General features: G+C 61.8%; 103 protein-coding genes and 3 pseudogenes (1 of these 106 cut by a window edge). 48 read left to right on the top strand and 58 right to left on the bottom strand.

Translation table 11 applies throughout. The annotated features are described in order from the left end of the window. Positions 1 to 1114, bottom strand: the 5' portion of a protein-coding gene (locus QM716_RS22150; RefSeq protein ID WP_283306270.1) for a flavin-containing monooxygenase. 275 nt of this gene lie to the left of the window's left edge; 1114 of the gene's 1389 nt are visible here — the first part of the coding sequence; the start codon lies at positions 1112 to 1114; its stop codon lies off the left edge, out of view. A gap of 167 nt (positions 1115 to 1281) precedes the next feature. Between QM716_RS22150 and QM716_RS22145 the strand changes: the two genes are divergently transcribed. Continuing rightward, positions 1282 to 1944 (top strand): TetR/AcrR family transcriptional regulator, encoded by a 663-nt coding sequence (locus QM716_RS22145; protein WP_283306269.1) that lies wholly within the window; start codon positions 1282 to 1284, stop codon positions 1942 to 1944. A 1-nt stretch (position 1945) separates the two neighbouring features. Here the strand turns inward: QM716_RS22145 and QM716_RS22140 are convergent, their stop codons facing one another. Continuing rightward, positions 1946 to 3532 (bottom strand): helix-turn-helix domain-containing protein, encoded by a 1587-nt coding sequence (locus tag QM716_RS22140; protein ID WP_283306268.1) that lies wholly within the window; start codon positions 3530 to 3532, stop codon positions 1946 to 1948. A gap of 172 nt (positions 3533 to 3704) precedes the next feature. Here QM716_RS22140 and QM716_RS22135 point away from each other — a divergent pair, with 172 nt between their 5' ends. The 3 genes from QM716_RS22135 to QM716_RS22125 all read left to right on the top strand — a co-directional run bounded on the left by QM716_RS22135 (position 3705) and on the right by QM716_RS22125 (position 6368). After that, positions 3705 to 4535 carry a siderophore-interacting protein gene (locus tag QM716_RS22135; RefSeq protein ID WP_283306267.1) on the top strand — a complete coding sequence of 277 codons (831 nt, stop codon included), beginning with the start codon at positions 3705 to 3707 and terminating at the stop codon, positions 4533 to 4535. 71 nt (positions 4536 to 4606) lie between these two features. Beyond that, positions 4607 to 5692, top strand: coding sequence for an ABC transporter substrate-binding protein (locus QM716_RS22130; protein ID WP_283306266.1), 1086 nt, complete (start codon positions 4607 to 4609; stop codon positions 5690 to 5692). A 91-nt stretch (positions 5693 to 5783) separates the two neighbouring features. After that, complete coding sequence (locus QM716_RS22125; protein WP_283306265.1) at positions 5784 to 6368, top strand: sugar O-acetyltransferase; 585 nt, start codon at positions 5784 to 5786, stop codon at positions 6366 to 6368. Here QM716_RS22125 and QM716_RS22120 read toward each other — a convergent pair. From QM716_RS22120 to QM716_RS22075, 10 genes are all read right to left on the bottom strand, one after another. Then, positions 6358 to 7908 (bottom strand): ATP-binding cassette domain-containing protein, encoded by a 1551-nt coding sequence (locus QM716_RS22120; RefSeq protein ID WP_283306264.1) that lies wholly within the window; start codon positions 7906 to 7908, stop codon positions 6358 to 6360. The genes QM716_RS22125 and QM716_RS22120 overlap by 11 nt on opposite strands. Then, complete coding sequence (locus tag QM716_RS22115; protein ID WP_283306263.1) at positions 7905 to 9536, bottom strand: ATP-binding cassette domain-containing protein; 1632 nt, start codon at positions 9534 to 9536, stop codon at positions 7905 to 7907. The genes QM716_RS22120 and QM716_RS22115 overlap by 4 nt, the downstream gene beginning before the upstream one ends. A gap of 128 nt (positions 9537 to 9664) precedes the next feature. Continuing rightward, positions 9665 to 10558 carry a ChuX/HutX family heme-like substrate-binding protein gene (locus QM716_RS22110; RefSeq protein ID WP_283306262.1) on the bottom strand — a complete coding sequence of 298 codons (894 nt, stop codon included), beginning with the start codon at positions 10556 to 10558 and terminating at the stop codon, positions 9665 to 9667. A 46-nt stretch (positions 10559 to 10604) separates the two neighbouring features. Next, positions 10605 to 12386, bottom strand: a complete 1782-nt coding sequence (locus QM716_RS22105; protein WP_283306261.1) for a sulfite reductase subunit alpha — start codon at positions 12384 to 12386, stop codon at positions 10605 to 10607. Positions 12387 to 12419: 33 nt separating this feature from the next. Then, a complete protein-coding gene (locus QM716_RS22100; protein ID WP_283306260.1) occupies positions 12420 to 17888 on the bottom strand; it encodes a glutamate synthase-related protein in 5469 nt (1822 codons plus the stop codon). Positions 17889 to 18070: 182 nt separating this feature from the next. After that, entirely contained in the window at positions 18071 to 19114 is a 1044-nt protein-coding gene (locus QM716_RS22095; protein ID WP_283306259.1) for a ParB/Srx family N-terminal domain-containing protein, read from the bottom strand. 152 nt (positions 19115 to 19266) lie between these two features. Beyond that, the gene (locus QM716_RS22090) at positions 19267 to 20127 is read right to left on the bottom strand and encodes a 3-hydroxyacyl-CoA dehydrogenase (protein ID WP_283306258.1); all 861 of its coding nucleotides are present in this window, start codon (positions 20125 to 20127) and stop codon (positions 19267 to 19269) included. A gap of 18 nt (positions 20128 to 20145) precedes the next feature. Next, positions 20146 to 20757, bottom strand: coding sequence for a TetR/AcrR family transcriptional regulator (locus QM716_RS22085; RefSeq protein WP_283306256.1), 612 nt, complete (start codon positions 20755 to 20757; stop codon positions 20146 to 20148). Between the two features lie 84 nt (positions 20758 to 20841). Then, positions 20842 to 21438 carry a hypothetical protein gene (locus QM716_RS22080; protein ID WP_283306255.1) on the bottom strand — a complete coding sequence of 199 codons (597 nt, stop codon included), beginning with the start codon at positions 21436 to 21438 and terminating at the stop codon, positions 20842 to 20844. A gap of 4 nt (positions 21439 to 21442) precedes the next feature. Then, positions 21443 to 21901: a hypothetical protein gene (locus QM716_RS22075; protein ID WP_283306254.1), complete on the bottom strand. Its 459-nt coding sequence runs from the start codon at positions 21899 to 21901 to the stop codon at positions 21443 to 21445. A gap of 101 nt (positions 21902 to 22002) precedes the next feature. Between QM716_RS22075 and pip the strand changes: the two genes are divergently transcribed. Beyond that, positions 22003 to 22962, top strand: coding sequence for a prolyl aminopeptidase (gene pip, locus QM716_RS22070; protein ID WP_283306253.1), 960 nt, complete (start codon positions 22003 to 22005; stop codon positions 22960 to 22962). Here the strand turns inward: pip and QM716_RS22065 are convergent. Continuing rightward, positions 22950 to 23552, bottom strand: a complete 603-nt coding sequence (locus tag QM716_RS22065) for a TetR/AcrR family transcriptional regulator (protein ID WP_264613513.1) — start codon at positions 23550 to 23552, stop codon at positions 22950 to 22952. The genes pip and QM716_RS22065 overlap by 13 nt on opposite strands. Before the next feature lie 106 nt (positions 23553 to 23658). Here QM716_RS22065 and QM716_RS22060 point away from each other — a divergent pair, with 106 nt between their 5' ends. After that, positions 23659 to 24738 (top strand): alpha/beta fold hydrolase, encoded by a 1080-nt coding sequence (locus tag QM716_RS22060; protein ID WP_283306251.1) that lies wholly within the window; start codon positions 23659 to 23661, stop codon positions 24736 to 24738. Here QM716_RS22060 and QM716_RS22055 read toward each other — a convergent pair. After that, a complete protein-coding gene (locus QM716_RS22055; RefSeq protein WP_283306250.1) occupies positions 24709 to 25830 on the bottom strand; it encodes an endonuclease/exonuclease/phosphatase family protein in 1122 nt (373 codons plus the stop codon). The two genes, QM716_RS22060 and QM716_RS22055, sit on opposite strands and share 30 nt — an antisense overlap. A 132-nt stretch (positions 25831 to 25962) precedes the next feature. Between QM716_RS22055 and QM716_RS22050 the strand changes: the two genes are divergently transcribed. Continuing rightward, a complete protein-coding gene (locus QM716_RS22050) occupies positions 25963 to 27255 on the top strand; it encodes an MFS transporter (protein WP_283306249.1) in 1293 nt (430 codons plus the stop codon). On the opposite strand, the gene QM716_RS22045 is transcribed toward QM716_RS22050, so the two are convergent. After that, a complete protein-coding gene (locus tag QM716_RS22045) occupies positions 27230 to 28243 on the bottom strand; it encodes an ABC transporter substrate-binding protein (RefSeq protein ID WP_283306248.1) in 1014 nt (337 codons plus the stop codon). The two genes, QM716_RS22050 and QM716_RS22045, sit on opposite strands and share 26 nt — an antisense overlap. An 88-nt stretch (positions 28244 to 28331) precedes the next feature. On the opposite strand from QM716_RS22045, the gene QM716_RS22040 reads away from it, so the two are divergent. Together QM716_RS22040 and QM716_RS22035 are read left to right on the top strand one after the other, a co-directional pair. Next, positions 28332 to 29159, top strand: coding sequence for a transglutaminase domain-containing protein (locus QM716_RS22040; RefSeq protein WP_283306247.1), 828 nt, complete (start codon positions 28332 to 28334; stop codon positions 29157 to 29159). 13 nt (positions 29160 to 29172) lie between these two features. Beyond that, positions 29173 to 29967: a 2-phosphosulfolactate phosphatase gene (locus QM716_RS22035; protein ID WP_283306246.1), complete on the top strand. Its 795-nt coding sequence runs from the start codon at positions 29173 to 29175 to the stop codon at positions 29965 to 29967. On the opposite strand, the gene QM716_RS22030 is transcribed toward QM716_RS22035, so the two are convergent. The 4 genes from QM716_RS22030 to QM716_RS22015 all read right to left on the bottom strand — a co-directional run bounded on the left by QM716_RS22030 (position 29922) and on the right by QM716_RS22015 (position 33120). Further along, entirely contained in the window at positions 29922 to 30713 is a 792-nt protein-coding gene (locus tag QM716_RS22030; RefSeq protein ID WP_283306239.1) for an ABC transporter permease, read from the bottom strand. The genes QM716_RS22035 and QM716_RS22030 overlap by 46 nt on opposite strands. Further along, positions 30710 to 31651, bottom strand: a complete 942-nt coding sequence (locus QM716_RS22025; RefSeq protein ID WP_283306238.1) for an ATP-binding cassette domain-containing protein — start codon at positions 31649 to 31651, stop codon at positions 30710 to 30712. The genes QM716_RS22030 and QM716_RS22025 overlap by 4 nt, the downstream gene beginning before the upstream one ends. Positions 31652 to 31665: 14 nt before the next feature. Beyond that, positions 31666 to 32541: a DUF4097 family beta strand repeat-containing protein gene (locus tag QM716_RS22020; RefSeq protein WP_283306237.1), complete on the bottom strand. Its 876-nt coding sequence runs from the start codon at positions 32539 to 32541 to the stop codon at positions 31666 to 31668. A gap of 63 nt (positions 32542 to 32604) precedes the next feature. Beyond that, positions 32605 to 33120 carry a toxin-antitoxin system HicB family antitoxin gene (locus QM716_RS22015; RefSeq protein ID WP_283306236.1) on the bottom strand — a complete coding sequence of 172 codons (516 nt, stop codon included), beginning with the start codon at positions 33118 to 33120 and terminating at the stop codon, positions 32605 to 32607. A gap of 131 nt (positions 33121 to 33251) precedes the next feature. Between QM716_RS22015 and QM716_RS22010 the strand changes: the two genes are divergently transcribed. Further along, on the top strand, positions 33252 to 33848 hold the full coding sequence (locus QM716_RS22010) for a CHAP domain-containing protein (RefSeq protein ID WP_283306235.1): 597 nt from the start codon (positions 33252 to 33254) through the stop codon (positions 33846 to 33848). Here QM716_RS22010 and QM716_RS22005 read toward each other — a convergent pair. Beyond that, a complete protein-coding gene (locus QM716_RS22005; protein ID WP_283306234.1) occupies positions 33839 to 34609 on the bottom strand; it encodes an acyl-[acyl-carrier-protein] thioesterase in 771 nt (256 codons plus the stop codon). The genes QM716_RS22010 and QM716_RS22005 overlap by 10 nt on opposite strands. Positions 34610 to 34737: 128 nt before the next feature. On the opposite strand from QM716_RS22005, the gene QM716_RS22000 reads away from it, so the two are divergent. Continuing rightward, positions 34738 to 35082, top strand: a complete 345-nt coding sequence (locus QM716_RS22000) for an ArsR/SmtB family transcription factor (protein WP_283306233.1) — start codon at positions 34738 to 34740, stop codon at positions 35080 to 35082. Then, positions 35082 to 35753 (top strand): cation efflux transmembrane domain-containing protein, encoded by a 672-nt coding sequence (locus QM716_RS21995; RefSeq protein WP_283306232.1) that lies wholly within the window; start codon positions 35082 to 35084, stop codon positions 35751 to 35753. The genes QM716_RS22000 and QM716_RS21995 overlap by 1 nt, the downstream gene beginning before the upstream one ends. Positions 35754 to 35807: 54 nt before the next feature. Here QM716_RS21995 and QM716_RS21990 read toward each other — a convergent pair whose 3' ends face one another. Next, on the bottom strand, positions 35808 to 36281 hold the full coding sequence (locus QM716_RS21990) for an SRPBCC family protein (protein WP_283306231.1): 474 nt from the start codon (positions 36279 to 36281) through the stop codon (positions 35808 to 35810). A gap of 145 nt (positions 36282 to 36426) precedes the next feature. Between QM716_RS21990 and QM716_RS21985 the strand changes: the two genes are divergently transcribed. After that, positions 36427 to 36843, top strand: coding sequence for a DUF7144 family membrane protein (locus tag QM716_RS21985; protein ID WP_230815965.1), 417 nt, complete (start codon positions 36427 to 36429; stop codon positions 36841 to 36843). Between the two features lie 96 nt (positions 36844 to 36939). Here the strand turns inward: QM716_RS21985 and QM716_RS21980 are convergent, their stop codons facing one another. Continuing rightward, positions 36940 to 37152 carry a DUF8691 family protein gene (locus tag QM716_RS21980; RefSeq protein WP_003943015.1) on the bottom strand — a complete coding sequence of 71 codons (213 nt, stop codon included), beginning with the start codon at positions 37150 to 37152 and terminating at the stop codon, positions 36940 to 36942. A 258-nt stretch (positions 37153 to 37410) separates the two neighbouring features. Between QM716_RS21980 and QM716_RS21975 the strand changes: the two genes are divergently transcribed. Beyond that, positions 37411 to 38070, top strand: a complete 660-nt coding sequence (locus QM716_RS21975) for a GAP family protein (protein WP_283306230.1) — start codon at positions 37411 to 37413, stop codon at positions 38068 to 38070. 182 nt (positions 38071 to 38252) lie between these two features. Beyond that, a pseudogene (locus QM716_RS21970) lies at positions 38253 to 38717 on the top strand (STAS domain-containing protein); the annotation flags it as partial. A 9-nt stretch (positions 38718 to 38726) separates the two neighbouring features. Here QM716_RS21970 and QM716_RS21965 read toward each other — a convergent pair. The 4 genes from QM716_RS21965 to QM716_RS29280 all read right to left on the bottom strand — a co-directional run bounded on the left by QM716_RS21965 (position 38727) and on the right by QM716_RS29280 (position 43351). Then, positions 38727 to 39548, bottom strand: a complete 822-nt coding sequence (locus tag QM716_RS21965) for a hypothetical protein (protein ID WP_283306229.1) — start codon at positions 39546 to 39548, stop codon at positions 38727 to 38729. A 14-nt stretch (positions 39549 to 39562) separates the two neighbouring features. After that, complete coding sequence (locus QM716_RS21960; RefSeq protein WP_283306228.1) at positions 39563 to 42262, bottom strand: helix-turn-helix transcriptional regulator; 2700 nt, start codon at positions 42260 to 42262, stop codon at positions 39563 to 39565. Positions 42263 to 42395: 133 nt separating this feature from the next. Continuing rightward, positions 42396 to 42686, bottom strand: coding sequence for a cupin domain-containing protein (locus tag QM716_RS21955; RefSeq protein ID WP_283306226.1), 291 nt, complete (start codon positions 42684 to 42686; stop codon positions 42396 to 42398). After that, complete coding sequence (locus QM716_RS29280; RefSeq protein ID WP_349307361.1) at positions 42683 to 43351, bottom strand: TetR/AcrR family transcriptional regulator; 669 nt, start codon at positions 43349 to 43351, stop codon at positions 42683 to 42685. Before QM716_RS29280 ends, QM716_RS21955 begins: the two co-directional genes overlap by 4 nt. Before the next feature lie 88 nt (positions 43352 to 43439). Between QM716_RS29280 and QM716_RS21945 the strand changes: the two genes are divergently transcribed. The 4 genes from QM716_RS21945 to QM716_RS21930 are packed head-to-tail and all read left to right on the top strand — an operon-like array spanning position 43440 to position 47059. Then, positions 43440 to 44222: an SDR family oxidoreductase gene (locus QM716_RS21945; protein ID WP_283306225.1), complete on the top strand. Its 783-nt coding sequence runs from the start codon at positions 43440 to 43442 to the stop codon at positions 44220 to 44222. Positions 44223 to 44271: 49 nt separating this feature from the next. Next, on the top strand, positions 44272 to 45339 hold the full coding sequence (locus tag QM716_RS21940) for an NAD(P)H-dependent amine dehydrogenase family protein (protein ID WP_283306224.1): 1068 nt from the start codon (positions 44272 to 44274) through the stop codon (positions 45337 to 45339). Beyond that, entirely contained in the window at positions 45336 to 46271 is a 936-nt protein-coding gene (locus tag QM716_RS21935; protein WP_283306223.1) for an NAD-dependent epimerase/dehydratase family protein, read from the top strand. The genes QM716_RS21940 and QM716_RS21935 overlap by 4 nt, the downstream gene beginning before the upstream one ends. 38 nt (positions 46272 to 46309) lie before the next feature. Next, positions 46310 to 47059: an ankyrin repeat domain-containing protein gene (locus tag QM716_RS21930; protein WP_283306222.1), complete on the top strand. Its 750-nt coding sequence runs from the start codon at positions 46310 to 46312 to the stop codon at positions 47057 to 47059. On the opposite strand, the gene QM716_RS21925 is transcribed toward QM716_RS21930, so the two are convergent. After that, positions 47044 to 47991 (bottom strand): helix-turn-helix domain-containing protein, encoded by a 948-nt coding sequence (locus tag QM716_RS21925; protein WP_283306221.1) that lies wholly within the window; start codon positions 47989 to 47991, stop codon positions 47044 to 47046. The two genes, QM716_RS21930 and QM716_RS21925, sit on opposite strands and share 16 nt — an antisense overlap. A gap of 168 nt (positions 47992 to 48159) precedes the next feature. Between QM716_RS21925 and QM716_RS21920 the strand changes: the two genes are divergently transcribed. Then, on the top strand, positions 48160 to 48966 hold the full coding sequence (locus tag QM716_RS21920) for an alpha/beta fold hydrolase (protein ID WP_283306220.1): 807 nt from the start codon (positions 48160 to 48162) through the stop codon (positions 48964 to 48966). Positions 48967 to 48996: 30 nt separating this feature from the next. On the opposite strand, the gene QM716_RS21915 is transcribed toward QM716_RS21920, so the two are convergent. The 4 genes from QM716_RS21915 to QM716_RS21900 form a co-directional block, all read right to left on the bottom strand. Continuing rightward, positions 48997 to 50187: a lipid-transfer protein gene (locus QM716_RS21915; RefSeq protein ID WP_283306219.1), complete on the bottom strand. Its 1191-nt coding sequence runs from the start codon at positions 50185 to 50187 to the stop codon at positions 48997 to 48999. Then, complete coding sequence (locus tag QM716_RS21910; RefSeq protein ID WP_283306218.1) at positions 50184 to 50657, bottom strand: Zn-ribbon domain-containing OB-fold protein; 474 nt, start codon at positions 50655 to 50657, stop codon at positions 50184 to 50186. Before QM716_RS21910 ends, QM716_RS21915 begins: the two co-directional genes overlap by 4 nt. A 209-nt stretch (positions 50658 to 50866) precedes the next feature. After that, complete coding sequence (locus tag QM716_RS21905) at positions 50867 to 52594, bottom strand: FAD-dependent oxidoreductase (RefSeq protein ID WP_283306217.1); 1728 nt, start codon at positions 52592 to 52594, stop codon at positions 50867 to 50869. Positions 52595 to 52627: 33 nt separating this feature from the next. Next, on the bottom strand, positions 52628 to 53635 hold the full coding sequence (locus QM716_RS21900) for an AurF N-oxygenase family protein (protein WP_230815979.1): 1008 nt from the start codon (positions 53633 to 53635) through the stop codon (positions 52628 to 52630). A gap of 277 nt (positions 53636 to 53912) precedes the next feature. On the opposite strand from QM716_RS21900, the pseudogene QM716_RS21895 reads away from it, so the two are divergent. Further along, positions 53913 to 54754: pseudogene (locus QM716_RS21895) on the top strand (SDR family oxidoreductase). 67 nt (positions 54755 to 54821) lie between these two features. Here the strand turns inward: QM716_RS21895 and QM716_RS21890 are convergent. Both QM716_RS21890 and QM716_RS21885 read right to left on the bottom strand, forming a co-directional pair. Next, a pseudogene (locus QM716_RS21890) lies at positions 54822 to 55509 on the bottom strand (HNH endonuclease signature motif containing protein). A gap of 56 nt (positions 55510 to 55565) precedes the next feature. Continuing rightward, positions 55566 to 56558, bottom strand: a complete 993-nt coding sequence (locus QM716_RS21885) for an ABC-2 membrane transporter-related protein (RefSeq protein WP_502942121.1) — start codon at positions 56556 to 56558, stop codon at positions 55566 to 55568. Positions 56559 to 57041: 483 nt separating this feature from the next. On the opposite strand from QM716_RS21885, the gene QM716_RS21880 reads away from it, so the two are divergent. Beyond that, on the top strand, positions 57042 to 57176 hold the full coding sequence (locus QM716_RS21880) for a hypothetical protein (RefSeq protein ID WP_283306214.1): 135 nt from the start codon (positions 57042 to 57044) through the stop codon (positions 57174 to 57176). Between the two features lie 634 nt (positions 57177 to 57810). Here QM716_RS21880 and lanKC read toward each other — a convergent pair. Beyond that, positions 57811 to 60393 carry a class III lanthionine synthetase LanKC gene (gene lanKC, locus QM716_RS21875; protein WP_283306213.1) on the bottom strand — a complete coding sequence of 861 codons (2583 nt, stop codon included), beginning with the start codon at positions 60391 to 60393 and terminating at the stop codon, positions 57811 to 57813. A gap of 727 nt (positions 60394 to 61120) precedes the next feature. Here lanKC and QM716_RS21870 point away from each other — a divergent pair. The 4 genes from QM716_RS21870 to QM716_RS21855 all read left to right on the top strand — a co-directional run bounded on the left by QM716_RS21870 (position 61121) and on the right by QM716_RS21855 (position 64835). Further along, positions 61121 to 61900 (top strand): hypothetical protein, encoded by a 780-nt coding sequence (locus QM716_RS21870; protein ID WP_283306212.1) that lies wholly within the window; start codon positions 61121 to 61123, stop codon positions 61898 to 61900. Positions 61901 to 62211: 311 nt separating this feature from the next. Beyond that, positions 62212 to 63405, top strand: coding sequence for a thiolase family protein (locus QM716_RS21865; protein ID WP_283306211.1), 1194 nt, complete (start codon positions 62212 to 62214; stop codon positions 63403 to 63405). 28 nt (positions 63406 to 63433) lie between these two features. Beyond that, entirely contained in the window at positions 63434 to 64195 is a 762-nt protein-coding gene (locus QM716_RS21860) for a 3-hydroxyacyl-CoA dehydrogenase (protein WP_003942978.1), read from the top strand. Positions 64196 to 64208: 13 nt separating this feature from the next. Then, the gene (locus QM716_RS21855; protein ID WP_283306210.1) at positions 64209 to 64835 is read left to right on the top strand and encodes a TetR/AcrR family transcriptional regulator; all 627 of its coding nucleotides are present in this window, start codon (positions 64209 to 64211) and stop codon (positions 64833 to 64835) included. A 73-nt stretch (positions 64836 to 64908) separates the two neighbouring features. On the opposite strand, the gene QM716_RS21850 is transcribed toward QM716_RS21855, so the two are convergent. Both QM716_RS21850 and QM716_RS21845 read right to left on the bottom strand, forming a co-directional pair. After that, positions 64909 to 66531 (bottom strand): long-chain fatty acid--CoA ligase, encoded by a 1623-nt coding sequence (locus QM716_RS21850; protein ID WP_283306209.1) that lies wholly within the window; start codon positions 66529 to 66531, stop codon positions 64909 to 64911. A 101-nt stretch (positions 66532 to 66632) separates the two neighbouring features. Then, positions 66633 to 68318 carry a dihydroxyacetone kinase family protein gene (locus tag QM716_RS21845; protein WP_283306208.1) on the bottom strand — a complete coding sequence of 562 codons (1686 nt, stop codon included), beginning with the start codon at positions 68316 to 68318 and terminating at the stop codon, positions 66633 to 66635. Between the two features lie 54 nt (positions 68319 to 68372). Here QM716_RS21845 and QM716_RS21840 point away from each other — a divergent pair, with 54 nt between their 5' ends. Further along, positions 68373 to 69236, top strand: a complete 864-nt coding sequence (locus QM716_RS21840; protein WP_283306207.1) for a patatin-like phospholipase family protein — start codon at positions 68373 to 68375, stop codon at positions 69234 to 69236. Continuing rightward, positions 69233 to 70087 carry an LLM class flavin-dependent oxidoreductase gene (locus QM716_RS21835; RefSeq protein ID WP_283306206.1) on the top strand — a complete coding sequence of 285 codons (855 nt, stop codon included), beginning with the start codon at positions 69233 to 69235 and terminating at the stop codon, positions 70085 to 70087. Before QM716_RS21840 ends, QM716_RS21835 begins: the two co-directional genes overlap by 4 nt. 1 nt (position 70088) lies before the next feature. Here QM716_RS21835 and QM716_RS21830 read toward each other — a convergent pair whose 3' ends face one another. Beyond that, entirely contained in the window at positions 70089 to 71099 is a 1011-nt protein-coding gene (locus QM716_RS21830; protein ID WP_283306205.1) for a threonine aldolase family protein, read from the bottom strand. Positions 71100 to 71435: 336 nt separating this feature from the next. On the opposite strand from QM716_RS21830, the gene QM716_RS21825 reads away from it, so the two are divergent. Then, positions 71436 to 71975, top strand: a complete 540-nt coding sequence (locus tag QM716_RS21825; RefSeq protein ID WP_283306204.1) for an HNH endonuclease — start codon at positions 71436 to 71438, stop codon at positions 71973 to 71975. Positions 71976 to 71994: 19 nt separating this feature from the next. After that, on the top strand, positions 71995 to 72252 hold the full coding sequence (locus QM716_RS21820) for a WhiB family transcriptional regulator (RefSeq protein WP_283306203.1): 258 nt from the start codon (positions 71995 to 71997) through the stop codon (positions 72250 to 72252). A 4-nt stretch (positions 72253 to 72256) separates the two neighbouring features. Here the strand turns inward: QM716_RS21820 and QM716_RS21815 are convergent, their stop codons facing one another. From QM716_RS21815 to QM716_RS21785, 7 genes are all read right to left on the bottom strand, one after another. Beyond that, positions 72257 to 73678, bottom strand: coding sequence for a DUF2252 domain-containing protein (locus QM716_RS21815; RefSeq protein WP_283306202.1), 1422 nt, complete (start codon positions 73676 to 73678; stop codon positions 72257 to 72259). An 80-nt stretch (positions 73679 to 73758) separates the two neighbouring features. Then, a complete protein-coding gene (locus QM716_RS21810; protein ID WP_283306201.1) occupies positions 73759 to 74082 on the bottom strand; it encodes a DUF6292 family protein in 324 nt (107 codons plus the stop codon). Positions 74083 to 74151: 69 nt separating this feature from the next. Then, complete coding sequence (locus QM716_RS21805; protein ID WP_283306200.1) at positions 74152 to 75432, bottom strand: NAD(P)/FAD-dependent oxidoreductase; 1281 nt, start codon at positions 75430 to 75432, stop codon at positions 74152 to 74154. A gap of 46 nt (positions 75433 to 75478) precedes the next feature. Continuing rightward, complete coding sequence (locus tag QM716_RS21800) at positions 75479 to 76030, bottom strand: acyl-CoA thioesterase (RefSeq protein ID WP_283306199.1); 552 nt, start codon at positions 76028 to 76030, stop codon at positions 75479 to 75481. A 56-nt stretch (positions 76031 to 76086) separates the two neighbouring features. After that, entirely contained in the window at positions 76087 to 76890 is an 804-nt protein-coding gene (locus tag QM716_RS21795; protein WP_283306198.1) for a class I SAM-dependent methyltransferase, read from the bottom strand. Next, a complete protein-coding gene (locus QM716_RS21790; RefSeq protein ID WP_283306197.1) occupies positions 76887 to 77546 on the bottom strand; it encodes a FadR/GntR family transcriptional regulator in 660 nt (219 codons plus the stop codon). The genes QM716_RS21795 and QM716_RS21790 overlap by 4 nt, the downstream gene beginning before the upstream one ends. A 95-nt stretch (positions 77547 to 77641) precedes the next feature. After that, positions 77642 to 78544, bottom strand: coding sequence for an Lrp/AsnC family transcriptional regulator (locus QM716_RS21785; RefSeq protein WP_283306196.1), 903 nt, complete (start codon positions 78542 to 78544; stop codon positions 77642 to 77644). A 237-nt stretch (positions 78545 to 78781) separates the two neighbouring features. On the opposite strand from QM716_RS21785, the gene QM716_RS21780 reads away from it, so the two are divergent. After that, a complete protein-coding gene (locus QM716_RS21780) occupies positions 78782 to 80497 on the top strand; it encodes an amidohydrolase (protein ID WP_283306195.1) in 1716 nt (571 codons plus the stop codon). Next, positions 80497 to 81831, top strand: a complete 1335-nt coding sequence (locus QM716_RS21775) for an MFS transporter (protein ID WP_283306194.1) — start codon at positions 80497 to 80499, stop codon at positions 81829 to 81831. The genes QM716_RS21780 and QM716_RS21775 overlap by 1 nt, the downstream gene beginning before the upstream one ends. Before the next feature lie 136 nt (positions 81832 to 81967). On the opposite strand, the gene QM716_RS21770 is transcribed toward QM716_RS21775, so the two are convergent. From QM716_RS21770 to QM716_RS21755, 4 genes are all read right to left on the bottom strand, one after another. After that, positions 81968 to 82333 (bottom strand): antar domain protein, encoded by a 366-nt coding sequence (locus tag QM716_RS21770; RefSeq protein ID WP_283306193.1) that lies wholly within the window; start codon positions 82331 to 82333, stop codon positions 81968 to 81970. Positions 82334 to 82669: 336 nt separating this feature from the next. Next, on the bottom strand, positions 82670 to 83536 hold the full coding sequence (locus QM716_RS21765) for an alpha/beta hydrolase family protein (RefSeq protein WP_283306191.1): 867 nt from the start codon (positions 83534 to 83536) through the stop codon (positions 82670 to 82672). Between the two features lie 90 nt (positions 83537 to 83626). Then, positions 83627 to 83950: a substrate-binding domain-containing protein gene (locus QM716_RS21760; protein WP_283306440.1), complete on the bottom strand. Its 324-nt coding sequence runs from the start codon at positions 83948 to 83950 to the stop codon at positions 83627 to 83629. A 104-nt stretch (positions 83951 to 84054) separates the two neighbouring features. Next, positions 84055 to 84741 (bottom strand): nucleoside/nucleotide kinase family protein, encoded by a 687-nt coding sequence (locus QM716_RS21755; RefSeq protein ID WP_283306190.1) that lies wholly within the window; start codon positions 84739 to 84741, stop codon positions 84055 to 84057. Between the two features lie 124 nt (positions 84742 to 84865). Between QM716_RS21755 and QM716_RS21750 the strand changes: the two genes are divergently transcribed. The 5 genes from QM716_RS21750 to QM716_RS21730 all read left to right on the top strand — a co-directional run bounded on the left by QM716_RS21750 (position 84866) and on the right by QM716_RS21730 (position 90926). Then, positions 84866 to 85459, top strand: coding sequence for a TetR/AcrR family transcriptional regulator (locus QM716_RS21750; RefSeq protein WP_283306189.1), 594 nt, complete (start codon positions 84866 to 84868; stop codon positions 85457 to 85459). A gap of 45 nt (positions 85460 to 85504) precedes the next feature. Next, positions 85505 to 86383, top strand: coding sequence for a crotonase/enoyl-CoA hydratase family protein (locus QM716_RS21745; protein ID WP_283306188.1), 879 nt, complete (start codon positions 85505 to 85507; stop codon positions 86381 to 86383). Between the two features lie 14 nt (positions 86384 to 86397). Continuing rightward, complete coding sequence (locus tag QM716_RS21740) at positions 86398 to 88041, top strand: AMP-binding protein (protein ID WP_283306187.1); 1644 nt, start codon at positions 86398 to 86400, stop codon at positions 88039 to 88041. An 82-nt stretch (positions 88042 to 88123) separates the two neighbouring features. Continuing rightward, on the top strand, positions 88124 to 89677 hold the full coding sequence (gene scpC, locus QM716_RS21735) for a succinyl-CoA:acetate CoA-transferase ScpC (protein ID WP_283306186.1): 1554 nt from the start codon (positions 88124 to 88126) through the stop codon (positions 89675 to 89677). A gap of 37 nt (positions 89678 to 89714) precedes the next feature. Further along, positions 89715 to 90926: a PucR family transcriptional regulator gene (locus QM716_RS21730; protein ID WP_283306185.1), complete on the top strand. Its 1212-nt coding sequence runs from the start codon at positions 89715 to 89717 to the stop codon at positions 90924 to 90926. Here QM716_RS21730 and QM716_RS21725 read toward each other — a convergent pair whose 3' ends face one another. Further along, positions 90927 to 91754, bottom strand: coding sequence for an SDR family oxidoreductase (locus QM716_RS21725; protein WP_283306184.1), 828 nt, complete (start codon positions 91752 to 91754; stop codon positions 90927 to 90929). Between the two features lie 182 nt (positions 91755 to 91936). Between QM716_RS21725 and QM716_RS21720 the strand changes: the two genes are divergently transcribed. Continuing rightward, positions 91937 to 93169: a PucR family transcriptional regulator gene (locus tag QM716_RS21720; RefSeq protein ID WP_283306183.1), complete on the top strand. Its 1233-nt coding sequence runs from the start codon at positions 91937 to 91939 to the stop codon at positions 93167 to 93169. 4 nt (positions 93170 to 93173) lie between these two features. Here QM716_RS21720 and QM716_RS21715 read toward each other — a convergent pair whose 3' ends face one another. Continuing rightward, positions 93174 to 93521, bottom strand: a complete 348-nt coding sequence (locus QM716_RS21715; protein ID WP_283306182.1) for a hypothetical protein — start codon at positions 93519 to 93521, stop codon at positions 93174 to 93176. Between the two features lie 225 nt (positions 93522 to 93746). On the opposite strand from QM716_RS21715, the gene QM716_RS21710 reads away from it, so the two are divergent. Further along, positions 93747 to 94832, top strand: a complete 1086-nt coding sequence (locus QM716_RS21710; RefSeq protein ID WP_283306181.1) for a TerC family protein — start codon at positions 93747 to 93749, stop codon at positions 94830 to 94832. A 175-nt stretch (positions 94833 to 95007) separates the two neighbouring features. Then, positions 95008 to 95937 (top strand): alpha/beta hydrolase, encoded by a 930-nt coding sequence (locus QM716_RS21705; RefSeq protein WP_283306180.1) that lies wholly within the window; start codon positions 95008 to 95010, stop codon positions 95935 to 95937. On the opposite strand, the gene QM716_RS21700 is transcribed toward QM716_RS21705, so the two are convergent. From QM716_RS21700 to QM716_RS21680, 5 genes are all read right to left on the bottom strand, one after another. After that, positions 95920 to 96573, bottom strand: a complete 654-nt coding sequence (locus QM716_RS21700; protein ID WP_349307360.1) for a Dabb family protein — start codon at positions 96571 to 96573, stop codon at positions 95920 to 95922. The two genes, QM716_RS21705 and QM716_RS21700, sit on opposite strands and share 18 nt — an antisense overlap. A 10-nt stretch (positions 96574 to 96583) precedes the next feature. Further along, positions 96584 to 96931, bottom strand: a complete 348-nt coding sequence (locus QM716_RS21695) for a hypothetical protein (RefSeq protein WP_283306177.1) — start codon at positions 96929 to 96931, stop codon at positions 96584 to 96586. Positions 96932 to 96976: 45 nt separating this feature from the next. Further along, positions 96977 to 98470: an MFS transporter gene (locus QM716_RS21690; RefSeq protein ID WP_283306176.1), complete on the bottom strand. Its 1494-nt coding sequence runs from the start codon at positions 98468 to 98470 to the stop codon at positions 96977 to 96979. 166 nt (positions 98471 to 98636) lie between these two features. Further along, positions 98637 to 100100 (bottom strand): benzaldehyde dehydrogenase, encoded by a 1464-nt coding sequence (locus QM716_RS21685; protein WP_283306175.1) that lies wholly within the window; start codon positions 100098 to 100100, stop codon positions 98637 to 98639. A 92-nt stretch (positions 100101 to 100192) separates the two neighbouring features. Next, on the bottom strand, positions 100193 to 101083 hold the full coding sequence (locus QM716_RS21680; protein WP_283306174.1) for a LysR family transcriptional regulator: 891 nt from the start codon (positions 101081 to 101083) through the stop codon (positions 100193 to 100195). A gap of 124 nt (positions 101084 to 101207) precedes the next feature. On the opposite strand from QM716_RS21680, the gene QM716_RS21675 reads away from it, so the two are divergent. The 3 genes from QM716_RS21675 to QM716_RS21665 all read left to right on the top strand — a co-directional run bounded on the left by QM716_RS21675 (position 101208) and on the right by QM716_RS21665 (position 104663). Beyond that, complete coding sequence (locus QM716_RS21675) at positions 101208 to 102575, top strand: NAD(P)/FAD-dependent oxidoreductase (protein ID WP_283306172.1); 1368 nt, start codon at positions 101208 to 101210, stop codon at positions 102573 to 102575. 49 nt (positions 102576 to 102624) lie between these two features. Further along, positions 102625 to 103377 carry an IclR family transcriptional regulator gene (locus QM716_RS21670; RefSeq protein WP_283306171.1) on the top strand — a complete coding sequence of 251 codons (753 nt, stop codon included), beginning with the start codon at positions 102625 to 102627 and terminating at the stop codon, positions 103375 to 103377. A gap of 98 nt (positions 103378 to 103475) precedes the next feature. Further along, on the top strand, positions 103476 to 104663 hold the full coding sequence (locus tag QM716_RS21665) for a 4-hydroxybenzoate 3-monooxygenase (protein WP_283306170.1): 1188 nt from the start codon (positions 103476 to 103478) through the stop codon (positions 104661 to 104663). Here QM716_RS21665 and QM716_RS21660 read toward each other — a convergent pair. The 3 genes from QM716_RS21660 to QM716_RS21650 all read right to left on the bottom strand — a co-directional run bounded on the left by QM716_RS21660 (position 104660) and on the right by QM716_RS21650 (position 107157). Continuing rightward, positions 104660 to 105049 (bottom strand): nuclear transport factor 2 family protein, encoded by a 390-nt coding sequence (locus QM716_RS21660; RefSeq protein ID WP_283306169.1) that lies wholly within the window; start codon positions 105047 to 105049, stop codon positions 104660 to 104662. The genes QM716_RS21665 and QM716_RS21660 overlap by 4 nt on opposite strands. Before the next feature lie 48 nt (positions 105050 to 105097). After that, a complete protein-coding gene (locus tag QM716_RS21655) occupies positions 105098 to 106420 on the bottom strand; it encodes a ClC family H(+)/Cl(-) exchange transporter (RefSeq protein WP_283306168.1) in 1323 nt (440 codons plus the stop codon). 116 nt (positions 106421 to 106536) lie between these two features. Beyond that, positions 106537 to 107157, bottom strand: a complete 621-nt coding sequence (locus QM716_RS21650; RefSeq protein ID WP_283306167.1) for a LysE/ArgO family amino acid transporter — start codon at positions 107155 to 107157, stop codon at positions 106537 to 106539. A gap of 75 nt (positions 107158 to 107232) precedes the next feature. Between QM716_RS21650 and QM716_RS21645 the strand changes: the two genes are divergently transcribed. The 5 genes from QM716_RS21645 (at position 107233) to QM716_RS21625 (ending at position 114410) form a co-directional block, all read left to right on the top strand. Continuing rightward, a complete protein-coding gene (locus QM716_RS21645; RefSeq protein ID WP_283306166.1) occupies positions 107233 to 108126 on the top strand; it encodes a LysR family transcriptional regulator ArgP in 894 nt (297 codons plus the stop codon). 132 nt (positions 108127 to 108258) lie between these two features. Then, positions 108259 to 109731, top strand: coding sequence for a class I adenylate-forming enzyme family protein (locus QM716_RS21640; protein ID WP_283306165.1), 1473 nt, complete (start codon positions 108259 to 108261; stop codon positions 109729 to 109731). 85 nt (positions 109732 to 109816) lie between these two features. Continuing rightward, positions 109817 to 111664: a DUF3556 domain-containing protein gene (locus tag QM716_RS21635; RefSeq protein ID WP_283306164.1), complete on the top strand. Its 1848-nt coding sequence runs from the start codon at positions 109817 to 109819 to the stop codon at positions 111662 to 111664. Beyond that, positions 111661 to 113094, top strand: a complete 1434-nt coding sequence (locus tag QM716_RS21630) for a phytoene desaturase family protein (RefSeq protein WP_283306162.1) — start codon at positions 111661 to 111663, stop codon at positions 113092 to 113094. The genes QM716_RS21635 and QM716_RS21630 overlap by 4 nt, the downstream gene beginning before the upstream one ends. 35 nt (positions 113095 to 113129) lie before the next feature. After that, a complete protein-coding gene (locus QM716_RS21625; RefSeq protein WP_283306439.1) occupies positions 113130 to 114410 on the top strand; it encodes a PucR family transcriptional regulator in 1281 nt (426 codons plus the stop codon). The last annotated feature ends 143 nt before the right edge of the window (positions 114411 to 114553 follow it).

The raw sequence follows: 114553 nt of genomic DNA, 5'->3' as shown, positions 1-114553 counted from the left end.
GCTCGGCGAAGTTGACGAGCGTCGGCATGGGCTGCGCCAGTCCCATGAAGAAGAGGTTGTCGATTCCGGGCTTCATCATTCGCTTGAAGAGTGGGAATCGGTTGTCCTTGTCCGGCAGCAGATTCGGATCACTGAAGAAGGGGAAGCTGATGTTGTAGCCGGTGGCGCAGATGACCACGTCGACGTCCTCGGCGGTGCCGTCCGCGAAGTGAACCTGATTTCCGTCGAGTTTGGTGATGGCAGGCTTGAAGGTTATGTCGCCAGACCCGGCGCGTCCGAGGAACTCGCCGCTGGCCGACGGGTGGGCCTCGAAGGGGCGGTGGTCCGGCTTCGGCAGACCGTAGCCTTCCATCGTTCCCAGATTCTTGCCGAGGAACCGACGACTCAGGAACAGTCGTAGGCCACGGGGCATCCAGGGCGGGGTGATCAGTTTGTCGCCGGGCACTCCGCCCAGATATTTCGGCAGTACCCAGACTCCACGGCGAGCCGACACAATGAGCTTGTCGGCGAGGTATCTCTGGCCCAGTTCGGAGGCAATGTCCAAGCCGGAGTTGCCCATTCCGACTACGACTACTTTTTTGCCGCGCATGTCGATCGGGTCGAACGGGTCGTTGTAGCTGTGACTGTGCATCAGCACGCCGTCGAACTCACCCGGGTAGTCCGGGATGTTGGGGTCCCAGTGGTGGCCGTTGCAGACCATCAGTACGTCGTAGGTGCGAACTTCGCCGTCGGAGCGCGTGATGGCCCACAGTCCATCTGCATCACGTTCTGCAGCAACAACACTGGTGTTGAAGATGATCGACTCACGCAGACCGAAGTGCTCGACGTAGTCCTTGAAGTACTGGAAGAGTTCGGAGTGATGTGGGAAGTCGGGAAGGTCAGCAGAGACCGGGAAGTCCTCGAATGCCAAGCGCCACTTCGACGTGTCGATGTGCAGGCTCTGGTAGCAGGCCGACATCCCGTTGGGATTCTTGTAGTACCAGTTTCCGCCGACCTCGTCGGACGCTTCGTAGCAGTCGAAGGGTATTCCGAATTCCTTCATTCGCTTGGCCGTCGTGATTCCGGTGGGCCCGGCGCCGATGATGCAGACGCTCGGCAAGGGAGAGGGGCTCATTCGCCATCGCTTTCTGTTCTGTCTCGGGCGTGCGAGAAGAGGAATCGAAGCTCGAGAAGTGACTTGAGTCATAGTGCGCCATTCGCTGACGTTGTGTCAATGAAAGACGCAATGTTTTTTGATGACGGTGAGTCGGTGATTTGCCAGGAGGTAGAAATGCGAGCAAGGTGGGCGAGGTGAGCACGACTACGGACGGCCCGAAGAACAGGCGGGGAACACTTCGCGACGAGCAGAAACGTGCGACGCGGGCCAAACTCGTGGACGCCGCACGCACTCTGTTCGAGGAACGGGGATACGCGGCGGTCACGGTCGACGACATCGCCTCGGTTGTCGGATGCAGTAGAGCCACGTTCTACGTGCATTTCGCCAGCAAGGTGGAGATGCTCAGAACGATCGGCGCGGCCGGGATGGCGGCGAGTGCCTTCGCTTTCTACATCGATCTCGATCGGGTCCTCGAGACGAACTCTCGCGTGGAATTCACGGCTTGGCTGCAGCGTGCCTTCGACTGGTTCGACGAGAACAAGCGCCTGCTGCCGGCCTGGGACGAGGCAGTGGCACTCGAACCGGAGTTCCGCGAGACAGCGCGAGACGGTATGACCGAACTACCGAATGCCATGCCCAAGTACCTGGGTCGGTGGCCGGCGGATCAGCACGACGAGGCAAGGTTGCGCGTCGAACTGCTCGTGAGTCAGTTGGAGCGATTCTTCACACGTTGGGCCGTGCAGGGGACGATCGACGTGACACGGGTTCAGGCCGCCGAGGTTCTGACCGACATTTGGTTCCCGGCTCTGTCGCCGGAATCGAAGTGCGTTGGCGAGCGGGCGTTGTGAGTCACGAGTCGATGAGTCCTTCAGTCGCGCCTCGCCACCCGCGGCGCTGGTAATTCCTCGGCGACATGCCGTGGGCAGCGATGAAGACCTTGGTGAAGCCGGAGGCGTGCGCGTAGCCGAGCCGGCGGGCAGTCTCTCCGGCCGAGAGCCCCTCCTCGAGATGGGCACGGGCGAGGGTCATGCGCAACTGGGCACGCCAGCGTGGGTAGCTCTGGCCGGTGGCCGCTGTGAAGCGTTTGTGGAGCAGGTTGTCGTCGACGCCGAGTCGAGCGCTCCAATCCGACAGCGCGCGCGAATCGGTGGGGTCGGCCCGTAGTGCGGCAAGGATCGTTTCGACTGGATCGGCCTGACGGCCGCTGCGTGGCCGCGCGACCGTGCTGCTTCGGACCAGCCTCGCGATCCGGGCAGGGTCGTGGATCTCGGGGCGCAGGTGGGTGTAATTAGCGACTACCGTGTGCAACAGATACGTCTCGGCTTCGCGAGCGAAGTGCAGCACACGTGGCGGCGGTGCGGTGACGGGAGACGCGCCCGGCTGGGATCCGAGGGGAAGTAACAACGAGCCTTCGGCGATCTCGACGCTGTTGCGCACTCCCGCGGGAAGCCACATCGCGTCGCCCCGCCGCAGATTCCAGGTTCGGTCGCCGAAAGTGACCCGGCCGGAGCCTCGATAGATCCAGATGACGACGTGAAAGTCGTTGATCCTAGCCCATGTTCCGCTCGCGGGGATCGTCGGCGGAGTTGGCGCCGAGCCCGACTGGGCGCCTTCCTCGGACAACAGTGCGACGCTCTGTGCCAGGGTCTTCTTCTCCTGGATCGGGGTCGGGCGTCGGTGGGCCCGCGCGTAGTCGCTGGGTGTCATGCCAGTGTGTTCACGGAAAGCTCGGGTGAAGCCCGCGGGCGTCGCGAATCCGACCCGCCCGCCCGTCCAACCGATTTCGCGGCCGGCATCCAGGTAAACGGTCGCGGCGGCAATCCGCGCTGTGGTGCGCCAACGCGCGAAAGGCAACCCCGTTTCCTCGGTGAATCGGCGCTGCAGGGTGCGGACACCGATCTTGAGTCGCCGGGCGAACTGGGCAAGGTCGGTGTCGTCGGCAGGTGTTCGTAGAAGCGTACGAGCGATCTCGAGGGTCTCGGCCGAGCGTGGCAAACTCGGTGGGGAGTACGACACCGAAGCGTCGGCATTGTTGGCGTGGGCTCCCGCGACAAGCTCGAGTAGTCCGGCTCCCACAGCCGTCCCACCGCGCAGAAATCCCAAGTTGTGTGCGAACTGGTGGACGAGCCAGTCCTGCCAGGCAGCCGGGATCTTGAAGTCGATGATCCGGTTCAACGTGGGCGGCAGGTCGGCAGCGGGCATAGGGATGGGAAACGCGACCGCTTCCTGGTCGACCTGAATGCTGTACGCGATTCCCGCCGGTACCCACACTGCCGTCCCCGCGGTCACGCTGCGGACGCGGTCGCCGATCTGTAGTTCCGCGCGCCCGGTGTGCACCCAGAACAACAGCGGCTCACGTTCATTCGCGAACGAGGCGAGTCGAGCAGCGGGGATCTCGGGTACTTCGCCCGCGGAGAACACCAACCGTGGTCCCACGATGCCCTCCTGATGTAGATGCCTTCTCACGTAGGCGGCCGATGAGTGTAAGAAGTCGGCACGCACGGATAACCGTAACCGATTAGGGCAGGCTAGCTTTATTTACTGGTCCTCCCGCCGTGATCGAACGTGGGCCGAACCCCCCGTCCGTGCGCTTCCGAGGAGTCTTTCCGTGCCCCGAAACACCCGCCCGACAACGGCGTACCCCGTTACCTTACGCGAACTCGAGGTACGTCGCGTCACAGATGTGACGCCGGGCATGCGGAGAGTGACGCTCACCGGAGCACAGCTCGACACCTTCGCCAACGCGGGCGGTCACGTCGAGCCTGCCTTCACCAGCACGGGCTTCGACGACGACATCCGGTTGCTTTTCGCCTACCCCGGCGAAACCGACCCGGTCCTACCGGTGATGGTCGACGGCAGTGTGACTTTCGCTGCGGGGCGCCGTCCACTTGCCCGCGCATACACCGTGCGCCGCTACGACCCGCGAATGAGGGAACTTGACGTCGATTTCGTCGTTCACGGCAGTGGAGTTGCTACCACCTGGGCGCGCGACGCCAGCCGGGGCGACCGAATGCATATCGCGGGTCCCTCGGTATCACAAGGACTTCCGAATGATTGCGGGTACTTGCTGGTCGTCGGTGACGAGACTGCGCTGCCTGCGATCGCGCGTCTGCTCGAGGAACTACCCGCCGATGCCAGCGGGCAGGTCTTCGTCGAGATTGCGGACGTGGCGCACATTCAGTCGGTGCGGGAGTTGCCCGGGGTGAGTGTCACGTGGTTGCCACGCGAGGGCGCCGAGCCCGGCGCTACTTCTTTGTTGCTCGACGCGGTCAGTGCTGCCGAATGGTCGGACATCCGCGTATTCGCTTGGCTTGCAGGAGAACAGGCTACGATTCGGTCGCTCCGTCGGTACCTCGTTCGCGATCGGGGGATTGCGAAGACCGACATCGACTTCACCGGTTACTGGAAGCGCGGCGAGGCCGTGCACGCAGATTCCTGACCTGGCTCCATCGCTCACTCAACACCCTCCCCCGTAACAGCGAAAGCACTCAGTAACACCGAAAGGCAGAAATGACAGTCCTGCGCACCAGACGATCACGGATCACCGGGCTGATCGGGACCGCGCTCGCCGCAGCGCTCCTCGTCACCGGGTGCTCGGCCTCGGCCGAAGACTCGAGCACGGCATCCTCTCCCAGTTCGGCAGGGGGTGCCCTTCCAGCGGCAGAAGGAACAACCACCTATCCGCTCACTCTGGAATCGCCCTACGGTACAAGCATTCTCGAGAAGCGCCCGGAGCGGATCGCCGCGATCGTACCCAATGCCGTCGACACGGAAATGCTCCTTGCCCTCGGTGTCAAACCCGTCCTCTCCTCGTCGATGGTCAAGGAATCGGCTTCCCAGTCGTACTTGTTGCCTTACGACGCAGAGGATCTCGACACCTTCGAGTTCGCTATGGGCGGAACACTTCCCGTCGAAGCCATCGCCGCGAGCGAACCTGATCTCATCGTCGCCGTCGGCTGGGCTGACGGCCTGGGTGGTTTGTCCATGGGCGATTACTACGAGCGTTTGTCCTCCATCTCACCGGTGGTGACGAGTCCCGACACGAAGTCACGGATGCTCGTGCCGTGGAAGGAATCGATCCGCGTACTCGGCGAGACCCTCGACCTCTCGAAGGCGGCCGAAAAGATCGTGGCCGACCATGATCAGTACTTTGCGAAGGTGCGTCAGGAGAACCCGCAACTCGCGGGCTTGACTGCAACTTGGGCGATCTTCTACGGCACCGGCAATGGGCTGCAATATCTTTCAGCACCTGGTTCGGCTCCGGCAGTATTCTTGGGTGAGCTCGGTTTCGCCGAGAACCCGCGCGCAAAAGAGTTCGTCACCCAGAGCACTGTCGGCGAGGAACTTCTCGAGAACATCGACGCGGACTTCCTGCTGATCGGCCGCAGTGCCGCCGGCAGCGAGGAGGATTTCGACAAGCTGACCGGCGGGAAGCTTTTCCAAGCACTCGGAGCTGTGTCCTCCGGTCATTGGGTCGGCCTGCCTCCTCGCACCGCCGACGGCGGGGACGTCCTGTGGGCAATCACGAGTGGCGGCCAGATCGGAACGATGTGGGCGGCTGAACAGATTGTTCCGCTCATCAGCGCGAAGCTGTAGGTAGACAACTGCAGATCGGAAGCACTCACCCGTCGCCACAGGATTGTGTGGCGGCGGGTTGTGCCGTGGCGCGGTGTGCGACGATCCGAGTGTGGGAGAACAGGCGGATCGTCTTGCTCGTGGTGAGTGGTATCTCGATGATGACGAGCTGCGGCAGCGGCGGCTGGAGTGTTGGCGTCGACTCGACTCGTTCAATGGGGCTGCAGCGGACGACGACGCTTCCCGCGCCCAGGCTCTCGCCAGCCTTTTTGGTGAAGTAGGTGAGGGAGCTGTGGTGGTGCCACGGTTCCAATGCAGCTACGGATACAACGTTCGGGTTGGAGCCAACGCGTTCGTCAACGCGAACGGGTTCTTCATGGACGATGCCCTGATCACGATCGGTGCGGACGTCAGGATCGGGCCTGGAGCCCAGCTGATGACAGCGTTGCATCCTGTTGATGATCATCGACGGCGCCGAGAGGGGTGGGAGCGAGCCGCTCCGATCGTCATCGGCGAGAACACGTGGCTCGGTGCCTCCGTCACTGTCGGTGCAGGAGTCTCGATCGGTCATAACGCCGTGATCGGTGCCGGAAGTGTGGTGTTGCACGACATTCCTGATCACGTCGTTGCTGCTGGATCGCCGGCAAGGGTTATCCGTCGGACACCTGCCGATAGGGCAAGCGATGTCAGAGGGTGATCGTGCGGGTGGGCTCCCAGATGGCAGGGTCGCGGTGTGTGACGACGAAGACGGTGGCCGCCAATTCCCCCACGGCGCAGGCGATGCGGCGCTCGGTGCCCTCGTCGAGAGCCGAGGTCGCCTCGTCGAGCACCAGGACGGGAGCGTCTTTGAGGAAGGCGCGAGCGATCGCGACCCGCTGACGTTCGCCACCGGAGAGAGCGGCACCCTGGTGTCCGACGTCCTGATGGATACCGAGCGTCGAGCGATCGAGAACGCCGCCGAGGGCAGCACGCCTGGCGGCGTCTTCGATCTCGGTTTCGGTAGCGCCCGGTCTTCCGAGTCCGATGTTCTCCCCGAGAGTGCCCGAGAACACGATTGGATCCTGGGGCACGTAGCCGATGTGCGCCGCCAGGTCGTCGTATGGCAAGTCGCGCAATGAAACTCCACCTAGCGAGACGCTGCCTTCATCCGGATCGTCGAAGCGCATGAGCAGCCCGAGAAGTGTGCTCTTCCCCGTGCCGGAGCGCCCTGTGACGACAACACGCTCACCGGCGGGTATCTCCGCGTCGATGCTGCGCAGAACCGGAGCGTGGTCCACCCCGACGATCTTGATGTCAGTTCCTACAGGCCGCGCCGCGTCCTGGGGTGCGGGCTCGGGCAATGCGGGAGCCGAAGTCGCGGCGCGGTAGTCGCGAACCGTTGCGCGCAATTCATTGACTCCGATTCCGGCCAGAGCGAGTTCGTCCAGCGGCGCAGCGGCACGGGCGGTAAGGATGACCAACGCGAGAGCGGCTGCAGGATCGTCGAATCCGGCGACGGCGAGGAAAACTACTGCCCCTGCCAGTGGCACAATGGTGGCGATCGCCGAGATGAACGTCGCTGGCGCCGCAGCGCGATTGGTCCGTGCAAGCGCGGTTTCCTGGTCTCGCCAGCTTCGCTCGATACGTTCGACGGAACGTGTGGGACCGGCTGCCGTACGAAGTAATTCGAGGTGATCGGTGAGTTCGAGAGTCGCCTGCGTTGCGGCGAGCTCGGCTTCGTGTCGGTGCTCGTCCGCTCGGCTGAGCGCGCGTTGGGCCAGCGTCTGAGCGGCGAGCGAAACGGCGAGCAGTCCGCCGACGAGCACCATGACGCCGGGTCCCGCGACGACCGCGATCCCAGGAAGCAGGAGCAGCGGGATCAGCGGTGCAACGAGGAATGTCTGAAGTTGGTGCGCGGGAACGCTCATCAGCGACGGGATTCCGCGCCCGGCGACGGTGGCGAGCAGCGCCCGGTTGTCGTCGGTGAACCAGGACAGTTTCGCGCGGGCGAAGGCGTCGCCGAGCGCGTCGTAGAGATCGCCGACGAGTCGAGCCCCGGCGAAGTAACCGCCCCGCGAGACCAGGACGGTCACGAAGAGAGCGATTGCGGCCGTGGCCAGAACGAGAACCGGCGACCGGTGATCAGCGATCGAGAGTGCGAGGGTGGTGTACGCGATCGCTTCGAGGACGGCAACGGACACCCAACCGAATCCGATATCGATCAGGCGTCGGCGGGCCGCATTGGCGCTGTACATCATTCGGCTCCAGTCAGGGCTGCATTGTGCGAGGCGGCATTGTCCGGGTTTCGACTGTCGAGGTCGAGTCGATCGTCGGCGTCGTCTGCAAGGGCGGGGTCGTGGGTGACGATCACGATCGTCTTTCCTTCGTCGTGTGCGAGGTGTCGCAATTCCTTCAGCAGTTCGGCCGCCGTCCGATCGTCGAGTGCACTGGTCGGCTCGTCGAGCAGCAGTACTGTTGCGGGCGAGACGAATACCCGAGCAAGCCCGACTCGCTGGCGTTCTCCGCCGGAGAGCGTAGTGGCGTCGGCGTCGAGGCTGACGTCGATCTGTGCCCGGCGAAGTGCAGCGGTGTATTCGGTGTCCGTGGCGTCGGGGTCGGCCAGCGCGATGTTCTCGCGCACCGTGGCAGGCAACACGTCTGCGCCCTGAGACGTGAGCAGAACGGACCGTGGCCGCAGGTTCTCGTCGATCGTGACGACGCTCCGACCTGCGTAGCGGACTGAACCTTGTTCCGGGATTTCGAAGCCGGCCAATGCTTTCAGGAGTGTGGACTTGCCCGCTCCACTCCGTCCCGTGATCGCAGTGATCGCGGCTGGGCGGAATGCATGCGTGACACCATCGATGATTCTGCGGTCCGCGATCGTGACAGTCAGGTCGACGATCTCCAGTCGGTCGGAGGGACCCGAGGCCGTAACGGTTGGTGTTTCACCGGCAGGAAGGGTGGGTTCGTCCAGGGCCGCGGCGAGTCGGACTGCAGCAGCGCGTCCAGCCGTGACGTAGTCGAGGCCGTGCCCGAGCCGCAGGGCCGGTGTCACGATTGCGAGGCTGAAGAGAATGGTTGCGGCTAACGTCGTTGCATCCCAGCGAAATCCGACGGCATAGGCGATCGCGAACGTTGCCGTCGCCTGCATGAGGGAAACTGCGACGGCCGCAGGGGTAGCCACGAGTCGAACGCGCTCCTGCATTCCCCGAGTGAACCGCGCGGTCGATTCTGCATAGTCGGCGGCAGCGCCAGTCTGCGCGCCGTAGATCCGGCAGACGCGGACGCCGCGGGCATAGTCGTCCACGGAAGTCGCGATGTCGCCCATGACATCCGCGCTTTCGGCGCTGTGGCGAGCGGCCATTCGGGGGATCACGATCAGGTAGAACAGCGCTGCCACGATGCCGGGGACCAGAGCGAGAAGCGCCACTGGGCCGGCTGAGATGACCAGCACCGCGATCGTGACCGCGGGGACCACGATCAGCGTCGCAAACTCGGCCGGTAGGTGCGCAGTCATATGGTGCAGCGCCGAGATATCTTCCGAAACAAGCCTCCGCAGCGCGTCTCCGCTGTAGCGGGACAGCGCACTTGCCGGCAGGCGAACGAGGTGGGCTGCGAGCTGGCGTCGAAGCCTGGCTTCGAAGAGCGACTCGGCGTGGTGCGAGAGCCACGACGACGTGGCCGCGAGCGTAACGCCGATGAGCCAGAGCGCACATGCCCATCCGGCCCAGCTCATCGACGGTTCACCGATGAGCTGCACGACGCACCAGAGCGCACCGAGCATCCCGACACCCGACGCTGCCGCCGAGACCACCCCGGCGACCAATGCAGGCAGCGCCGGGCGCAAGGCCGGGACCAGCGACGGTTCGACGAGAGGGCGGGGCATGGATAACTCCTTGAATCAGCGTCAGGATGCAGGCACGACAAGTGACCGAAACCCAAGGCTAGGCTTCGGCCGCCCCGTGTGGTTATCGCAGTGTGCCGATTTCTTACACTCGATTACAGCTCTCGATGTCAGGATGCGGCCGAAATCGAACTCATGACGTCTTCCCAAAGACCCATGACCGCGGATTCGGTTGGGCCAGTTTGGGTGAAGACTGCCACGCATTTCCGGCGGAAATCGTACATCTCGATCGAGCTGGTCAGTCCGTGAACGCCGTGGGTGCGGGTCAGCCAGCACTCCGAGACGCCGTTCAGGTCGATCATCGTCCGGCACGTGTCCGACGCCAGAGTCAACGTCCCCCCGAACATGGCTGCGGCGTCGAGATCACCACGGTGGATCTGCAGGCAGCCGTTGCCTGCGACGACGGTCGTGACGGGCAGTTGCTGGTAGGACAGGTGCTCCATCCCGGCAGCCATGAGGTGAGGATCGATTCTCCGGTAACCGAGGGCGCCCAGAGCGACCAAGCCGTTGCGGCGTTCGCTGCCGCCGTCGGCGAGGATGAAGTCGAGTTGTGTCAGTTGATCGGCTTCGGCCCAGAATGCGGGCGTATTCGCTGACGGGACGGGAGAGCTTGTTTCCCTCGCAGTGCTGGGCGCAGTTCGCATCGCTTCGAAGGCGAGACGATCCGAGGCCGGGGTCAAATACGTGGTGTGTGAACTTGATCCGTGGGTATCGAACATCCGAAGTGTCGGCGGGAGGTGCTGCTCTGCGTCAGTGGTCACCACCGATCCGAGAATGGACGTGTTCAAACGCAGAGAGACAAGTCCGGGCGTGCAGACCAGTGGATCACCGGGAACAGTGGGAACGGCGTACTTGCCCGAGTCGTTGACCGCCACCGGTCCCGCAACGGTGATGGCGACGACGTCGCCTGAGAGGGGCAACATTTTGCCGACTACCGCGGGTGCGGCGTCGATCAGCCCACCGCGAAATCCTGGACGCGCAAGCAGCGCGTCCAGGTCCGACATGCGCGCCAAAGCTGCGCAACGACATTCGCAACGGTGCGGGCACATCTCAGTAAACATCCCGTAGGTACCGCTTCGATCGTTTGAGGTTGTTGACGTAATCCTCGGCAGCGTCCGCATCCAACCCACCGTGCTCGGCGACCACTTCGTGCAACGCGTCGTCGACGTCCTTCGCCATCCGAGTGGCGTCGCCGCAGACGTACACGTTGGCGCCCTTTTCCAGCCAGGCGAACAACTCTCGGCCCTGCTCGCGCATACGGGTCTGGACGTAGACTTTCTCGGACTGATCACGCGAGAATGCGAGATCTAGACGAGTCAGGACACCGTCACGGGTCAGACCGTTCAGTTCGTCCTCGTAGATGAAGTCGCTCGACTGATGCTGATCGCCGAAGAAGAGCCAATTCTGCCCCGACGCGTTGCGTGCGCGACGCTCGTGCAGGAAAGCGCGGAAGGGAGCGATACCGGTTCCCGGTCCGATCATCACGACGGGAGCAGCATCATCGGCGGGTAGGCGGAACGAATTGTTCTTGGCGACAAAAACTCCGACGCGATCGCCCTCGGAGACGCGATCTGCCAAATAGGTCGAGCAGACGCCACCGCGATCCCGCTCGCCGGAGCGGTAGCGCACACTCGCTACCGTCAGGTGCACGGTGCCGTCGTGGGCAAGCGGGCTGGAGGAGATCGAGTAGACCCGATGCTGAAGCGGACGCAGAAGAGCAAGCAAATCTTCGGGATTCAGGCGAATGCTGCTGTCCAACTGCAGGAGATCGAGAACATCTTTGCCCCACAGCCACGCATCGAGCGCTTCCCGATCTTCGGTGTCGAGAATGTGCTGCAGTTCGGCGTCTCCGCTGCGTCGGGCGATGTCTTCGATCAAATCGCGCGAGGGAATCGAGATCTCGTAGTCGCTGGTCAGCACCTGGTCCAACGGTGCGGACGAGCCGTCTTTCGCGGTGACGACGTAATCACTGCTGACACCGAGCTGCTGGATGATCGCCTCGACGAGAGCGGGGTCATTGATCGGGCGGATGCCCAATCCATCTCCGGCCTCATAGTCCAGACCGTCCTCGCCGAGTGCAAAGGTGAAGTGGCGGACTTCCTTTGCGGAGTCCTCGCCGGACAACAGTCGGTTGGCGAGGACGGTTGCAGGATAAGGGTTCTTGCGAGTCCACTGGGACTTGGTCTTCGCCGAACCGGATGCAACCGGCAGGGCAACGGCTCCCGCATCACCGGCATCCCCGTCCACACCGGCCACCGCACCGACTGCACGAACGATCCACTCGGCAGCGGCATCCTCGTAGTCGACGTCGCAATCGGTGCGGTCGACAACCCGGGTCCCACCGAGCGCTTCGAAGCGGGCGTCGATGTTCTTGCCCGACTGGCAGTAGCCGTCGTAGCTCGTGTCGCCGAGCGCGAGCACGCCGAAGTAGAGACCGTCCAATCTGGGTGCGCTCTCGGATTCGACTGCATCCCAGAACAGCTGCGCGTTGTCAGGCATCTCGCCCTCGCCGTAGGTGGAGGTGATGACGAGCACCCGGCGCATGGCGGAAAGTGCACTGATATCCACGGTGTCCAGACCCGCGACAAGTGGTTCGAGACCGTGGGCACGAGCAGCCGCGGTCGCATCTTCGGCCACGGACTCCGCGTTGCCGGTCTGACTTCCGTAGAGGATGTGCACTGCTGCGCCGGCAGTTCTCTCCACTGTCGCTGTTGCAGTACCGGTTTGACCGGGCATGACAGTTCGTGAGTGTAGACCGGCCAGGAATCCGGAAAGCCACGCGCGTTGGTCGCCGGTGAACGGTGCGTATTCGGGGATGTACGGGATTTCCATGATTTGAAGCTCACCTACGTTCGGGGGAGGAGGTCAGGACACCAGATCGGGCATCGTGCGCGACGCGAACAGTTCGTCGAAGTTCGGCAGCGATCCGAGCCTGTCCCGATTCTTGTTGTCTTGAAACAGAATCCACCCGTATGTCGCCGGGCTGTCCATCGCCAGCACGTTGCGCAGACTCAACGCCTGCTTGTAGTCGTCGACCCGCTTGGCTGCAATCAGCGCCGCCAACTGCTCGTCGTCGTAGCCGGCCAGAATCTCTTTCGAGTACTTGACCAAGTGCTGGACGAGGGCGAAGTCCTCGGTCAGCACAAGGTTTCGGGCCGCCTTCTGCACTACTGGATCGTCGGGTCCGGACGCACCCGGCGTGCGGGCGGCGGCGAGTTGTTGCGCGAAGTGCAGCACGGTGTACTCACTGAGCAGCGCATACATCGTCGCGGTATCGGTCTCGCCGTAGGCGGGGACTGCGCCGTTCAGTGCAGGGCGCCCGTCGCGCACTGCGAGTTTGAACGTGCGAACCTGACGTGCTGCGATGGCGGCCGCCAATTCTTCGAGAAGCTCTTTGTGCGACTTCGCAGCCAGGATTGCATCGCTGTCCTGGTAGAGCATCAACGCCCTGGGCATGGCGTAGACGAACGAGTGCTGTTCGACTTCCCAGTTCTCGAGCAACCGGGTTCCGAGCGCGGATCCCGTTGCTTCCACATGCAGTTCGAGCAGGAGTTGTACCGCGTGGTTGTGGACGGCGGCTAGAGGATCGGTCGCAGCGGTGATCGAACCCAGCAGTACGGAATCGGTACTTGCTCGCAGTGCCAGTTCGCCGCGAGGGTCGTACTGGTAGAAGAACCCGCCGCTCATGCCGTTGCCGACACCCTTGCCGAACTCGCCGAGATTCACGACAGCACCGTTGGTCATGTACTCGCCGGCGAAGTCGCCGACACCTTCGACGACAGCACTGGCGCCGGAGTTGCGAACTGCAAAGCGATCGCCTGCTTCACCTTCGACGAACACTCGTCCGCCGGTGGCGCCGAAGAGCGCGAAGTTGCCGATCAACACGTTTCCGCCGGCGTCACTGGAGCCGCCGCCTGGGCTGCGCACGGCAATCACGCCGCCGCTCATGCTCTTTCCGACACCGTCGTTACATGTCCCGGTGTGTTCCAGGTGCATGCCGTCGTTGCAGAATCCGCCGAACGAGAGGCCCGCAGATCCGGTCGTCAGGACGCGCACGCTGCCCGGAGCCAGATATCGTCGCCCACGCTCGTCAGTCAGTACCCCCGGAGCGAGAAGGCCGGCCGCTCCGTAGTTGAGTTCGCGTTCGAGGTCGATCGCCAACTGCCCACCGACGCTCTTGTTCCGGTTACCCAGGTGTAGTGCACCTTCGGCGAATTCAGGTCCGGACACGGCGACCGAGGCCTCGCCACGGTTGAAGAGCACCGTGCGAACCTCGTCCATGATCTTCTCGTCGAGCGCGTACTCACGCTCGAGGTACACGGGATTGTCGACGGTGATGTCCGGGGCGGACTCGAACATCGCGTCCAGTTTCAGATTGCCGACGATAGACGGGTGATCGAGCAGATGCAGGAGATCAGTTCGACCCCGCGCTTCCTGAAGGGATCGCATTCCCAGATTCGCGAGCAGTTCCCGAGTTTCGTGAGCGATGTTGAGAAGGTACTGCGCCATGGCGCGGGGATCGCCGTCGAACAGTTCCGGGTTGGTGGTCAGACCGGCCGGACACTTGATGTTGCAGTTCTTGGCCATGACGCAGCCCATCATCATCAGCGCAGACGTACCGAACTCGAAGCTGTCTGCGCCCAGTAGTGCGGAAGTGATGATGTCGCTGCCGGTCTGATGCGCGCCCGAGCATCGCAGAACGACTTTCTGGCGAAGGCCGTTGGCACACAAAGCTTGATGGACCTCTGCGATACCGACCTCGGCCGCACGGCCCGCGTACTTGAGGCTGGTCACCGAAGCGGCGCCGGTGCCACCGGTGTTTCCGGCGACGTTGATGACGTCGGCGCCGGCCTTGGCGACACCGACGGCGATGGTGCCGATTCCTTCCGAGGACACCAACTTCACGATCACCCGGATACGCGCTGCCTTGCAGTCGTGGATGAGCTGAGCGAGGTCCTCGATGGAGTAGGTGTCGTGGTGCGGCGGAGGCGATACCAGTTCGACGCCGGGTGTTCCGCCGCGGGCGGCAGCAATGTCGACGGTGACCTTGGCGGCCGGAAGCTGACCGCCCTCACCGGGTTTTGCGCCCTGGCCGAGTTTGATCTCGATCTCTTCGAGCATCGGGTCGGCGAGGTATCCCGCCCAGATTCCGAAGCGTCCGGATGCAAACTGCTTGATGCGCGACGCACGAATCGTGTTGTAGCGCGAAAGGTGTTCGCCGCCTTCGCCACTGTTGGACATCGCGCCGACCATGTTCGTGCCATGCGCGACGGCTTCGTGTGCGGGAGCGTTCAGCGCGCCGTGACTCATGGCTCCCGACGCCAACTTCGGGGTGATGTCGCTGGCGCTCTGTACCTCTGAGAGAGGAACACCTGCCGGTGCGACCCTCAGCTTGGACAGGAACTCTGCCGCAACACCGGTTGCATTCAGCACCAGTTCCGGCGCGGCGGCTTCGATGGTGATATCGCCGGCAAAGGTAGCGGAGAGAGCATCGCCGAGTGCTTCCACTCGCGCGCTGTCATCGGCCAGGGGACCGTCCAGGCGAAGCGTGTACTGATCGTCTGCGTCGGATTCACACTGGATTCCGCGCATCACGATTGTTGTGTTTCCGTGCACCGAGAATCGGCTGATCTGCTCGACGAACTCGGCTGTCGTCGCCGCAAACGTGACATCGCCGGGAACGGAGATGACGTCGCGCAACGCAGCGGGACGACGCGATCGTTCCGCGGCCATCACAGTGGAAAAGTCCCGGTACCCGGCGGTGATGTCGAAGTCGTCGATCTGCTCGGTGGTCAGCCGGTCGAAGCTCGTCGCCCGGTATGCCCCGGCGTCGAGGCGGAAGGCGTCGTCGAGCCGTCCGAGCGGAAGCAGGCGTAGCGAGTCGAATTGTTCGGTACCGGAGGGGCTGTCGAACGCGATCTTCTCTTCGGTGAGCTCGACGTACTTGCGGACCGCGGTGGTACCGAACGAATGCCCTGCGCCGTCTGCACGCTCTTTGAACAGGCCGAGCAGTGGCAGGTCCTTCTCACCCCCGACTTCGCTCGCACGCTCGTGCCACTGCTTCGAGGTCACCGCAACGGTGTCGAAGCCGACGCCGCCCACCGGTGACTTCATGTTGGGGAACCACTGGCGCAGAACAGGGTCGGACGTATCGAGGAAGTTGGGTTCGAAGAATTCTCCGCCGATGTAGCTCTCGACGGTGCACAGGCCGACGCGTCCCATCGTCTTCATGAGGGATTTCTCGGCGGCCTTCGCGAAGCGCCGGAACGCGGCATCCGGGGCAGCGGCGAATTTCTCCTCAGCCCGCAGCTGAACGGACAGCGGGTAGACGGCGGAAGCGCCAAAACCGAGTGCAGCCGCGACGTGGTGTGAGGACTCGATCTGGCCGCTCTCCACTATGAGAGAGACACGCAATCGCAAGCCTGCGTCGATGAGGCGCTGGTTCAGTGCTCCGACGACCATGATCGCGGGAAGTGTTGCGCGCTCGTGAGATACGTGCCGGTCGGTCAGGACGGCGATTCCGCCCTGTTCGGCCGCGAAAGCCACGACTGCGTCGCCGAGTGCGGTCATTGCGTCGACCATTGCCTGCGCGTCACCCTCGGCGGGATAGAGCATTTCGAAGCGGTGGTGCGGAGTGTGGTTCTGCTCGCGGATCTTGAGCATGTCAAGGTGCCCGAGGATCGGCGACGAGATGACGATCTGCTTGCCTTGTCCGGCGGTCATCTTCGCGCCCAACGCGACCCGGAGTGTCATGCCGTCCGCTTCACGGATGCTGTCCAGTGGAGGGTTGGTGACCTGGGCGAATCGCTGTGAGAAGTAGCGTGCCACACCGCCTTCACGGTCGCTGAATACGTTGATGGCGTTGCCGTAACCCATGGCGGAGACCTTCTCGGCTCCGTGCGTGAGCATCGGATCCATCAGGAATTTGAAGCTCTCCTGATCCAGGGAGTAAGCCATGTAGCGCTGATGAACCTCGAAAGTGCCGTTGTAGCGGGTCGGTGAGCTCACCTTCTCCGCAGGTACGGCGGGAATGTCCTCGATCAGGATTCGCGATTGCGCGAGCAACGATTGGTAGTCACGCTGCGCGGCAATCTTTTCCAGAGCTTCTCGGGCAGTGTAGGTGTGGCGATCGCGATGATCGAAGTACACCATTCCGCCGGCCTCGACGCGTCCACGGTGGATCACCGTCTCAGGTGCGAACGCGATCTGTCCGGCTTCGGAGAATGCGCACACGTAGTCGTGCGTCTCGATCGTGCGTAGTGGACGCAGACCGAGGCGATCCAGGCGGGCGCCGATGATGGTGCCGTCGCCGAACACCAGCGCTGCGGGTCCGTCGTTCTTCTCCTCGTACAGCGAGAAGTACTCGAACATCGCACGCACGGCGGGGGAGAGGGTGGTGTCGTTTTCCCAGGCAGGAGGCATCATCGAGACCACAGCTGTCACCAAATCGACGTTGTCCTCGATGACGCGAGCTTCCAGAGTCTGGTCGAGTCGGCAACTGTCGGACTGGCCGGGCGGACGGACGATCGCACGTCGTTTTGCGCTGGCGACGGCAGCTTCGGAGAGTCGATTCTTCTTGTCGGTGTTCAGTTCTCCGTTGTGAGCCATGAACCGGAACGGCTGCGCCATCGTGGGGTGCGGGTCCGTGTTGGTCGAGAACCGCGTGTGGAAGTACATGGTGTGGACAGCGTGATCGGGGTCGACCAGGTCGCGGAAGTACGGGATCACTTCGTCGGAGTTCAAGCGGCCCTTGAGAACCTGAGTCCTCGCGCTGAGCGACAGTGGGTACAAACCGCGTAGTGCAGGCGTGTTGTACGCGATTGCTTCGATGGCGAGCAGCGCTTCGTGCACGAGGCGATCGACTACCGCAGGCTCAGGACGCGGAGTGGGGACCTCGAAAATCCACTGCCTGATCGGAAGCTGATGCGCGATCGCGGCCGGCCGAATCGCCGAGTTGTCGACCGGGACGTCGCGCACTGCGAGAGTGGTGAAACCGCGATCGAGAAGTTCACGTTCGACCAGGGCGGCTGCGCGAGCATGCTGGGCGTCGTCGTCCGGAAGAAAGAAGTTGCCGACGGCGAAGCGTCCGGCACGGAGGTCGGAGCGCCCGGTGACCTTGCGGAAGAAGCGGAGGGAGAGGTCCACCGAGACGCCGCCGCCGTCGCCGACGCCCTCGGAGGACATACCGCCGCGGTGCGGAACCGAGCAGAGCGCTTCGCTGCCCTTGATCAGGACATCGTGGGTCTGCACGCCGTCTTTGCGCGTGATGAACCCGACCCCGCAACTGCTCTTGTCATCTGCGGGGTCGTACAAACCGACGATGGACGTGCTCACTACAGCAACCTTCTCCCTGTCCTGGTTGCCCGGAGATTGTTCGACCGGGCAGATGCGACGGCATGTATTCCGTCAGGGCAGGGCGTCGCTGCTTCGATGAAGCGGCACCCGAATGGGATCAGACTACTGAGTAGAGGCTTACCTTAGTCAAGTCTGCTTAGTGTGACTTGGATCAGAGCAGGTCAGAGGGTTGCTTTGTAGGCAAGTGCGTAAGCGATCTTGCCCGGCTTGTCGTCTGTGTACGGCTTCGACAGCTTTGCGAACTCGCCCTTGGACTCGGCTTTGCCGTCGTTCCAGGCCGACAGGACGCCAAGATCGGTGGCCGTGAATCCGCTGTCGACGACGGCATCGCCCGTCAACGCAGTCTGTGCTTTGGTCACCGACTTCACGGTGCTCAGGTAGCTGGAGAGACCGTCGCGATTCCAGTTGGTGAGGTCGACGGGCGCGGTGTCGCGGACCCACGCACCCCAGTAGAACTCCTGGAACGGGATCGAGCCAGCGGCAAATCCGATGTCGCGGGAGAAGTACATCAAGCTGCGGTACTTGTCGTCGGCGAAGTTGGCCAGGCCGACGCTCTTCGGCAGGGACTGGACCGGCACCTGGTTCCCGTCGACGTCACGCGACCAGACCCACTTGTTCTTTTCCATCTCGGTCCAGAAGGCACCTTCACTCAGGCCACTGAGGTTACCGAGAACCCGCAGCCGCACGTGAAGGTCGGGACCTCCGTCGGCCGTCTCGATGAAGGACGTGAGGGTGTGGTGGCCGTCGGTCAGGTACAGATCGCCGCGGGGACCGACGACCACGGTCTTCATGGGCGCGATGCTCTCGGCGGTTTCCTGACCGACCGGGAGCTGGCAGGTGAAGGACGACGGGTCCTTCAGCGTCGACGCCGCAGTAGCGGTCGCGGCCTGGACCTGGCCGTTCGCCTCACACCAGTCGTCGAACTTCTTGTTGATCGTGTCTTTTCCGAGCGTGTATCGCCCGAGCTTGTAGTACACCTCGTCGTAGCCGAGCGAAGGTTGCGTCGCGTGAACGTCTCCGATGCGCACATCCAGGAGGTCACCTTCCTTGGCGCACAGGTACTCCGAGCCACCGGCGGAACCTGAGAACGAACCGGTGGAGATACCGCGACACGCGAGGGGAGCGGCGACGGCGGGTGTGCCGGCCAGTGTTCCGGCGCCGAGCAGTGCCAGTGTTGTGAGTGCCGAGATGGCGGAACGACGCATGTGGGGATCTCTCCTGAGGATGGGTTCGCACGTGAAGAAGCTTGCGTCACAATCGCTCAGGGTGGTTTCGGACTTACTGACAACAGACGTCCGCGCGGTGGCTACCACGTGAATTCACGTCGTAACCACCGCGCGGTGAGCCGGTAAGTTGATCAACCCTTGTAGTTGTAGAAGCCCTCGCCGACAGCGACGCCGAGCTTGCCTTCGTCGATGTAGTTCTTCTTGATGTAGTCGGCGAACTCGCGCTGCTTCTCGCCGCCCTGGGAGGAGATGTTGAAGACGGTGGTCAACCCGACGACATCCATGATCTGGAAGGGGCCGAACGGGGCTCCGGTGCCGATACGCCACGTCTTGTCGACCATGTCAGGATCGGCGATGCCGTCGATCAGCAGGTCGGATGCTGCGTTGAGGAGCGGGACCAGGAGCGAGTTGAGTACGTAGCCCGCCTTCTCCTTCTTGAGTTCGATCGGCGCCATGCCGATGTTCTTCGCGAAATCGACGACCTTGCGGTACACGGCCGGGTCGGTGGACTCGGTGCCCATGACCTCGGCAGTGTTGTTGACCCACACGTGATTTGCGAAGTGCAGTGCGAGGAACTTCTCGGGGCGGCCGGTGAACTCCTTGAGGTCGCTCGGCAGAAGCGTCGAGGAGTTGGTTGCGAACACCGTGTGCTCAGGGGCTACTGCGGCGAGCTTCTCGTAGGTGTCGCGCTTGATGGCGATGTCCTCGGGAATTGCCTCGATGACCAGATCGGCCTTGGCGACGGCTTCGGAGAGATCGTACGAGTACGTAATCCGTTGCAGCGCTTCGTCGGCCTTGCCGTCCTTGGCGCCCTCGACGTTCTCAGCCTTGTAGGCCGCGGCCAACGAATCGAACCGAGCCTTGGCCTTCTCGATGACCTCCGCATTGATGTCGTACGCGACGACGTCGAAGCCGTGGTAGGCGGTCTGATAGGCGATCTGCGAGCCGAGAACTCCGGTACCCAGAACGGTGATCTGCTTCAGTTCAGTCATTTTCGATCCTCAATCCTTTTAGGTGAGTAGTCCGGCAAGCGTCAATCGGACCTGTGCGGCAACGATGTTCGTGAGCTCGTCTGCCGTGATCCGGTCCAATGCCGCGCGGGCTATTTCGAAGTGCAGCACGTTGGAAATCGTTCGCGCTGCAGTGGTGGTTCGGGCGGTGTGTTGGGGGTGCCCCTCGTGCAGGATTTGTGCAATCCGCGTTTGCAGGCGTTGCGAGAGTTCCAGGCCTTCGGCCCGGAAACATTCGCTGGGCTCGCCGAACAACACCTCGCGTTGGTAGATGCCGGTGTTCTCGTCGTTTCGGCGACTTGCGATCAGTAGGGGTGAAACAAGCTCGAGCACACGATCTTCTGTGCCCGTCGACTTGGCCTCACGCTCTTCTCCCAGTTCGATCTGCTTGCGGTACTCCGCGTTGTACACCATGAGTAGTAGCTCGGCTTTGCTTGCGGCGTAACGAAAGAGGGTGCCGCCGGCTACATCGGCGCGGTCGGCGATTTCTTGAGTTGTGACCGCGCTGTAGCCCTTTTCCGCGAACAGTTCGGCCGCGGCGTCGAAGATGCGTGTCTGCTTCTCGAGCTTGTTGCGTTCGCGACGGCCCAACTCCTGGTCCGGCTTCGTCATCCCGCTCACCTCGTTTCATTTCGGATCACGCTCATAAATGAGTCTACTCCGAAATGTCGAGTGGACGGAGTCTCCTCCGTCACATCACCGCAGTCCGCTGACCCAACCGGCGAACACGTCGGAGAACACGTCCGCTTCGCACGCATGCGCCGATTCGGGGTAGGCGCACTCTGGGTATCCGGCGACGACGGCGGCAAGTTCGACGTTGCAACACTGCGCCAATAGGCCACGCAGGAGATCTGCAGCCGACCAACCCGCAACGGATACCGCAGGGATTCCCTCTTCCTCGTACACTTTCACCAGATCGGCGTGCCTCCAAGACAATTCCTCGGCCACCAGTGCATCAGGGTTGAAAGACATGGCGCGGTCGAGTGATCCGCGCAAAAGTGAGTGTGGATCGTCCTCGCCGCGAAGCCTGGTCGCGAGGTCGGCCGGCGCCTTCTGCATGACGAACATCCAGGGTTTGCCGTCGGGAAAGACTCCGCCGAAGCCTGCCACGTTGAACGGTAGGTGGCTACTGAGAAAATCGGTCTCCACGTCGACGTGCTGATCGTCGCCCAGATGAATGAAGTGACCGGACGCAATCTCCTCGCCCATTGCCGGCTCGGCCCACGTGTTGTTCCACAGATCGGTCATCCGACTGCCGTCGGGAAAATCGAGAATCTCGAAGAGAAAACCCATGTCTCTACAACTCCCCGTCGAAGTGGGTGGTTACTCCACCGGTCAGTCGAGAAACCGTCTGCGCCGAGGTCGCGAGGACGACTCGGCTTGTCTCGAAGGTCATCTCGTCGCGTTCGGTGTCCTCCGATTCGGGATCCTCGGCAAGTGAGAAGTCGAGTTCCACCTCTCGATCGGTGCTGGAACAGACCGAGATCATCAGTCCGAGTCGTTCGTCGGTGAACGACGGGAGCGACTTCTCGGGATGGAAGTCTGCGGCCGCGTGAAAGAAGAATGCCGCCAGTCGTTCGACAAACCCTTCGTCCGTGTGCCGGCTGAGGTACTGATTGAACCGGTCGGGGCTGAGCAGTCCGACGTCGAAAACAAGTGTGGGCACGTCGGATTCGAAGACAGTGGCGGGAACCGCATGACTGCGAAGGAACACTGCGGCGCCGCCGTACCCCGGCAACCTGAACCCGTCACGCATCTGGTGTACTCCCGTCGCAGTGGTGTCCTGTCCACGCTAGGCCATTGCTCGGCCGCGTGCTGCCTACTCGAGTAGGCAGCTTGATGGAAGAATCACCGCCTATGACTGCTGCCCTGTACCCGCCCGTCGAACCGTACGAGTCCGGTCTGTTTGAAGTGTCGGATGGTCAGTGCCTCTACTGGGAGACCGTCGGGAATCCGGCGGGCATTCCGGTTCTCTACCTCCACGGCGGTCCAGGTTCGGGGTGCACTGTCGGTGCCCGGCGCTTCTTCGATCCCGAAGCCTTTCGCGCACTTCTGTTCGATCAACGAGGCTGTGGGCGCAGCCTTCCTCTTGCGAGCAGTCCGGACGTCGACCTGACCGTGAACACGACGGCACACATGCTCGACGACATCGAGCGCCTTCGAGAGCATCTCGGTATCGAGCGATGGATCGTCACCGGACTTTCCTGGGGCGTGAGTTTGGGTCTGGTGTATGCCCAAACGTTTCCCGAACGGGTGATCGCGATGGCATTGGGCGCGATCACCGGCGGGACGAGAGTCGAAATCGAGTGGATCACCCGCGCTATGGGCAGAGTGTTTCCGCGTGAGTGGGAAGAGTTCGTCGCGCCGCTGCCGGAGGACGAGCGTGACGGAAACCTCCCCGTGGCATACGCGCGATTGCTCGCCGATCCGGATCCTGTTGTGCGCGAGAATGCTGCGTTGCAGTGGTGCCGTTGGGAAGACGTGCACGTGTCGCTGATGCCGGGGTGGACTCCGAGTGTTCGATACCAGAATCCGGACTTCCGCCGGGTGATGACCAGGCTGGTCACGCATTACTGGGGTAACGACTGCTTCCTGGCGCCGAATCAGATCTTGGACGGAATGGACCGTCTCGCTGAGATTCCCGCGATTCTCGTGCACGGACGGTATGACATTTCCGGGCCGTTGGATACTGCCTGGGCGATCCACCGGCGTTGGCCGGGTAGTGAGTTGGTGGTGCTCGACGACGCCGGGCATGGCGGGGGTGGATTCAACGAGGCAATCGTGGAAGCGCTGAATTCACTGGCTCATTCGGTCTGATCGAGGGCCCCGGCGTGGGCCGCGGCGAGCGCGCCGGCAGCAGCGCGATCGGCAACCGACTGGTCGACAGGTAGATCGGCGACCAACAGGCGATAGTAGATGGGCGCGGCGACGGCCGCCAGAAGATCAGCAGCTGAGACCTTCTCGGAGATTTCCCCGCGTTCGACTGCTCGGCGGACCACTATGTCAGCCAGTTCGTAACGTGCGGAATAGAATTCGCGCTTGAGTCTCGCCACTTCCGGCGTACGAACCGCGTCCGAGAACAGTGCAGCCACCAACGCGCCGCCCGACTCGCTTGTCACCAGTGCGACTATCGATCTGGCCATCTCGCGCAGGTCGGATTCGACGGAACCGGTATCCGGGATGGGGACGGTAGTTGCCGATACCTCGACGGCCGCGTCGGCCACCAGTTGGGACAGCGTGCTCCATCGCCGGTAGATCGTGGTCTTGTGGACTCCGGAACGGGCGGCTATGTCCTCGATGGTCATCGCTGCAAATCCGCGTTCGGACAGTTCGGCCGCGGTCGCTGCCAGGACGGCCTCGCGCACCCTGGCGCTACGCCCTCCGGGCCGTTGTGGTGTCGAGGTCATGGGTCAACCTTATCGCAACAAGGTGTTGTGTTAGCTGGAGACACGTGGTTCACTGAGCTAATGCAACTGATCGTTGCATTAAAGATGAATTGAGGGGTGTTTTCCCATGTCATACGAATTTCCTGTCGATCACCGAGGCCTCTTCGAAGAGCGCACAGGACAGTTTCTGAGCTTCGGACTCCCCGTCTCGGATCTCGAGGAACTGCGCGCGTCCATCAACTCGACCTGGGCCGACGCGCCGGGTGGTTGGTCGTACGAGTGGTCGGCGCTGGCGGCGAAGTACTCCGCGGCCGGCAATCATTCCCTGGCAGCGATGATCTACGGAATCGCCAAGTTCCCGGTGCTGGCCAACGAATCCCGTCGACGGGCTCTGCGCAATCAGGTGGACGAATACGTCAAGGCAGCAACAGGATTCGGGCTCGAGTTCGAGCGTCGAATCCTCTCCCTGCCCTACCGAAACGGCGAGATCGAGCTACCGGTACACATCCTCTCGGCGGACGGACGGTACGAAGACGCACCCGTCCTGTTGCTCAGCGGCGGCGTCGACGGCTGGAAGATGGACATGCATCCGTTGGCCAGCGCGTTCGCGAAGAACGCCGGGGTGACGGTTATTGCTTTCGATCAGCCGGGAACTGGTGAATCACCCGTTCCTCTCGATGCTTTCGGTGACGAGGTGATCGACGGGCTCGTATCGACGGCTCGCGCTCTCGGCAACGGGCAGGTGGCGCACCTGGGAGTCTCCTTCGGCGGCAACTTCGCCGTGCGCTCGGGGTTGACCGGCGCCGTCGATGCGGTGATCAACATCGGCGCCCCGGTCAAGGGTGCGTTCGAGACCGCGAATGCCGAGCGCCTGGTCTACGGCATGGGCGACATCGTCGGAAACGCACTGGGTTTCGATGCCCCGGCAACCAAAGAGGCGCTTGTACAGGGTCTCCGTGCGTTCGATCGCAGTGTCTTGATGACCGCCGACGACGGCCGGACCCCGATGCTTGTGGTCAACGGGGCCGACGATGTTCACATTCCGCTCTCGGACACAACACTCTTCGAAGAGCGCCCGAACACGCAGGTACACGTCATCCCGGATGCGGGGCACTGCGCAGTGACCAAGCTGCCCGAGTTGACGCCGATGATGATCGACTGGCTACGAGATGCCCTGTCAGGAACCGCTCCACGAACCGGTAGATGATCCGCCGCCGAAGCTGGCAAAACGATACGTCGCAAGAACGGCCTTGTGATCGGTCGGCCACGGCGTCGGTGAAGCGATGAAGTTGTCCTGGGAGTTCTCCTCCACTCTTTTGTTGTGCACGATCGTCTTTCGGGGTCCGATAATTCCTACAGATCCCAACTTCAGGTCGGAAGCGCGGTCGGCGAAGATGTAGTCGATCCGATCGCGTTCGTCTGCCTCGGGTGCCCAGGTGAGCTGTGAGGTGTCGACGTCGGGATTGTCGGACGGCCAGGTGAAGCCCGGGTGTGTAGCCGGGTCCGGGTACTTGCTGCGGTATGCATCGACAAATCCGGCTTGGTCGAGCAGACGGGTGGATTCCCACGGAATGACGACACCGTTGTGGTCGAACAGATTTCGCGTGCCGTCGGTCCAGTCCAGGGCCGACGGTTCGTTGAAATCGCCGCCGAGGATGACGGACCTGCCCTTCGCCCGTTCTGCGGCCGCATCGTCGATGAACGTCGAAATTGCCAGGGGTCGTCCCGAATCGACGTTCACACGCTGAACCGTCTCGGGGTCCGTGACCGGACCGGACGGCATCTTGTTCCAGCCGAACTCGGAGAACTCTCCAGGCTTGGGAACACCCGCGCCGTATCCGCGCGGTAGATAGGTTGCGTAGGACGTGTAGGCCAGATGTGCCGAGTAAGCAGCGATTTGTTTGCCGTCGACCGTCACGACTGCCTTGATCATCGAGTTCAGGTTGGCTGTTTCCTCGATCGGAAACTTGGAGAGAATCCCCACGTCGGAGGACGCTGCTCCGTAGAAGGTGGTTCCTGATTTGGTCAGCATGTCGGCCAATACAGTTGTCGCAGTGCCGGCTTCCGACAGGAGAACTATCGACGCCTGGGTCGAGATGATCATGTCGGCGATCAGCTGCAGGCCACCGTTGATCTTGGTTCCGCCGTGCCAGGTATTGAGGGAGAGCACTTTGACCTCCTGCGCGGGGTTCGCCCCCGCGACGGAGGTATTGGCACCCAAGGTAAATGCGCTTGCGGTGACTGTCCCTGCGGCTACCGCCATCGCCTTGACCATCTGGCGGCGCGTCAATCCATTCATCAGATCCCGGCTCTCGTTGTCGTGTGCTCGAACCCCCGGAAGATGATTACCATCGCTACCTAAACGGACAGTTAACCAATTGCAAAATGGCAGATTTCCACAGAACGCCGCGCGGGCAATAGTCTTCTGGTCGTGGTACTCAGTGAGCGTTTCCCCGGTAACAAGACCTTCGCGAAGGTTCGTGTCCTGCCGCCGGTGGTGAAGTTGCTCCTTCTTTCGATGGTGCTGTTCAACATCGGGTTCTATCTGGTTGTCCCCTTTCTCGCGGTGCACCTTTCGGAGGACCTCGGATTCGCGGCCTGGATTGTCGGCCTGGTCCTCGGACTCCGGATGTTCAGTCAGCAGGGCATGTTCTTCATCGGTGGAAGCCTCGCCGACAGGTTCGGTAAGCGTCCGATCATTCTGCTGGGCATCGCAGTTCGCGTGGTCGGTTTCCTGATGCTCGGATTGGCCGAGAGTATGGCGGCGGTGATCGTCGGTGTGCTTCTGGTCGGGTTCGCCGCGGCTCTGTTCGCACCCGCAGTGGAGTCGGCCAACGCCGAATATGGACGCGAACTCGAAACCTCAGGAGTCATGCGTCGTACGGATCTGTTTGCAGTGGAACAGATGTGCAGTCGTCTGGGAACCGTGATCGGTCCGGCGTTGGGTGCTGCTCTGTTGATGTTTCCGTTCTCGTGGACGGCGTCGAGCGCGGCGTTGCTGTTCGCGATCATGTGGGTCGGGTTCTTCATCTGGTTCCCGCGGCCGGGCGATGCCCACGACGGCCCGGTGTCGACCTATACGCTGCGCGACGTCTGGCGAAGCGTGCTGACCAACAACAACTTTCTGCTCTTCGCGACGCTCTGCAGTTTTCAACTTGTCGCGTACAGCCAGCTGTACCTGATGCTTCCGGAACAACTCGAGCGCGGAATCGGTTCGCAGTCGGCGCTGGGATGGTTCTACGTGGGCGCAGCGGTGTTGGTGATCGTCGGGCAGGGGCCGACGGTCGCGGTTGCCCACCGCATCGGGCATCGACGCGCGATCACCTTCGGGCTTGTGCTCATTTCGGTGTCGTTCCTGGTTCCGCTGGTCACCGGCGTCGAATTCGCAGCTTCGGCGTCGACGCAGATCGCCGGTCTGGCGGTGTGGATCGGGCTGCTGCACCTGGGACAGATGTTGATGGTGCCGCCGATGCGAGACACCATTGCCATCCTCGGTCGTGAAAGCAACCTCGGAGCGCACTTCGGCATGCTCAACACGATCGGCGGTCTGCTCGCGCTCCTGGGAACCGTGGGAGTCGGATTCGTGTACGACCTAGTCGACAACGGGCACGCAGCGCCGGCGTCACCGTGGGTGATCGTTTCGGTCTGCGTGGCCGTGTCGGCTGTGGTGTTGTGGGTGTGGTCCGGTCGAACGAAGGTTATCGAGCCGCGATCGTCTGATTGATCTTTGCTACAAAATCTTCCAGCACAAACGGAATGGTGAGCGGGTTCGGCATGGACACCGCGTCACTGACGATGGGGTCCAAGCTGATCAGGCCGCCGGTCTTGACCACGTTCAGATTGGTGAACGCCGGCTGCGTCTCCATCTCGGGGCGAGCCTTTTCGTAGTTGTCGAAGAGCAGGTAGTCGCACTCGAGGAGGTCGTAGTTCTCGGCGGAGATCTCGTAGTTCAGCTTGCCCGCGAACCGATCCTTCAGTGCGGCAGGCGCCGTGAATCCCAATTGCGTGAGCAACTGAGCGCGCGCTGCCTCGGGGCTGAACGCCCGCAGATTTCCGTCGCTCCAGCGAATGACGAGAGCTGCTGTCTTGCCTTCGAACTGGGGGTTCTCCGCGCGGGTGCGAACGATGAGGTCTTCGACTTCCTGAACCTCCTGCTTTGCCTGCGCGGGAACGCCCACAGCGGTACCGATGCGGGTCGTGACTTCCTGCCAGGGCAGAACCCAATCCGTCTGATCGGCGGCGTGAAGCACAGTCGGCGCGATGGCGCTGAGCTGCTTGTACAGGTCCTCGTCGATCGCGTTGTTGACGGCGATGATCAGGTCAGGCGCTGCTGCCACGATCGTTTCGATGTCGAAATCGGTGGTGGCGTTGGCCAATGGTGTCGGCTCGGCGCCCTGGACTGCCGAGTCGGCCCAGACTCCGATTCCGTCGTCGGTCGATCCCTTCCACACCGGGACCAGGACGGGAGTCAGCCCGAGGGAAAGCAGTACGTCTGCGTCGCCGATGCCGACCGCTGCGATACGGCTGGGTGCCTGCCCGATGGTGGTGGAGCCGAACTTGTGGTCGATCGTCACCGGGAAGGCGTTGGCCTCGGCGTGAGCACCTTCGGTGCCGGGAGTGGATTCGTCCTTCGCGCTGTCGCCGCAGGCAGCAAGGGCAAAACCTGCTGCTGTGGCGAAGGTGACGGACAGCATGGCACGGCGGCTCAACATTGGGTTCACAGCAACCTCGGGTTTCATGGTTATGGGACCCTAACCATAGTGGAGCGGCAGTGTCGGCAGGGTTTGTTAGTCTCCGCCCATGACGGCGGTTCTCGACTACACATCAGCAGGACCGTTCACCCGCATCGACGGAGTGGACCCGCTCGCCCTCGAGTCACTCCCCACCGACCCCGTGCAAATATGCCGGGTAGTGCCGTACCTGGTGGTCCAACCCACCGATGCGCGGTCCCTGAATCTGCCCACCGACCGATTCGACGAAAACCAGATCCGGCCGGCAAGCGTTCTGCTCGAACGCCTGCTTGCGCTCGATCCGGCACCGGTGACCTCTGCCCGGCAACCCGACAAGCGTCTCGTCGGAACCTGTCGGCACTTTGCTGTCTTGAGTTGTGCGTTTCTGCGCTACCGCGGTTTTGCCGCTCGGGTCCGCTGTGGTTTTGCCACCTACTTTCAACTGGGACAGGGCGTCGACCACTGGATCACCGAGTATTGGGACGACGCCGGCAAGCGGTGGATCCGCATCGATTCGGAGATCCTCGGACAGAACGTTCTTCCTCACGCCCATGACCTGCGGCCGGGAGAATTCCTCAGTGGCGGCGAGGCGTGGCTGGCGTATCGACGCGGCGAGATCGACGCGTCCCAGTTCGGGGTGTACGGAACCCAGAACTGGGGAGCAGCTGAGATCCGCGGCAACGCTGTGAAAGATCTTGCCGCGGTGAACAAAGTCGAAACTCTGCCGTGGGACGAGTGGGGCCGCATGACCGATGCCTACGACGGAAAGACCGGTGAGGAGTACGACGTACTGCTCGACGACATCGCCGACGTGTGCGCCACCGACGATCCCGTGGCCGTGCGAGCACTGTACGAGCACGAGGATTTACGCGTGCCGGAGAAGCTGCTCACTTTCTGAGAGACTTGCATACATGAATCAGGAGCACCGCCAACTCGAGTACGGACTTCGATTCGACTGGGCCCTGCGCGGCGCCGAGGCGATCGCCGTGGGCGTCGATATAGCCGTCGTGGTCGACGTCCTCTCGTTCACGACCACGCTGAGCGTCGCCGCCGACGCGGGAATCGACGTACTTCCCTTTTCCTGGAACAACGAGAGTGCGCTCGACTACGCGCGTGATGCCGATGCGGTTCTCGCAGTACGGCGAAGTGTGGCCACTGGGGGGCAGATCAGCTTGTCTCCCCGGACGATTCGCGAGGCCGAGGCGCCGAATCGATTGGTACTGCCTTCGCCGAACGGGTCGACCATCGCATTTGCCCTGGCCTCCCTGGCCCCGACCTGCGTGGGAGCCTCGCTGAGAAACGCAACCGCCGTCGCCGATTGGATTGTGCACGAACATGGTTCGCGAGCTCGAGTGGCGATCATCGCATCCGGGGAGAAGTGGCCCGGTGGAGAGTTGCGACCTGCAGTGGAGGATCTGTGGGGCGCCGGCGCTGTTGTGACGGCACTGACCGCGGCTGGTTGGGACGGTCACGTATCGCCCGAGGCGCGGATGGCAGCGGATGCTTGGGCGGCGGTGTCGGATTCGTACGAGGACCGCCTGCGGGCCTGTGCCTCAGGGCGCGAGTTGATCGTTCTCGGGTTTCCACACGACGTCGCCATCGCCTCGGAACTCGACGACAGCGACACCGTACCTGTTCTCGAAGATCGTGTGTTTCGAGGTCAGCGCACCGGGCGTCGGTTGAACAAACTCCGCGCCCAGAGGTAGGAGAGGAAGGTGATGGCGACGCACCATCCGACCGCGAGTAGTGCGTTGTTCCCGATGGCTTCGCCGAGAAGCAGTCCTCGAAGCGTCTCGATGATCGGAGTGAACGGCTGATATTCGGCGAACCATCGCAACACGGTCGGCATCGAGTCGGTGGGGACAAATCCGCTTCCCAGGAATGGTAAGAGAATCAACACCATCGGGAGATTGCTGGCCGTCTCGACGCTCTTGCTGACGAGGCCGAAGGCGACGGACAACCAGATCATGGCGATGGAGACCAGGATGAGGAGTGCAAACGTCGCGACCCACTCCACGAAGCCTGCAGTCGGGCGGAAGCCGACGGCTATCGCCACGGCGATGACGACAACCAGACTCACGATCGTCTGAAGGAGACTGCCGAGAACGTGACCGGTCAGGACGGACGTGCGCGTGATCGCCATCGTGCGGAATCGTGCAATGATCCCGGCGGTCATATCGGTTGCGACGGAGATGGCAGTACCTTGTGCCGCTGATGCCACGGTCATCAGAATGATCGCCGGTGCAACGTAATTGACGTACTCGGCTCGGCCGCCACCGCCGGGGCCGAGGCCGTTCCCGAGCGTCCCGCCGAGCACGTAGACGAACAGCAGCAGGAAGACGACTGGCATCCCGACAAGCATCACCGTCATCGACGGATATCGAAGAATGTGTCGAATGCTGCGACGCAGCATGGTTTTCGAGTCCTGGTAGGCAAGCGTCATGGTGGTCATCGCGCGTCGGTCCTTTCGGTGGCGGTCAGAGTCAGGAACACGTCGTCCAGGTCCGGCGTGTGCACGGAGAGTTCCTTGACGTCGATCGAGTGAGCGTCGAGTTGGTCGAGAAGCGAACGTAATGAGCGGACACCCCCGTCGCTGGGGACCTGGAGTACATAGGCCGCATCGTCTCGCGAAGAATTTTCGAAAACGGCTGCAGCAGTATCGAGTTGATCTCTGTCGAAGAAATGGAGTCGAATGTGGCCGCCGGGGATGTGCCGCTTGAGTTCCGCTGCAGTACCTTGGGCGACTATCCGTCCCTGATCGAGGACGGCGATGTGGTCGGCCAGTTGATCGGCTTCCTCGAGATACTGCGTCGTGAGGAAGATGGTGACACCGCCCTTGACCAACTCGCGGATGATCTGCCACATCGTGCGTCGACTCCGGGGATCGAGGCCGGTGGTGGGTTCGTCCAGGAAGATGATCTCCGGCCGTCCGATCAAGGTCATTGCCAGGTCGAGCCGTCGGCGCATGCCGCCCGAGTAGGTCGAGGCCAGCTTTTCCGCGGAGTCGACCAGATCGAACTTCTTCAGGAGTTCGTCAGTGCGCGTTCGGCGCTCGTCCTTGCCGAGATGGTGCAGGTCGGCCATGAGGAGAAGGTTTTCCTCACCGGACAGGTAGTCGTCGACCGCCGAGAACTGTCCGGTGACGCCGATGCGCGAACGCACCGCGTCGGGATCGTCGGAAGGGTTGTACCCGGCGATGCGGATGTCACCGTCGTCCGCGGGAACGAGGGTCGAGAGGATTTCCACGATGGTGGTCTTGCCGGCGCCGTTGGGGCCGAGGAGCGCAAAGACGGTTCCGCGGTCGACGGAGATGTCGATTCCGTCCAGTACCGTCTTGTCGTCGTAGGCCTTCTTCAGGCCCGTCGCGGTGATGGCTGGTTTACGGGACATCAGCGTTCCTTTCGCTAGATCTTCTTGTTGGATTCTTCTCGCGGCTCCGAACGTCGAATGACGATGTCGCCGTAGCTGGTTTGCGCGCGGACGTCTACTCGGCGTTCGGTCGAAGCCGGTCCGTGCGTGGCATTCATCTGGTTGTCGACACGACCGAAGGACGTATGAGCGTCGAATCGCGCGGCCGTTCCGGATCGAACACCGATATGGATTCGCCCGGCAGCCGTCTTTGCGGATACGACTCCGCTCTCGATGCTCTCGAACCGGATGTCGCCGTTGGCAGTTGCGGCGCTCGCGTCGGACTCTGCATGCTCCACAGCGACGCTGCCGTTGGCGGTCTTCGCCTTCAGCACGCCTGTGATCGTGCCGATGTTGATGTCGCCGTTGGAGTTCTTGACCTCCGCGTTGCCGTCGACTCGGCCGATGCGGATGCTTCCGGACCCGGTGCTCGTGTCGATGTCACCGGCGACGTGCTCGACGGTGATCGCGCCGGCCCCGGTGCTCACGTTGAGCGGCCCGGTGGTGTCCAGGGTGCAATCGCCGGCCGAGACCTTCACGCGTGAACGGCCGAGAGTGCCGTCGGTGTGGAGGCTGGCAACTGCGGCAGTACCTTCGAGTCCTGAGCCGGAGGGGAGCTGAACGGCGATGTCGACAGATCCGGTCTTCCCGAAAACGCCTAGGCCACGCTGTTTCGGAGTCTTGATCTGCAACCGGCCGCCCGCGAATTCGACGCGCGTTTGTTCGGCGACTCGAACGTCGACCTCGCGAGACGAGTTGCTGGGCAGCACTTCCACGACAGTGTCGTTGCGGTCGCTCGCAGCGATCCGGATGTGTCCGACTGCCACGTCGAAGTTCAAGGTGATGGGGTCAGGTGTGCTGTATGTAGGCATTGTGATACTCCCGATGAGGTTGTCTCGTTGGTGGAGGGGGTCGAGCGAAAGTTGGATCCGGTGTCAGTGCACCCAGCCGGTGAAGCTCTCGGAACCTTGGGATGCGCGTTGTCGCGGAGTGCTTCTGTTTGCGCTACCTTCCAGGGCAGTCGCAGCCGAGCGAACCAGCCACGCGTTGACGGAGATCCCGGCTTCCCGGGCTGCCGCCTCGATTCGGTCTTTGAGGTCTTGCCCCAGCCGCAGGTTGATTCGAGTCATCGAGGCGTCGTCGGACTCCGTGACGGGGCGCGGAGTCGGAGTCGGTTCCTCTTCGACGGGAGCCGGAGCCGGTTCACTGATGGCCGGCGCCACCACGAATTCGGGTTCACGTCCCCGCAGGCGCAGGTCCACCGAGCCCGGTGCGAGGTCACGCGTGATCTCGGCAGCCGCTGCAGACAATGCGTCGAGAAGGGTGAGCCGCACTGCTGCTTCCAACGGTGCGGTCAAACGATCGGCGAGTGCCTTCGCGTCTTCTCCGCCTGCTTCGGCCGCCACCGCGAGTTCGTGGCGAAGGTTGTCGACGTACGGTGTCAAGTCCATGGCATCACTATGGCACCACTTTGGTGCCATAGCAATAGTTCGGTGGCACATTCGTGTGAATTTGATGAGAAGTGCCAGGTCATTGGGGTGGTTGGCGCTTCGATTCGCGGCAAACTGGCACACTCGTAAGGGTGAGTCCTGCCGAACCCAACCGTCGCCGCCGTATCTTGCTCTGGATTGCCGGGGTGCTCGGTGTAGTCATCGTGGTTGGTGCGGTGGCCGTCGCGCTCGCGCCATCGCGGTATCTGCCCTGGGATACCGCTGAGTTTCCGACGGTCGACGCCAGTTCGGTGACTTCGGACCAGGCTCGTGTGCTCGAACTACTCCGATCCGAGCACGAGCAGGATCGTCCGGGCACCTTCTATTCCGACGGCATCGACGAAGAGTGGTGCGCCGATTTTGTCAGCTGGATCATGAGGGAGGCGGGTCGACCGTTGTCGAACCCGAACTCCGGAAGCTGGCGCATTCCGGGGGTTTACACCTTGCAGGAGTACTACCAGGGGGTCGGCGCGTACGCCGAGAACGGCGGTGGGTACACCCCGAACGTGGGTGATGTGGTGATCTACGACAGTTCGAGATGGGTCGGTCAGCACACCAACATCGTTGTGGCAGTGGACGGCGATACAGCGATCACGGTTGGCGGCAACGAGTTCGGCAAGGTGCGGGTGCACGATCTGGACTGGCAATCCGACTCTGCCGTCGTGGGATTCGGAAAACTTCACCCCTGATCGCTGCGACTCGGGGCAAGAGCGAACCAGCGCGCCGACGCGCGTGCTTCGCCGCCGGCGTCGATGTGCAGGGTGTTCGCGCCCCCTCGCGCAGTCACCTGCTCACCTCTCTTGATGGGCTGCGTGTACTCGAGGATCACGCGAAAGGGTCCGCGTCTCAGATCATCGTTCAGTGCATCTTCCACAGGCTGCCAGTAGATCGCGTTGTTCACGTGATCGAAGGGGTCGAAATCGCTCGAGCGCAATGGGAATGGCGTATCAGTTGACGGCGTCGTGTCAGGGGCCGGGTCGATCCACCGACGCCAGTGGAGATGCTGGTCGATTGCGGTCGACGCAAGCGCAGCGGTGAACTTTTCACTGATGGTTGCCGGCATTCCCGTCTTCGGGTCGATGTTGATCCAGAACGCCTCGGTTTCGATCAACCCGCCTGCATCGGACCTGATCCGAACCCGCATCGAACACCACTTGCTCGACAGTCCGGAACACCAGCGCTGCAGGTGAACTCGATCTGGCCAGACGACGGGTTCGAGTACGTCGATCACCGTCCTCCGCACCATCCACAGTGGATGGGTCTCCATGGCGCCGCGGTCGACAAGATTGTCGAAGCCTGCGTCTTGGAGGTAGCGCGCGATCGCGTCGAGGCGCAGTTGTTTGTCGGTGTGGATGTCGCCCGTACGCACCGGCCACGAGGCCTGGAAGATGCTTCCGGTTGTCGGTAGTTCGGCCATCGCTACGTGATCGTCGACTTTTGTACGGTTCATCGGATGTGGGCTCCCGGTGTTCGCTTACCTGGTTGGGTGGCTTCACGCTTGCGTTACCCGATGGTGGGATCTTGAACCATCGGAGTTCACTGTTTTCTGAATACAGATTTCGATGTACTGTCGTTCGTATGGATGTCGAGCACGTAGATGTGGTGACCAACGTGGCGGTGCTTGCGAGGTTCGGGCATGCCTTGTCCGACGAAACTCGGACACGGATACTGCTCGAACTGAAGACCGCCTCGCGGTATCCGTCCGACCTCGCTGAAACACTGGCTGTGACCAGGCAGAAGCTGTCCAACCATCTGGCTTGTCTGCGCGGTTGTGGCTTGGTGGTGGCCGTCCCGGAAGGGCGCCGGACCAGATACGAACTCGCCGATGCACATATCGGTCAGGCCCTCGACGACCTGCTCGGGGTCGTTCTCGCGGTTGATCCGTCGTACTGCCCGGACAGCGAATCAGATGGGTGCTGCTGATGGTTGCGCCGCTCGATCACGTCGGTCAGTCGGCTGCCCGACGAGCGCTCTTGTCGAGAAGAATTCGCATCTTCGTGGCGATCACGATCAGCTACAACGTCGTCGAGGCGATCATCGCGTTGACGGAGGGTGCACGGGTGTCATCCGCGGCACTGTTCGGGTTCGGTCTTGATTCCGTGATCGAAGTGTCCTCGGCGGCAGCGGTTGCCTGGCAGTTTTCGGCTCCGGATCCGGCGAGCCGTGAGAAGACGGCGCTGCGGGTGATCGCCTTCTCGTTCTTCGGGCTTGCCGCGTATGTGTCGTTCGACGCGATTCGGTCACTGTTCGGTCTGGGTGAAGCGCAGCACACGAGCGTCGGAATAGTCTTGGCTGCAGTGAGTTTGGCGATCATGCCGGCACTGTCCTATGCGCAACGCCGAGCAGGTCGGGAGCTGGGTTCGCTCTCGGCGGTCGCGGATTCGAAGCAGACGCTGCTCTGCACTTACCTCTCTGCGGTCTTGCTCGTCGGTTTGCTGCTCAACTCGGTGCTCGGCTGGTCGTGGGCGGATCCGATTGCGGCACTGGTCATCGCCGTCATCGCAGTGAAAGAAGGCATCAACGCGTGGAAGGGCGATCCGTGCTGCGCGGTGGTGGCTGTGCCCGAGAGCGGGCACGAGTGCGACTGCTGCTGAGTGGGCGCAGGTTTGGTCGAGTGAACACCCTCTGGGGTGCGTCAGAGAGAGTGCTCACTCGGTGAAAGGGGTGCCGGCTTCTGCACGGTTCTTGATGTGCGCGGCACGTTGCTCGAGAAGGCGCCGCAGATAAGGGGCGACAGCCAACCTCAGTCCCAGGTGCCCGAGCACACCGAGAGGGGCCTTAACCGTGAAGCGGTCATGCATCCGCGTCCAGCCGCCCGGCTGAATGTCGAAGATGTGTTCGTGTTGCATGCAGGCAAAGGGTCCGCGAACCTGCTCGTCTGTGAACGAGTACGGACGGTTGTACTGCGTGATCCGGCTTGTCATCGAGAATCTCCACCCGAAGTGCCGAGCAGTGAAAGACACCTCGTCGCCCTCTCCGAGCATTGATCTACCCGTACTCGTGACGGCCACCTCATCTGTTGCTCGGAGCGAAGCGGAGTGTTCGTCCATGTCGAGTTCGAGATCGAAGATCACCGCAGGTGGAGCGTAGATATCGGTGATCACGACTACTGTGTGTTGCACGGTGCCAGTTTGCCAACATTGGTTTGTGACGCCGGCAAGCGGGTACGGGTCGATGACCTGCGGTTCATCCGCGACGGGTGATGTTTTCGCTTTCCAGCCCCTCGAGACTGAGTAAGGGAAGTGCATTCTGTCGAAAGGAACGCTGATGACTGCTCCACCGCGGGAACCCGCGAATCACCCTGTCCGGCAGGGTTTCGCGGTAGGTACGACGTTTGCAGCAGCAATTCTGCTGCTCACCGCAGGCATTGTCGCTCTGCTTCAGGGCATCGCGGCCGTCGCTGACAACAATCTGTTTGTCGTGGGTATCAACTACACGTACAAGTTCGACATCTCGACGTGGGGTTGGATCCACATCATCTTGGGCATCATCGGAATTTTGGTGGCCCTCGGCCTCTTCACCGGTGCAGTGTGGGCCCGGGCGGCAGCAATCGTCATTGCGTCGCTCTCGATCATCGCCAACTTCTTGTGGATGCCGTACTACCCAGTGTGGTCGATCCTGGTCATCGCGCTCGATGTCGTGGTGATCTGGGCCGTCGCGACCTGGGACAGGGACAGAGTCTAGGCACCGAACACCTCGAGAGCAGTTGGTCCCGGCCGAATCGACTCGGTCGGGACCATCGCTCGTGCGTGGGACAATCCGACGGAGGGGCGTCTCGGATCAGTCTGGGAGCCGACGCATTTCGGCGACGGTCAAGCCGAGGGAATCGAGGCGGGCCATGATGCTTCGCATAGCCGTGTGGTCCGCGACGGGTCCGTACAAGCTCGTGAATCCACCGGCCGCACTGGCAACACTGAGTTCGGGAAACGCGGCCTTGACGCGGTCCGACACTTCGCCGTCGATGAGGAATTGATACCGAGTGGGAGCATTCATCAGTGTCCGCTCCATTTCCTAGGCCCATGAGGTCCGGGACGGCACCGCTCCGGGCCTCGAAATCACGTGTCGTCAAATGTAATCGGCGTCGCTGCCCGATCCAGAACTCCGCATCCGTGAGATCCAGTCTTATGCCCGCACGCTCCCGAGGCGTCATCCCCAACGGGTGAAAGTCGTCGGGGTTCCTTTCATCCCTTTTGTGTGAGGCTCCGCAGGGCCGTCACCCCTAGTGTCGACCGGGAGAGAGAAGAGGTCGGCATGGGATCTGTCATCGGGGATCTGTTACCCCTCGCGGTCGGCGTTGCGGTATCGCCGATCCCGATCATCGCGACAATCTTGATGTTGTTGTCCAAGCGCGCCGGCAGTACCAGCGTCGGGTTCGCCTTGGGCTGGATACTCGGAATCATTGTCGCCACTGTGATCTTCGTGCTCCTGTCCAACAAGCTCGGCGACTCCGAAGGTGATCCGTCAGCGACGGTGTCGTGGATCAAGCTGGCATTGGGTGTGCTGCTACTTGCGTTCGGAGTGAAGCAATGGCGCGGCCGCGGAGGCGAGCACGAAACCCCGAAGTGGATGCAAGCCATCGACGACATGACTGCTGCCAAGGGGATGGGCTTGGGCTTCGCTCTGGCCGCGATCAATCCGAAGAATCTCATGATGTGTATCGCGGCCGGAATCTCGATCGGATCCGCCTCGCTTGGATCCGGAGAAGTGATTGTCGCTGTTGTGGTTTTCACGATCATCGCCGCGTCCACGGTGTGCGTCCCCGTGATCGGCTATCTTGTTGCCGCGGAGCGACTGCGCGGTCCGTTGGCAAAGCTGAAGGTGTGGTTACAGGACAACAATGCGACGGTGATGAGTGTGTTGATCCTGGTCATCGCTGTTGTTCTCATCGGCAAGGGCATCGGCGGTCTCTGACAACCGGAGGTAGTTATGCGATCGCTGCTACTGCAACAGATCCCGCTGGCGCTCGAGATCATCATGAGCCCGCTGGCGGTTGTTGCCGTTGTCGCCGTGCTCTCTTCCGAACGAGCGCGTATCAACAGCATTGCGGCCCTGATCGGGTGGTATCTCGGAATAGTTGTCGCACTGGCCGGTTCGTTGAGCTTGTCGATTTCTCTTCTCTCGCAGCGCTGTACCGGGTTTGGACGAAGCGGTTGGGTAGCATCTACAGGCACGCCGCGCGGGCCGATTTCGCCGCGGCGACCGCAGCAATGTTCGGAGTTCTCCTGTTCGACACCTTGCCAGGGTTGATCATCGGGGTCGCCGTCTCGATGTTGCTGCTCCTGTATCGAGTTTCCAAACCGCACGTGTCAGCTCTGGCCAAGGACGGCACCCGCCGGGTCGACACCAGCAGTCATCCTGATCTGAAGACACTCGACGGCGTCGTGGTGGTCAGGGTCGAAGCGGGGAAGTTCTTCGCCAATGCCGACCACGTGCGTGAGCAGAACACCGGTCTGGTGACTGCCGGCACCACCATGGTGGTTCTCGACGCCGAGACGTCACCGTTCATCGACGTCAGCGGGGCCCAGATGCTGGCTCAGCTTCGAGCGCTTGCAGGTCGGGACAACACCTCAGCGTGACGTTCGCAGCCAGATTCCCAGCGGACCCGAATCTTTGGCCACTGATCCGACGATCGACGACGCGACAACCACGATTGCCGAGAAGATGAACAGCCAGCCGATGACGGTGAACATCACGCCCAGGAGGCCGAATTCGTCCTGAGACGTCTTGGTCATCCGCGGCAGAAAAAGAGTGCCGGCCACGTGCAGTCCGGTCAGACCCGTCGCGGTGAGCAGTCCGGACCCGACGCACATTCGAGTGGTCATGCGATTGGCGGTCAACAGCATGGGTACGGCGGTCCACACCAGTGCCCACACCACGTAGACCGCAGCAAGTTCCAAGAGTCTGCCCACTCCCGGTACACCATTCAGTTCTCGGCACAGGGCCGCACCGACCACCGACCCGGCCACGACGAAGACGACCGCGACCCACCGCCACGCCTGACGAAGCGTCGCGGTCGGCACGCTCCAGATGCGCCCGTACATCCGGCCGAGAGCGCGAGCGTAGGACGTGGAACTGACCAGCAACATGAGCAAGCCGACGATCCCGAACGCGGCCGCAGTCGAGGTGCTCGTGATTTCGGTGTCGGGGAGCTGGACGCCTAGGTCGTCCTTGGCCGCATCAGCCAACGGCTTCAACTTCTCCAGGGTGGACGCCGCGATCATGACCGGGAGCAAGGACGTAAAGGCTTGGGCTGCCAAAGTCATGGCGCTGTCCACGAGTCCGACTTCGAAGACCTCGATGGTTGCATCGGTCGCCAACCGTCGACTCGGTGTGCTTTTCGCCCACACGGTCAATCGATCGCGCGTATCGGAATACAGCTTCGGGGGCATGGAAGCAGTCTTGCTCAGATGAGTCCGCCGCGTCGCGCAGCCTTGAGTGCGTCGCGTCGGTTGCTCACTTCCAACTTGCGATAGATCCCGCGAAGATGTGTCTTGATGGTGTTGACGGAAAGGAACAGCGTGTCGGCAATCGACTCGGTGGTGTCTCCCGAAGCCAGTTCACGAAGCACGGTGTATTCGCCCGGCGTGAGGATCGGTGCACTCACCAATTCTTGTGGACGAATGCGGTTGCGTACCTGTTCGGCGAATGCCTCCTGATCGCCGAAATGTCCACTGAACTCGTCGAACACCGCCCGCAGGGAAGCGCCGTAGTCGAAGAAGGGGCGCAGCAAGTTACCGGCTTCCGCGGCGCGCAGCGCTTTGTGGAGTGAACGAAACGACTTGCGCTCGTGACCGGTTGCAGCGTGGATCCCGGCTTCGAGTGTCCAGGCGTAGACGTGATGGGCGAGCAGCGGGATCTCCGAGGACCCGAGAGACTCGGAAACTTCGACGAGTGCTTCCGCGAACTTGTTGGAAGAGAAGGCGACGGCACCCCGCGCGAGATGTATCTCCGCGGTCTCGCCGAACCGGTCGGCCGCGTCCCGTACGAGTCTGGCTGCCCATTCCACTTCGCCGACGGAAAGGCATGCGTTGACGACGGGCGGTAGAAGGGCCAAGGTTGCGAACGCGAAGGTACGTAGTTCGATCGCGCTGAGCATCGCGTTGCGGACATCGGCGGCGGTCGAGCGTCGGTCGGTCGAGTTGTCGAGACTGTGAAGGCCGAAGGTTACGACGGTGTGCCACCCGAATGCCGGAGCGCTGGCGCCGAGAATGTCTGTGCTCCGGTAATTTCCGATGGTCGGGATGCGGTACGGAAGCTCACTCGAGGCGCAGAGATATGCAGCAAAGGCGGCCACCGACGCGGACAACTCGTACTCCGCAGTCGTCGTGATGCGATGTTCGACCGCGTAGTCGAGTGCATAGATGGAGTGAGCCCTCATGGCCCCGATGTCTCCGCTGAGGGAAGCGGCGTAGCCCAGTCCGGTCAGCGACTTCAAGACGAATCGCACCCTGCCCCGTAGTGTCCCGAGCGCAACAGCCTGGGTGTATTCGACAGTCGCCCTTTCGAACTCGCGTCGCAGTAAGTGCGCCGTCGCCAATTCCATGTGTGCGTAGGCCTCGACGTCGGAGTGGGTGCTGTTCTGACGCCGCTCCAGACGTGAGGCCAATGGTTCGTTGTCGGAAGTTGCTGAAAAACAGGAGATCTCCAGGCTCATCGCCAGAAACAGTGGGTCGTCTGCGATCGGTGGATGAGTGGCTTCGAGAAGATCGAGGCACGTCGTCGCAGAGGTTACGTCACCGCAATGGAGGGCGGCCGCCGCCAGCACCAGCCGGGTGATCGGGGATTCCGAGACCTGCGTCGACACCGATTCGAGGACTCGCACGACGTCTCCACAGTGCCCGTCGAGTACGAGGCCCAGCCCACAGCGTTCGAGAAACGCGAGAATGCGGCGGGGGTCGCCGATCGACACCTCGAGTTCGAGCGCTTCGAGTTCGAGATGATTGCTTTCGAACCAGGACGCGGCTCGCAGGTGTGCGCGATTTCTCTCGTCGTGATCGATGCGACGGAACTCTGCCCGAAGATGTTCGCGCAACAGCGGGTGATAACTGAACCACGTTGTGTGGTCGGCCGAATCGGTACGGGTCACAGGGAAGTTGAACTGAATCAGCGAGTCGATCTCGGACCGTGCGTTCGAGTCGGTCAGAGTTTCCGCCAGCTGGGCGGAGAAAGAATCGACTACCGATGTCCGCAACATGAACGAGGTGACATGTTCGGGTAAGGACGTCAGTACCTCGTCGACGAGAAAGTCTGCGATCGGGCGGGGTGTGTGCGTGAACTCGTCGAGCGCATCGCCGATATCCCTGCGGCCCGCCAAAAACGCTGCGGTCAGGCGAACGACGGCACCCCACCCCTTTGTGAAGTTCTCGACGATTGCAAGCTCGTCGTCGCCCAGCGTGATGTTGTACTCACCAAATATCGCGGTGATCTCGGAGCGGTCGAAAGCAAGATCGGTGGATGCAAAGCGGGTCAGTCGGCCGTCGAGAGCCAGACGATGCCACGTGAGCGGTGGTTCGTAGCGGGCGGCGACGATGATCGACAGGTTGCCCGGCGTCTGTGTGAGTATCCGGTCGAGAAGACTGATCGACATCGGATCGTGGAGTGTGTGAACGTCGTCGAGGATCAACGTTGTTCGGCGCTCATGCGTTTCGAGGGTCTCCGCGAAATGCGTGAGCCATTGCTCGACAGGTGGCCTGGATCCCGTCTGCGCGGGAAGCCTCGGGCCTGACGTATCGACGGATGCAGCGATCGCCTCGGCGAGGGATTCACACAGTATCGACACGTTGTTGTCGCGCTCGGCCAACGTCAGCCAGGCCAGCGCAACATCAGGGGAGGCTCGCGAATATTCGCGAGCCCAAGCGGCCAGCAGCAAGGTCTTCCCCGCCCCGGCCGGTGCCGACAGCAGCCCGACTGGGCCAGGGCCGACGCCGTCGGTGGCGGTGGACGCGGTGAGTTTGCGATGCAGGCGCGGACGCGGGACCAGTCCTTTGACTGCCGACGGCGGGTGAAAGCGACCGTTGATCGAGGCATCTGGCACGTGCGCGTGCTCGACGCGGTGGGACGCGTCGAGCGTCACTGCAGCGGCATCACGAAATGGGCTGCTCATCCGACTCCTGTTCGACTGGCTGCACTGGACGTGACCGCTGGATCGAAATTTGAACGAGTTAGATGATGTGAAACTACCCAATTCGGACACTTGTTAAGCGTGCGTGTCGAAGATCCGGACCAAAGTGCCTGATTTAGCGAGGCTTGAGTTCGATCTCCACGAAGACTGTTTCCGAGTCGGATGCGTTGGTGACGTCATGGTCCGTGCCGGCGGTCCCCTGGTACGGCTGACCAGGAGTTTGCGTCATCTCACGGGTGGAACCGTCGGCATCGGCAACGACGAACCGGCCGCCGGTGATTGGCACGACAACGTAATCGTACTCATGTCGATGGCTTCCGGTGGCGCTGCCGGTGGCCGGAAAGCGCCAAGACGTGACGCGCACGCGATCGTCGTCGAGACTGATGGTCGGCTCTGCTGCGTTCATGTGCTCTCCTGCTCGTTCGGTGTGACGCCATGCAGAAGTATGTCCGGCATTCGTTCGACGAGGGGTGCGGATTCGTCTTCGGACATCAGCATTCTCAGGACCATCGTGCCGCCGACGATGAACAGCATCGTTGCCTGAGCGTCCCGCATCGCGTCGGCATCACCGTCGCCGCGCTTCAGCATCTGCGCAAGCATCGCGATGCCGGGGCCACCGAACTCCGACCACAACGTCGACGGCAGGTCGCCACGCTCGGCAAATGCGGAAAGTAGGCCCGGCAATGCGGCCTTCACCTCGGGTTTTGCAAAGAGTTCCAGGGTGTAGTTACACGAGGCCCGTACCCATTCGTCGGGGTCGGTGGCGTCTGCGACGGGCGGAGACTCGTCGACCCAGCCGAAGACTGCTTCGAAAACCAGGTGAGTCTTGGACGGCCACCGCCGGTACAGGGCGGGCTTGCCGACGCCTGCGCGCTCCGAGATCGCCACCATCGTCGTCTTGTCCCAGCCGACCTCGGCGAGCAACTCGCGTGCCGCGGCCAGGGCTGAATCACCGATGGCGGGATCGCGGGGCCTCCCGCGTAGACGTTCGGTGTCTTCGTCTGCAGCGCTGTCGTCTGCAGCGCTGTCGTCTGGGGTGACGTTGTCTGGGGTGACTTCTTCGAAATCCATTGTGAATAGCGTAACGCAGTGTTACGTTTCTCCATATTCGTAACACGGCGTTACGTTATCTCTCGGGTGCCCTGTGGAGGTGCGCGTCATGACTCAATTGCTCGAAGATTCGACCGTGGTAATTTCCGGAGTCGGAACCGGACTGGGGCGTGAAATCGCCTTGGCCGCAGTCCGTGACGGGGCCAATGTAGTGCTTGGCGCAAGAACCGAAGATAATTTGAAGTCCGTCTGCGAGGAGATCGATCCGACCGGTGCTCACGTCGCCTATTCGGTGACGGACATCGCCGATCCGGAGTTGTGCTCGCGCCTGATCACTACTGCCACCGAACGTTTCGGCAGGGTGGATGCGCTGGTCAACGTCGCGGCCAAGGAAGACGTGTTCGGCGGACTCGAAGGTGCCGATCTGAGTGCCTGGAAGGCGATGCTGGACGTCAACGTCATCGGAACTCTCACTTTGACGCAGGCGGCGCTACCGGAGTTGAAGAAGCGCGGCGGCGCCGTCGTCATGATCGGCTCGCAGGCTATGTTTCATCCGCAGTTGCCCCAATCGGCATACGCGACATCCAAGGGTGCGCTGTACGCAGCGATGTGGTCGTTGGCAAAAGAGCTGGGACAGTATCGAATCCGCGTCAACACGGTGGTTCCGACGTGGATGTGGGGACCGCCGGTACAGCTCTACGTCGGGCTCGCGGCGGCCGACCGTCGGGTCCCCGAGGAAGACATCATCGCCGAGATCAGCAAGAACATGCCGCTCGGTGAAATCCCGGCGGACGACGACGTGGCGGACGCCGTGGTCTTTTTCGCTTCCAACCGCGCCCGGATGCTGACCGGGCAGACGCTTTTTGTCAACGGTGGAGAGTTCTTCCGCTGATCGTAGACACATCATCTATTGGCTGTGCTCTGGAAAGGACTGCACTGCAATGAAACACAAGGTCATCGTCTGGGGAACGGGCGTCGTGGGCAAGTTGGTCATACGCGAACTGCTCGATCATCCCGAGTTCGAACTGGTCGGTGTCATCGTGCACAACCCGGAGAAGGACGGTGTCGACGTCGGCACACTCATCGGCGTCGAGCCGGTGGGGCTGGCCGCCACGATCGACAGTGAGGCAGCACTCGCTGTCGATGCCGACGCGGTTGCATACTTCGGTCCGACTGCTGAATTCGCCGTCGAGAACATCGCGAACATGTCGCGCTCCCTGCTGTCGGGTAAGCACGTGGTGTCGACGTCGATGACGCCGTTGGTCTATCCGCGGGTGTGCCCGAAGGAGATGCTGGAGGACCTCGAAAAGGCTTGTCGCGAAAGCGGAAAGTCGTGCTTCACCACGGGGATCGATCCGGGATTTGCCAATGATCTCTTCCCGATGACGCTCATGGGTGTCTGTGGCCGGGTGGACAGCGTCCGTGTGCAGGAACTGTTGGACTACGCGAACTATGCCGGTGACTACAGCTCCACGATGGGAATCGGCGTCTCGGTCGATACTCCGGCGGTGCTCGAGATTCCCGAGGTGCTGATCTTCGCGTGGGGGCACACCATCCCGATGATTGCCGACGCCGTCGGAGTCAAGTTGGACCGTATCGACACCGTGTACGAGAAGTGGGCGGCCACCGAGCCGATCACGTATCCGTTCGGTGTCATCGAGCCTGGCCAATGTGCCGCAGTGCGATTCGAGATCCGCGGTTGGGTGGGAGACGAGGCGAAGATCGTGATCGAGCACGTCAACCGCATCACCAACGATGCCGCAACACACTGGCCCAGAGCAACTTCCGTGGAGAACGACGTCTACCGTGTGATCATCAAAGGGAGTCCGGACATCACGCAGGAGACCGCGTTCCGTGGGGCGCTCGACGGTGATCCGATCGCCGGAGGTTGCCTGGCGACGGGAATGCGAGCGACCAACGCCATTCCGATGCTCGACGACATCGAAGCCGGGCTCGTTTCGGCGCTGGATCTTCCCCTTATCGCCGGGCGAGGCACCATCCGATCATGAAGGTGCTCTTGACGGGAGCCTTCGGGAACATCGGTTCGCACGTTCTGGCGGAGCTCGTGCGCAGAGGTCATGATGTGCGTTGTCTTGCGTTGGCAACTCCCGAGGATCGCAAGCGGGCGAGCGCCTTTCATGTGATCGAGACGATCTGGGGCGATATTCGTGACTACCAGACAGTCGAGGCCGCGGTGGCAGGGGTAGATGTCGTAGTTCACTTGGCCGCAGTCATTCCGCCTGCCAGTGAACTCGACGTTGCTCGTGCGGCGAAGGTCAACGTCGAGGGAACTCGTAACGTTGTCACGGCAGCGCTGGCGCAGAGCGGTCCACCAAAACTTCTCTTTACGTCGACATTCGATGTTCACGGCCGAACGATGCATCGGAAACCGCCTCGTAGAGTAGATGATCCACTCGAAGCGACGGATGGCTACACTGCCCAGAAGATCGAAGCCGAACGGATAGTGCGAGAGTCCGGTCTGACGTGGTTCATCCCGCGGTTCGCCGACGTTCCGATCATCGCCGCACGTGGGGCCGATCCCATCATGTTCGAGATCGGCTTGGACAACAGGATCGAGGTGCTGCACCCAAGCGACGCGGCCGTCGCTCTCGCCAACGCACTGGAGACACCGCAGGTGTGGGGCCGGGTGCTCTTTGTCGGTGGTGGTCAGTCATGTCAGGTGACCTACCGTGACTATCTGGCAAGGATGCTGTGCGCCATGAGGTTGGAACCGTTGCCCGAGAGAGCCTTCAGCGGCAAGGAGTACGTGACCGACTGGGTGGATACCGAGGAGAGTCAGCGGCTGTTGCGGTATCAGAGCCGTAGCTTCGACGACATCATCGCCGACATCGCAGCCACGCTCGGCTGGAAACGGTGGATCATTCCGGCGATCAAACCGTTGGTGAGACGATCGATGTTGAAGATGTCGCCCTATCTGTGATTCTCGGGCCATTCGGCCGGCTGTGGAAGACTGGTTCCATGAAGCGGATGTCGAGAACTGTCCTCGTAGGCGGAATAATCGCGGCGTCGGTGACGGGGGCCTTGGCGGGTTGCAGTTCTTCCGACACCTCGGTGGCGCCGACCACCGCGTCGTCGTCAGCGACGACACCGTCTGCAAGGGCCAAGCCGCCGTCGACGCCGGAATCCGAACGGGCACTCTTCGATGCGGTGGACCGCAATGATCCGGCAGCCATCACCGCTGCCCTGGCTTCCGGTGCGAATATCGAAGCCCGCGACCGGGACGATCGCACTCCGCTCGTCGAGGCCACCAAGAACAATGCCGTTGCTGCGGCGTCCACGTTGATTCTTGCTGGAGCAGATGTGAATGCGAAGGATTCCATGCAGGATTCGGCCTTCCTGTATTCCGGAGCCGAGGGATTGAACGAGATTCTGGCGCTCATGCTCACCCACGGCGCGGACGTCGACAGCGTGAACCGTTACGGCGGTACGGCTCTGATTCCCGCGAGTGAACACGCTCATGTCGACACCGTCCGGATGCTGATCGCTGCCGGGGTCCCGGTCAATCACGTCAATGATCCTGGGTGGACGGCGCTACTCGAAGCCGTTGTCTACGGCGACGGATCGGCGCGCTATATCGATGTGATCACTCAGCTCCTCGACGCTGGGGCAGATCCCTCGATCCGGGATGCGTCAGGAAAGACCGCGTTGGATAATGCCGAAAGTCGTGGTCAGTCAGACGTTGTGGCGCTGCTTCAATCGCGGAGCTGACGCCAACGAGTCGGGCTCAGCCCGTAGGCCTGCCGAAAGCGTCGGCTGAAATGTCCGGCGTCGACAAACCCCGCGCGGTGCGCAATGGTCGCGATCGGCAGATCGACGGTAGCGGGTCGAGCCAGTTCGTCCCGAGCCTTCTGCAGGCGCTGGGTGATGATCCACTGTTCGATCCGAAAGCCGTTGTCCGAGCAGATCTTGTACAGCTGTCGCAGTGAGATGTTGTGGGCGTGAGCAATTCGTGCAGGATTCATCGTCGGATCGTGAAGGTGTTCACGGATGTATCGACGGATCGAAGTCATGGCAAGGGCCGATCTCGGAGCGGAGGCGTTGGGATTCGCATGTGCTATCGAAGCGACCAAAGCACACGCAAGTTCGATCGAGGCCTCGCCCAATTGTTCGGCGGCAGGATCGGTCTCCAACAGGGCGGCGCTGCGGAACAATTCACGAACGTGCGCGATCATCACGGGGTACAGATTGCTGTGATGAGGCCGGGTAGCTGCGTCTCGCACGGTGTCGATCGGTAGTCCCAGCCGATCCATCGGAATGTAGAGGCACTGGGAAGCGCCCGTTCCCGGCCAGGAGAAATCGTAGGTCGACGTCAGGTCTGTCATCAGCAGTTCACCGGCCGGGACTCTACGTTGTGCTTCATACTGGTCGAGATGGCCAATTCCGCTCTCCTGCAGGGCGATCGCAAGAACGGGCATCGATGCGGACCGGACGTGATGTGGTGTTCGGGTCAAACGCATACCGGTCGACTCGGAGCGGAACAGTGATGCTGCACCGAGGTTCCACACGTTCATTCTCGCGCTCACCCGTTCCGGGGTCTCCAAGTGGATTGCGCACGGAACCGAGGCACGACCCATCGCGTCGACAAAGGCGTCCGTGCGTTGGTCAGGCTCCAACACGGATGTATCCAGGAGCAAAGCCATGCAGCCCTGATACCCCGCGATGCGGACGCTCAACCAGAATTTGTGCAGTGTGAGCCCAGAAGTCTGCACGGACAGTCACGTCCGTCGCACCAGGTATTTCTAGGATCGAAACGGGCGTGTCCCGGCTTACCGCAGTTTCTCGCTTTTCGACGAGAGTGAAGGGAACGCATGAAGATCTCACGTGTATTCACAGCAGTTCTGGCATTGCTCATGACAGTTGCGGCCGGATTGATCTTCGGCTCTGGTGCCGCGGTGGCAAGCCCCAAGCCAACTGTCGTTCTCGTTCACGGCGCCTTTGCCGACGCGACCAGTTGGGACGGCGTTGCCGCCGACCTACGCTCGCGTGGCTATCGCGTCGTGGTGCCGGACAATCCTCTGCGCGGGCCGGCTTACGACGCGTCCGTGATCGAGAAGACCGTGGCGGACATCGACGGCCCCGTCGTTCTCGTCGGGCACTCGTACGGCGGCGCGGTAATCACCAACATCCACGACCCGAAGGTGCAGTCGTTGGTGTACATCGCGGCGTTTGCTCCGGTTCAGGGAGAGCCGGTGCAGATCACGATCGATCCGATTCGATTCCCTGGCAGCCAATTGCTTCCTCCGGCTCTGGGATTGAAGATCGTCGACGATCCTCATGCGATCGGCGGTAAGAACGTCGACGGCTACGTCACCGACGAGTATTTTCATTCCGTCTTTGCTCAGGACGTTTCCGACGAGACAGCGGCAATGATGTTGGCGCATCAGAAGTCCGCGGCTTTGTGGGCGAACCTCGAACTCGGCGGGCCGCCGTCCTGGGCGAACGCGCCGAGTTGGTATCTGGTCGCCGGTGAGGATCGCGTGATCCCAGCGTCGGCGCAGCGGTTCATGGCAAACCGGATGGGCGCGAACACCAGCGAACTCCCGACCTCGCACGCATCACTGGTTTCACAGCCAGGGGCAGTGGCAGACGTGATCGTGGCGGCCGCTCACGGTTGAGTGAGCGACCGCCACGAAAGCAGAACCGGGTCAGGCGGAAACGATCACCGAGGAGCCGTGGCCGAACAGGCCCTGGTTGGCGGTGATGCCGATGCGAGCACCTTCGACCTGGCGGCCTTCGGCCTGTCCACGAAGCTGCCAGGTGAGCTCGCAGACCTGCGCAAGTGCCTGTGCGGGAACGGCTTCGCCGAAACATGCGAGGCCGCCGGACGGATTGACCGGGATGCGGCCCCCGATGCTGGTGTCACCCGCACGCAGGAGATGTTCGGCCTCGCCGCGTTTGCACAGGGCGAGGTCTTCGATCCAGTCCAGTTCCACCGAGGTGGCGAGGTCGTAGACCTCGGCGACGTCGACGTCCTCGGGAGAGATCCCGGCTTCTTCGTACGCGGCGTAGCCGATGGATTCCTTGAACGTGCGCTCCGGAGCGGGGACGGCGGAGCTGGAATCGGTGGAGAAGTTCGGCATGTCCATGATCGTCTGCGGGAACGTCGGCGTGACCGTCGAAATAGCCTTGATCCGAACAGGTTCCGCGATGCCCGTCTTGCGGGCGTATTCCATCGACGTCAGCAAGATGGCAGCGCCGCCGTCGGACGTCGCGCAGATGTCGAGCAAATGCAGGGGATTGGACACCACGGGGGAGGCCAACACGTTCTCGACGGTGACTTCCTTGCGGTAGCGCGCATTCGGGTTGCCCAGGCCGTGCTTGGCGTTCTTGACCTTCACGTTGGCGAAGTCCTCAGCGGTTGCGCCGTAGAGGTCGATGCGACGACGCGCGTTGAGCGCGAAGTACGCCGGGTTGGTCATACCCATGAGGCGGAAGCGCAGCCAGTCCGGGTCGTCCCAACGCTCACCGGCAACGGGAGCGAGGAAACCCTTGGGCGTGGTGTCGGCGCCGACGACCAGCGCAACCTCACTGAGGCCGGCCAGGATTCGAGCGCGCGCCGTGTCGAGTGCCTGGGCACCCGTTGCGCACGCGGCGTACGACGTGGCGACGCGCGCGCCGTTCCAGCCCAGTGCCTGTGCGAACGTGGCGCCGGCGACGTATCCGCCGTAACCGTTGCGGACGGTCTCGCCGCCGACGATGAAGTCGACGTCCTGCCAGTCAACACCCGAATCGGCGAGCGCGGCGCGAGCGGCGGCAACGCCGTACTTCACGAACGACTGGCCCCACTTGCCCCAGGGGTGCATGCCCACACCGAGTACTGCGACGTCCTTGCTCATGACTGCGACTCCTGATCGGCGGCGACAGGCTTCCAGCGCCACGTCGTACGAACTCCGGTTTCGTCCGTGTACAGCGGTTCGACAACCAACTCGACGATATTGCCGACCTTGAGGTCGTCGACGCCGTATCCGTCGGCCACCTGGCCGAGGATGACGATGCCCTCAGGCAGCTCGACTGCTGCGAGAGCGAAGGGCTCGTACGGATCCGAGCGTGGGATGTACGGCGGCGGCGGCTGGTACTGCGCGTCGGTGTACGACCAGACGGTGCCGCGGCGGGAGAGTTCCACGTCGTCGAACTCTTCGCTGAAGCAGCTCGGGTTCTTGCAGAACATTGCCTCACGAGGGAAGGAAATGGTGCCGCAGGATTGGCACTTCGTGCCGATCAGAGCAGGTTCGTCGCCGGTGGTGAACCAACCCTCTACTGCAGGCGTCACACTCCCGTTCGGCGCCGGCGTTGCAGTCTCGCTCATGCAATCCTCATCTGGTTGGCGCGCCGGATCCTGAGATCGTGGCCCGCTGTGCCGCTTACTGGAACAGGTTGCAGTATTACACGATTTTCGCCGCTGACGGGCATAAATTTTCGCTGAGTGGGACGCCGGCTCAACGCAGACAGCCCCGCCGGCAGACGAGTCTGCAGGCGGGGCGGTGTGCGTGAAAGTAGCTGTTTACCTGTAGTGGATCAGCGAGCGCGAACGGGTCGACCGAATCGACGAGTCGGCTTCACCCGAGCTGCGGCTTGGAGGATCGACGTGACCTCCACCTGATCGAGAATCTTCTCGCGGACGCGATCGTGTGCAGCGCCGCGTTCCAACTCTGCCTTGTCGATGGCGTGCCAACCCTCGCGGTCGACGACGTCGGACTGTCGCGCCCGGACCAGACGATCGACGGCGGAGTCGTCGGCGACAGGGTTGGTCAGGCGGCCGTCGTTGAAGTCGTCGACGAGCATCCTGATGGTTTCCTGCGCACAGGACTTGTTGGTGCCGATGAACCCACTCGGTCCACGCTTGATCCATCCGGTTGCGTAGACGCCGGTGGCGGGATCACCGTTCGGAGCCTCGAGGACGCGGCCGTTCTCGTTCGGAATGACCGAACCACGCTCGTCGAACGGGACGCCGGTGATGGGCACTCCGCGGTAACCGATCGAGGTGAGAACCAGCCCGGCGTCGATGGTCTCGGTATCGCCGGTCGCCTCGATTTGCACCGTTCCGTTGACGTCGACAAGGGCGTTGCGAGCGAATTCGATTCCACTGACCTGGTCGTCGCCGGTGATCGACGTCGGTGTGAGCAGGTAGCGCAACGTGATGCGCTTGTTGCCGACGTCGACGTGATCGCGGTTCTTCAGGGCTTCGAGTAGCCGCAACTTCTGCTCGACGGCATGCGGAAGCTCGCCGCGTTTTGCCAGTTCTTCGGTTGCCGAGTCGAGAACCATGTCGTCGGGTCCGACGGACAGTTCGATGTCCGGCAGTGCCATCAGACCGGTGAACTCGGGAACGGTGAACGCGGACTGCGCGATTCCGCGGCGACCCACGATGACAACTTCTTCGACGCGACTCTTCCGCAGAGCGGCGAGTGCGTGAGCCGAGATGTCGGTACCCGCCAACTTCTCGGGATCTGCCGTCAGAATGCGAGCGACGTCGAGTGCGACGTTTCCGTTTCCGATGATGACCGCGCGGCGATGCGAGAGGTCGAAGACGTCGTCGGCGTGATCGGGGTGGCCGTTGTACCAGGCCACGAAGTCGGTGGCCGAGGCCGTGCCGGGCAGATCAGCACCCGGAATGCCGAGACCCCGGTCGGACGAAGCGCCGACCGCGTAAAGCACCGCATGGTGATTCTCGAGCAGTTCGCTGTGCGAGATGTGCTTGCCGATCTCGACGTTGAGGTAGAACTCGAAACCCTTTTGCGCCGCGATCTTGTCGAACAAGCGGGTGACCTGCTTGGTCTTCTGATGATCCGGAGCAACTCCGGCTCTGACCAAGCCGTAGGGCACGGGCAGTCGATCGAAGACGTTGACCTGCACGTCGGGCTGCGTCAGCAACTCGTCCGCTGCATACATCGCGGACGGGCCTGAACCGACGATCGCAACTCGCAACGGCGGTCGGCCCTCGTCGACGTGAGCTGCCGGGATGACCTTGGCGAGAAGCGGCCGTGGCCGCTCTTCCTTGTAGAAGTCCGCGTTGATGGACAGGAACACTCGCTGCGGGTCGGTCAGCTTCGATTCGGGGACGATGGCGTCGACCGGGCAGGCCGAGACACATGCCCCGCAGTCGACGCAGGCCTGCGGATCGATGTGCAGCATCTCGGCGGTGAGGAAGTCCGGCTCGTCCGGCGTCGGATGGATGCAGTTGACCGGGCAGGCGTAGACGCACGAGGCGTCGCTGCAACAGGACTGCGTGACTACGTGTGGCATGGCGCTATGAGTCCGATCTCGACTGTCCGGGAGCTACGCGGCGGCGTTGTGCGAGCTGCGGTGAGGTTCGCTACGGAAGCGTGATGCGCGGCCGTCCATCTTGCAGGCCTTCCACACCAAGCGCGAGGCACGGTTCATCAGGCCGGTGTCGGTGGCCAGCATGCGGACGTCGCCGAAGTAGTTGCGCAGGGTCTGACGCGATTCGGGCAGATCCCAGAACAGGTCCTTCTTCACGGACTTCGGGATGTCGAACTGCTTCCAGAAGGACTTCGGCGGGATGACGATGGCGTCGCAGAGAATGCGCATGACGATCGGGAACAGCAGCGAGAGGACAAACCGGTTCGGGCGTGACATCAGCGGGATGCGACGGCTCAGAAGCTTGTGCGCGAACGAGATGTGGCGTGCTTCCTCGGCTACGTGGATAGCCATGACCGACTGCATGATCGGGTGGATCTGGCCGCCGGCGCGCAGGACGCTCTTCTGAATGTGGTCGATCGGCTCTTCACCGGCGAGGACACCGACGAAGAACAGTTCGGGGAACGGACCCGCAGCAAGGGGGATGAAGGGTGCAAGCATCTTCATCGGACGGCTCATGCCGGGAGCGTCGGCACCGATGCGGTTGACCATCTCCTGGAACATCATCGTGTGGTTGCACTCTTCGACGGACTCGTGCGTGCAGTAGCGCGCCTCGGCCGAATCGTTGGGCAGCGTGAAGACGTACTGCATCATGCCGCGGATCAGGATGTTCTCGAACTGGAGACCGACCTTCGCGACGTTGGCCTGGCGCCACATACCGATTTCGATCTGCTTGGCCTCGGACTGCGCCTGGTACCAGGGGTGTGCACCCAGCGGGTCTGTCTCGGCCGGCAGGATCCAGCGGCGATCGTTGGGGACGACGGCGAACTCGGGGGAATCCCAATCGATGTCGAGGTACGGGTCGAAGTGCTTGTGCACCGAGCCCTCGGACAGGAGTCGAAGCGTCTCGTTGTACGAGTCGTCGGATGCTTCTGCGCGCTTGTCGAGCGGCGATGTGAGCGTCATGGCGTCTCCTCTTCGTTTCGGTCACCGCTGGTGTTTCTCGCGGTATTCGGTGGAATCGAGGGCCGGTTGTGTGATCGCTGGCACTCGGTCTGGGTTTAATGTAACCCGAGGTATCAGGAAAAGCTAGTGGCAGGTACTCCTGGATCTCGACGAATTCTTGACACGGCCGAAACGGCGCCATAACTTACTTTTGAGTAATTTCCGCGGTGCGTCCGAAGTGGGCTGTTCAGGGACGGGTTCGCACCGAATCGCACGCGAAGATCGAACCGAGGCCGACGTGATCAGATCGATTCTCAGCAATCTTGCATTGAGTCCGCCGACGCGTCTGCGCTCACTTGTTCCGTCGCGTGGCGTCACGCTCTCCGACAAGACGATCGTTCTGACGGGGGCCTCCTCGGGGATCGGTGAGGCGACTGCCCACCTCTTGGCTCGTCGGGGAGCAGAGATGATCTTGGTCGCGCGCGGTGAGGAAAACCTCGAACACGTGCGGGACGAGATTCACCGCAGAGGAGGATGGGCGCACATCGTGCCTGCGGACCTCTCCCGCGGGAAGCCGTCGACGAACTCGCGGAGACGATCGCGAATCGATTCGGGTCGGTCGACATCCTCGTCAACAATGCGGGTCGCTCGATCCGGCGTACCGCGTTGGATTCGGTGGACCGATTCCACGACTACGAGCGCACCATGGCACTGAACTACTTCGGACCTACACGACTGACGTTGCGTCTGCTGCCCGCGATGCTCGAGGCGAAGTCCGGGCACATCATCAACGTCGGAACCTGGGGAGTTACTGCCGGGGTCATGCCCAGGTTCAGCGCCTATCACGCGTCGAAGTCTGCTCTCAGTGCCTTCGGCCGAAGCCTCGGGGCGGAGTGTCACGGCACCGGTGTCGATGTCACCACAGTGCAATTCCCGCTCATACGAACACCGATGATCGCGCCGACGGCGGATTACGTGAGCCAGCCGGCGCTGACAGCCGATCAAGCTGCGTCGTGGATCTTGCGGGCGATCAATACTCGCCCCGCCGAGATGTATCCGCGATATGCGGGGCTTCTCCGGGCGATTGATGTTGTATCCCCTTCTGCCACTGACGCTCTAGTGCGTAGGGCTGGGATCTGAGGGTCAACGCACGTCAGTGCCGGGGCGTGGTTCGTCCCCGGTGCTCACGTCTTCAGTTTGTGCCCGTTCAGGCTGCTGTGGGTGGGCTGTTTCCGCCGACCGGGTGCTGGTGCGGGTCGATCGACATAGGCGGGTAGAACACCGCCTTCCGATCGGGGCCTATCTCCACCCGCCATTCGGTGTGGTGCAGTGTCCGATGATGATGACCACACAACAAGATCAGGTTGTCGAGATCCGTCGGGCCACCGTCACTCCAGTGCACAAGATGGCGAGCATCGCACCATCCCGATGGTGTCCCGCACCCCGGAAACGCACACCCACCATCGCGCACCGCCAACGCACGCCGCTGCGGAACCGTCGCCGTCCGCACTTCCTTGCCGCACTCGAGCGGAACGCCGTCTTCACGTTTTCCGTACTGCTTTTCGATCCGCCGAATCGCCGCCCGCACCGCATCACAATCAGCAATGTTCTTCGACGCCAACCCCAGCAGAATTCCGCGGGCCTTGTCCACATCCGCCGGGGTCATGTTCTTCGGCGGATGCTGACAAAACAACGCCACCTGACGCGCTTTCAACGCATCCACATCACCCCGGTGAAACGCATCCGCGACAACAGGTTCAAGCAGGAGCAACCGCGAACATCTCCACGATCAGCAAGACCATCCGCGACTGCAACTCGTGCCGGACGCGCACCAGATCCAGAACCTCACTCTCGAGGTCTTCACCATCCAGCTGCCACGCTTCCCGACTGTCCATGAAGCAATCACATCCGAACAAAATTTCGAATACAAGGGATGTCGAAGTGAAACTTACTACTGTTCAGCGACTTTCAACATTTCGGACATCGTGCACTCGGCGGATTGTCGACGTAGTCCACGCGCACCGAAGAGTGCGAGCATCATCATCACCCCGGCGCACAACAGCATCACGGCAGTCTCGATGAACTGAAATAGCCAGTACCGGCTCTGTGAGTGATAGGTCAAGGCGTAGTGATCGATTCCCTGCTCTCGAAGGCAGTCGTCGATCTCACGGTCTTGCTGCGTCTGATCGGAATTGTCTGAGCCCCTGCACATTGAGTAGTCGGCGTCGATCATGTTGCCGTCCGTATCGGCGAAGCCGGCACCGATGACCCACCTCGAGTCGAGATTTTGATACGGAGACGGTGCGTATTCCGCGGCACGTGCCCGTCCGTCGATGGGTTGGACTTCAATGTCGGGAAACGCGTAGTGCTCGCGGACCATTGCGCTCAACGCGACGGGCACGATCAAGAACACGAGAAGAGTCGTGACCATCGCGACGACGGTGTTGCGCACGAGCAATGCGGCCGCGCTGCCGGTGACCATGGCGACAAAGGTGTAGGCGCCGACGACGATTCCTGTCGTATGAAAATTGGGGAACTCCATCAAGGAGAACGAGCTCATTTCATCTGTTGTGGTTGCTCCGCGGCCCAGCGAATGGGTCCAGCCGAGCACCAAACCGAGGAGAGTCATCGCAAGCGTGACCGGCACGAAGACCACCAGGATCCGCGAGAAATACCACCGAACAAGGTTGGTGGATTCCCGAAGGTCGAGATTCTCGGGCCCCTGCTCGAAGTCTCTCGAGAATGTAGTTACGCCGACCAGCATTCCTGAGACGAACGGTAGTAGGAGTGCGAGAAGCGTCGTCAAGGTGAGAGCGGTGTCGGCGCGGCAACCGCCACCTCCGTCGTACCAGCGTGAGCAGATGCCCCCTGAAACCCAACTCTCGCCCGAACGCTGGACGAACCACTGTGAAATCGTGGCTGTCAGGATCAGCAGGAATATCACCGCCAATGACCATACGATCTGCCCTCGGCATTGCCTCCAGGTCGCGTAGATCATCGGGGGATGAAGTTCGGTGAAGTGTGTATGCGTCCCATGATGAAACAATACCGTTCATTCTGTAATGGGCGCGACAAGCGAAACCCCGATTTTCGGCATTTTGTTTAGAACTTAAGGACTAGTTCACCTATGAGTTAGCCGTCGAATCTCCGACTTAAGACGGAAAAATTGAAATAAATCGCGAAAACTGGCACGCGTTCTAGAACTTTGTCTACGGTTACACCCACATCGTGATCGCTCGGCCCCAGATCCCGTCATTCGGGTGAAGGAAATTCTTACCGACGACATGCGACTGTCCGTTGCGAAGGAGTGGGAAATGTTAGTTCCGTTCTTGCAGGCGATTATGAATTTCGCCTACGGGTCAATAGATGCGGGTGGGGCCGTCATCGACGGGCTCACCGGAATCTCGAGCGAATAGGGGGATGTGAGATGAATTCATCTGATCTGGGTTCGGTTTCGGCCCTCTTGCCCATGATGCTGACTGCTTTCAAGTCCATCATCACAATGCCGATTGCACTCTCTGTGGACTTCGGTCTCGACGTCCCGTTCAATCCGTTCAAATAGATAGGAGAGTGAAAATGGGTTCCGTGGAAGACGTCTTTGTTCTTTTCACCGGGTCGCTGTTATCGATCCACGTCAGCCTCTTCGAAATGCTGACTGCATTGTCGAGTGACGGATGGGTCAAGGGATGACCTTCCGATCCGACTACTCGCGACTTAAGGAGGTGAGTATCTAATGCTTTTTTCCTTCTTGAGTAATGCTCTGGGTTCGCTTCGAGATGTCAGCGGCTTGGCGGTGATGGGAAGCATGATGATTCCCTCGTTCAGCGCGGAATAACCTGATGATGCGGGTCGGCTCGTCGATAGGTGACGAGACGGCCCGCATTTTGTGTTGCGATAAAGATTCGAAAAAGCCGATACCCCGGATTTGATCCGAGGTATCGGCCTGAGCTCAGCAGAAGAAGCTGAGCGAACTGATAGCCGCGTTCTGATCGAGCTGGCCGGCATCTCCGACGTTGCCGGCGGCGACTGAAAGGTCTTGAAGGGAGAGGATAGCGTCCATTGTCAGTTCCTTTGTTGATCGGCGTTTTTGCCGATGGATTTGTCGATCGAGTTTTCTTGCGGTGCTGATTTCATTTCAGGTTCTTGGCCTGATAATTCTGTGCTCCAATCTTCCGGGGGTGATAACTTCCGAACAATTAGGAGATGTGGCAGTTTGACGCGCACATCAGTGGAAACGACTGTCGGGCAGCTGTCGATCCGGTATGTCGGAGCAATGCCAGTATTCCTGCAGATCCGGTTGCCCAATCTGTCGAGAGTCTCAGGTTCTGCTCACCTGGAAAGTGCAGGCTTCCTTGGTGTTTGACGGAGTGCAAGCCCAGAAACTGTAGCTGTTGGGCCAATGTGCTTTCGCAATCGGCGTCGGCATAGGGGGTCGTGGAGAGCTCGCCGAGGAACAGAATCAATCCAGCTCGACCGTTGAGCAGCCCAGCTTGAGCGGTGAATTCGACTGTGGTGGCGCGGGATATCGCACGTACCGCAGCTGCGTAACGCGGTTCGTCGACATGGCGCAGAAGCTGTAGGAGCACAAGCCCGACACCGACGGATCCCGATCCGAGATACGGCATTGTCCGGCGCTCCTCTCTCAGCTGCATCGATCCGTCAGGGCACATCTGCATCACAGACAGATCGATGTCGACGAGCTGGCGTGCGTGTTCCAGCGATCGAGGATTACCGCTCAGTTCGTAGTGGCGAGTCCAGAACAGCGCTTGTCCGCTCGGTCCCCGCATCAGCCCACCTCGGCCGGCCACTGCCCAAGGCGTTCCGTCGGTGTCGCGGACATGCGTGCGAGCGGACGAAATTCGTTCGCGCAGAGTTTCTGTCACGACAGCGAGAGCGGGTGACACCATCGGTCGTGAATCCGATTCCTCGAGCAGTAGGCAACCGATTCCGGCAAGGCCGCTGAAGAGGCTGGAGTCGAGCTCGTCGAGTGGGGCTCTGCACAAAGTCTCGACCCATCTGTCGGCAGTCGAATGTCGTCCTAGATGCCGAAAGGTGTGTACCGCACCCGCGAGCCCGTCGAAGAAGCCGAACCGTGGTTGCGTATCCGAATCAACTTGATGTTCAGTCCATTCCAGAACTGACTCCAAGGTGTCGGTGGGAAGATTATCGGCGAGTAGGTTTCCGCACGAGCCGTGAGCAATGCCGTAGCCGTTCACTTCGAACTGGGCGATGTCGCCGGGAAAGAGTCGATCAGAGCGGGAGAGATCGAGCGAGGCGAGGATTCCGCAGCGTAAGAGAGCGCCCGTACGTAGCAAGGTCTCCCGCGACGACGCGTCCCAACGATGCTGGTGATCCTCCGATCCCGGCGGCTGTACGCCGAGCATCGAGTAGAGCGAGGCACGGAAGGCGCGAGGAAGATCGAATCGAGACACCGCAAAGTCGATGAGTTCGGGAATCTTGCTGCAATCGAGGGGGAACAATATAGTAAGTGGGACAAAGAGTCCCAACTCGATGCATCCCGAGGAGTATCGATCCGCCTCGATCCCGGTCAGCTCTGGTGGTGCGGTGTACCCGGGGGCTCCGGTGGAACGGGGCGGCTGCTCGTCGATGTTGTGGGCCATCTCGAAGTCGATGATCCGAATACCAGACGGTGAGCACATGACGTTGCCGGGGTGAAGGTCGGCATGAACGATTCCGGCGTTGTGGAAGCTCTCGACTGCGGTGGTCAACTGTTTTGCGATGTCGAGCGCCCAGGTTCTGTATTCCGTTCGGGAACCGAGTGTCTGGTCCGCACGTATCAGCGGGTAGCGGAGCGCAATTTCCTGATTCAGGGGAGTGCCGGGAGCGCGCTCGGTGACAAGGAAGTGGTGTCCCTCTCGCTCGAACAAGCTGATCGCAGAAGGTGAGTACGGGTTGTCGGCAAGGTGAGTCAACGTGTCGTACTCGTTACGGATGCGGTCGATCGCGTACCGGCCGTTGGCGTCCGGGGCGGTGAAGGGCCGGCCTTCTTTGATGACCACATTGACGCCGTTGCTGTCGAACGCAGAGTAGATTCCTCCACTGTTGCTGAAGTGCAGGGCTTCTCGAACCGAGAAGGGGAACTCGCCTGGTGATTTGAGTTTGTCTTGTTGCGTACGAACAAAGTCCGGGATCTTCACCCAGTCGGGTGTTCTGAAGTAGGTGCCGCGCACATCGGGTTCGAGTGAACCGTCAGGACGTCTGATTGCCGGAACTCGATCGCCGAGTGAATCGTAGGTCTCCAGGGGCAGGTACGCGCCGTATCGAAGGTAGAGCGGTCCCCGGTTCCATCGCACATCGCTGAGGATGTACGGCCCGTCGGCACCCCCGACGAGCTTCTCCACGTCGCTGATGACTCGTTGTGTGGCAACGCCATCCGACGGATAGATCGTGATGAATTTTCCGCTGGAGGTCCGATTGGCCTGCTTGCTGTTGGACAACATGAGGTCTGTCGCTGTCCGAAGAAATTTGAACGGCACCAGGTTATGGCCGCAATACGAGGAAACAGTATCGAGCAGTTCCTGTGCATTGGCTTGGGTAGCGGAGCAGTGAATCTTCCATCCCTGCTCGGGTAGCGGGGCGCCAGGCGGTTGTAAGTAGTTCCACGGTCCGTCTTGGGGACCGCGTCGCCAGAGCGACCAATCCACTGACCTGTCGGGAGTGAAGTGCTGGTTGGGCGGTGAGTCAGTTCGAGCCGCTGTTCTGATGCGGTCGTAGTAATGCGGGTCGGCACGCGTGAAGGCGACGTATCGCAGGTCCAACGGTTAACCTCCCGATCAAGTCCCCCTGCGGCTGGTAGTCAATTCGTGCCACGTCCGAATCCCCGTGTGGCTTGGATTGCTTGTGGCGGAAGAGTATCCGATTTCGGACATTTCGGGCGAAATTTGCAAACTATCGTCCAAAAGTACTAAGGGATGGCCGGGTGGACAGGTTGAGTTGCGCGATCCCGCGAATTGTCACCTGGCAACATGAGCGTGGAGAGAATCGAACTCTCGTGGAGCCAATCTATTTGCGTTGTCTGCCAGTATTTTTCGACTGCTCGACCGGTTTTCCAACTTCCAGTTGAGGCGAAGGGCCCTGGCGCTGCGTCTAAAGTATGAACTATTCGCCTTTCCTTGACTTTGTCGGCAAAGTGAGAAAACTGGTACCTGTTCTAGGGTTTCGGGATGCGAGAATTCTCGCCGGCACTGGACGCAGGATGTGATTGTTCTGCATCGCTGCGGAGGCTTACCCCTATATCGATTTTCTACCGCCGACCATGTGTGGACTTTCTGAGCTGAAATCTACTCTCAACTGTCCTGCAACGGTATTCGAATCTGTCTCGCCTCCGGGAAACGCCATTCCCGGAATGGCGCTGTATCCGAGTTCGTTCTGTCCACGGGTAGGGAGGAGGAGATTTTCTTTGCGATGATGCCGCGATTCGAAATCAGTTGCGACATTTCATCTTGTTGAACGTCAATCGTTTCTCAACGAAAGAAAAGGTTCAAAATGACTGTATCTCTCGCTCGGCGTGCCGGAACTGCTGCTGCGATCTCTGCGGCAGCATGTGGATTGGTGTTGGCGGCAACTGTGCCGGCATCGGCCCACAATGTGACGACGAATTACAACAATGCCTGCATGGGTGATCCCGTTTCGCTCATTGCCGGCAATGTTCACCAGCCGCTGCAGGCTCACTCCATGTCGGTTGCGCACTCGTCGTCGACACCGGGCACCTACACGATTCAGCCAGGCTCGCAAACTGTTCCGACAAGTGGTGGCGGTGCCACTGTCATCAATCTGAATCGATTGAACCTCGTATTCAAGATCGATCCGGCGACCTATACGTCTGCGTCCATAGTCTCCGGGACGGGTAGTGGATTCAGTGGCACTCCGGTTGTCACTCGAGTAAACGCAAGTGGTGCTGCCGACGCTACGGGGTCGTATCTTTCCCTCAACGGCGGAGTCGGAACAACGATTGCGGGTGCGAGTCCGGGCGGCTCGAATACCTCTGATGCGGGTTTGACTGCGCTCGCCGGCGCGACCTTCACGCTGCCTTCGGTTCAGGTCGTCACGACTTCCCCCAACCCGGCGGTTTACATCAATACCGACGGTGATGCCGGGAAGTACGCAAACCCGAAGAACTACATGACGTTCCTGTCGAAGGCGTCATTGTTCGGAACTCAGTACGCTCCTACGATGTGCTCGGCAACGGATGTCACGCCGCGAACCGACTCGAATATCGGTTCGGTTCTGACGCCGAACGGCGGCGCGGCCAACCTACACCCATGATTGGCGGCGCTGGTGCCGCACGCCGAGTCGATGTGATCTCCAGCGTGCGCTGAACATGCAGCTTCGCAATGCTCGATGAGAAGTCGCCCCATGCCTGCCCAGGCGTGGGGCGACTTTTGTTGTCTCGGCGACTTCAGTACTGAATTCCGACCTCGTGCCCGTGGCTTCTCCTTGACGGGTGTATTGGCGGGATGGTAATCCTTTAGCGAGCGCTAAGTCAGGGCGCTCCCTCGATCTCGGTCCGGCGCTCGGTGCCACGAAACTCGGGTGCCGGACCGCCCCAGCAGTGCACGTCCTCGAAGGGAACGAAGATGACCAAGGCAGTGATCGTCGATGTAGTCCGGATCGCGTCAGGCAAGGGCAAGCCGGGCGGAGCTCTGTCCGGGACGCACCCTGTCGAACTGATGGCCCACGTTCTGCGTTCCATCGTCGATCGAAACGGCCTCGACCCCGCCTTGGTGGACGACGTTATCGGCGGTTGCGTCGGACAGGCCGGTGAGCAGGCTCTCAACATCACCCGCAGCGCGGTACTTTCGGCCGGATTCCCCGAGTCGGTACCCGCCACCACGATCGATCGCCAGTGCGGATCAAGTCAGCAAGCTGCGCACTTTGCGGCGCAGGGCGTGATCGCCGGTGCATACGACATCGTGATCGCGGCGGGCGTCGAGTCGATGAGTCGTGTCCCGATGGGTACTACGACGATGGGGAAGGACGCTTCCGGTCCGGGCATCGCGGCTCGCTACCCCGAAGGCCTGGTCAATCAGGGCATCTCCGCGGAGTTGATCGCCGCGAAGTGGAAGTTCGACCGCGAGGCTCTCGACGCATTCGCTGCGCAGTCCCACCAGCGGGCAGCGGAGGCAGCGGCGAAGGGGCTCTTCGACAAGGAGATCCTGCCGATCTCGGTGACCGATGCCGCCGGTGAGACCGTCTCGCACACCGTCGACGAGACGGTTCGCGCGTCCACGACCGCCGAGGGCCTCGCCGGCTTGAAGCCGTCGTTCTACTCGGAGAAGTACGCGCAGCGTTTCCCCGAGGCACAGTGGTCGATCACTCCCGGTAACTCGTCGCCGCTCACCGACGGCGCGTCGGCGGCCCTGATCATGAGTGAAGAAATGGCGTCGAAGCTGGGGCTGACGCCGCGAGCACGCTTCCATTCCTTCTCCGTCGCGGGCGACGACCCGATCTTCATGCTCACCGCGCCCATCCCGGCTACCCACAAGGTGCTCGCGCGCGCGGGTCTGAGCATCGACGACATCGACACGTACGAGGTCAACGAGGCATTTGCTCCCGTGCCGCTCGCCTGGGCTCACGAGTTCGGCGCCGACCCGGCAAAGCTCAACCCGTGGGGCGGCGCCATTGCTCTCGGCCACGCCCTGGGTTCCTCGGGTACTCGTCTGCTGACCACGATGGTCAACCACCTCGAGGCCACCGGCGGACGCTACGGTCTGCAGACCATGTGTGAGGGCGCCGGCATGGCCAACGCCACCATCATCGAACGCATCTGAAACACATAACCTTTCGAAAGGAACTCTCATGATCGTCAACGACAGCGTCGCCGTCGTCACCGGTGGAGCATCCGGCCTCGGCTTGGCCACCACCAAAGCCCTTCTTGCCGACGGCGCGAGCGTCGTGATCATCGACCTTCCATCGTCGAACGGTGAAGCCATCGCCAAGGAGCTCGGTGATCGGGTCCGCTTCGCGGCGGCAGACGTCACCGACGAGGCTGCGGTCACCGCTGCACTCGACGTGGCCGAGTCCCTCGGACCCCTGCGGGTGGCGGTCAACTGCGCCGGAATCGGCAACGCAGTCAAGACGGTCAGCAAGAAGGGCGCCTTCCCCCTCGATGCGTTCAAGAAGGTCATCGACGTCAACCTGATCGGCACCTTCAACGTCCTTCGTCTTGCCGCGGAGCGTATTTCGAAGACCGAACCCATCGACGGTGAACGCGGCGTCATCATCAACACCGCCTCGGTCGCAGCGTACGACGGCCAGATCGGGCAGGCTGCGTACTCCGCGTCGAAGGGTGGCGTCGTCGGTATGACGCTCCCCATCGCCCGCGACCTCGCGTCGCTGCTGATCCGCGTCAACACCATTGCTCCTGGCCTGTTCAAGACCCCGTTGCTGGCCGGACTGCCTGAAGCAGCTCAGGCATCGTTGGGCCAGCAGGTGCCCCACCCCTCACGCCTGGGTGATCCCAGCGAATACGGCGCGCTTGCTGCGCACATCGTCTCCAACCCCATGCTCAACGGTGAGACGATCCGCCTCGACGGAGCAATCCGTATGGCACCGCGTTAATTTCGGCTATTACATGTCTGGAGAGGTCGAGTCGGTGAATTCGGGGGCAGTGGACTGGAGGTCCTTCCCGCCGCTGGTGATGACCGACATCCTGACGGCTTCGCTCGAGCTTTTCGACGAGAACGGTTACCACGGCACGACGGTGCGGCAGATTGCCAACCGTGTCGGGGTGACCGTTCCCGCGCTCTACTATCACCACGCGAACAAAGAAGCCGTCCTCGCCGCTTTGTTCGAGATCTCGATGAGTGAACTGAATACCAGAACCGAAGCGGCAGAAGTGGAAGCCGGCGAAAATCCGGTGCGACGCTTTGCTTTGGTAGTCGAAGCGATTGTTCTCTACATGACCCACCGGTCGCGGCATGCTGCGTTGGATACCGAGATCCGGCATGTCTCACCGGAAAGCCGAAGTCGATACGCCGCCAGCCGTAAACGGCTCGAGTTGCTGATGCGCAGGATCGTCGACGACGGTGTTTCATCAGAAGATTTTTCGGTCACCGATACCGAAGAGACCGTCCGGGCGGTACTCGGAATGGCTCAGTCATTACCGCGTTCGTTCCAGACCGGCGGTCCGATGTCACCGTCGCAATTGGCGGAGAAGTACGTCGACATCGCTTTTCATACGGTCGGGTATCGACCGTAAAAGTATCTCGCCCGTAAACGAAGGTGGGCAACAGGTTGAAAACCTGTTGCCCACCTTCAGTATTCAATGCGTGTCAGAGTCGCGTGACTTCGAGTCCACCTTCGTGGTAGTCGGCTCGCAAGCGCTTTTTGTCGAACTTGCCGACGCTGGTCTTCGGGACTTCCTGAACCACAGCCCAGTTCTCGGGGAGCTGCCACTTGGCAACCTTGTCCGAAAGATACTGTTGCAGTTCGGACATGGTGGTTTCGGAACCGGCGCGAAGAACAACCGCAACCAACGGGCGTTCGTCCCACTTCTCGTCCGGCACGCCGATGACGGCAGCTTCGGTGACGTCGGGGTGGCCCATGACGGCGTTCTCGAGGTCGACCGAGGAGATCCATTCGCCGCCGGACTTGATGATGTCCTTGGAGCGGTCGGACAGGCTCAGGAAGCCGTCGGCCGTGATGGATCCGACGTCGCCGGTCTTGAGCCAGCCGTCGTTGAACTTGTCTTCCGCGTCGACGCCGTAGTACGACCCGGTGATCCAAGGGCCGCGTACTTCGAGTTCGCCGACGGAAACTCCGTCGTGTGCAACAACTTTGCCGTCGTCGTCGATGAGACGCGCCTCGACGGATGCCGGGAATCGACCCTGCGAGTAGCGGTACTTCCACATCGCGTCGCCGGTGACACCGGCCGGCGGGCGGGCAACGGATCCGAGCGGGGAGGTTTCGGTCATGCCCCAGGCGTGCAGGACGGAGACGTTGTGATCGGCTTCGAATGCGTGCATGAGGGCGGGCGGTACCGCGGAGCCGCCGATCAGAACCTCACGCATCGAGGAAATGTCCTGAGGGTTCTGCTCGAGGTAGAGGTGCAGGCCCTGCCAGATGGTGGGTACAGCCGCGGCGAACGTCGGCTTCTCGCTGGCGATGATCGCCGCCAACGGGGCAGGCTGGAGGAAGCGGTCGGGCATGATCAGGGAGGCGCCGATCATGAACGCGGCGTAGGGAAGTCCCCACGACATGGCATGGAACTGAGGCACCACCGCGAGTGCACGATCGCCCTGCGCGAGGTTGGGGCCGTCGCTCATGCAGACCTGCATGGAGTGCAGGTAGATCGAACGGTGGGAGTAGACGACGCCCTTGGGATCGCCCGTGGTACCGGACGTGTAACACATTGCAGCAGCACTGAGTTCGTCGACCTCGGGCCAGTCGAACTCGGTGGGTTGATCGGCGATCAAGCCCTCGTAGGTGTGAACCTGCACGCCCTCGGGAGCTTCGAGCCCTGCAGTGGAGGAGCCGGTGACGATGATGTGTTTGACGGTCGTCAGCGACGGAAGCTGCGGAGCGAGAAGCGGAATCAGGGACGGGTCGACGATGATCACGCGGTCCTCGGCGTGATTGGCGACGTGGATCAACTGCTCGGGGAACAGACGAATGTTCAGCGTGTGGAGCACGGCACCCATCGAGGGGATCGTCAGGTACGCCTCGAGGTGCTCGGAGTTGTTCCACATGAACGTGGCGACTCGCTCGTCACCCTCGACGCCGAGCCCGCGCAGGGCGTGCGCAAGCTGTGCACAACGTTTGCCGACGTCTGCGTAGGACACGCGGCGCGGGCCGGACTCGGTCCACGTGACAACCTCGGAGGCCCCGTGAACGGAGGCACCGTGGCGGAGAAGTTGAGCAATGGAGAGGGGGGCGTCTTGCATTGTGCTCAGCATGGGCTGCTCCTGTTTGGTGTGTGAGACCGGTGCTTTTGCCCACGGGCCGTCACAAACGATGTGCTGTGGCTGCCAGATTAGTCACAGCACAGAAGTGCTCGCTAGTGCCCCACTGCACAAGCGAAGAACCACGCTATGAGTAGCGCTCCCGGATCGACCACTCCGCGAGCGGCTTCGCCCACATAACTTGCACGTCCGCGGTTTGCGAGCATGGTTTCGGTCGACTCCGCCCCGCCCGCTGCGGCTTCCGCTGCGCTCGCCAGCGCAGCATCTCGATCGGCTTCCGAGCTCACGGATTGCTCCAACGACTCGACCGCCGGAACTATCGCGTCGACCATTGTCTTGTCGCCGACGCGTGCACCGCCGAGCGAAGTGATGTTGTCGAGCCCTGCCCGCGCTGCGGCCGCGATCGCGCCGAGGTCGAGTTCGGAGTCCGCCGAGTCTGCGGCAACGCGGAAGAAATGCCTGAACCAGATGCCGAACAATGCGCCGGAGGTGCCGCCGGCGTGGCCGAGGTATGCCTGCGAGACTGCGTCGAATACCGTTGCAGTGGAATATGTGTCACGGATCGCTGAGATATCGAGCTGATCCAGCGCGGCGACCATGTTGGTCCCGAAATCGCCGTCACCCGCTCGTCTGTCGAGATCGGTAAGAGCCGGTTCTTGCTCCAATACCTTCTCGGCCCAGTCCGCAATCCAGCCGCCGACGAAGCTGCTTTCGGCAGTGCGCGAGATGTCGGGTGTGAATGTGGGACCGAATGATTCGCGCTTGCCCATGCCGGTGTACTCACGCGCCATAGCATTCGGCCAGGCGGGCGCTTTTGTTGGTGCGTCCCATAATTCGAGGATTTCTTTGTCTGTGCGAACAAGAGTGATAGATGCCCCGGCCATGTTCAATGCAGTGATGAACGTTCCGATCAATGTTCGCTCGATGTGAATTCCCTGTTCGTCCAGATAATCTCCGAGTTCGGCGAAGAGTAGTTGCAACTCCAGCGGGTGGGTGGCGCCGAGACCGTTCACGACGGCGAGGACGCGATCACCTTCGGCAAGACTCAGGGACGCAATGATCGGATCCGTCAACCGGCGCACCAATTCCGGTGCGGGCAAGGCGTCCACACGCTCTGTGCCGCGTTCACCGTGGATTCCGATACCGAGTTCCATCTGGCCGTCCGGTAGGTCGAACGACGGCTCGTCAGCACCCGGCAAAGTACAAGGGCGCAGAGCGACGGCCATGCTTCGTGCGGAGTGCGCGACGTGTTGTCCGATCCGGGTCACCTCCGCAAGGTCGTCACCGCGGGCGGCGGATGCACCGCACACCTTCTCCACCACGATGGTTGCCGCAGTACCGCGTCGCCCCGGGCCGCTACCGTCTGCGCGTTCGGTCGCGACGTCGTCGTCCACCAGTACGACGTCGGTATCGATCTTGTCCTCGCGTAGCAACTCTCGCGCGATACCGAAGTTCATCACGTCGCCGGTGTAGTTCTTCACGATGTGCAGGACGCCGCCGCCTGCATCGGCAGCCTTGGATCCCTCGTGGATCTGAAGTGCATTGGGTGAGCTGAAGACCAACCCGGGGCAGACGGCTGTGAGCATTCCTTCGCCGATGAATCCGGCGTGCATGGGTTCGTGACCGGAGCCGCCACCGGAGACGAGCGCGACCCGTCCGCGTGGAAGTGGCGTCGCGCGAGTGAGGTATCCCGGGTCGGGATTCCAGTCGATGTCGTCGGTGGATGCGATCAACCCGCGGAGTGCGTCGGGAACAAATGTCTTTGCGCTGCGCATGAACATCACTTCAGAGTAGGTCTAACGTCGACTTCGGGCACGGATCGTGATCGACGAGAGGTGGACGGCGTGAAATTGGGGTTGGTACTTGCCGGTGGCGGCGTTGCGGGAATCGCCTGGGAAACAGGTTTTCTGTTGGGCGTTCAGGACAAATCGCCTGACACTGCAGCATCGCTGCTGACGGCGGACGTGTTGATCGGCACCTCCGCAGGTTCCACGGTGAGCGCTCAGATTGCAGGCGGTGCAACACTGCAAGAACTTTTCGCCGCACAAACAGCGGAGGCGACCGGCGAGATCGATCCGAAGGTCGATGTCGAGGTACTCGGTCAGATGTTCGTCGACGCGATCGCAGGATCGCAGGACCGGGCCGAGCAACTCTGTTTGCTCGGCGAGGCAGCGATGGGAGCCGATACCGTCGAACCCGCTGTGCGTCGTGCGGTCATCGAGGCGCGGCTGCCCAATCGTTCGTGGCCCGACCGGGAGTTGCGCATCCCGGCGATCAACGCACAGACCGGTGAGTTGAGGGTGTTCGGCAATGCTGACGGCGTAGAACTGATCGACGCAGTTGGAGCGAGTTGCGCCGTCCCCGGGGTGTGGCCGGTAGTCACGATCGACGGTGACCGGTACATGGACGGCGGAATGGCGAGTGGCTCGAATGTTCATCTGGCTGCCGACTGCGATGTGGTCGTGGTTCTTTCACCCGCAGCCGACCCCGCCCCGAATCTTCTGGGCGGCAGTCTACGAGAGGAAATCGATGTGATGGCGCCCGCGCGCGTGCTGCCGATCTTCGCCGACCGCGCCGTCGTCGAAGCGATCGGAACGAACTCGCTCTCGCCGACAACCAGGCGTCCCGCAGCTGAACTCGGCCGCGATCAGGGCCGTCGAACCGCCGACGAGATCACCGCGTTTCTGGTGACGGCATGAGCACCGCACGGATTGCCGTCGTCCTGCGCCCGGAACAGCCCCCGGAGGACCTTGTCCGGCATGCGAGGTATGCCGACGAGAGCGGTATCGGTGAGATCTGGCTGTGGGAGGACTGCTTCTTCGGCGGAGGAATAGCCACTGCTGCAGCTGTATTGGCTGCAAGTGAGCGTCTGGGAGTAGCGATCGGCGTGCTGCCGACCCCGATGCGCAACACCGCGATCACGGCGATGGAGATTTCGGCGCTGGCCAGAGTTCATCCGGATCGACTGCGAGTTGGCTTCGGTCACGGCGTTCAGAGTTGGATGCGGCAGATCGGCGCCAAGGCCGAATCGCCGTTGACTCTCCTCCGGGAGCAGTTCGGAGCAGTCGAGCGGCTACTGCGCGGTGAGTCGGTGACGGTGTCCGGTCGATATGTGAATCTCACGGACGTCAAGCTGGCGTGGCCGCCGGAGAAGGTGCCGCAGTTGCTCGTCGGTGCTACGGGGCCAAAGACTTTGGCGCTCAGTGGTGAGTTGGCGCAGGGCACTGTGCTCTCGGGTGGGACGACCCCGGAAGGCGTGCGTCGGGCGATCGCTCACATCGGAGCGCAGGATCACGAGGTGGTCGTTTACGTCATCTGTGCTTTCGGTTCCGGCGGTCGTGAGCGCGCCCTTGCCGAGGCCGCGGCGTCCGGTAGCGAGTCTCCGGAGGAGGCGATTGCCGCGGGCACCGCGGCCGAAGTTGCGGCAGCAGCAGGGCGATGGGTGGACGCAGGTGCAACCACCGTGGTACTCCAACCGACCGTTGACGAACCGGATGTCCGAGAGTTCATTCGCTCTGTCGCACAGGAGGTTCAACCCCTGTTGGCATAGCTCAGAAGGTTACCCTGGACAGAACCGCGTCGATGTCGGCAGTGCTCACGTCTCGATGTGTCACGAACCGAACCTTCCCGGCAACGGTGACCGCGCCGACGTCGACAGCGGCGAGCTGAGCAACGGTGGCCGACGGATCGGCCGTGGCAGCGAGAACGATGTTGGTGGCGGGTTCGTCGACAGCCCAACCGCGTTCACGAAGCCCCGACGCGAGGCGCTGCGCATTGTCGTGATCGTCGGACAGGCGAGATTGTGAGCGCAGCGCGACGATGCCGGCTGCGGCCAGCACACCGCCCTGGCGAACACCGCCGCCGAGCATCTTGCGGATCCTTCGGGCTTCGGTGATCAATTCGGGTGATGCGGCCAATATCGAGCCGACCGGCGCACCGAGTCCCTTGCTCAGGCACACCTGGACGGTATCGGCGCCCGAAGTCAATTTTGTGAGCGAAACATCAAGTGCAGCAGCGGCATTCCAGAGACGGGCGCCGTCGAGGTGAATCTTCAAGCCGCGTGATCGTGCCGCGTCGACCAGTGTCGTCCACTCGGTCGGATTCATCACGGCACCGCCGGCGAAGTTGTGAGTATTTTCGAGACAGAGCAGCGTGGTGTTCAACGTGAAATACGGGCCGGGGGAGCCTGCCGCCTTCACGACGGTCTCGGGGCTGGGGCGTCCGGGTCCGCCGTCGTGCGGCAGTGCCATCGGCATTCCCTGGGCGAGCCAGGCGGCGGTGCCCAATTCGGAACCCAAGACGTGAGAGTGCTCCGGTGCCAGGAACTGATCGCCGCGGCGAAGGTGCAGCATCAGCGCAATCAGGTTGCCCATCGATCCGCTCGGCACCCACAGTGCCGCCGGAAACCCCAGAGTGTGCGCCACATCTTCCTCGAGCGCCGCCATGGTCGGGTCGTGATCGAGGACGTCGTCGCCGACCTCTGCGTCGGCCATCGCCTTGCGCATCTCCGCGTCAGGCTTGGTGACGGTGTCCGAGCGTAGGTCGATGTACGACGAAGTCATGGCTCATTCGATCAAGCCGCGCGTTCCGGCGTCAAACCGCGGTATTTCCAGGTCGACTTCTCCGACCTGATAAATCAATATCGCTGAGGATGCCTTCCGTGTGATGATGGGCGCCGGCAATCGCCGGTGAAGAGAGAACAAGAAGTGGAAGGGACAGGCATGCGCGACTGGAAGCAAGCGTTGCACCTGCGCGGGCACTCACCTCGCGGCATTTCCCATCCCGCGTTCGGGGTACAGAGTGGCGCTGAATATATGCCGTTCCCCATTTATCGCACTTGCTCCTGACCCGTCGTCGTGTCCAGGAGTTTCACTCCTCGACACGAACTGAGAACTCTCATGCGGAATCCGAACCGCGCGCCTGCCGCCGCCTCTCACAGTTGGATGAGCCGGTCCGTCCACGTACTCAACGCCACGTACGAGTACCTCGGTGAAGTGAGCTCCGATCGTGCGGTCGTCCTGATCGCCACCGGCTCCGCGCAGTCCACCGAAGACGTGATCCCGATATTTCCGGTGCGCTCCAAGCACATCGAGATCCCACTGCCTCGGACGATCCTGCTCACCGAGTACGTGTACGTTGCTCACCGGGTGACGGTCACCGATTCCAGTCGGGCCACTTTTGCCGGTGTTTTCGACCGGGACGGTCGTCAGTGCGCATACTGCGCCGCCCGGGCGACGACAATCGACCATGTCCAGCCACGAAGCCGTAACGGCCCGAACACGTGGGGAAATCTGGTGGCGTGCTGCAGTTCCTGTAATCAGCGCAAAGCGGATCGCACACCGGCTGAGGCCGGTATGCGGCTGCTCTGGGAACCAAAGGCGCCTCGGCGCATCGAGAAAGTGCAGCAGAAGATCTGGCGTGAATTGAGTCGGACGTGACGGTCGAAGGGAGCAAGTGATGCACGCAGACGAGATCTCGAATCTGGCTGAGCTTCTGCCGATTTCGGACGACCGGACCTGGTGGCATGCGGAGTGCAGAGGGGATCCGGAGCCGGACCGCTGGTTTCCTTTTCCGTCCGAGGGGTACGACTACGCGACCGACGTGTGCAGCAGGTGCCCGATTGCGGATTCATGTCGTGAATTCGCTTCTGCCACCGGCCAGACCGGAATCTGGGGTGGAGTGAAATTCGAGCAGGGCAGGATCGTCGCGGCGTGAGGGATCAGATTCCCGGCTCCGCGGCGATCGTGCCGGCAGATACCGCTCGGCACAGGGCGTCGTGGTCACGTTCGGTCTGATCGGCGTAGAGCCGAGCAAACCGGGTGAGGGCGGTATCGACCGCGTCCGAGGTTCCCAGGTAACCGGAAATCAGTGACGCGCCACTGGTTCGGGCGTGTCCCTTCGCCAGGAGGCGACCGCAGATCGCGACATAGTCGGTCAACGCTGCTGCGTCGATATTGTTCAGGTCCACAGAGCCTTTCATGTTCCGGAACTGACGGACGTAATACTGACGGTCGTCGACGGTGCACCAACCGAGTAGCGGATCGCTGACCGTCTGGAGTGCTTGTTGGTATTCCGCGACGCGCCGTCCTTGGTGGTCGTGCCAGGCCGAGTCACCGTGGACGAAGGGTGCAACTACGGATCTGCGAGCCTGTTTGAGCTGCAAGAAGATGACGTCGTCCGGGATACTCCCTTCGCACAGAGCGACATAGGCTCGCAGGGCGACGCTTCCGACTCCGACGACTCGGTGCGCCACGTCGATGACGTTGTATCCCGAGACAACTCGACGCCAGTGTGGTGCAAGGGTTTCGAGATATTCGTCGAGACCCTCCAGGAGGAAGTCGGTGTCCTGTGGGGTGAGTCGCGTTGTGAGCGGTGGGTTCTCGAGTAGCTGGCGTCGGCCGTGATCCTCGACGGTGAACCGGGGAACCGCGTGATCGCTCGTACGCCGTCGTGCCCGCTCCGCGGCGCGGCGGATCTCGGCCAGCAATCCGGGATCGGTGACGTGATCGGTGAGTCCGTCTAGGTCGACCCGGTCGAAGGAACGATCGAACAGTGGACGCTCGGACAGCTTTGCCAGGTGGAGGCGATATGCGGACACACACGAGGTTGTTGCTGTTTCACACTGAGCTTCGGTGAGACCGTTCTGCCGACCGGCCACCCAGATGCTCGCGGCCAGCCTTCTCAGATCCCATTCCCAGGGGCCGGGATGCGCTTCGTCGAAATCGTTGAGGTCTATGACAAGTTCGCGTTCCGGGGATCCGTAGAACCCGAAGTTTCCGACGTGCGCATCTCCGCAGATGACGGGTGTGATGCTGGTGGACGGGAGGTGGGCCATGTCCTCGGCCATCAAACCGGCAGTACCGCGAAGGAATCCGTACGGTGAAGCGACCATGCGGCCCACACGGATCGGAACCAACCAGTCGAGTCTTCCCTCGTGTGCTGTGTTGACCTGATCGACCGGATCACGGCGGGTGGGTGGTGGCGTCCAATCACCGAGCGACGATCGTGCCACTCGCTTGCGCAGGCCCTTCCCGATCTTGCGACGCTCAGTGCGGGGTGTTTGACGCGCCCGCAAAGTCGCCCTGCCGTCTGGTTCGTTCTCGAGAGCCAGCTGACCGGCAGGCCTGCTCAGCGGGTCCATGTCGGGCTCTCTTTCGTCGGGCGTGCGAAACTCGCGCTCGATCTTATGCCCGCGGGACTGAGCGCCGCGCGACGAGTTCCTTAACTACCTGCCTGGGCAATCAACTCGACGGCGCGGTCGGCGCACAGTTCCGGATCCGGCATTCTCCCGATACCGAGGCATTCGACAACGGCGAATGACGTATCCGGTGTGGTTTCCACGCCAAGAGCCCACCCGAAGTAGTGATTCCAGGCGAGTACCGCTCGGTGGCCGCTGTGCTGCGGAATTTCGCTGCCCAGCACGATCACCGCGTCGAACGCGGGACCGTCGCACCAGATCACCGACTCGGCGAAGGTGGAGCTGGCGACAGCGACTACGTACCTGTGACAAGTCGATTCACTCGGAATGGCGATGTGTGCACGCATGGTCGCTCCTCCGGCTCGGTTGCGATCGGAGGGTTCCCCATTGCCGGCGCCGAAAAAACGCTTGGCAGATTACGTCCCGGCCACAGATCTACGACGCAGACGGTGCCTGAGATGTTTTTGTGCTGCCCGAGCGACCGAGCGAGCCGAGAGATACTGCTCGGCGGGTATCAACCGGGAACCGAACAAGTAGAACCTTTGGGCTTCGTCTTGGTCATGGGTGGCTGCGGAGATGAGCAGGCGTTCGAATACGGTGAACTTTCGCCCACCGGCGTAACCGCTCATGTAGTCGATGTGACTCGTCATACTCGCTCTGGCACTGCGGTATTCGGTCAATGCAGCGTTCACGTTTCGATGTGAATCGAGTGTGTGTGCCGTCGTCTCCATCAGCATCCGCGCGGTTGCGTCGACCAGCATCTGCGCGGTCTCGAGTGCCCATGAGCATCCGATGCCCCACAACGGGTCGTTGGTCGCCGCGGCGTCGCCGATGAGTGCGAACCCGTTACCTACCGGTTCGGTGAGGGTTGTGGAGAAGTGTTTGGTACCAACGATCTTCCCTACGATGTGCTCGCGAAGTATCAGCGGAGCGCCGGGTAGTGCGTTGACGTATTCGAGGAAAGCGGTAGGCAGGTCGTCAGTGAACGAGCCGAGCTTGTCGAGGGCGGGGAAGACGACCAGCACGCTGATTCCGCCGTCGTTGGGGAGCAGATAGGCGACGTCGGGATCCATGAACCACGACAGTGAGGATTCTCCGTCGGGTCGTTCGAGTCCGGAGAGTTGGGCGAAGTAGCTGAAGCGACCGTTTGTCACGGTCTCCGAGTCGCATCGCGCGGATCGCGCGACTGTCGAATCCTTGCCGTCCGCTCCGACGGTCAAGCTCGCTTCGAGAGTGAAAGCCGAGCCCTCTGCGGTTCCGTACACGCCGGCCGTGGTGCCGTTCTTGGTCAGCAGCCCGGAAACGCGATGTCCGAGAAGAAGGTCGACGTTCGGGTAGTCGTTCGCGAGTTGCCGCAGGAGCGGGTCGAGCGTCTCCCTTCGGATGTTGAATCCAGGTGGCGACGAGACGTCTGTGGCGTCCGGGGTGATCCATCCCCACGGGGTCCAGAACTTCGGAACGGTTTTCACCATTCCCAGGGCGAGCAGTTTTTCCGTAGCGCCGAGCCTTTGCAGAATCGGGGCGCCGCACGGTTGTAGATGGTGAGTACACAGAACCTTGTGGGCCCGGGCGTCGGAGCGAGCGTCGAGAAGCGCTATTCGCAGACCTTGCTGGGCGTACATGATTGCGGCGGCGCATCCAGCGATGCTCGCGCCGACAATCACGACGTCATATTTTTCCTGCGCTTTCGAAGTCACACCGAACAGTTTAATGCATTAAGTTATAACTTAATTGTTACAAGATTTAGTCATCGTGTTCGGGCGTTAAGTCCCGAACTGCGGCCCGGATAGACTGTTCCCGACGCTCGTTCTCTCTTCGCAGCTCACGACGCCTTCGACCCGCCTCGAACCGTTGCCTCGCGATTGTTCCGGTCGGTCGGAGTTGGGGTACCTCAGCGGGTTTTCCGTCGCTGCCCATTGCCACCATCGTGAAGTAGCAACTGTTGGTATGTCGAGATTTTCCGAGAAGAATGTCTTCGGTTTCGACGCGTATTCCGATTTCCATCGACGTGCGTCCGGTGTAATTGACGGAAGCGGTGAAGGTGACAAGTTCGCCGACGTGCACCGGTTCGCGGAACACCACACGATCCACGGACAGGGTCACGACGTACGTCTGGGCGTATCGACTCGCGCACGCGTAGGCAACCTGGTCGAGGAACTTCAGAATCGTTCCGCCGTGCACGTTGCCCGAGAAATTGGACATGTCCGGTGTCATGAGGACGGTCATGGACAGGGTGTGTTTCGACGCTTGCGTCGATGCTTGTTTCGATTCGGGCAGGGAGTTCGATTCTGACATCGAGCGGGCCTCTTCGGGTCGGTGGACGGTGAAGAGACCGTATCCGGCCCCACGGGTTACCCGCGCGTTCGAAGGGGCGCGGTCCTGGGGTTCGGGACGGTGCCGACGTGCAGGACGTAGTCACTGGTGGCGATGGGTCCGGTCGCGCTCGACCTGAGATAGGGCGCAAGCGTCGAGCGTAGGTGCGCTGACATCGAAGCCCAGCTTCCTGTTTCTCTGACTGCCGCGCGAAAGTTCTTCAAGGCCGGCGCCTGGTCGCACAGTTCCTCGACGGGATCCGACCCGGCTGGTAGGTGCCACTCGAGCAAGTGAGAGGCCGAGCTCACCGATTCCAATCCCGCTGCTGCCTGCTCGAATTCGCTGGAGTTCGGCCATGTGGTCGGCAGTGGTGTGATGTCTTGCCATGCTGAGGCCGCTTCTCTGCGGAGTGCTGCTGCCCACCCGTTTTCCGTCCACGTTGCGACGCAGATCTTTCCGCCTGGCCGGGTCACCCGCATCATTTCTGCGAGAGCGATCGCGGGGTCGGGACAGAAGATGATCCCGAAGATGCTGACGCAGGCGTCGGCGCTCGAATCCGGCCACGGCAACGATTGTGCATCGCCAATCGTGAAGGTGGGTTCGGTGGTACCGGGGCGGGGAATCCAGCGTTCGCGCGCGACCTCGAGCTGGCCGGCGGAGAGGTCGAGTGCGTCGACCGTCATGCCGGACTGGGCCGCCGGTAGTGCGAAGTTCCCGGTTCCGGCGCAGACGTCGTACACCGTGTTCACGTGTCCGATCGAACGCAGTGCCTCCATCGATGCCGGTGAGAGTTGTTCGGCAAGAGTTGAATACGTGGCACCGTTCCAGTTTCCCCGATTCACGACAAGCTACTCTCGACTGCGTCGATGACCGTATCGAGCGCTGCGCCTGCCGCGCGCGCTGCTTCATCGGGGTTGCGTTCTTCGATGGCTGCGATCAAGGGTCGATGCTCGTCGACGTGGAATCCCGGACCGACGCTCACGGCGGACAGTGAATCCGCCACGGCGGCAAGAACTCCCCGATAGACATCGATCAGCGCGGAATTGTGTGACGCCTCGACGATCGAAAGGTGCAGGGCCATCCCGGCTTCGGTAGTGCCGAACCCGCCGGTGTGATCGGGGTGGGCGTTCCAGGCTGCGTGGATCCGCGCGAGGTCTTCGGGGGTGCGGCGCTGCGCTGCGAGTCGCGCGGCTTCGACCTCGAGTCCGCGTCGCAAGCTCAGTACGTCGAGGACGTCACCTCTGGCGAGTCGTCGCCCGAGTAGTCCTTCGACCGGCGACGCCGCCGTGACGTATACGCCGCCGCCGTGACGAGCGGACAGAACTCCGGCATGTGCAAGCGCCCGCACTGCTTCGCGCATGGTGTTTCGGGCGACTCCCAATTCCTCGACCAGTGCGGTCTCCGGTGGGAGTTTTGATCCGACGGGCCATCGGCCGGACGCGATGGCCTCCTCGATCGTCGCGGCGACGGTGTCTACCTTGCGTCCGGAATCGGACATGTATGCCACCTCTGGTGAGTGGGTCAATGACTTGTTCGAGGTTAGCGCGCTCGGTCAAGTGGGTCAATGACTCTCTATCTATCCTGACTTGCCGTCTACCCGCGTACATCCAGGCTGCGGGCGTAGTGCTCCTTGAAAACCTCGAGGTGCGCCCAGGATTCCAAGCCGCTGACACCGTCGATTCCGCGGATTCGCTCGGACAGGGCATGAAGGTCGTTGGAGGAGTTGGCGGCAACGGTCGCGATCACGTCGTACCGCCCCAGGGTTCGGGCGAGAAATTCGATTCCGGGCAGCGACTCGATCTCCGACACGGCGTTGTCGTCCCGTGAGCCCAGGTTGACGCCGATGCCCATCGCCAATGTTCGGCCACCGCCTCGCCGCTTGACGACGGCTCCGACGCGAAGTGCCGTGCTCGCGATCAGGTGATTGACGCGGTTGCGTACGGCACTCGGCGACAGACCGGTGTGTTCGGCCAGCTCGAGAAATGGCATGCGCCCGTTGCGCTCGAGTAGTTCGATCAAGGCGACGTCCGTCGAATCGAGTCGGATGTCGGCTTGTAAAGCGGTCTCGGGCATGAAGATTCCCTTGATGACGTCGACATAGACCAGCGTGCTCACGGATCGAACGCCACGCTGTGAGCGGAGTTCGGCGATGGCGCGGTACAGATCGTCGTGACTGGGCACCCGAAGTTCGGCAATCACGTTGTATTGCCCGCTGACTGCCGAGATGTACACGGCGGCCTCGGATTCGATCAACGCGTTCAGCACCGGAGTCATCGGTCCGGACACTGCGATCGAGACGTGCGCGAGTGCCTTCAGTCCGAGAAGTTCGGGGTGTGCGACGGCAACCACCGACACCGTTCCCGAGTCGAGCAGTGCCTGGACTCTGGTGGACACCGCCGCGCGTGGTGCGTCGACCGCCGCGGACAGTTCGCGGTACGTCGCTCGCCCATTGCGCTGAAGTGCGGCAATGAGCTTGGAATCGAGATCGACGGTCATGAATGTCCCAACTTTTCCAGAGATTTTTCTGTACTCGCTTCCTATTAGAACAGTCGCATGCGGCCATGGAGGATGCGAATAAGTGCAGAAATGCTCGAAAACCACTACAAAAAAGTTGTATACCGCCTGGTCTGAAACTTTGATGCATTGCATCGCTCCAGGTCAGGGCGTAGTTTTCGCTCAACACGCAGTGACCTGCACCACCACGCGTACCACCATCTCGACGAAGGACCCACCATGCGCAAGTTGCACACGCACGAAGCCTCGCCGCTCGACGCCACCGCCACGATCTTCACCGGCGCCAAGATTCACACCGTTGACGACAGCACGGCGGGAGCCGAAGCGTTCTTGGTGTTCGGAAACCGCTTTGCAGCGGTGGGAACACTCGAGGAATGCCGCACCGAGGCGCGTCGCCTGAGCACTCGCACGATCGCGGTGGTCGAACTCGCGGGTGCCACCGTCGTCCCCGGATTCGTCGATCCGCACGCACACCCGCTGATGTACGGGCAGATGCTCAGCTGGGTGGACTGCGGTCCGGAGAAGGCTCACTCGATCCCCGGAATCATTGCGCTGCTTCAGGAAGCGGCACTCACAGCGCCCGCGGGTGTCCCGATTCGCGGATATGGCTACGAGCACCGCAACCTGATCGAAGGGCGTCATCCGCTCAAAGAAGAGCTCGACCAGGTCGCCACCGATCGCGAGGTCTACCTCATGAACGCGAGCGGTCACGGCGGCGTCGTCAACTCCTTCACTTTCGACAAGCACGGCATCGATGCGAACACCGAGAGCCCGGCCGGTGGAGAGTTTTTCCGAGATTCAGACGGCGAGCTGACGGGCGAGCTGTCCGACGCCGCGTGCAACATCCTCACCGGCGTCAACGGAGTGAAGGTTGGTCATCACGGACCCAACTTCCATCTCGAGGACGAGCCCGAAGAGCACCTCCGCCAGCTGTCGGTCGCTCAGGACAAGTTCCTGGCCGGTGGCGTCACCACCATCGGTGACTGCCAGGTGACCCGTCGTGAATTCGACATGTACCTGCGTCTGGCCGAGCAGGATCAGCTCAAGACCCGGGTCTCCATGTACATGCTCAGCCACCTCCTCGATCACGTCATCGACACGGGAATGCACGGCGCCTTCGGCAATTCGCGGCTCGCGTTCGGCGGCATCAAGTTCTACGCCGACGGCACTCTCGGTGGCTGGACCGCATACTTCCCCGACGGTTACGTGGGTGACCCGTGCCGCACCGGGCAGCTCTACCACGAGCCGGCGGACTACTCGGAGCTGATTGCCAAGGCGCACTCGGTGGGTCTGCAGACCGCGACGCACGCTCAGTCGCCGACGGCCATCGACATGGTGCTCGATGCCATCGAAGCTGCGCAGAAGGCTCATCCCGACACCGACGCGCGTCACCGCATCGAGCATTGCGGACTGCCGACGGCCGAGCAGATCGCCCGGATGAACCTGGCCGGTGTCTACCCGGTGAACCAGCCGCAGCACTACTACAACTGGGGCGAGGGCGTCACCGCTGCGATCGGTACTCCGGGTGAGCGGTTCAACCCGCTCGGTGAGTTCATCGCTGCCGAGGTCCCCGTGACCATCAGCTCCGACGCTCCCGTCGCAGAGCCCAAGCCGCTCGAGGCAATTCAGGCAGCCGTCACTCGTGTGACGCGTCAGGGCCATCAGCTCGGCTCCGATGCACTCCGTATCACTGCTGACCAGGCATTGCAGGCTCACACGCTCAATGGTGCGCGTGCGCTGGGCCGTGAAGCGGAACTGGGCAGCATCTCGGTCGGCAAGCGGGCCGACTTCGTGATTCTGGGCGCGGATCCTCTCGAGGTTCCGGCCGACGCGATTGCGCAGATCGATGTCCGGGAGACCTGGATCGACGGCGAACTCGCACATTCAGGTCATAACCACCTATTGTCGAGCACTTCGACCACCGAGGAAAAGTAATGAACCGAGAGCAACAGATCGTGAAGGCTCGCAAGGCGGGATTTGCAGCCTTCGTCGGTACAACTATCGAGTGGTACGACTTCTACGTATATGCCACGGCGGCCGCGCTGGTGTTCGGTGACATCTTCTTCCCACCCGGAACCGACCGCCTGACCGGTGTTGCGGCGGCGTTCGCGACGTACGCCGTCGGCTTCTTCGCTCGCCCGCTCGGCGGAATCGTGTTCGGCCATGTCGGTGACAAGATGGGCAGGCGCACCGCACTTGTCGTGACTTTGACGCTGATGGGCGCAGGCACGTTCCTCATCGGCATGTTGCCCACCTACGCGTCGATCGGATTCTGGGCGCCGTTGCTCCTGGTTGTTCTTCGCTTCGTCCAGGGCTTTGCCGTCGGCGGCGAATGGGGCGGTGCCGTCTTGATGGCCGTCGAGCATGCTCCCGAGGACAAGAAGACCTTCTACGGCGGATTCGCCCAGCTGGGCAACCCGGCCGGCGCGCTTCTGGCCACCGGTTTCTTCAGCATTCTCTCCACTTTCGGCGATGACGCACTGCGCGAGTGGGCTTGGCGTCTGCCGTTCCTCTGCTCGGCGCTGCTGATTCTCGTCGGCTTGGTCGTTCGCCTGAAGGTCGAAGAGTCCCCGGTTTTCGAGTCCGAGGTGAAGTCCGCGGACGTACCGGAAATGCTGCCGCTCAAGTACGCGCTGGTGACCAACTGGCGCCCGATCATCCTGGGCATCGGCATTCTGCCCGTCGCAGTCGGCGGCTACTACCTCGTGACGACTTTCATCACGGCGTACGCAACCGACCCCGATGTCGGTTTGTCCGAGACGTTGATTCTCAACGCGCTCAGTGTCGCGGCGGTGGTCGAGTTGATCGCGACTCTCGGAGTGGCGTGGCTCGGCGACAAGGTGGGACGCGTCCGCGTCGTCATCTGGGGTCTTGCCGCGGTCGCAATACTCGCCGCACCGCAGTTCTTGGTGCTGAAGTCCGGATCCGTGTTCCTGATCTTCCTGACCTTCGCTGTCATGCGACTGGTGCTGGCTGCCACGTACGGCCCGATTGCAGCTGTTCTGTCGCAGATGTTCAAGCCGCAGGCGCGCTACACGAGCATCTCGTTGGCGTACCAGGGTGCCGGCGCTATCTTCGGCGGATTGTCACCGCTGGTGTCGACGCTGATGTACAAGGCCACCGGCAGCATCTGGCCGGTCATCGCACTGCTGATCGGCATGTGCATCCTGAGCATCGTCTGCTTGCTCTTCGCTCCGCAGCATGTGGACGAGGCGACCGATACCGACGGTGTACCGCAGGGCCTGAACAAGGAATCGGCTTCCGCCTGACTACCGAGAATCGGCTTCCGCCTGACTACCGAGAATCGGCTTCCGCCTGACAACTGCAGACACGACGCTGGGGCAGTACACGGAAAACGTGTACTGCCCCAGTTGTCGTTTCAGCTCAGTTGTCGTTCAGCGCCGGTTACGCGCCGACGAGATGGCGATGAAAGTGATCGCTGCGTCGGTGTGCCTGGCTGAGATTCCTGATCTCACGCAGCCAGAAGTGAGACGCCAACGCATTGTTGCTTCCATATCCGGTGCCGGACGTGTCTTCGTCGATCAGGGCGACAAGCGCCTTGATCAGGCTGGCGACCTTGAGGTTGTTGGTCTGAGAATGTCGGACCAGCAGGTCGGCAGCTTCGTCGGTGCTGCAACGGTAGAGGGTGCAGACGATTTCGATCCCACGCTCGCGGATCCGGCCCGAAGTTGTCGGGATCCGTAGACCGTTTGTCGTGTTGCTGTTCGTCTGGTTGTTCGTGTTGTCGGGGTGAATCATGGTGTTGATCAAGGTATTCCTTTGAACCACGCAGGTTTTGGACCTGTGCGGTGTGTAGCGCAAGTTGATACTGGTGCAGTCGGTACGCGATTGGCGGCGGACCCCGTCGGAGCCTTCGGCCTGGTCAACAATCTGCGGGACTGATGAAAGTGCGTAGTGATCAAAGGCGCGGATTTGCACGGAACTGGAAGTCTGCCCCTGGAACGAATACTGGAACTGTTGTTCCGGGCGAAGCGACCGGCTGCCTGACTGACGGCTGCCCTCTGATAACCCCACCGTACGTCATCGATGCGCTTTCAGCTAATTCCTTATCGGGCGATCGTGATCACAAGGGGTGCTTTTACCTGCTCAAGAGGCGTTTACGTGGTCGATTATTGCTTGCTTGGTGATAGCCCAGGCGTTGGTTGTCGGGTTCCCGAATTCGCCGTGGCCGACGCCGGGTAGTTCGATCAGATCGACCACATCGCCTGCTGCTCGGGCGGCACGGGCATAGCGTCGGCTCTGTTCGATCGACACGACCTTGTCACCGAGTCCGTGGATCGCCGTGACAGGAAGACCGGTGGGGAGGTGTTCGATCGGTGATGCGATGCGGTAACGGTCCGGATGATCGACGGGCATGCCGCCCAGAAGATTTCGAACAAATCGATCTTTGCCCGCGGTTGCGGCGAGCGTCATGTCGAAGACACCGGCCATGATCGTTGCCGAGCGAACCGCCACGCTGAGGTCTGGTTCCGGAGCGTCTGCACCCTGTTGTGATCGCGACGCGACCCAGGCGGCAAGCTGTCCGCCCGCGGAGTAGCCGGCGATGTGTACACGGCTCAAATCCAGTCGCCCGGAAGCTCTTTCCTGAACAACACCGGCCAGGGCGTTGGTTGCAGCAACGGTATCGGAGAGCGTGGTCGGCCAACCGCCTTGTCCGCCTACACGCCTGTATTCGATGTTCCAGACCGCAATTCCATACGGGGTCAAGGTTTTTGCCCAAGCGCCCGCGTATTCGAGATTGCTTTTCTGAGCCCAACCGCCACCGTGGATCAGGACTACGACCGGCAGGTCGCCGTCGGATCCGCTTGGAAGATACAGATCGCCGAACGTGTCTGCGGTTGCGGAGTAGGCGATGCGTACGGGAGCGACTTCTCGGTCGAGACCTGCCGCACTGCTGACAGACAGGAGGAGAGTGAGAACACAGGCGAGTGCTACGGCGAGGTACCCGGCCAAGCGGTCGCGGGAGCGGTGCGCGATGACCTGATTCCTCTCGGCGTGTGACGGACGATAATTCGGAAATCAGTCTATCGGTGCCGAGTGAATTCATGGTGTCAGTGAAATTGGCGTGCTTGCTCGCACGCGTACTTCGCTACGTGCATGGCTCTGTGCTGCGGGTTCGTCGCCGTCGATCAGGGTCAGCAGCGCATTCACAGCCAATGCCGCTTGCTCTTGGGGAAAGAAATGGAGTGCGGTGATCGTGGGATCGGAAATCAGCAGGGCAGGTTCGTCGCTGTCCTGCGCAATCAAGACGCTTCCAGGAATCGACAGGCCGAGATCGTATGCTGCCCGAGTTGTTCCATGGTGGCGAGTCCCTGCCTCGGCGTCAGTACATCGGTGGCTCGGTGCTGCGCAACTCTCGAGCTTCAACGTGAAAAACAATTGACAGGATCCTCAACGAAACGAGTTCAATACGAACGTACGTATTGTCATTGAAAAGCGTGCGTGAACTGCGTCTTCATCCCTGCGCACGGTCATTTTCGGGGTGATGCAGGATGGCGAGCTGGTTGACGAGAAGGTGCAGGCACGATCTCGACGATCAGATCCGCACGTGACCTGACTGCCCTGATCAGGTCGGCGTTCGGTTGATCCACCCGTCTCACCCACTCGGCAGCCGCTCCGGAACTCTTTCCGAAGCGGCTGTGGCGTTTCACCAAGCGTTCCGTGCGAGTTGCCTCCGGAACGTCGAGATACCAGACCTCGTCGAGTGCCGCACGCACTTCCGGCCACCCATCGGCCGGTAGGAGGAGGTAGTTCCCTTCGGTGACGATCAACGGTGTATGTGGATCGACGGCGGTTGCACTGCCGATTGATTCGTCGATCTCGCGATCGAAGGCGGGTGCGTAAACAGTGGTATCCGAGGCTTGGAGTCGGCGTAGTAGAGCCGCGTATCCGCCGGCGTCGAAGGTGTCCGGAGCGCCTTTGCGCTCACGCCTGCTCAGCTTGTCGAGTTCCCGATTGGCAAGATGAAAACCGTCCATCTCGACGATGGCGCAACGAGAACCCAGTTTCCGTGCAATTGCCTGTGATGCCGTCGATTTTCCGGCTCCCGGTGCTCCCGTGATGCCGAGAATGTGCCGGCGGTTGTCGGTGATCAGGGAATCAGCTCGTGAGGCAAGTTCATCGAGCGTCAGTGAGACGGTCGGCGGAGTGGTCTCCACGCGAAGCTCCATCCTGTATGCGGGTCGGGTTCCCCGAGCGTACGCGCGGAGCCGAGACCTATTGACAGTCTAAATGGACTGTGAAACTGTGAGCCATGCCACTCGAGAAGCTGGAGGTGTGACGGTGACCCTGCGTGATGTGCAGCGCGAAGCGACACGCCACCGAATTCTCGACGCAGCAACGGATTTACTGATTGCTGACGGGTATTCGTCGTTGACGACGCAGTCGGTGCAGACCGCTGCTGGGGTCAGTCGTGGCGCTCTGCTGCACCACTTTCCGAACATGCAGGAGTTGACTGCGGCGTTGGTGTCGAACATCGTCGTGCGGAACGAGGCGGCGGTAAGAGCGGCGATGTCTCGGCAGGATCCGTCGGTGGACACGATCGAGAACTCGATCTCCGCTTTGTATTCGGCGTTGACTCGGCCGCCGTTTCAAGCGGAACTCGAACTATGGTCCGCAGCTCGGACGGATCCGGGGTTGGCAGAGGTTCTCCGAGAATCGGAGCGCGTCGCCGGACGGGATCTGCAGCGAGTTGTCCACGACGCTTTCGGTCCCGAAATTGTTGCTTCCGAGAACTATTCGCAGATTGCAGATCTGACGGTGCTGATGCTCCGTGGTTTGGCGCTGTCCCGGGCAGTGCAGAAGAGCGACGCCTCTGCACGTCGTTCGATCAGTCAATGGGCAGGCGTAGTTCGCCTGCTCCTCACCCAGAACTAGCGCAACTCGTTCCGATCGAGGTGTGCTCTGTCGACAGGACCGATGATGACGGATTTTGCGACCCTGAAGTACGAGACCTCGGGTGGTAAAGCGTATATCACGCTCAACCGCCCCGATCGGCTCAATGCGATCGACGACCGGATGCCGTCGGACATTCGAAATGCAGTGGCAGCAGCCAACGACGACGACGATGTTCGCGTGATCATCTTGCAAGGTGCGGGCAAGGCGTTTTGTGCCGGGTACGACCTCAAGAAATTCGCCGAAGGAGACCTCGACGGAAAGTGGAACCAGGGCCCGGTATGGGACCCCATCAAGGACTTTCGGGGGATGAAGCAGAATACCGACGACTTCTTCACGCTCTGGCGATCGCTCAAGCCGACGATCTGCAAGGTTCAGGGTTACGCAATCGCAGGCGGGAGCGACATCGCGCTGTCCTGCGACATGCTGATCATGGCCGACGACGCCCGCATCGGATACCCGCCTGCACGCGTCTGGGGTTGTCCGACTACGGCGATGTGGGTGTACCGACTGGGAGCCCAGCGCGCCAAGCGAATGTTGTTGACGGGAGACACTATTGACGGTGTCACTGCGGCCGAGTGGGGTTTGGCGCTCGAAGCGGTGCCGGCTGAGGAATTGGACTCGGCGGTGGAGGCTTTGGCGGATCGCATCGCCGGCGTCCCGCTCAATCAGTTGGCTATGCAGAAGATGATGATCAATCAGGCGTACGACAACATGGGGTTGCAGGGCACCCAGGTGCTGGCAACCCTGTTCGACGGAATTACGCGTCACTCTCCAGAAGGGCGCTGGTTCAAGGATTTTGCCGAGCGCGACGGATTTCACGCCGCGGTGCAGTACCGCGATTCCGGGCGCAAGATTCCAGACGGAGGCGGGCCGCTCCCCGCGTCCGACACCCCTCCTCGATAGAAAGTGGATGTGAGATGAGCAGTGTTCTCGAAACGTCGTACTTCCCCGCTGACATGTCGGACCCGATTGCGGAGCAAACGGTGGGCGGGCTGCTGCGAGAGTGCGCCGCGGACTCTCCGAATCTGATGGCAATCAGAGAAGTAGTTCCGGTGCAATCGCATTCGTTGTCCGGGGCTGCCGAAACCGATCGCACGTGGACGTTTGCGGAACTACTGGACGAAGCGGAGGGGTGCGCACACTACCTCTTGTCACAGTTCGATCGCGGAGATCGGATCACCGTCTGGGCTCCGAACGTTCCGGAGTGGATGATTCTGCAATACGGCGCCGCGCTCGCCGGAATGGTTCTGGTGACTGCCAATCCGGCGTTGGGAGAGGAGGAACTGGCGTACGTCCTGTCGCAGTCCCAGTCCCGCGGGCTCTTCCACGCCGGAAAGTTCCGCGGCGGTGACATGGCAGCGGTTGCATCCGAGGCAATTTCGATTGCAGGACAGGAGGTTCTGGCAGTCAACTTCGAAGACTGGGATCGTCAGGTTCGAGGTTGGACGGGCGAGCGAGGCGCACTGCCGGAAGTCTCTCCTGACGACAACGCGCAGATTCAGTACACGTCGGGAACCACCGGTGTGCCCAAGGGTGCATTGCTGCATCATCGAGGATTGGTCAACAATGCCGATTTTGTCAGTCGGAGAGGTCAATTCCCCGAACGGGGTTCGGTTGTCTCGGCCATGCCGCTGTTCCACACTGCCGGATGCGGCATCCTGGTTCTCGGTGCCGCACAGCGAAGAATGTCCATCGGCCTGATCCAGTACTTCGATCCGACTGCGGTTCTCGATGCGGCGGAACGCTTTCACGCTGACGTCGTCAGTGGAGTACCGACGATGCTGATCGCCATGGTCAACGACGACACCTTCGCGAGCCGCGATTTCTCGGCGTGCTCAGTGGTCGTATCCGGTGGATCGTCGGTACCGCCCGAACTCGTCAGCACGGTGGAGTCGGCATTCGGTGCGGGATTCAGCATCGTGTACGGACAAACCGAGGCCAGCCCCGTGATCACGCAGACCAGTCCGGCCGACACCCCCGAAGACAAGTCGGAGACGGTAGGCCTCGCGTTGCCACAGGTCGAGGTGAAGATCTCCGACGTCGTGACCGGGGACAGCGTCCCACTCGGCGAACAGGGTGAGATCTGCGCTCGTGGGTACCTCGTCATGACCGAGTACTTCCGCAATCCCGAGGCTTCGGCCGCCACCGTGGACAAGGACGGTTGGTTGCATACCGGCGACTTGGGGGCGATGGATCAACGTGGATACGTCCGGGTCACCGGTCGACTCAAGGACATGATCATCCGCGGCGGGGAGAACATCTATCCGCGTGAGGTCGAGTCCGTGATCTTCACGCATCCGAAGATCCTCGATGTGGCGGTCGTAGGTGTTCCCGACGAGGTGTGGGGTGAGCGGGTGGTTGCCGTGATCCGCTGGAAGGACGAGTCCGACCAACCGACTGCCGCCGAACTGGTCGAGTTCTGCACCGAACGACTGGCGCGCCACAAGGCGCCCAAGGAATGGTTCAGCGCGGAGGCGTTCCCACTGACAGGGTCGGGCAAGATCCAGAAGTATCGGATCGCGAGCTTGGTCGGCGAGGGCGTGTACGGCGTCGTCAGCTGATCGGATCGCATAGCACGTCGGAGTGATTCTGTCTGGGTTATCCCCGTAAATCGCTTCGACGTGCCCTGTTTAATCTGGTGGCGTGAGTTCAACCTTCGGTGAGACCGGACACAAAGCCACCTCCAACCGCATTCGCGCCACAGCCTTTGCGTCGAAGGTGATGTCCGCGTCCGACGCTGTGAAGTTCATTCACCCGGGCGACACGGTCGCGATCAGCGGTTTCGCAAGCGCCGGTACACCCAAGGTTGTCATTCCGGCCCTGGCCGAGCGCATTTACCAGACCCGCGGCACCGGATCGAACTTCACGATCAATCTCCTGACCGGCGCTTCGGTGTCCACCGAGACCGAAAGGCTGCTCGCCGAAGTCGACGGAATCGCGCTGCGCATGCCGTATCAGTCCGAGGCCACCGCACGTCGCCGGATCAACGACGGTCGCATGGACTACGTCGACATCCATCTCTCCCACGTGGCTCAGCAGGTGTGGGAGGGCTACTACGGCAATGTCGACGTCGCGGTGGTCGAGGTCGCCGGTATCACCGAATCAGGTGAACTGATTCCCTCCGCGTCGATCGGCAACAACAAGACCTGGCTCGACGTCGCCGACAAGGTCATCCTCGAAGTCAACTCCTGGGTGCCCGAGGCGATGGAGGGTATTCACGACGTCTATTACGGCACTGCGTTGCCGCCACATCGCAAGCCGCTCGAGATCATTCGCGTCGAGGACCGGATCGGCCAGACTACGTTCCGAGTGGACCCGACCAAAGTGGTGGCCGTTGTCGAGACCAACTGCCGCGACAGCGCGAGTCCACTCTCTGCACCCGACGCCGTCAGCGAGGCGATCGCCGGGCACGTACTGGAATTCTTCGACTTCGAGGTGCACGCCGGACGGATGCCGGCCGATACGTTGCTTCCGCTGCAGGCGGGCATCGGCAATGTCGCCAACGCGGTGCTCGGAGGTCTCGATCGCGGCCCGTATCGCGGCTTGACCTGCTACTCCGAGGTTATCCAGGACGGGATGCTGAAGCTGATCAAGGACGGCACCGTCGCGCACGCGTCGTCGACGGCTTTGGCGCTCACCGAAGAAGGCATCGAGGAACTGACTGCGAACATCGACTTCTATCGCAACCACATCACGCTCCGTCCGCAGGAGATCAGCAACCACCCCGAGATCGTGCGCAGACTCGGAATCATCGCCATGAACGGGATGCTCGAGGCCGACATCTACGGCAACGTGAACTCGACGCACGTCATGGGGACGAAGATCATGAACGGAATCGGCGGCTCGGGGGACTTCGCCCGCAACGGCTACGTGTCCATGTTCCTGAGCCCGTCGACGGCCCGAGGTGGTGAGATCTCGGCGATCGTGCCGATGGTTCCGCACGTCGACCACACCGAGCACGACACTCAGGTGTTGGTCACCGAGCGGGGGCTGGCGGATCTGCGAGGCCTGTCACCGCGGCGCCGCGCACGCCTGATCGTCGACAAGTGTGCTCACCCGGAGTTCCGGCCACTCCTCCACGATTACATCGCTCGCGCCGACGCTCAACCGGGTGCCGGGCAGACGCCGCACCTTCTGGGTGAGGTATTCGCGTTTCATCAGCGCTACATCGACACGGGTTCGATGCGGCTTTCCTGACGCCAGGCAAGGCCGCGCACAGTGAGAGAATGCGAGGGTGAGCCGAACCGGGGTACCTGACGACGCCATACGCCGAGTCGCTGCTGCAGGGGCGGACGATGCCGGTGGCCTCCCCGTCGAACTGCTGGGCGACTTCCTCGACGTGCTCAGCGAAGCTGTCTGTGATGGGAAACCGCTTCAGCGTCGTCAGCTGCACCGTTTCCGCGCCCGCGGTGAAGAAGCAGCGCAGCAGGGTGTGGCTCTGCGAGCCCTGCTCGATCTGTATCTCTCCTCGGCCTGGCGCCTGTGGCGTGAGCTTCCCGCTGTTGTTGCGGCACAATCGGATCCGAATGCCGTCGTGGCGGCCGGCGAAGTCATGTTGCGCGCCGTCGACGATGCCGTGGCCGAATTGGCCGAAGGATTCCAGTTGGCCAGGCGATCGCTGGTTCGCTCGCAGGTATCGGCACGCCGCGAGTTCGTCGACGACTTGTTGACCGGCGGCGCTGACGTCGTCGGATTGTTGGGTCGCGCTTCAGGATTCGGTCTCCACCTCAGTGGTCCGCATGCCGTGGCGGTAGTGAACGCTGCTCGCGAGTTCACCGACGACAACCTCTTGGTTCGGGCTGTCGAACGTGCCGTTCTGGGCAGCAAGGGTGACGCCGACGCGCTGGTTGCCAGCAAGAGCGGCAAACTGGTCGTCGTTTTCGCGGCGCCGGACCGCGATGCCGTCGACCATGTGTTGGCCGGCATTCGGTCGGCTCTCGGACCCGTAACCGATGACGACGGGCGAGTGCAGTTGCAGCGACGCGCATTGGACGGCACTTGGCAGATCGCAGTCGGGCGCCCGCGCGCCACCGCTTCGGGCGTGGTGGCGTCCTACCGGGAAGCACTCGACGCACTCGACCTGGCGCAGCGACTGTCGCTGAACGCACCGATCATCGACGCCCGCGATCTGTTGGTCTACCGCGTCCTGGTCAACGACAGACCAGCGGTCACCGACCTGATCCAGACGCTTCTCACACCACTGCTCGAGGCGCGCGGCGGCGCTGAGCCGATGATCGACACACTGCTTGCGTACTTCTCCGCCGGCGGCAACACGGCGAAGACCGCCCGAGACCTGCATCTGTCTGTCCGCGCGGTGACGTACCGCTTGGACCGCATCCGCGAACTCACCGGCCAGAACGTCAACGACCCCAACGACAGCTTCGCGCTGCACGCAGCTGTACTGGGCGCGAAGCTGCTCGATTGGCCTGCCGCCGAGCTGATCTGATCAGCTTGCGCGGGCACGCTCCTCGTAGGCAGCGCGCGCTGCGGTGTCTACGTCGCCGAGAAACTGCGTTTCGACGCCGAACAGGCGGCTCAATGCCTCGTACGGTCGCCGGGGGAAGAACCCTTGCGCCTGGACGAGTAGTCCGGACGCTCGCGTAATGCGCACGCGTGGTCGAGGTTTGGTGATCAAGCCGACGACGGCTTCGGCGATTTCTTCCGGCTGAACCTCGCGGAATCCCTTCATTCCCGAAGTGCCCGAGGTGAGTTGGGTGTTGGTGAGCGTCGGCAACACGGACGAGACGTGCACTCCGGTGCCACGAACTTCCTTGCGGACCGAATCGGTGAATCCCAAGACTGCATGCTTGGCGCCGCAGTAGGTCGACAAACCCGGGCAGGGGAGTTCGCCGGCAAGCGAAGCGATATTGATGACGTGCCCGCGCTCCCGCGGCAGCATCCGCCGCAACGCGAGCTTGGTTCCCGTGATCACGCCGAGGACGTCGATCTCGATGATGCGTCTGGTCACGGTGTCGTCCTCGTCGACGATCCGGCCGACGGGCATGATGCCCGCATTGTTGACCAGTACGTCGATCGGGCCGAGTTCACCTTCGACGGTGTCGAGGAAGTCGAAGAACGAGGCGGGATCGGTGACGTCGAGGCGCCCGAACGTGCGGATGCCCAAATCCTGCGCCGCCTGCGTCGAAGTGTCTTCGTCGATGTCGCCGATCGCGACCGTCGCACCGAGGCTGATGAGCCGCTTCGCGGTGGCGTACCCGATGCCCCGGGCGCCGCCGGTGATGACCACTACCTGACCGTCGAAAGGCTTGTTCATTTGCTCCAGTGTCTCCAAAAGATAGGGGGGTGGGGTTGCAGTGAGGTGAATCTGCAGTGAGATGTGATTGTGGACCAGCCGAAACCGGGTTACTAGGGCTTCATGCCCGAACTCAAACGCCAGGTTTGTGACAAAGTCACAATTGGGGCCGCGAATCGGTGTCACGAATCGGAGAGGCGGATATGGACACATCGGAGTTGGACGGCTGGATTGCAAATCTCGCACCCATCTATCTCCAGCCGGAGGTGATCGATGGTTTTGTCCAACGCATCGACGACGCCATTGCCGTGGCCAATCCGGAAGTCGCAGCGGACAGGGAGCTACGACGCGATGTGGATGCAAGCACCGCGGCGCAGCTCCGCGTCATCGTGGCCGCGATCGCGGGCGGTTCCCAGGAGGTCACGCCGCCGGCGGAGTCGGTTGCGCTTGCGCTCACCGTTGCCAGGCGCGGTATGGATCTTCGAGTCCTGCTCAAGATCTACGGCGCCGGACGCCTCGCGATGCTGGGCTTCGTCGACGAGTCGATCGAGGCACTCCCGATCGGTCCGGAACTCAAACGCGCACTTCTCGTTCGGGTGTGGGGTTCGGCGATGCGATGGCTGGAGGTGACCACCGAATTGTTGGTGGCCACTTACGCGAAGGAGCGGGAGAGCTTGGCGCGCGGCGCTTTTGCGCGTCGATCTGAGACGGTGCACGCGATTGTCGCCGGCGAAGCTCTTCACTCCGAAGAGGTTTCGCAGATTCTCGACTACCCGATGCGGCGCCACCACACTGCGTTTGTTCTCTGGACGGACGACACCGACCCGGCTGCAGACGTACTGGCCCGGTTGGACTCGTATGCACGTTCCTTGGTGGATGAGTCGAACGGCGAGCGTGTGCTGACGCTACCTTCGGGTGCGCGCGAAGTGTGGTCGTGGGTCGCGCATTTCGACCACCTGGAGTGGGCGTCGCTCGATCATGCTCGGAATGCGGATCTTCGTGTCGCAGTGGGGGCTAGCGGTTACGGAATGGAGGGATTCGCTCGCAGTCATCGCGAGGCGCTCGCCGCGCAGCGCGTCGCAGTCCGGTCGACGGGTTCTTCGCCCGTTACCGTCTACGAGGACGTTCAGGTTCCCTGTCTGCTTACCGAAGATCTGGGCGAATTGCGTGCGTTGGTGGCTCGGGAACTGAAGGGCCTGGCCGGCGCGGACAGCGTCACGACGCGTCTCCGTGACACCGTCCGGGTCTATTACGAGAACAATTGCACCGCAGCCGCTACGGCCGCGGCGCTCGGCTTGCACAAGAACACTGTGCGGTATCGACTCGATCAGGCCGAAACGCTACTAGGTCGCAGCGTCGACGATCGACGCCTGCCGACGGAGTTGGCTCTCATCGCTCTGGAGAGCTACGGGGTCGGCATCTTGCCGGCCGGGTGATTCGCTACTGCATCTCGTCGAGTCCGGGGAGTGAGTAGCCGGAGTTGTCATCCCAATCGGCAGGGGTGTCGTCGAGTGAAACGTCCCAGCCTGCATCCGGCACTGCTCTGCGAAGCTCGGTCAGAGCGTTGAACCAGTAGACGAGCGAAGGGATTACCTCGGTCGGATCGCTCGAGATCTTGGTCGAACCGTTGAGCAAAGTGTTGGGGATATCCGACGGGTAGAGGTCCAGGACCTCGTAGTCGAACGGAAATTCGTCGTTGTGGACGGCGACGAGTCGGTCGACTTCGGCCTTCTCGTCGTCGGTCAGCGGTGTGGTGCGGACGGCGGAGTAGTACAGCGAGGTGCTCATGCTTGCCAGGCTAGAACAGGATGCCTTCCTATGGCGCTTTCGACCCCGGCACTTTCAGATTGCATGGTTTCGGCAATTTTGGGTGTAAAAGTCGTCGATATTTCGACGGGGATGGATAGAAGTCGGCAAGGAACACTGGAGGAGACGGCGAGACGGCCGTCCGAACCCAGTGAAGGAGCGCCCCGTGACCACAGTCATCAGTGCCATTCGGGTAGGTGGTCAGCGATGAACGTTCCCATGTGGGCGTGGGCCGCGTTCGCCGCAGTCATCGTCGTCATGTTGCTCATCGATCTGCTCGCCCACCGCGGCGCGCACGTCATCGGCTTCAAGGAAGCAGCCTGGTGGAGTGCACTCTGGGTCGGTTTGTCTCTCGTGTTCGCGGTGGTTGTCACCCTGACCTTGGGGGTGAACTCGGGCGTCGAATTCACTACAGCCTGGCTGTTGGAGAAGAGTCTCTCCGTCGACAACCTCTTCGTGTTCGCCCTGATCTTCGGTTACTTCAAGGTGCCCCGTGAGTACCAGCACCGCGTGCTGTTCTTCGGTGTCATCGGCGCCCTGATCTTCCGCGGCATCTTCCTCGCCGCCGGCGTTGCCGTGGTCAGCAAGTTCACGGCCGTGCTGTTCGTCTTCGCCGCGATCCTGCTCTACAGCGCATACAAGCTGCTCAAGGACGACGACGAGAGCTTCGATCCGGGAACGTCGCTGGCAGTTCGCCTGCTTCGCAAGATCATGCCGGTCCGTGAGGAATACGCAGGAACCAAGTTCTTCGTCAAGGAAGCCGGAAAGCGCGTCGCAACACCGCTGTTCGCCGTCGTCGTCGCCATCGAAGCCGCCGACCTCGTGTTCGCAGTCGACAGCGTCCCGGCAGTGCTGGCAGTGAGTGACGATCCGTTCATCGTTTACTCCAGCAACGCGTTTGCGATCTTGGGTCTGCGTGCCCTGTACTTCCTGCTCTCGGGTCTGCTCGAGAAGTTCCACTACCTGTCCAAGGGTCTGTCGATCATCCTCGCCTTCATCGGTGTGAAGCTGATCATGCAGGCCAGCCACAAGGTGATCAGCACGTCGATCCCCGAGATTCCCTCACTGGTCAGCCTCGCGGTAATCATCGTGGTGTTGGCAGGCTCGATCATCCTGAGCCTCAAGAAACCGCTACCGGAAGCGCCTGACGCCGAGGAGGTTGCGTCCGGTGACACTCCGGTCGAGCTCGAGAAGGCAGGAAGTGATGCCGCGGCAGAGGCTTCCGGCATCGAACTCGCGGCCGGCGATCGCGATGATGACGACGACAAGGTGGATGCTCGCAGTAGGAGCTGACACCTGATCGGCTGAACCGAATCGGAAAGGGAGACCACACAACGAGGTGTGGTCTCCCTTCTCGTTTCTCACGACTCTCGCGATAAAACAGACCACTGATCGGGAAGGTGTGTTCTCACTCGGCCGGGGGCGATCTACCTTGGCGAATGCCCGACGTCCGAGATCAGGAGTGCCCATGACAATTCACGCGGAAGTCGTCACGATGCTGGCCACGCTCAACGCCGCATTTCCGGACGTCACCAGCTTCGAGCCGTCGGAGTTACGTGCTCTGCTTCGGAATCGACGAGTCCCGCTGGAACGGCTTCCCGATATGCGTGCGGTCGAAGATCTCGCAATCGACGGCCCCGGGGGAAATATGTCGATGCGCGTCTACCGCCCGCACACTTCCTCCGACGCCATTCCGCTGATCGTCTTCGCTCACGGCGGAGGCTTCGTGTTCTGCGACCTGGACAGCCATGACGAATTCTGCCGGTCCATGGCGCAAGGTGTCGGCGCCGTTGTGGTCTCCGTCGATTATCGTCTGGCCCCTGAACATCCCGCACCGGCAGCACACGACGACGTCTATGCCGCAGTGGAGTGGGCAGCGAAGCACGCGGCAAAGTACGGCGCAGACCCGAGCAGGATCGTGCTTGCCGGCGACAGCGCCGGTGGCAATCTTGCTGCGACAGTTGCCATCGCCGCCCGCGATCGTGGAGGTCCGGCGGTTGCGGCGCAAGTTCTCATCTATCCCGTGGTCGACGACGATTTCGAGACCGAGTCCTACCGTCTCTACGGCACCGATCACTACAACACCACCACTGCCATGAAGTGGTACTGGGACCAATATGCGCCCGAGCGCCGAGATGACGTGCGGGTGATACCTACTCGGGCAGAGTCGTTCGCCGATCTTCCCGCGGCCGTCATCGTGACAGCTGAGCTGGATCCGCCGTGCTCGTCCGGCGACGAGTACGCGAAACTGCTTGCCTCGGCCGGCGTCCCAGTGCAGCATCATCGCTTCGACGGGCTGTTTCACGGGTTCCTCACTATTCCGTCGTTGTCGCTCACGGAACCGGCACGCCGGAAAGTTTGGGCGATGATCCGCGAGGCGTCAGCCGTCACTCGGTAGGATCTCGTCGCTCAATTCGCCGAAGGTATGACAGATTCTTTCCCGCACAATGGCTTCGGTGCATTCGGGGTCAAACCATCGATCAACGACGCCCCAATGGATCGGATGGTCGAGGTATTGGGTCTGCAGTGACTCGAGATCGGTGAACTCCTGCTCCCACACGTGGGTCCACGGTGCTTCGTCACATGCAGATGTTGCGCCGGTCGCCGCGCTCACTCGACTGAGACGCCAGGCAGTGATTGACGAGATATGCCCGGGCATCTTCAGCAAGTCACTTTCGAAGCGTTCGATCGCGTCCTCGGGGGTATGGGGTGCAACGCGAATGAGCAGCGCTCGGTACACCCCGTTCGGTCCGGTGGCGCGCGAGCGACCCTCGGTTCCGGAAGCGTACTCGGCGCCGTGAAAGCGCTCGACGGCGTCGTGGTGAAGCCCGGCGTCAACGGCCCCTCGAGCGGCCTGCCATGACGCTTCGTCCTCGAACTGGAGATGCATGATCAGATCTCCGCCGTTGATGACGCCGGGCAGTGTGGCGGTGACGAGATGGCGAACTGATCCCGAAAGTTTTGCCATGGCTGCAATGGTGTTCATCGCATCGGCCCAGCCGTCCGAGTCCGTGCTGTCGGCAGCAAAAACCACCCTTGTGACGTTATACATCGACCAGTCCCTCGACGTCGTCGGCAGTGGCAGCCATGGTGCGGCTTCGTTCGGCAATGAGCGGAGCCATTGCGTCCCACCATCGCCTAAAAGTGGTGTCACCGCGGCTCGAACGAGTCATCGCCCACCAACCGGCGGTCCCTTCGACGGTCCACGTGATCGTGACGATGTTGGACTCGTCCGCGGACCACAGCGGCGGACTGACAAGTATGTTGTCGAGAGTCAGGTTGCGGCGACTAGCATTCGGCAGGTAGCCGGCGCGAAATTCGTCGACAAACTTCTTCCCACATCCGGGATTCGTGACTATCCGGTCGATCACGTAGAGCGTCTCACCTGCCATCTGCGCAGGCTACGGTGCGCCTAACACCCTGCGGTACCACCGATCTCACGCAGCGGGAGGTTGTTCTGCGGGGGCTGGGGAACGTGCCGGGCGCAGACCAAGCCACCCGACCAAACCGACGAGGGCGAAGGCCACGGCGGCGGTCACGAACGTCACGGTGAAGGCGGATTCGCTGGGCAGCGCGGCTACACCCTCGGGCAGGTTCGCGATGGTCATCGAGGCGAGAATCGTGGTCACCACTGCACTGCCCATGGCGCTACCGGTGGAACGGGAGATCGAGTTGATGCCGTTGGCTATTCCACTCTGGCGATGCGGAACACTCGACATGATGATCGCGGGCATGGCCGCGTAACCCAGGCTGACGGCGGCGCCGATCACGATGCCGGCCCCGATGACCGAGGCGGTGTGCGTGTGGTCGTACGCGAGCCAGGCGAACGGCACCGCACCACAGATCGCGGTGAGTCCCAGGACGAAGCGTGGCCCGCGCACTCTGATGAGGCGCCCACCGATCGGTGCTGCGATCAGCGAGGCAATCGCTCCCGGCAGTAGGAATTCCACCGACGCACGCAGAATGCTGGCGTCGAATCCGTATCCCGTGAGGGCGCGGGGAAGCTGTGCGAGATAGGAGATGCCCAGGAAGTTGGCGAACATTCCGAAGCCCACCATGACCCCCGCCAGATTCGCCATCATCACAGGCCGGTGGACGAACATCCGCATGTCGACCAGTGGTTCGTCGACGATCCTCTCGATCCAGACCCAGACTGCGAACATCACGATCGAGGCCAGGAAAACACCGATGGTCAAGGGCGAGAACCAACCCCATTGGTGGCCTTGCGAAATCGACAACAAGAGCAGGAGGAGTGCAGCGCCCAGGCTCAGTGCACCGATGACGTCGACGCGGCCGCCGCTCTTGTGCTTGGTTGCCGGCACCAGCGTGATGACGGCGATCAAGGCCAGCAACGCGAACCCGGTTGCCATCCAGAAGGCGTTGCGGTAGTCGGCATCCGGAGCCGATGTGAGCAGTCCGGTGGCCACGAGGGCGAGGCCGCTGCCGAATGCAAGAGTTCCGCTGACCAATGCCATCGCGCCGGGAAGCTTGTGTGGGCGAACCTCTTCGCGTAGGACCGAAAGAGCCAGCGGGAAGATGGCGGTGGCGGTTCCCTGTAGGACGCGTCCGAGAATGAGAAGTGGCAGATTGTGTGCCAGCGCGGCGACGATCGAACCGATGACCATGACGATCAGAACGCCGACCAGCGTGCGCTTCTTGCCGTGCTGATCGCCGTAGCGGCCCAACAGGGGAGTGAAGACGGCAGCGGAAAGCAGGGTTGCCGTCGTCACCCAGCTGATGCCAGCCGACGATGCGCCCAGATCGGACTGAATGCGTCCCAAAATCGGAACGGGCAGCGTCTGCATCATCGAGACGATCATCGCGGCCAGGCTGAGGGCCCCGATGATGATGGCCTCGCGGCGCGGTGATGCTACGACGGATACATCCGGGGTGTCGCAGACCGTTGGCTGCGTAGCACTGTCGGTCGTCACTGAATTCGTCAAGTGGGTCCTTCTCGGGAATTACAAGAGAAAATGCTTAATGTGGCGAAGTAATTTTCTCTGGATGGTAAGTCCGCGAGATCGATCCCGTCAATGCTGGTCAGTGAGCCCCTGGGATGCGCCTGGTATTTGTCGGACTAGCTCGGTGTTTGTCGGACTAGAAGGGGTAGACCGGGAGTGTGCTCTGGGCCGTCACCCACTGCGTTTCGGTGAAGGCGTCGAGGTTTGCGCCGATACCGCCGACGCGGCCACCGTTACCCGAAGACGCCATGCCGCCGAACGGGATGACGGCTTCGTCGCCGACCGTCTGATCGTTGATGTGTACGAGGCCGGTGGGGATCTGTTGGGCGAGTTCGAGTCCGCGCATGGCGTCGGAGGTCAGAATGCCCAGCGACAATCCGTATTCGGAATCGTTGGCTATGGCGACGGCTTGTTCGACGGTGGCAAAAGAGGTCACCGGTGCGACCGGCCCGAAGACCTCGTCGGCGAAAGCCGGCGCGGTCAGTGGGGTGTCGGCCAGCACAGTGGGCCGGTAGAAGAGATCCTCGTAGGTACCACCGGCAGCCAGTTTTGCTCCGGCCGCGATGCTTCCGGTGACCAGGGAGTGGATGTGGTCGCGTTGTTTGGCGTCGATGATGGGGCCGAGTGCGACCTGACCGGTGAACGGGTCGCCTACCGGAAGCTTGTCGGCGCGTTCGGCAAGGAGTGCGGTGTAGTCGGCGGCGATACTTTCGTGGACCAGTTGACGGCCGGTGGTCATGCAGATCTGCCCCTGGTGCATGAACGATCCGAAAGCGCCGACAGATGCAGCCTTTTCGAGGTCGACGTCGTCCATGACGATCAGCGCATTGTTGCCGCCGAGTTCCAGATGCGCGCGTTTGAGGTGACGGCCCGCCAGTTCGCCGACAGCGCGTCCTGCCCGGGTCGACCCGGTGAATGCGATGACGCGAACGCTCGGATGAACCACGATTGCCTCACCGGCGTCAGCGCCGCCCGGCAGCATGCTGAACACCCCGGCGGGCAAGCCGGCTTCTTCGAAGATGCGAGCGAGAACCACACCGCCACAGATCGCCGTGCGCGGGTCTGGCTTGAGTATCACCGAATTGCCCAGTGCCAGTGCGGGAGCGACTGCACGAATCGACAGGATGATCGGAAAGTTGAAAGGTGCGATGACGCCGATAGTTCCGACGGGTACGCGACGAGAGAAGCTCAGCCGAGGTTGCTCCGAGCGCAGTACCTCACCCACCGGGTGTGCGGCCAGGGCTGCGGCGTTGTAGCACTCTTCGGCAGCGGTATGGGTTTCCAGTCCGGCCTTGGCCGGGATGCTGCCGGCCTCACGAATCACCCATTCGCCGATTTCGTCGGCGTACTGCTCGAACAGGTGACCGGCGCGGCGAAGAACGGCGGCGCGTTCGGTGTAGGGGCGTGCTGCCCAATCCTTCTGAGCTGCAGTCGCTTTTGCTGCAGCGGCTGCCACGTCGTCGGGGGTTGCCATGCCCACTGTCGTCAACTGCTTGCCCGTGGCCGGTTCGACGACAATGCGATCGTCGGCGCTACCGCGGACCCATTCACCGTCGAAGATCTTCGATTCCCACACAGGTTCGCTCAACAAACTCGACATGGCCGCTCCTCGGGAAAGGGATGCGACTGCGCGCCGCATCACATGGTTACCCACCACGTTGCTCTGTGAGGAGGCCTATCGCCATCACACTTTCATTCAGTGAAAGACGGGTTCATCGCGTCCTTGAGTGCTTGGATCAGATCGGCGAACTCGGTGGAGTAGGTAATACCGCTGCGGGTCACCCCGGACACCGGAATTCGCAAGCGGCCGTGCGATTCTCGCATGAAGCTGATTCCAGCACGCGGAGATTCGCCTGCGGTGATCGAATACAGCAGGGTCCAGGCGCGAGGGTTGGTGATCACGTCCAGCGTGGCGGTGTGATCGCTCGGAATTGCGGGGCCCAGTTGTACGCGTCGATCGATTTCGCGGAACGCGTCCTCGACCACCTTGTGGATGAGCACCTGACTTTGGCGTGGCGGCAAGAGCAGGGGATATGCGGCCAGATCGTTGAGGTCGACGCTTTGCTGACCGGCCAAGGGGTGCCGGCTCGACATGACGACCAAGAGGTCCTCCACGCCGAGGTCCAAAGGCTCGAGCCCGGGGCGGTCGACGCCGCCGCGAATCAGTGCGATGTCCGCGTCACCGGAGGCTACGGCGTCCATGCGGTGGGCAAAACTCTTGATGACGAACTCGACGTCCAGGTCGGGATGAAGTTCGCGCACGTGCGCGATGGCGTCCAGCGTCTGAGTGGCAAAGCTCATGTTTCCGGTGATCCGGATCCGGGCTCTGGGGTCGCGTGCGACGGAGTACGCCATCGTTTCGAGGCTGAGGACTTGCTGCGCGATGGGCACCAGCCGCGATCCTGCCGGGGCCAGGCGAACAGCTCGGGTGGAGCGTTCGAAGAGCGTCGCGCCCAGTTCCTTCTCCAGTCGCGCGACCTGGTGGCTGATCGCCGACTGCGAGATGAAGCAGCGCTCGGCAGCTCGACTGAAGCTCAGTTCCTCGCTCACGACGAGGAAGTACTTGAGTTGGCGGAAGTCCATGAGGACAGCTTACTTATGAGCAATCGAGATAACAGTCTTGCGAATACTCCAGCTAGCTGGACCGGACCCATGATCAGTCCATACCGTAATAGTCATACTTTCAATTTGGTTGAGGAGACTTGTTGTGGATAGAACAGCTGCGGGTCGCGCAGACATCGACGCGACTGGACACGAGCAGACTCAGGTAGTGATCGTCGGTTCGGGATTCGGAGCCCTCGCCGCGGCCAAGACCCTCGCGAAGTCCAAGACGCCGTTCGTCCTCATCTCCGCCACCACCGAGCACCTCTTCCAGCCGCTGCTCTACCAGGTGGCGACGGGTGTTCTGTCGGCCGGCGAGGTCGCTCCGCCCATCCGCACGATCCTGCAGAAGTACCCCAACGCCGACGTGCGCCTCGGCCGCGTCGTCGAGGTCAACGCCGAAGAGAACACCGTCGTCTACGAAGCCTCGGGCACCCGCCATACGCTCGGGTACCGCTCGCTCATCGCAGCCACCGGTGCCACGCAGGCGTACTTCGGTCATGACGAGTTCGAGAAGGTCACCTACAAGCTCAAGACCGTCGAGGACGCCGAGGTACTGCGCAAGCAGATCCTGCGCTGCTTCGAAGAAGCCCACACCACCAACGACGCGCTGGTTCGCCGCAACCTGCTCAGCTTCGTTGTCGTGGGTGCAGGCGCGACCGGCGTCGAGCTCGCCGGACAGATCAAGGAACTGGCGCGTCGCTACTTTGCGAAGGCCATCAACAACATCAGTGCCGACGAGGTCACGGTCACCATGGTCGAAGGCGCCGGCGTTGCGCTTCCGGCATTCGGCGGCAAGCTCAGTGAGTACACGCAGGCCTCGCTCGAGAAGTCGGGTGTCGAGGTGGTCCTCAACACCATGGTCACCGCCATCGACGAGCACGGTGTCACCGTCTCTTCGGCAAAGACCAAGGAAGAGAAGCGCATCGACGCCGAGACCGTCATCTGGTCAGCCGGTGTTCGCGCCAACGACTTCGCCGCAGTGCTCGGCGAGGCAACCGGTTGTGACAGTGACCGCGCAGGTCGTCTGCTCATCAATCCGGACTTGACCGTCGGCGGGTTTGCCAATGTCTTTGCCATCGGCGACATGACTTCGCTGAACGGTCTTCCGGGCCAGTCGCCCGTCGCGATGCAGGGTGGCCGTCACGCCGCGAAGACTGTGAACGGAAAGGTCAAGGCCGGCACGCCTTTCAAGTACTTCGACAAGGGCAGCATGTCGATCATCAGCCGATTCAGCGCTGTATGTCGCGTCCGCAAGGTCGAGTTCAAGGGCACGATCGCCTGGTTCATGTGGCTGGCCGTGCACGTGATGTACCTGGTGGGCTTCCGCAACCGGTACGTCGCTGTGATGTCGTGGTTCGGTTCGTTCATCGGCCACCGTCGTCCGCACTTCCATTACGCGCAGGAGCCGATGAAGATCGAGGCCGCGCCGCCGGTGACCGAACGCGAACCGGAATTGGCGCACTCCGCGTAGCTCCGCACCGCCTGAACGCGTTTCGCCTGATGTCAGTCACACTGTGTGAATGGCATCAGGCGACCGTTCGTTGATCGGCCGGGCATTTGTGGTGCTCGGTGCCTTCGATGCGACGTCTCCTCGGTTGACTCAATCGGAGATCAGTCGCCGCACCGATCTGCCGCTGCCCACCGTCCATCGACTGTGTGGGCAGTTGGTGGCTGCCGGCGCCCTCGAGCGTCGGAGCGACGGCAAATATCAGGTCGGAGTCCGATTGTGGGAGATCGGCGCTCTTGCTCCCGGCGCTCACGGCCTACGGCAGGTGGCGTTGCCGTTCCTCGAAGACCTGTACGAGGTCACCCGGGAGAACGTGCAGTTGGTTGTCCGTGAGGGTACCGAGGCTCTGTACCTCGAGCGCTTGTCCTCGCGTAGCGCCGTCACCGTGGTCGGCCGCGCCGGCGGTAGGTTGCCGTTGCATGCGTCCAGTGGTGGATTGATTCTCCTGGCGCACGGCGGAACCGAGCTTCTCGACGACGTCCTCCGAGCCGGTCTCGAGGCGTTCACTCCCAAAACCATTACGTCCGAGCGGATTTTGAGAGCAACTCTCGACGAGATCAGACGCAACGGTTTCGTGGTGTGTCGTGAGTATCTGAACGTCGGAACCCTTGCCGTCGCCGCTCCGGTCCGCGAAGCCGGGGGCAATGTTGTCGCAGCGGTATCGACAGTTGTTCCGGTGGAGCAGGATCCGGCTCCTTTACTACCGGCCTTGGCCGCGGCTGCTCGCGGAATATCACGCGGGCTTGGTGGCGGCGGGCTTCGTTAGTCATTTTCGGTCTTTCACTGAGTGAAATTGCAGCTGTTCAGGGGAGCGGTCGTGGTTGAGGGTGGTCTCAATCGCCACTCACCTCAGGAGTTCTCTGTATGTCTTCGTTGCGCACCCAGGTCGGAATCGTCGGTGGTGGTCCCGCCGGGTTGATGCTCTCGCATCTCTTGCATCTGAAGGGGATCGATTCGATCGTCCTGGAATGCCGCACCCGTGACGAGGTAGAAGGCACCATTCGTGCGGGTGTGCTCGAACAGAACACCGTTGATCTCATGGTCGAGACCGGACTCGGTGACCGACTGAAGCGAGAGGGTCTCGAACATCACGGAATCGAGTTGCGATTCGGTGGGCGAGGGCACCGTATCGCGTTCGACGAACTGACCGACGGGCGCGCAGTCACGGTGTATCCGCAGCACGAGGTGCTCAAGGATCTGATTTCGCGACGCCTCGCCGACGGCGGGGACATTCGTTTCGGGGTGTCCGACGCGCGAGTACACGATCACGAGTCAGATCGCCCGAGTATTACTTTCGTCGACTCGGACGGAAGCGACCAGAAGCTCGAGTGCGTCCTGGTGGCCGGTTGCGACGGGTCACGCACCGAATCGCGAAAGCTGATTCCCGAACCGTCGGTCCGCACGGATCATTTCCGGCAGTATCCCTTCGCGTGGTTCGGCATCCTGGCCGAGGCGCCGCCGTCATCGGAAGAATTGATCTACGCCAACCACGAGCGTGGGTTTGCACTGATCAGCACACGGACACCCGAGGTGCAGCGTCATTATCTTCAGGTCGACCCGGACGACTCCGTGGACAACTGGTCCGACGACAGAATCTGGGACGAGCTGCACATGCGGGTCGACGGTGAGGGCGCAGAGATCAAGGACGGCAAGATTTTTCAGAAGTCGATCCTACAGTTCCGCAGTTTCGTGTGTGAGCCGATGCAGCACGGCAACCTGTTTCTTGCAGGAGATGCGGCGCACACTGTGCCGCCGACCGGCGCGAAGGGAATGAATCTCGCGATTGCGGACGTCTACGCCCTGGCAAAGTCCATGGACAGTTTCTTCGCCTCGTCCGACCGAAAGATGTTGGACGGGTACACCGAAACGGTGTTGCCGCGTGTGTGGCGGACGCAGCACTTTTCGTGGTGGATGTCGTCGATGCTCCATCGCTTGCCGGACGACAGCGGTTTCGGGCATCGTCGTCAGTTGGCTGAGTTGGACATGGTCACGCGCTCGGTGGCCGGACGAACATTGATCGCCGAGAACTATGTCGGAACGCCCTTGACCTAGAGGGCTGTTCGCAGGTTGAACAGTGTGCAATCAGGGGAGCGGGTGCCTTGATGGTGTACCAATTGCCAACCGTTCGGTGCTCGACGCCACAAGGATGTGCGCCGCGCGCGACGCATGCCACGAACTGAATCCCACTGCGTGAGAACGTATCCGTCGTCGATGATTCGACCGGTCATGTTGTGAACTTCGATGCCGTCGCCGTCGATCGGTTCGTTCCGCAGTGATTCTACGGTCGACGGGAGGTCCCAGACGCTGCCCGACGCGCCTATCTCGATGAAGTCGTCGGCAAGCAATGCGAGCACACGTGCGCGGTTGCGCCTGCATTCGACAGTTTGCAATTCCCGCTCCAGGGCGAGGACTTCCCCGACGTCGGTTCGTGGGGTCATGGATGCTCCTCTGTGTACATATTACGGCGAGCACGATGTCGATCGTGATCATCCCAGAGGTCGGCGCCACGCTTCCAACATCCGTTCTCGGAGACTGTCATAGATGGGGGCCGACCCTGCCAAGGTAGCGACGAATACCGCTGCGGCCGTGGCCGCGAGCATCGGGACCAGCGTCGACGTCACCGCTGTCATCTCGACCACGATCACGATGCCGGTGAACGGTGCGCGTACTACGGCGCCGAAAAACGCGGCCATGCCTACGGTGGCCATGGTGATCGTGAGTCCGGCGCCTACTCCGGGCACGAAACTCGACAGTCCGGTGAAGATCGACCCCCACAGTGCGCCGAGTGCGAGTAGGGGAGCAAAGAGTCCGCCGGGAGTTCCAGCGGCGTATGACAGCGGGCCCGTGAAGAACCGAACTGCCAAGTACAGCAGCAGAATCGGCAGAACGAAGGTCCTTCCGCCGACGATTGTCTGTGCAAGAACGTCGCCGCCCCCACTGGCCAGTGGGTCGAGGAACAGCGTCAGGCCGATGACGGCGCCGATCGTTGCGCCGATGACTGTCGGCGGGATCCTGTCGAGTCGTGCAACGATATCGAGTAGTCCCAGAATCAAGCGGTTGTACGCGATACCCAGTAGTCCCGTGAGGATTCCGAAGACGACAAACAGTGGCAAGAGTGCGAGTTGAGGTGTGGGCGCAGTGCCGACCTCGAAATCGGGTTGATCGCCGATGACAAGTCGTGCACAACCCACCGCGACCGAAACACCGAAAAGCGTTGGCAGAACGGTACGCAGCCGGAACGAGTGCGTCACCTCCTCGCAGACGAACAGTGCGCCGGCGATCGGCGCGTTGAACGCGACGGCGAGTCCTGCTCCGGCCGTGGACGTTTGCAGCATGGCGATGTCAGGTTCGGTAAGGCGGGCCCATCGTCCCGTTTCTGCTCCGATTGCCGCACCCATGTGGACGGTAGGGCCTTCGCGGCCGAGAACCAGACCCGAGCCGATCGCCAAGAGGCCGCCGATGAATCTGGCGGGTACGAGATCGATTCCCGGCGGTCTCGCTTCACCGCGGGACACCGCCTCTACGTGCTGGATACCGCTCCCCTTTGCGAGGGGTACTCGTCTGACGATCAGCACGGCAAGGGCGGTGCACAAGGCCACCAGGACGACCGGCACGAGCCACCCGACATACGGAACGTGATGTGCCCAGTTCACGATCGTCTGACGAAGTTCGTCGGCCCGGATCAGACACCATCGGAACGCGCCGCCGACAAATCCGACCGCGACGCCGGCGACCGCAGCGAGTAGACACAGCAAACCTAGCCCGCGCTTGGAGTCACGCGGTTCGGCGGCGACATCGTCCTCGGTCATCGTGATCAGCCCTACCTGATGGTCACAACTTTCGGCAGGTGAATTGAGCCTTCCTCACCTTGGACGGTAACCCATCCCGATTCCGGGAGGGTTATATCGCGGGTTGTACCGCCGCGTCACAATTCGGTGAGCAGACTGATTCCGAGAACTGTCATCATCACGGCGATCAGAGCGTCGAGAACCCGCCAGGCGCTGGGTTTTGCAAAAAGCGGTGTAAGTAGACGCGCGCCGTAACCGAGGGCGCTGAACCAGACTGCACTTGCGGTGACGGCGCCGACTGCAAACCACCACCGCCCGATCTCGCCGCGACCGTTGGCAATTGAACCCATCAGCACAACGGTGTCGAGATAGACGTGTGGATTCAACCAGGTGAGTGCCAATGCCATCGTGACGGCGGTAAGCCTCGACCCGTTGCCATGTTGATCCGGTGCCAACGTCTGCGGTCGAAGTGCTCGTTTGGCGGCGAAGATTGCATAGCTGAGAAGAAAAAGGGCACCGGCGATGCGAACGAACGTGATCAGTGACGGTGCGTGTTCGAGGAGGGCCCCGATTCCGCTGATGCCTGCAAGGATCAGAATTGCGTCTGAGACGGCGCAGACTGCGACGATCGGGAGTACGTGCGAGCGCGTCAGGCCTTGGCGAAGAACGAATGCATTCTGTGCGCCGATTGCGACGATCAGAGAGAGTCCGACTCCGAAACCGACGAGGGCCGACGCAGGGTCGGTGGTGCTGAGCATGTTGTCGAGCCTGCCGCCCAGATGTCAATCAGTCCAGCTAATGATTCTTAGGATGCATCAGGGTAGCTTCAGATTATGCTGGATTTCGAGCAACTGAGGGCATTGCACGCTGCGGTCGACGAAGGGACCTTCGACGCGGCGGCGCGAAAGTTGCACATCACGCCGTCCGCGGTCAGTCAACGGATCAAAGCTCTCGAGACCTCTGTGGGCCGGATCCTGGTGCAGCGCACCAAACCCATCAGGGTTACCGATTCCGGACGGGAAGTCTTGCGTCTTGCCCGTCAGATAGATGCCCTCTCGCGCGATACCGTGCGAGAACTCGGCCTTGAAAATGGTTCGGGAACATTCGCCCGCGTCTCTATCGCGGTCAACGCCGATTCGCTGTCCACCTGGGTTCTGGGTGCTCTGGCGGAGTTCACGCACGAGGTCAGTTTCGACTTCCACCTCGACGATCAAGACCACACCACCGAACTGTTGCGCGACGGCTCGGTCATGGCCGCTGTCACGTCGGTCGCGTCGCCGATTCAAGGGTGTTCTTCCAGTCGGCTCGGAATAATGCGGTATCGGCCGATGGCGAGCGCGGAGTTCTGCCGTCGTTGGTTTGCGGATGGTGTTACGGCCAAATCTCTTTCGGCCGCGCCGCTGGTGGTGTTCAATCGGAAGGATCTCTTGCAGGATCGGTATCTCGATCAAAAAGTCGGCCATCCCGTCGATCCGCCCCGCCATCTTGTTCCTTCGTCGGCAGATTTTGCGGACGCGGTTCGGCGGGGATACGGCTGGGGGTTGATTCCGGACCTGCAGCGAGGCGACGACGAGCGTTCCGGGGAGCTGATCGGATTCGATCCGGACTTCGTGGACGACGTTCCGCTGTATTGGCAGCAGTGGAAACTGTCGTCGCCCGTCTTGCGCCGGATCTCCGAGGTGGTGACCCGACGCGCTCACGAGGTGTTGCATCAGCCTTTGATCTGACGTGCGCCGCACATGCGGCGTTGTGCTCCGGGAACAAAGAACCTGGACAAGTTGATCTCCTGGGACCGTTTCTTCGACCACGGGACACCGATAGTGTTTTGAGTCACATACGAATGAAAGGTGCTGACTCTCGTGGCGGACATCGGATATCTGGCTTGGGATCTTGCAGAGAAGTACGGGAAGAAGCCGTGCCTGCGGGACGACCACGTCGAACTCACGTATGAGGAGTTCGCAGATCGCACGGAAGCCGTTGCCGCGCAATTGGCCGGACTCGGAATCGGACTCGGTGACGTGGTGGCGATCATGCTGCCCAATCGCGTCGAGTTGCTGATCGCGATCATGGCTGCTTGGCGCATCGGTGCTGCAGCTACACCCATCAATCCGATGTTCACTGCGAACGAAGCGGACTACCAGATCGCGGACTCCGGTGCCGAGTTGGTCATCACCGCCACTGCCGACGCGCCCTCGGGTGGCCGTGCAGTGTTGGTCGTCGACGATTTGGCGACAGTGCCGCCGACGGATCCCCGGCCCGGAATCGATGTTGCAGCAGACGATCTGGCTTTGCTCATCTACACCAGCGGCTCCACCGGACGGCCCAAGGGTGTCATGCTCTCGCATGCCAACCTGCAATCCATGGCTTCGTCGATGGGCAAGAACATCGGTGTCACCGGCGCAGATCACTGCCTGCTGATCCTGCCGCTGTTCCATGTCAACGCGATCTGCGTCAGCGTCTTGACGCCCTTGCTCGTCGGCGGACAGGTGAGTGTCACCGGGAAGTTCTCGGTGTCGAGATTCTTCGGCGACGTTGCGCGGCTTCGTCCCACGTATTTCTCGGCGGTGCCGGCAATCTACGCGATGCTGACCTCACAGCCGGAAGACGCGTCGGTCGACACGTCCTCTTTGAGGTTCGCCGTGTGTGGTGCGGCCCCGATCAGCAAGGAACTCCTCGAACGCGCTGAGCAGCGTTTCGGTTTCGTGATCGTGGAGGGGTACGGACTTACCGAAGGGACCTGTGCGTCGGCCTGCAATCCTGTCGAGGGTGTGCGCAAACTCGGCACGGTCGGACCGGCGCTGCCCGGCCAGCAGATTGCGATTCTCGCCGAGGACGGAACCTTTGCGCCCGTCGGCACCGCCGGAGAGGTGGTCATCAAGGGCGACAACGTGATGCGCGGCTACCTGGGCAAGCCGGAGGAGACCGCGAAGACCGTCAAGGACGGTTGGTTGCACACCGGTGACGTCGGTGTCCTCGACGAGGACGGCTACCTGACGCTGGTGGACCGCATCAAGGACATGATCATCCGCGGGGGCGAGAACATCTACCCCAAGGAGATCGAAAACTCGCTCGCCACACATCCTTCCGTGCTGGAAGCCGCCGTCATCGGGGCCCCGCACCAGGTCTACGGAGAGGTGCCAGTTGCCTATGTTGTTGCCTACCCTGATGCACCCGTCACCGAAGACGAACTGCTCGAACATGTCACGGCCTTGCTCACCCGAGTGAAGGTGCCAGTGGCGATCTACGTCGTCGACACGCTTCCCCGAAACCCGGTGGGCAAGATCGACAAACCTGGAATGAGACGAGCATTGAGCGCAACTCCCGCTCACTAGTCCCTTCCCAGTAGTACCAGCACAACTCGACGACGTCCGTCGAGTCGATCCGTCATGCCCACATTCCGTATTTCAGGAGCACATCATGGGATTCAAAGAAGGAAACTTCCCTCCCGTCGATCCGGCAACGTTCATGGACAAGCCGTTTCTCGAGCGTCTGCGTGACATGTCCACGCACTGGGTGGATTACGGCTTCGGCACGCCGAAGATGGTCCACACCGTCTACATCATGAAATTGTTGTTTCTCTACCTGGCAGCTGGAACCGCTGTTGCCACTTTGACTTCCGGCCTCTCGTGGTTCGACATCGGATCGTGGTGGAACCAGCCGATCATCTACCAGAAACTCATCATCTGGACGATGATGCTCGAGATGCTGGGCTTGGCAGGATCCTGGGGCCCGCTCGCCGGCCACTTCAAACCGATGACTGGTGGAGTTCTCTACTGGACCCGCCCCGGCACCATTCGCCTGCCACCGTGGCCGGGCAAGGTGCCGCTCACCTCGGGTGACACCCGCACGATGTTCGACGTATTCATCTACGTTGCCGCAGTTGCGAATCTTCTTGTTGCGGCAGTACTTCCGGGCGTGCAGACCGCCGGAATCGATTCGGCCTTCGCTGACAGTGCCGGACTGGTACGCCCGACGGTCTTGTACTCCTTCCTGGTACTCATGGTGATTCTCGGGTTGCGTGACAAGGTGCCCTTCATCGCTGCACGTAGCGAGCAGTACCTGCCGGCAATCTTGTTCTTCACGTTCCTGCCCTTCGTCGACATGATCCTGGCACTCAAACTGCTGATCGTCATGGTGTGGATCGGTGCCGGTGTCTCGAAGTTCGGTCGCCACTTCTCGCTGGTGGTTCCCCCGATGCTCAGCAACACGCCGTGGATCCCGTCGAAGAAGATCAAGCGTGCGCACTACCGGAACTTCCCGGAGGATCTGCGGCCTTCGCACCTGGGCGGCGGCGTCGCACACGTGGCCGGAACGATGGTCGAAATCGTCACCCCGTTGATACTGCTGTTCTCGACGAACAAGACCCTCACGATCCTTGCCGTGATCCTCATGGTCGGATTCCACCTGTTCATCGCGTCGACCTTCCCGCTTGCCGTCCCACTCGAATGGAATCTTCTGTTCGCTTACGCCGCGGTCTTCCTGTTCCTCGGATTCCCGGCGTGGGACGGCTACGGACTCGGCGCCATGTCGTCACCGTGGATCACCGCGGGAATTGTTGCAGCCCTTGCCTTCTTCCCGATTCTCGGAAACCTTCGACCCGATCTGGTGTCGTTCCTGCCGTCGATGCGTCAGTACGCCGGCAACTGGGCATCTGCGACGTGGGCTTTCGCGCCGGGCGCCGAAGCCAAGATCGACCAGTACATCAAGCGTCCGTCGCCGGATACCCGCAATCAGTTGATGACGATGTACCCCGAGGACGTGTCCGACGTCGTTCTGCATCAGTTGTTGGGCTGGCGTTCCATGCACAGCCAAGGGCGTGCGCTGTTCTCTCTGATGATCAGGCACCTCGGCGAGGACATCAACACGTACTCGCTGCGGGAAGCCGAGTTCATGTGCAACTCCATCGTCGCCTTCAACTTCGGTGACGGCCACCTGCACGACGCGAAGCTGATCGCCGCCATTCAGCGTCGCTGCAACTTCGCACCCGGTGAGTTCCTGGTGACCTGGATCGAATCGCAGCCCATCCACAAGGGAACGCAGGAGTACCAGGTGATCGATGCGGCTCTCGGCGTCGTCGAACGGGGGACGTTCAAGGTCGCCGACGCAGTTGCCGAACAACCGTGGTTGCCGAACGGGCCCATTCCGTTCGATGTTCAGTGGACACTGGACGTACGGGCCGACCGCGCGGCAACAGATCCGCAGGTTGTCTCCGAACCGAAGATGCGTACGAGGCTCAGCGGTAGCGAGCAAGAGGTGAGTAAGTGACAAAGGCCGTAGTCGTCGGCAGCGGGCCCAATGGGCTCGCTGCCGCGGTACACCTTGCACGTAGCGGTGTGGACGTGCAGGTGCTCGAGGCCGCCGACCAGATCGGCGGAGGCACCCGCTCCGGTCCGATCGACGTGCCGGGGTTGATCCACGATCACTGCTCGGCGTTTCACCCGATGGGCATCGGCTCGCCGTACCTGTCAAAACTGGACCTCGAGCGATACGGGCTGATCTGGCGATGGGCAGAGGTGGACTGTGCGCATCCGCTCGACAACGGCGACGCGGGTGTTCTGTACCGCTCGTTGGAGCAGACCGCGGCGGGGCTGGGCCCGGACGGGCAGCGATGGCAACGAATGTTCGGTGACTTGTCGGCGGGGTTCGACGCTCTGGCGTCCGACCTGATGCGCCCGATCGTCAACGTTCCGCGCCATCCGTTGCGGCTTGCGGCTTTCGGCCCGCGAGCACTACTTCCGGCAACCGTCACCGCGAAACTGTGGAAGACGGAGAAGGGCAGAGCATTGTTCGGCGGGGTCGCCGCGCACGCTTTCTATCCGCTCAACCGTCCGGCTACGTCGGCAGTGGGGCTGATGATCACGGCGGCTGGTCACCGCTACGGGTGGCCGGTCGCCGAGGGAGGTTCGCGTTCGATCACCGACGCCATGGCCGCGATGCTCCTCGATCACGGCGGCAAGATCGACACCGGCGTTCGGATACGCACGGCCTCCGAGATTCCTGACGCCGATGTTGTTCTGCTGGACGTCAATCCGGGGAGTGCGCTCGAAATCCTGGGCGATCGTCTTCCCGCTCGAGTGGCGAAGGCCTACCGAAAGTTCAAGCAGGCCCCCGGGGCCTTCAAGGTTGATTTCGCCATCGAAGGCCATGTGCCGTGGACCAATCCGGATTGCGCTCGGGCCGGAACAGTCCATCTGGCAGGTGGTTTCGAGGAGATCGTGGCAGCTGAGCGCGACACGAATTCAGGCCGTATGCCGGACCGACCGTTTGTACTCCTCGGTCAGCAATACCTGGCTGATCCCACCCGCTCTGCCGGGAACATTCATCCGTTGTACGCCTATGCCCATGTGCCTCACGGTTACGCCGGCGATGCTACGGAGGCGACAATTCGTCAGATCGAGAGGTTCGCACCGGGGTTCCGGGAACAGATCGTCGCGACGTCGAGTCGAAGTACCTCTGATCTGGCACAGGACAATCCGAATCAGGTAGGCGGCGACATCATCGGAGGTGCCAACACCGAGCTGCAAGTTGTCTTGCGTCCGCGTATTGCAGTCGATCCGTACAGCACTGGGATCGCGGGCACGTACCTGTGTTCGGCCTCGACCCCGCCGGGCGCCGGAGCGCATGGAATGTGTGGGTACAACGCGGCCGAATCGGCTCTGAAGTACCTGCGGAGGAAGGGCGCGGAAGTTCTGTGAGTAGCCCATCGCACAAGGAGCGAGGCGCCGGAGCAATGCGGCGCCTCGCCCGGGTGCCTGCAGCCGCGGAGCCGGAAGTGCTTGCCGTGGTGGCCGAATTGGCCCGACGACTCGACGCGCGCAGCGCCGATATCGCGCGTGAGATGGCCATCATGATGGCTCACGAAATCGACCAGTTGGACGCAGATGCCAATTTGCTCGAAATGCTCGAAGCGAGCGTTCAGGGAAACATCACGACGATCATCCACGTATTGGCCAACGACATTCCGATCGATCATCTCCAACCCACGACTGCCGCAGTGGAATACGCTCTGCGGCTGGCGCAGCGGGACGTTCCGTCCAACTCTCTCGTTCGCGCCTACCACATGGGCCAAGGCGATCTGATGCGGATCTGTCACGACGAGATCAGCACACTGGACATTCCGGCACGACTCACATTGGCTGTCCTGAAACACACTTCGGACGTGGTCTACAGCTACATCGACTGGATCACGCTCTATGTTTTCGACGCATACGAGCGGGAACGCAGTCGATGGATGGCGGCGCAGGGAAACCTCCATTCGGCCGCGATCCACGCGCTCTTGTCCGGCACCAACGCAGATACCGCTGCTTTCGAAGCGGAGACCGGATACCGCCTTGGTCAGAACCACGTCGCCCTGGTGGTCTGGTCGACGTGGGATGCCGACGTCATGGGCATCAACACGCTGGACCGACTCGTACGCGATCTCGGCGCGGCGGCGGGAGCAGACAAGCCGCCGATCATCACCGCCATCGATCGACGCACGGTGTGGGCGTGGCTGCCCTTCGGTCGCCGGGTGCCTGCGGCGGATCCGGAAGTTCTCGCGGCGGCAGTGCCGTTGGACGGTGGCGCGCGGGTGGCAATCGGACTGCCAGGGTCAGGGGTCGAAGGGTTCAAACGATCTCACGAACAGGCCAATGCCGCCTATTCCGTTGCTGCCGTGCCGGATACGCCGCAGCGCCCCGTGGTGAGTTTCGGGGATCGAGGCGTAGCCGTGGTGTCTCTCCTTTCGGAGAACATCGATTCTACGAAGTCGTGGGTCTGGGAGGTACTTGGCCCGTTGGCGGAAGACACGCCTTCTGCTGCATCCTTGCGGACGACGCTGAGCGTGTATTTCGCCCATGGAGAAAGTCATCTGCACACGGCCAATTACATGAACTTGCACCGTAATACGGTGAAGTATCGCATCAACAAGGCTCTCGGTGATCCTGTCGCTGCGGGCCGAGACAAGTTGGATCTCGCTCTGGCCCTGCAGGTTTGTGAGTTGTTGGGTAGATCGGTCTTGCGCCCCGCGTGAACGCCGTAAGTTGTGGATGCGTCACGGCCTGTGGGCTCCGTATCGGGTGCTGATGTCCGATGCGGAGCCTGGCCGTGTTCTGTTGTGTCTGAGAAGCTGTTCTCAGGTTTTGAAGGTGGTGTTCGCCGGTCGCGGGTGCTGCT

It is taken from the genome of Rhodococcus sp. IEGM 1409, from assembly GCF_030056735.1.
Lineage (GTDB): Bacteria > Actinomycetota > Actinomycetes > Mycobacteriales > Mycobacteriaceae > Rhodococcus_F.
Note: the sequence above shows the minus strand (reverse complement) of the source record. Positions and strands in the feature narration are given on the sequence as shown.

What these genes read in the sequence shown, in the direction of transcription:
- QM716_RS22130 (WP_283306266.1), top strand. Translation starts at nt 4,607, where the DNA reads ATGACAGTCCTGCGCACCAGACGATCACGGATCACCGGGCTGATCGGG.
- QM716_RS22120 (WP_283306264.1), bottom strand. Translation starts at nt 7,908, where the DNA reads ATGATGTACAGCGCCAATGCGGCCCGCCGACGCCTGATCGATATCGGA.
- QM716_RS22115 (WP_283306263.1), bottom strand. Translation starts at nt 9,536, where the DNA reads ATGCCCCGCCCTCTCGTCGAACCGTCGCTGGTCCCGGCCTTGCGCCCG.
- QM716_RS22110 (WP_283306262.1), bottom strand. Translation starts at nt 10,558, where the DNA reads ATGTCGGACCTGGACGCGCTGCTTGCGCGTCCAGGATTTCGCGGTGGG.
- QM716_RS22105 (WP_283306261.1), bottom strand. Translation starts at nt 12,386, where the DNA reads ATGGAAATCCCGTACATCCCCGAATACGCACCGTTCACCGGCGACCAA.
- QM716_RS22095 (WP_283306259.1), bottom strand. Translation starts at nt 19,114, where the DNA reads ATGCGTCGTTCCGCCATCTCGGCACTCACAACACTGGCACTGCTCGGC.
- QM716_RS22090 (WP_283306258.1), bottom strand. Translation starts at nt 20,127, where the DNA reads ATGACTGAACTGAAGCAGATCACCGTTCTGGGTACCGGAGTTCTCGGC.
- QM716_RS22085 (WP_283306256.1), bottom strand. Translation starts at nt 20,757, where the DNA reads ATGACGAAGCCGGACCAGGAGTTGGGCCGTCGCGAACGCAACAAGCTC.
- QM716_RS22080 (WP_283306255.1), bottom strand. Translation starts at nt 21,438, where the DNA reads ATGGGTTTTCTCTTCGAGATTCTCGATTTTCCCGACGGCAGTCGGATG.
- QM716_RS22075 (WP_283306254.1), bottom strand. Translation starts at nt 21,901, where the DNA reads ATGCGTGACGGGTTCAGGTTGCCGGGGTACGGCGGCGCCGCAGTGTTC.
- pip (WP_283306253.1), top strand. Translation starts at nt 22,003, where the DNA reads ATGACTGCTGCCCTGTACCCGCCCGTCGAACCGTACGAGTCCGGTCTG.
- QM716_RS22065 (WP_264613513.1), bottom strand. Translation starts at nt 23,552, where the DNA reads ATGACCTCGACACCACAACGGCCCGGAGGGCGTAGCGCCAGGGTGCGC.
- QM716_RS22060 (WP_283306251.1), top strand. Translation starts at nt 23,659, where the DNA reads ATGTCATACGAATTTCCTGTCGATCACCGAGGCCTCTTCGAAGAGCGC.
- QM716_RS22055 (WP_283306250.1), bottom strand. Translation starts at nt 25,830, where the DNA reads ATGAATGGATTGACGCGCCGCCAGATGGTCAAGGCGATGGCGGTAGCC.
- QM716_RS22045 (WP_283306248.1), bottom strand. Translation starts at nt 28,243, where the DNA reads ATGTTGAGCCGCCGTGCCATGCTGTCCGTCACCTTCGCCACAGCAGCA.
- QM716_RS22040 (WP_283306247.1), top strand. Translation starts at nt 28,332, where the DNA reads ATGACGGCGGTTCTCGACTACACATCAGCAGGACCGTTCACCCGCATC.
- QM716_RS22035 (WP_283306246.1), top strand. Translation starts at nt 29,173, where the DNA reads ATGAATCAGGAGCACCGCCAACTCGAGTACGGACTTCGATTCGACTGG.
- QM716_RS22030 (WP_283306239.1), bottom strand. Translation starts at nt 30,713, where the DNA reads ATGACCACCATGACGCTTGCCTACCAGGACTCGAAAACCATGCTGCGT.
- QM716_RS22025 (WP_283306238.1), bottom strand. Translation starts at nt 31,651, where the DNA reads ATGTCCCGTAAACCAGCCATCACCGCGACGGGCCTGAAGAAGGCCTAC.
- QM716_RS22020 (WP_283306237.1), bottom strand. Translation starts at nt 32,541, where the DNA reads ATGCCTACATACAGCACACCTGACCCCATCACCTTGAACTTCGACGTG.
- QM716_RS22015 (WP_283306236.1), bottom strand. Translation starts at nt 33,120, where the DNA reads ATGGACTTGACACCGTACGTCGACAACCTTCGCCACGAACTCGCGGTG.
- QM716_RS22005 (WP_283306234.1), bottom strand. Translation starts at nt 34,609, where the DNA reads ATGAACCGTACAAAAGTCGACGATCACGTAGCGATGGCCGAACTACCG.
- QM716_RS22000 (WP_283306233.1), top strand. Translation starts at nt 34,738, where the DNA reads ATGGATGTCGAGCACGTAGATGTGGTGACCAACGTGGCGGTGCTTGCG.
- QM716_RS21995 (WP_283306232.1), top strand. Translation starts at nt 35,082, where the DNA reads ATGGTTGCGCCGCTCGATCACGTCGGTCAGTCGGCTGCCCGACGAGCG.
- QM716_RS21985 (WP_230815965.1), top strand. Translation starts at nt 36,427, where the DNA reads ATGACTGCTCCACCGCGGGAACCCGCGAATCACCCTGTCCGGCAGGGT.
- QM716_RS21980 (WP_003943015.1), bottom strand. Translation starts at nt 37,152, where the DNA reads ATGAATGCTCCCACTCGGTATCAATTCCTCATCGACGGCGAAGTGTCG.
- QM716_RS21975 (WP_283306230.1), top strand. Translation starts at nt 37,411, where the DNA reads ATGGGATCTGTCATCGGGGATCTGTTACCCCTCGCGGTCGGCGTTGCG.
- QM716_RS21965 (WP_283306229.1), bottom strand. Translation starts at nt 39,548, where the DNA reads ATGCCCCCGAAGCTGTATTCCGATACGCGCGATCGATTGACCGTGTGG.
- QM716_RS21960 (WP_283306228.1), bottom strand. Translation starts at nt 42,262, where the DNA reads ATGAGCAGCCCATTTCGTGATGCCGCTGCAGTGACGCTCGACGCGTCC.
- QM716_RS21955 (WP_283306226.1), bottom strand. Translation starts at nt 42,686, where the DNA reads ATGAACGCAGCAGAGCCGACCATCAGTCTCGACGACGATCGCGTGCGC.
- QM716_RS29280 (WP_349307361.1), bottom strand. Translation starts at nt 43,351, where the DNA reads ATGGATTTCGAAGAAGTCACCCCAGACAACGTCACCCCAGACGACAGC.
- QM716_RS21945 (WP_283306225.1), top strand. Translation starts at nt 43,440, where the DNA reads ATGACTCAATTGCTCGAAGATTCGACCGTGGTAATTTCCGGAGTCGGA.
- QM716_RS21940 (WP_283306224.1), top strand. Translation starts at nt 44,272, where the DNA reads ATGAAACACAAGGTCATCGTCTGGGGAACGGGCGTCGTGGGCAAGTTG.
- QM716_RS21935 (WP_283306223.1), top strand. Translation starts at nt 45,336, where the DNA reads ATGAAGGTGCTCTTGACGGGAGCCTTCGGGAACATCGGTTCGCACGTT.
- QM716_RS21930 (WP_283306222.1), top strand. Translation starts at nt 46,310, where the DNA reads ATGAAGCGGATGTCGAGAACTGTCCTCGTAGGCGGAATAATCGCGGCG.
- QM716_RS21925 (WP_283306221.1), bottom strand. Translation starts at nt 47,991, where the DNA reads ATGGCTTTGCTCCTGGATACATCCGTGTTGGAGCCTGACCAACGCACG.
- QM716_RS21920 (WP_283306220.1), top strand. Translation starts at nt 48,160, where the DNA reads ATGAAGATCTCACGTGTATTCACAGCAGTTCTGGCATTGCTCATGACA.
- QM716_RS21915 (WP_283306219.1), bottom strand. Translation starts at nt 50,187, where the DNA reads ATGAGCAAGGACGTCGCAGTACTCGGTGTGGGCATGCACCCCTGGGGC.
- QM716_RS21910 (WP_283306218.1), bottom strand. Translation starts at nt 50,657, where the DNA reads ATGAGCGAGACTGCAACGCCGGCGCCGAACGGGAGTGTGACGCCTGCA.
- QM716_RS21905 (WP_283306217.1), bottom strand. Translation starts at nt 52,594, where the DNA reads ATGCCACACGTAGTCACGCAGTCCTGTTGCAGCGACGCCTCGTGCGTC.
- QM716_RS21900 (WP_230815979.1), bottom strand. Translation starts at nt 53,635, where the DNA reads ATGACGCTCACATCGCCGCTCGACAAGCGCGCAGAAGCATCCGACGAC.
- QM716_RS21880 (WP_283306214.1), top strand. Translation starts at nt 57,042, where the DNA reads ATGAATTCATCTGATCTGGGTTCGGTTTCGGCCCTCTTGCCCATGATG.
- QM716_RS21870 (WP_283306212.1), top strand. Translation starts at nt 61,121, where the DNA reads ATGACTGTATCTCTCGCTCGGCGTGCCGGAACTGCTGCTGCGATCTCT.
- QM716_RS21865 (WP_283306211.1), top strand. Translation starts at nt 62,212, where the DNA reads ATGACCAAGGCAGTGATCGTCGATGTAGTCCGGATCGCGTCAGGCAAG.
- QM716_RS21860 (WP_003942978.1), top strand. Translation starts at nt 63,434, where the DNA reads ATGATCGTCAACGACAGCGTCGCCGTCGTCACCGGTGGAGCATCCGGC.
- QM716_RS21855 (WP_283306210.1), top strand. Translation starts at nt 64,209, where the DNA reads ATGTCTGGAGAGGTCGAGTCGGTGAATTCGGGGGCAGTGGACTGGAGG.
- QM716_RS21850 (WP_283306209.1), bottom strand. Translation starts at nt 66,531, where the DNA reads ATGCTGAGCACAATGCAAGACGCCCCCCTCTCCATTGCTCAACTTCTC.
- QM716_RS21845 (WP_283306208.1), bottom strand. Translation starts at nt 68,318, where the DNA reads ATGTTCATGCGCAGCGCAAAGACATTTGTTCCCGACGCACTCCGCGGG.
- QM716_RS21835 (WP_283306206.1), top strand. Translation starts at nt 69,233, where the DNA reads ATGAGCACCGCACGGATTGCCGTCGTCCTGCGCCCGGAACAGCCCCCG.
- QM716_RS21830 (WP_283306205.1), bottom strand. Translation starts at nt 71,099, where the DNA reads ATGACTTCGTCGTACATCGACCTACGCTCGGACACCGTCACCAAGCCT.
- QM716_RS21825 (WP_283306204.1), top strand. Translation starts at nt 71,436, where the DNA reads ATGCGGAATCCGAACCGCGCGCCTGCCGCCGCCTCTCACAGTTGGATG.
- QM716_RS21820 (WP_283306203.1), top strand. Translation starts at nt 71,995, where the DNA reads ATGCACGCAGACGAGATCTCGAATCTGGCTGAGCTTCTGCCGATTTCG.
- QM716_RS21815 (WP_283306202.1), bottom strand. Translation starts at nt 73,678, where the DNA reads ATGGACCCGCTGAGCAGGCCTGCCGGTCAGCTGGCTCTCGAGAACGAA.
- QM716_RS21810 (WP_283306201.1), bottom strand. Translation starts at nt 74,082, where the DNA reads ATGCGTGCACACATCGCCATTCCGAGTGAATCGACTTGTCACAGGTAC.
- QM716_RS21800 (WP_283306199.1), bottom strand. Translation starts at nt 76,030, where the DNA reads ATGTCAGAATCGAACTCCCTGCCCGAATCGAAACAAGCATCGACGCAA.
- QM716_RS21790 (WP_283306197.1), bottom strand. Translation starts at nt 77,546, where the DNA reads ATGTCCGATTCCGGACGCAAGGTAGACACCGTCGCCGCGACGATCGAG.
- QM716_RS21785 (WP_283306196.1), bottom strand. Translation starts at nt 78,544, where the DNA reads ATGACCGTCGATCTCGATTCCAAGCTCATTGCCGCACTTCAGCGCAAT.
- QM716_RS21780 (WP_283306195.1), top strand. Translation starts at nt 78,782, where the DNA reads ATGCGCAAGTTGCACACGCACGAAGCCTCGCCGCTCGACGCCACCGCC.
- QM716_RS21775 (WP_283306194.1), top strand. Translation starts at nt 80,497, where the DNA reads ATGAACCGAGAGCAACAGATCGTGAAGGCTCGCAAGGCGGGATTTGCA.
- QM716_RS21745 (WP_283306188.1), top strand. Translation starts at nt 85,505, where the DNA reads ATGACGGATTTTGCGACCCTGAAGTACGAGACCTCGGGTGGTAAAGCG.
- QM716_RS21740 (WP_283306187.1), top strand. Translation starts at nt 86,398, where the DNA reads ATGAGCAGTGTTCTCGAAACGTCGTACTTCCCCGCTGACATGTCGGAC.
- QM716_RS21725 (WP_283306184.1), bottom strand. Translation starts at nt 91,754, where the DNA reads ATGAACAAGCCTTTCGACGGTCAGGTAGTGGTCATCACCGGCGGCGCC.
- QM716_RS21720 (WP_283306183.1), top strand. Translation starts at nt 91,937, where the DNA reads ATGGACACATCGGAGTTGGACGGCTGGATTGCAAATCTCGCACCCATC.
- QM716_RS21715 (WP_283306182.1), bottom strand. Translation starts at nt 93,521, where the DNA reads ATGAGCACCTCGCTGTACTACTCCGCCGTCCGCACCACACCGCTGACC.
- QM716_RS21710 (WP_283306181.1), top strand. Translation starts at nt 93,747, where the DNA reads ATGAACGTTCCCATGTGGGCGTGGGCCGCGTTCGCCGCAGTCATCGTC.
- QM716_RS21705 (WP_283306180.1), top strand. Translation starts at nt 95,008, where the DNA reads ATGACAATTCACGCGGAAGTCGTCACGATGCTGGCCACGCTCAACGCC.
- QM716_RS21695 (WP_283306177.1), bottom strand. Translation starts at nt 96,931, where the DNA reads ATGGCAGGTGAGACGCTCTACGTGATCGACCGGATAGTCACGAATCCC.
- QM716_RS21685 (WP_283306175.1), bottom strand. Translation starts at nt 100,100, where the DNA reads ATGTCGAGTTTGTTGAGCGAACCTGTGTGGGAATCGAAGATCTTCGAC.
- QM716_RS21680 (WP_283306174.1), bottom strand. Translation starts at nt 101,083, where the DNA reads ATGGACTTCCGCCAACTCAAGTACTTCCTCGTCGTGAGCGAGGAACTG.
- QM716_RS21670 (WP_283306171.1), top strand. Translation starts at nt 102,625, where the DNA reads ATGGCATCAGGCGACCGTTCGTTGATCGGCCGGGCATTTGTGGTGCTC.
- QM716_RS21665 (WP_283306170.1), top strand. Translation starts at nt 103,476, where the DNA reads ATGTCTTCGTTGCGCACCCAGGTCGGAATCGTCGGTGGTGGTCCCGCC.
- QM716_RS21660 (WP_283306169.1), bottom strand. Translation starts at nt 105,049, where the DNA reads ATGACCCCACGAACCGACGTCGGGGAAGTCCTCGCCCTGGAGCGGGAA.
- QM716_RS21655 (WP_283306168.1), bottom strand. Translation starts at nt 106,420, where the DNA reads ATGACCGAGGACGATGTCGCCGCCGAACCGCGTGACTCCAAGCGCGGG.
- QM716_RS21650 (WP_283306167.1), bottom strand. Translation starts at nt 107,157, where the DNA reads ATGCTCAGCACCACCGACCCTGCGTCGGCCCTCGTCGGTTTCGGAGTC.
- QM716_RS21645 (WP_283306166.1), top strand. Translation starts at nt 107,233, where the DNA reads ATGCTGGATTTCGAGCAACTGAGGGCATTGCACGCTGCGGTCGACGAA.
- QM716_RS21635 (WP_283306164.1), top strand. Translation starts at nt 109,817, where the DNA reads ATGGGATTCAAAGAAGGAAACTTCCCTCCCGTCGATCCGGCAACGTTC.
- QM716_RS21625 (WP_283306439.1), top strand. Translation starts at nt 113,130, where the DNA reads ATGCGGCGCCTCGCCCGGGTGCCTGCAGCCGCGGAGCCGGAAGTGCTT.